The organism is Bacillus sp. FJAT-29814 (assembly GCF_001510715.1).
Classification (GTDB): Bacteria; Bacillota; Bacilli; order Bacillales; family Cytobacillaceae; genus Neobacillus.
On the sequence record NZ_LMTJ01000008.1, the window covers coordinates 115,077 to 198,385 of the forward strand.

Annotated in this window: 111 protein-coding genes; 83 read left to right on the top strand and 28 right to left on the bottom strand. The window is 41.2% G+C overall.

All coding sequences use genetic code 11. The annotated features are described in order from the left end of the window. Window positions 1-53: 53 nt before the first annotated feature. Window positions 54-245 carry a hypothetical protein gene (locus AR334_RS20655; RefSeq protein WP_066316791.1) on the top strand — a complete coding sequence of 64 codons (192 nt, stop codon included), beginning with the start codon at window positions 54-56 and terminating at the stop codon, window positions 243-245. Window positions 246-305: 60 nt separating this feature from the next. On the opposite strand, the gene AR334_RS20660 is transcribed toward AR334_RS20655, so the two are convergent. Together AR334_RS20660 and AR334_RS20665 are read right to left on the bottom strand one after the other, a co-directional pair. After that, window positions 306-833, bottom strand: coding sequence for a tryptophan transporter (locus AR334_RS20660; RefSeq protein ID WP_066316795.1), 528 nt, complete (start codon window positions 831-833; stop codon window positions 306-308). 141 nt (window positions 834-974) lie between these two features. Further along, the gene (locus AR334_RS20665; protein WP_066316798.1) at window positions 975-1,397 is read right to left on the bottom strand and encodes an HIT family protein; all 423 of its coding nucleotides are present in this window, start codon (window positions 1,395-1,397) and stop codon (window positions 975-977) included. Window positions 1,398-2,089: 692 nt separating this feature from the next. Between AR334_RS20665 and AR334_RS20670 the strand changes: the two genes are divergently transcribed. The 3 genes from AR334_RS20670 (at window position 2,090) to AR334_RS20680 (ending at window position 4,854) form a co-directional block, all read left to right on the top strand. Beyond that, complete coding sequence (locus AR334_RS20670; protein WP_066316801.1) at window positions 2,090-2,830, top strand: ABC transporter ATP-binding protein; 741 nt, start codon at window positions 2,090-2,092, stop codon at window positions 2,828-2,830. Beyond that, entirely contained in the window at window positions 2,823-4,034 is a 1,212-nt protein-coding gene (locus AR334_RS20675; protein ID WP_066316804.1) for an ABC transporter permease, read from the top strand. The genes AR334_RS20670 and AR334_RS20675 overlap by 8 nt, the downstream gene beginning before the upstream one ends. Window positions 4,035-4,131: 97 nt before the next feature. Then, a complete protein-coding gene (locus tag AR334_RS20680) occupies window positions 4,132-4,854 on the top strand; it encodes an EcsC family protein (protein ID WP_066316807.1) in 723 nt (240 codons plus the stop codon). Between the two features lie 20 nt (window positions 4,855-4,874). Here the strand turns inward: AR334_RS20680 and AR334_RS20685 are convergent, their stop codons facing one another. From AR334_RS20685 to AR334_RS20700, 5 genes are all read right to left on the bottom strand, one after another. Then, entirely contained in the window at window positions 4,875-6,041 is a 1,167-nt protein-coding gene (locus AR334_RS20685; RefSeq protein WP_066316811.1) for a M20 family metallopeptidase, read from the bottom strand. 115 nt (window positions 6,042-6,156) lie between these two features. Then, window positions 6,157-6,312, bottom strand: coding sequence for a hypothetical protein (locus AR334_RS29620; protein WP_156431350.1), 156 nt, complete (start codon window positions 6,310-6,312; stop codon window positions 6,157-6,159). Between the two features lie 4 nt (window positions 6,313-6,316). Then, the gene (locus AR334_RS20690) at window positions 6,317-7,741 is read right to left on the bottom strand and encodes a recombinase family protein (RefSeq protein ID WP_066316813.1); all 1,425 of its coding nucleotides are present in this window, start codon (window positions 7,739-7,741) and stop codon (window positions 6,317-6,319) included. Window positions 7,742-7,858: 117 nt separating this feature from the next. Further along, the gene (locus AR334_RS20695; protein ID WP_066316831.1) at window positions 7,859-8,077 is read right to left on the bottom strand and encodes a helix-turn-helix transcriptional regulator; all 219 of its coding nucleotides are present in this window, start codon (window positions 8,075-8,077) and stop codon (window positions 7,859-7,861) included. A gap of 14 nt (window positions 8,078-8,091) precedes the next feature. Beyond that, entirely contained in the window at window positions 8,092-8,793 is a 702-nt protein-coding gene (locus AR334_RS20700; protein WP_156431351.1) for a LexA family transcriptional regulator, read from the bottom strand. Window positions 8,794-8,956: 163 nt separating this feature from the next. Between AR334_RS20700 and AR334_RS20705 the strand changes: the two genes are divergently transcribed. From AR334_RS20705 to AR334_RS29635, 51 genes are all read left to right on the top strand, one after another. Next, a complete protein-coding gene (locus tag AR334_RS20705; RefSeq protein WP_066316836.1) occupies window positions 8,957-9,247 on the top strand; it encodes a helix-turn-helix transcriptional regulator in 291 nt (96 codons plus the stop codon). Then, complete coding sequence (locus tag AR334_RS29625) at window positions 9,244-9,417, top strand: hypothetical protein (RefSeq protein WP_156431352.1); 174 nt, start codon at window positions 9,244-9,246, stop codon at window positions 9,415-9,417. The genes AR334_RS20705 and AR334_RS29625 overlap by 4 nt, the downstream gene beginning before the upstream one ends. Before the next feature lie 95 nt (window positions 9,418-9,512). Further along, window positions 9,513-9,818 (top strand): hypothetical protein, encoded by a 306-nt coding sequence (locus AR334_RS20710; RefSeq protein ID WP_066316846.1) that lies wholly within the window; start codon window positions 9,513-9,515, stop codon window positions 9,816-9,818. A gap of 114 nt (window positions 9,819-9,932) precedes the next feature. Further along, a complete protein-coding gene (locus tag AR334_RS20715; protein WP_066316847.1) occupies window positions 9,933-10,439 on the top strand; it encodes a hypothetical protein in 507 nt (168 codons plus the stop codon). 73 nt (window positions 10,440-10,512) lie between these two features. Then, window positions 10,513-11,742 (top strand): DEAD/DEAH box helicase, encoded by a 1,230-nt coding sequence (locus tag AR334_RS20720; RefSeq protein ID WP_066318545.1) that lies wholly within the window; start codon window positions 10,513-10,515, stop codon window positions 11,740-11,742. Beyond that, complete coding sequence (locus AR334_RS20725) at window positions 11,739-12,146, top strand: YopX family protein (RefSeq protein ID WP_066316848.1); 408 nt, start codon at window positions 11,739-11,741, stop codon at window positions 12,144-12,146. The genes AR334_RS20720 and AR334_RS20725 overlap by 4 nt, the downstream gene beginning before the upstream one ends. Beyond that, window positions 12,147-12,428 carry a hypothetical protein gene (locus tag AR334_RS20730; protein WP_066316849.1) on the top strand — a complete coding sequence of 94 codons (282 nt, stop codon included), beginning with the start codon at window positions 12,147-12,149 and terminating at the stop codon, window positions 12,426-12,428. Beyond that, window positions 12,425-12,742 carry a hypothetical protein gene (locus tag AR334_RS20735; protein WP_066316852.1) on the top strand — a complete coding sequence of 106 codons (318 nt, stop codon included), beginning with the start codon at window positions 12,425-12,427 and terminating at the stop codon, window positions 12,740-12,742. The genes AR334_RS20730 and AR334_RS20735 overlap by 4 nt, the downstream gene beginning before the upstream one ends. A gap of 12 nt (window positions 12,743-12,754) precedes the next feature. Next, a complete protein-coding gene (locus tag AR334_RS20740) occupies window positions 12,755-12,994 on the top strand; it encodes an IDEAL domain-containing protein (RefSeq protein WP_066316859.1) in 240 nt (79 codons plus the stop codon). Continuing rightward, window positions 12,987-13,268, top strand: a complete 282-nt coding sequence (locus AR334_RS20745; protein ID WP_066316863.1) for a nuclease — start codon at window positions 12,987-12,989, stop codon at window positions 13,266-13,268. The genes AR334_RS20740 and AR334_RS20745 overlap by 8 nt, the downstream gene beginning before the upstream one ends. Beyond that, complete coding sequence (locus tag AR334_RS20750) at window positions 13,265-13,489, top strand: hypothetical protein (RefSeq protein WP_066316870.1); 225 nt, start codon at window positions 13,265-13,267, stop codon at window positions 13,487-13,489. Before AR334_RS20745 ends, AR334_RS20750 begins: the two co-directional genes overlap by 4 nt. A gap of 12 nt (window positions 13,490-13,501) precedes the next feature. Further along, window positions 13,502-15,379, top strand: a complete 1,878-nt coding sequence (locus tag AR334_RS20755; protein WP_066316872.1) for an AAA family ATPase — start codon at window positions 13,502-13,504, stop codon at window positions 15,377-15,379. Continuing rightward, window positions 15,379-15,522 carry a hypothetical protein gene (locus AR334_RS29630; protein ID WP_156431353.1) on the top strand — a complete coding sequence of 48 codons (144 nt, stop codon included), beginning with the start codon at window positions 15,379-15,381 and terminating at the stop codon, window positions 15,520-15,522. Before AR334_RS20755 ends, AR334_RS29630 begins: the two co-directional genes overlap by 1 nt. 12 nt (window positions 15,523-15,534) lie before the next feature. After that, window positions 15,535-15,846, top strand: coding sequence for an organic solvent tolerance protein OstA (locus tag AR334_RS20760; RefSeq protein ID WP_066316875.1), 312 nt, complete (start codon window positions 15,535-15,537; stop codon window positions 15,844-15,846). Next, the gene (locus AR334_RS20765; RefSeq protein ID WP_066316877.1) at window positions 15,846-16,334 is read left to right on the top strand and encodes a DUF669 domain-containing protein; all 489 of its coding nucleotides are present in this window, start codon (window positions 15,846-15,848) and stop codon (window positions 16,332-16,334) included. The genes AR334_RS20760 and AR334_RS20765 overlap by 1 nt, the downstream gene beginning before the upstream one ends. A gap of 53 nt (window positions 16,335-16,387) precedes the next feature. Next, window positions 16,388-16,909, top strand: a complete 522-nt coding sequence (locus AR334_RS20770) for a dUTP diphosphatase (protein ID WP_066316885.1) — start codon at window positions 16,388-16,390, stop codon at window positions 16,907-16,909. 11 nt (window positions 16,910-16,920) lie between these two features. Then, the gene (locus AR334_RS20775; RefSeq protein WP_066316887.1) at window positions 16,921-18,633 is read left to right on the top strand and encodes a DNA polymerase; all 1,713 of its coding nucleotides are present in this window, start codon (window positions 16,921-16,923) and stop codon (window positions 18,631-18,633) included. Between the two features lies 1 nt (window position 18,634). Continuing rightward, entirely contained in the window at window positions 18,635-20,029 is a 1,395-nt protein-coding gene (locus AR334_RS20780) for a DNA cytosine methyltransferase (protein ID WP_066316894.1), read from the top strand. 16 nt (window positions 20,030-20,045) lie between these two features. Beyond that, window positions 20,046-20,528, top strand: a complete 483-nt coding sequence (locus tag AR334_RS20785) for a hypothetical protein (protein ID WP_066316897.1) — start codon at window positions 20,046-20,048, stop codon at window positions 20,526-20,528. Continuing rightward, window positions 20,525-21,040 (top strand): DUF5651 domain-containing protein, encoded by a 516-nt coding sequence (locus tag AR334_RS20790; protein WP_066316900.1) that lies wholly within the window; start codon window positions 20,525-20,527, stop codon window positions 21,038-21,040. Before AR334_RS20785 ends, AR334_RS20790 begins: the two co-directional genes overlap by 4 nt. 29 nt (window positions 21,041-21,069) lie before the next feature. Then, on the top strand, window positions 21,070-21,294 hold the full coding sequence (locus AR334_RS20795) for a hypothetical protein (RefSeq protein ID WP_066316910.1): 225 nt from the start codon (window positions 21,070-21,072) through the stop codon (window positions 21,292-21,294). Window positions 21,295-21,310: 16 nt separating this feature from the next. After that, a complete protein-coding gene (locus tag AR334_RS20800) occupies window positions 21,311-21,514 on the top strand; it encodes a hypothetical protein (RefSeq protein ID WP_066316913.1) in 204 nt (67 codons plus the stop codon). A 135-nt stretch (window positions 21,515-21,649) separates the two neighbouring features. Further along, a complete protein-coding gene (locus AR334_RS20805; RefSeq protein ID WP_066318546.1) occupies window positions 21,650-23,515 on the top strand; it encodes a phage/plasmid primase, P4 family in 1,866 nt (621 codons plus the stop codon). A gap of 439 nt (window positions 23,516-23,954) precedes the next feature. Further along, window positions 23,955-24,353, top strand: a complete 399-nt coding sequence (locus AR334_RS20810; protein WP_066316916.1) for a hypothetical protein — start codon at window positions 23,955-23,957, stop codon at window positions 24,351-24,353. Between the two features lie 254 nt (window positions 24,354-24,607). Then, the gene (locus tag AR334_RS30035; protein WP_172799270.1) at window positions 24,608-24,766 is read left to right on the top strand and encodes a hypothetical protein; all 159 of its coding nucleotides are present in this window, start codon (window positions 24,608-24,610) and stop codon (window positions 24,764-24,766) included. Then, entirely contained in the window at window positions 24,763-25,131 is a 369-nt protein-coding gene (locus AR334_RS20815; protein ID WP_066316928.1) for a hypothetical protein, read from the top strand. Before AR334_RS30035 ends, AR334_RS20815 begins: the two co-directional genes overlap by 4 nt. A gap of 122 nt (window positions 25,132-25,253) precedes the next feature. Then, window positions 25,254-25,526, top strand: a complete 273-nt coding sequence (locus AR334_RS20820; protein WP_066316930.1) for a hypothetical protein — start codon at window positions 25,254-25,256, stop codon at window positions 25,524-25,526. Then, window positions 25,520-25,909, top strand: coding sequence for an HNH endonuclease (locus tag AR334_RS20825; RefSeq protein ID WP_066316934.1), 390 nt, complete (start codon window positions 25,520-25,522; stop codon window positions 25,907-25,909). The genes AR334_RS20820 and AR334_RS20825 overlap by 7 nt, the downstream gene beginning before the upstream one ends. A gap of 146 nt (window positions 25,910-26,055) precedes the next feature. After that, complete coding sequence (locus AR334_RS20830) at window positions 26,056-26,517, top strand: phage terminase small subunit P27 family (protein WP_066316941.1); 462 nt, start codon at window positions 26,056-26,058, stop codon at window positions 26,515-26,517. After that, complete coding sequence (locus AR334_RS20835; protein WP_066316948.1) at window positions 26,514-28,193, top strand: terminase large subunit; 1,680 nt, start codon at window positions 26,514-26,516, stop codon at window positions 28,191-28,193. Before AR334_RS20830 ends, AR334_RS20835 begins: the two co-directional genes overlap by 4 nt. A 14-nt stretch (window positions 28,194-28,207) precedes the next feature. After that, window positions 28,208-29,479 (top strand): phage portal protein, encoded by a 1,272-nt coding sequence (locus AR334_RS20840; protein ID WP_082693048.1) that lies wholly within the window; start codon window positions 28,208-28,210, stop codon window positions 29,477-29,479. Then, window positions 29,442-30,047, top strand: coding sequence for an HK97 family phage prohead protease (locus AR334_RS20845; RefSeq protein WP_066316951.1), 606 nt, complete (start codon window positions 29,442-29,444; stop codon window positions 30,045-30,047). Before AR334_RS20840 ends, AR334_RS20845 begins: the two co-directional genes overlap by 38 nt. A gap of 2 nt (window positions 30,048-30,049) precedes the next feature. Beyond that, window positions 30,050-31,225 (top strand): phage major capsid protein, encoded by a 1,176-nt coding sequence (locus AR334_RS20850; protein ID WP_066316954.1) that lies wholly within the window; start codon window positions 30,050-30,052, stop codon window positions 31,223-31,225. Window positions 31,226-31,269: 44 nt separating this feature from the next. Continuing rightward, window positions 31,270-31,428, top strand: coding sequence for a hypothetical protein (locus AR334_RS30040; protein WP_172799271.1), 159 nt, complete (start codon window positions 31,270-31,272; stop codon window positions 31,426-31,428). Beyond that, window positions 31,418-31,708: a head-tail connector protein gene (locus AR334_RS20855; protein WP_066316956.1), complete on the top strand. Its 291-nt coding sequence runs from the start codon at window positions 31,418-31,420 to the stop codon at window positions 31,706-31,708. Before AR334_RS30040 ends, AR334_RS20855 begins: the two co-directional genes overlap by 11 nt. Window positions 31,709-31,719: 11 nt before the next feature. Then, window positions 31,720-32,052: a phage head closure protein gene (locus AR334_RS20860; RefSeq protein WP_066316958.1), complete on the top strand. Its 333-nt coding sequence runs from the start codon at window positions 31,720-31,722 to the stop codon at window positions 32,050-32,052. After that, window positions 32,052-32,519: an HK97 gp10 family phage protein gene (locus AR334_RS20865; protein WP_082693050.1), complete on the top strand. Its 468-nt coding sequence runs from the start codon at window positions 32,052-32,054 to the stop codon at window positions 32,517-32,519. The genes AR334_RS20860 and AR334_RS20865 overlap by 1 nt, the downstream gene beginning before the upstream one ends. Before the next feature lie 10 nt (window positions 32,520-32,529). Next, window positions 32,530-32,910, top strand: coding sequence for a DUF3168 domain-containing protein (locus AR334_RS20870; RefSeq protein WP_066316960.1), 381 nt, complete (start codon window positions 32,530-32,532; stop codon window positions 32,908-32,910). A 26-nt stretch (window positions 32,911-32,936) separates the two neighbouring features. Beyond that, on the top strand, window positions 32,937-33,626 hold the full coding sequence (locus AR334_RS20875; RefSeq protein ID WP_253701341.1) for a phage tail tube protein: 690 nt from the start codon (window positions 32,937-32,939) through the stop codon (window positions 33,624-33,626). Between the two features lie 49 nt (window positions 33,627-33,675). Next, a complete protein-coding gene (locus AR334_RS20880; RefSeq protein WP_066316966.1) occupies window positions 33,676-33,873 on the top strand; it encodes a hypothetical protein in 198 nt (65 codons plus the stop codon). Then, the gene (locus AR334_RS20885) at window positions 33,874-34,200 is read left to right on the top strand and encodes a hypothetical protein (protein ID WP_066316969.1); all 327 of its coding nucleotides are present in this window, start codon (window positions 33,874-33,876) and stop codon (window positions 34,198-34,200) included. Between the two features lie 50 nt (window positions 34,201-34,250). Further along, complete coding sequence (locus AR334_RS20890; RefSeq protein WP_066316973.1) at window positions 34,251-34,532, top strand: hypothetical protein; 282 nt, start codon at window positions 34,251-34,253, stop codon at window positions 34,530-34,532. Further along, a complete protein-coding gene (locus tag AR334_RS20895) occupies window positions 34,533-36,779 on the top strand; it encodes a hypothetical protein (protein ID WP_066316976.1) in 2,247 nt (748 codons plus the stop codon). A 12-nt stretch (window positions 36,780-36,791) separates the two neighbouring features. Then, complete coding sequence (locus AR334_RS20900; RefSeq protein ID WP_066316979.1) at window positions 36,792-37,142, top strand: DUF6711 family protein; 351 nt, start codon at window positions 36,792-36,794, stop codon at window positions 37,140-37,142. A 9-nt stretch (window positions 37,143-37,151) separates the two neighbouring features. Further along, the gene (locus AR334_RS20905) at window positions 37,152-38,321 is read left to right on the top strand and encodes a hypothetical protein (protein ID WP_066316981.1); all 1,170 of its coding nucleotides are present in this window, start codon (window positions 37,152-37,154) and stop codon (window positions 38,319-38,321) included. After that, a complete protein-coding gene (locus AR334_RS20910) occupies window positions 38,321-38,965 on the top strand; it encodes a hypothetical protein (RefSeq protein WP_066316983.1) in 645 nt (214 codons plus the stop codon). Before AR334_RS20905 ends, AR334_RS20910 begins: the two co-directional genes overlap by 1 nt. An 11-nt stretch (window positions 38,966-38,976) precedes the next feature. Further along, on the top strand, window positions 38,977-39,243 hold the full coding sequence (locus tag AR334_RS20915) for a hypothetical protein (RefSeq protein ID WP_066316984.1): 267 nt from the start codon (window positions 38,977-38,979) through the stop codon (window positions 39,241-39,243). 18 nt (window positions 39,244-39,261) lie between these two features. Next, window positions 39,262-39,711, top strand: a complete 450-nt coding sequence (locus tag AR334_RS20920) for a hypothetical protein (RefSeq protein ID WP_066316994.1) — start codon at window positions 39,262-39,264, stop codon at window positions 39,709-39,711. Window positions 39,712-39,724: 13 nt separating this feature from the next. Beyond that, window positions 39,725-39,970 (top strand): hypothetical protein, encoded by a 246-nt coding sequence (locus tag AR334_RS20925; RefSeq protein ID WP_066316997.1) that lies wholly within the window; start codon window positions 39,725-39,727, stop codon window positions 39,968-39,970. Continuing rightward, on the top strand, window positions 39,970-40,878 hold the full coding sequence (locus AR334_RS20930; RefSeq protein ID WP_066317000.1) for a hypothetical protein: 909 nt from the start codon (window positions 39,970-39,972) through the stop codon (window positions 40,876-40,878). The genes AR334_RS20925 and AR334_RS20930 overlap by 1 nt, the downstream gene beginning before the upstream one ends. A gap of 139 nt (window positions 40,879-41,017) precedes the next feature. Then, window positions 41,018-41,185: a hypothetical protein gene (locus AR334_RS29635; protein WP_156431354.1), complete on the top strand. Its 168-nt coding sequence runs from the start codon at window positions 41,018-41,020 to the stop codon at window positions 41,183-41,185. 50 nt (window positions 41,186-41,235) lie between these two features. On the opposite strand, the gene AR334_RS20935 is transcribed toward AR334_RS29635, so the two are convergent. Continuing rightward, window positions 41,236-42,174, bottom strand: a complete 939-nt coding sequence (locus tag AR334_RS20935) for a helix-turn-helix domain-containing protein (RefSeq protein WP_066317009.1) — start codon at window positions 42,172-42,174, stop codon at window positions 41,236-41,238. 140 nt (window positions 42,175-42,314) lie between these two features. Between AR334_RS20935 and AR334_RS20940 the strand changes: the two genes are divergently transcribed. From AR334_RS20940 to AR334_RS20950, 3 genes are read left to right on the top strand one after another with little or no spacing between them, the layout of a single operon-like run. Further along, window positions 42,315-42,605 carry a hypothetical protein gene (locus tag AR334_RS20940; protein ID WP_066317011.1) on the top strand — a complete coding sequence of 97 codons (291 nt, stop codon included), beginning with the start codon at window positions 42,315-42,317 and terminating at the stop codon, window positions 42,603-42,605. Further along, window positions 42,602-42,784, top strand: coding sequence for a hypothetical protein (locus AR334_RS20945; protein ID WP_066317013.1), 183 nt, complete (start codon window positions 42,602-42,604; stop codon window positions 42,782-42,784). The genes AR334_RS20940 and AR334_RS20945 overlap by 4 nt, the downstream gene beginning before the upstream one ends. A gap of 3 nt (window positions 42,785-42,787) precedes the next feature. Next, on the top strand, window positions 42,788-43,828 hold the full coding sequence (locus AR334_RS20950) for an N-acetylmuramoyl-L-alanine amidase (RefSeq protein WP_066317023.1): 1,041 nt from the start codon (window positions 42,788-42,790) through the stop codon (window positions 43,826-43,828). Window positions 43,829-43,846: 18 nt separating this feature from the next. On the opposite strand, the gene AR334_RS20955 is transcribed toward AR334_RS20950, so the two are convergent. The 4 genes from AR334_RS20955 to AR334_RS20970 all read right to left on the bottom strand — a co-directional run bounded on the left by AR334_RS20955 (window position 43,847) and on the right by AR334_RS20970 (window position 45,104). After that, window positions 43,847-44,140 (bottom strand): hypothetical protein, encoded by a 294-nt coding sequence (locus AR334_RS20955; protein ID WP_066317025.1) that lies wholly within the window; start codon window positions 44,138-44,140, stop codon window positions 43,847-43,849. Between the two features lie 92 nt (window positions 44,141-44,232). Continuing rightward, on the bottom strand, window positions 44,233-44,451 hold the full coding sequence (locus tag AR334_RS20960; RefSeq protein WP_066317027.1) for a hypothetical protein: 219 nt from the start codon (window positions 44,449-44,451) through the stop codon (window positions 44,233-44,235). A 12-nt stretch (window positions 44,452-44,463) separates the two neighbouring features. Beyond that, complete coding sequence (locus tag AR334_RS20965; protein ID WP_066317038.1) at window positions 44,464-44,907, bottom strand: hypothetical protein; 444 nt, start codon at window positions 44,905-44,907, stop codon at window positions 44,464-44,466. Beyond that, a complete protein-coding gene (locus AR334_RS20970) occupies window positions 44,904-45,104 on the bottom strand; it encodes a helix-turn-helix domain-containing protein (protein WP_066317046.1) in 201 nt (66 codons plus the stop codon). Before AR334_RS20970 ends, AR334_RS20965 begins: the two co-directional genes overlap by 4 nt. Window positions 45,105-45,261: 157 nt before the next feature. On the opposite strand from AR334_RS20970, the gene AR334_RS20975 reads away from it, so the two are divergent. The 3 genes from AR334_RS20975 (at window position 45,262) to AR334_RS20985 (ending at window position 47,112) form a co-directional block, all read left to right on the top strand. Continuing rightward, window positions 45,262-45,444 (top strand): hypothetical protein, encoded by a 183-nt coding sequence (locus AR334_RS20975; RefSeq protein ID WP_066317047.1) that lies wholly within the window; start codon window positions 45,262-45,264, stop codon window positions 45,442-45,444. 197 nt (window positions 45,445-45,641) lie between these two features. After that, a complete protein-coding gene (locus AR334_RS20980) occupies window positions 45,642-46,526 on the top strand; it encodes an FtsK/SpoIIIE domain-containing protein (RefSeq protein ID WP_066317049.1) in 885 nt (294 codons plus the stop codon). Continuing rightward, window positions 46,486-47,112: a replication-relaxation family protein gene (locus tag AR334_RS20985; protein WP_066317052.1), complete on the top strand. Its 627-nt coding sequence runs from the start codon at window positions 46,486-46,488 to the stop codon at window positions 47,110-47,112. The genes AR334_RS20980 and AR334_RS20985 overlap by 41 nt, the downstream gene beginning before the upstream one ends. Window positions 47,113-47,114: 2 nt before the next feature. On the opposite strand, the gene AR334_RS20990 is transcribed toward AR334_RS20985, so the two are convergent. The 3 genes from AR334_RS20990 to AR334_RS21000 all read right to left on the bottom strand — a co-directional run bounded on the left by AR334_RS20990 (window position 47,115) and on the right by AR334_RS21000 (window position 49,293). Further along, entirely contained in the window at window positions 47,115-47,336 is a 222-nt protein-coding gene (locus AR334_RS20990) for a hypothetical protein (RefSeq protein ID WP_066317059.1), read from the bottom strand. A 1-nt stretch (window position 47,337) separates the two neighbouring features. After that, window positions 47,338-48,648, bottom strand: a complete 1,311-nt coding sequence (locus AR334_RS20995) for a hypothetical protein (RefSeq protein WP_066317066.1) — start codon at window positions 48,646-48,648, stop codon at window positions 47,338-47,340. A 150-nt stretch (window positions 48,649-48,798) separates the two neighbouring features. After that, window positions 48,799-49,293: an antibiotic biosynthesis monooxygenase gene (locus AR334_RS21000; RefSeq protein ID WP_066317073.1), complete on the bottom strand. Its 495-nt coding sequence runs from the start codon at window positions 49,291-49,293 to the stop codon at window positions 48,799-48,801. Window positions 49,294-49,522: 229 nt separating this feature from the next. Between AR334_RS21000 and hemE the strand changes: the two genes are divergently transcribed. From hemE to AR334_RS21035, 7 genes are all read left to right on the top strand, one after another. Further along, window positions 49,523-50,569, top strand: a complete 1,047-nt coding sequence (hemE, locus tag AR334_RS21005) for a uroporphyrinogen decarboxylase (protein ID WP_066317075.1) — start codon at window positions 49,523-49,525, stop codon at window positions 50,567-50,569. Between the two features lie 165 nt (window positions 50,570-50,734). After that, window positions 50,735-51,667, top strand: a complete 933-nt coding sequence (gene hemH / locus AR334_RS21010; protein WP_066317077.1) for a ferrochelatase — start codon at window positions 50,735-50,737, stop codon at window positions 51,665-51,667. 33 nt (window positions 51,668-51,700) lie between these two features. Then, window positions 51,701-53,119 carry a protoporphyrinogen oxidase gene (gene hemY, locus AR334_RS21015; protein WP_156431355.1) on the top strand — a complete coding sequence of 473 codons (1,419 nt, stop codon included), beginning with the start codon at window positions 51,701-51,703 and terminating at the stop codon, window positions 53,117-53,119. Between the two features lie 108 nt (window positions 53,120-53,227). Then, window positions 53,228-53,962 (top strand): MBL fold metallo-hydrolase, encoded by a 735-nt coding sequence (locus AR334_RS21020; protein WP_066317088.1) that lies wholly within the window; start codon window positions 53,228-53,230, stop codon window positions 53,960-53,962. Between the two features lie 18 nt (window positions 53,963-53,980). After that, the gene (locus AR334_RS21025) at window positions 53,981-54,970 is read left to right on the top strand and encodes a lipoate--protein ligase (RefSeq protein ID WP_066317090.1); all 990 of its coding nucleotides are present in this window, start codon (window positions 53,981-53,983) and stop codon (window positions 54,968-54,970) included. A 167-nt stretch (window positions 54,971-55,137) separates the two neighbouring features. Beyond that, on the top strand, window positions 55,138-56,700 hold the full coding sequence (locus tag AR334_RS21030; RefSeq protein WP_066317097.1) for a fatty acid--CoA ligase family protein: 1,563 nt from the start codon (window positions 55,138-55,140) through the stop codon (window positions 56,698-56,700). A 78-nt stretch (window positions 56,701-56,778) separates the two neighbouring features. Further along, window positions 56,779-57,555 carry an enoyl-CoA hydratase-related protein gene (locus tag AR334_RS21035; protein ID WP_066317100.1) on the top strand — a complete coding sequence of 259 codons (777 nt, stop codon included), beginning with the start codon at window positions 56,779-56,781 and terminating at the stop codon, window positions 57,553-57,555. Between the two features lie 55 nt (window positions 57,556-57,610). Here AR334_RS21035 and AR334_RS21040 read toward each other — a convergent pair whose 3' ends face one another. Further along, window positions 57,611-57,919 (bottom strand): AzlD domain-containing protein, encoded by a 309-nt coding sequence (locus AR334_RS21040; protein WP_066317103.1) that lies wholly within the window; start codon window positions 57,917-57,919, stop codon window positions 57,611-57,613. Further along, window positions 57,909-58,640: an AzlC family ABC transporter permease gene (locus tag AR334_RS21045; RefSeq protein ID WP_066317106.1), complete on the bottom strand. Its 732-nt coding sequence runs from the start codon at window positions 58,638-58,640 to the stop codon at window positions 57,909-57,911. The genes AR334_RS21040 and AR334_RS21045 overlap by 11 nt, the downstream gene beginning before the upstream one ends. Before the next feature lie 185 nt (window positions 58,641-58,825). Between AR334_RS21045 and AR334_RS21050 the strand changes: the two genes are divergently transcribed. Next, window positions 58,826-60,097: a M48 family metallopeptidase gene (locus AR334_RS21050; protein ID WP_066317113.1), complete on the top strand. Its 1,272-nt coding sequence runs from the start codon at window positions 58,826-58,828 to the stop codon at window positions 60,095-60,097. 105 nt (window positions 60,098-60,202) lie between these two features. Here the strand turns inward: AR334_RS21050 and AR334_RS21055 are convergent, their stop codons facing one another. After that, entirely contained in the window at window positions 60,203-60,439 is a 237-nt protein-coding gene (locus AR334_RS21055; RefSeq protein ID WP_066317117.1) for an IDEAL domain-containing protein, read from the bottom strand. 187 nt (window positions 60,440-60,626) lie between these two features. On the opposite strand from AR334_RS21055, the gene AR334_RS21060 reads away from it, so the two are divergent. Then, on the top strand, window positions 60,627-61,169 hold the full coding sequence (locus tag AR334_RS21060; RefSeq protein ID WP_253701333.1) for a competence protein ComK: 543 nt from the start codon (window positions 60,627-60,629) through the stop codon (window positions 61,167-61,169). Between the two features lie 25 nt (window positions 61,170-61,194). Here the strand turns inward: AR334_RS21060 and AR334_RS21065 are convergent, their stop codons facing one another. Further along, window positions 61,195-61,560, bottom strand: a complete 366-nt coding sequence (locus AR334_RS21065; protein WP_066317124.1) for a hypothetical protein — start codon at window positions 61,558-61,560, stop codon at window positions 61,195-61,197. A gap of 269 nt (window positions 61,561-61,829) precedes the next feature. Between AR334_RS21065 and AR334_RS21070 the strand changes: the two genes are divergently transcribed. From AR334_RS21070 to addA, 5 genes are all read left to right on the top strand, one after another. Further along, window positions 61,830-62,774: an LCP family protein gene (locus tag AR334_RS21070; RefSeq protein WP_082693051.1), complete on the top strand. Its 945-nt coding sequence runs from the start codon at window positions 61,830-61,832 to the stop codon at window positions 62,772-62,774. Window positions 62,775-62,827: 53 nt separating this feature from the next. Continuing rightward, window positions 62,828-63,493 carry a TVP38/TMEM64 family protein gene (locus tag AR334_RS21075; RefSeq protein ID WP_066317145.1) on the top strand — a complete coding sequence of 222 codons (666 nt, stop codon included), beginning with the start codon at window positions 62,828-62,830 and terminating at the stop codon, window positions 63,491-63,493. Then, window positions 63,483-64,037 (top strand): signal peptidase I, encoded by a 555-nt coding sequence (gene lepB, locus AR334_RS21080; RefSeq protein WP_066317148.1) that lies wholly within the window; start codon window positions 63,483-63,485, stop codon window positions 64,035-64,037. The genes AR334_RS21075 and lepB overlap by 11 nt, the downstream gene beginning before the upstream one ends. Before the next feature lie 234 nt (window positions 64,038-64,271). Further along, a complete protein-coding gene (gene addB, locus AR334_RS21085) occupies window positions 64,272-67,769 on the top strand; it encodes a helicase-exonuclease AddAB subunit AddB (protein ID WP_066317151.1) in 3,498 nt (1,165 codons plus the stop codon). Further along, on the top strand, window positions 67,762-71,535 hold the full coding sequence (gene addA / locus AR334_RS21090) for a helicase-exonuclease AddAB subunit AddA (RefSeq protein ID WP_066317154.1): 3,774 nt from the start codon (window positions 67,762-67,764) through the stop codon (window positions 71,533-71,535). The genes addB and addA overlap by 8 nt, the downstream gene beginning before the upstream one ends. A gap of 165 nt (window positions 71,536-71,700) precedes the next feature. Here the strand turns inward: addA and AR334_RS21095 are convergent, their stop codons facing one another. The 6 genes from AR334_RS21095 to AR334_RS21120 all read right to left on the bottom strand — a co-directional run bounded on the left by AR334_RS21095 (window position 71,701) and on the right by AR334_RS21120 (window position 73,735). Next, window positions 71,701-71,919: a spore germination protein gene (locus AR334_RS21095; protein WP_066317163.1), complete on the bottom strand. Its 219-nt coding sequence runs from the start codon at window positions 71,917-71,919 to the stop codon at window positions 71,701-71,703. Between the two features lie 42 nt (window positions 71,920-71,961). Beyond that, on the bottom strand, window positions 71,962-72,351 hold the full coding sequence (locus tag AR334_RS21100) for a spore germination protein GerPE (RefSeq protein ID WP_066317164.1): 390 nt from the start codon (window positions 72,349-72,351) through the stop codon (window positions 71,962-71,964). Further along, complete coding sequence (locus AR334_RS21105; protein ID WP_066317166.1) at window positions 72,332-72,538, bottom strand: spore gernimation protein GerPD; 207 nt, start codon at window positions 72,536-72,538, stop codon at window positions 72,332-72,334. The genes AR334_RS21100 and AR334_RS21105 overlap by 20 nt, the downstream gene beginning before the upstream one ends. Continuing rightward, complete coding sequence (gerPC, locus tag AR334_RS21110; protein WP_253701334.1) at window positions 72,535-73,158, bottom strand: spore germination protein GerPC; 624 nt, start codon at window positions 73,156-73,158, stop codon at window positions 72,535-72,537. Before gerPC ends, AR334_RS21105 begins: the two co-directional genes overlap by 4 nt. Before the next feature lie 101 nt (window positions 73,159-73,259). Then, window positions 73,260-73,499 carry a spore germination protein GerPB gene (locus tag AR334_RS21115; protein WP_066317168.1) on the bottom strand — a complete coding sequence of 80 codons (240 nt, stop codon included), beginning with the start codon at window positions 73,497-73,499 and terminating at the stop codon, window positions 73,260-73,262. A gap of 14 nt (window positions 73,500-73,513) precedes the next feature. Continuing rightward, window positions 73,514-73,735, bottom strand: coding sequence for a spore germination protein (locus AR334_RS21120; RefSeq protein WP_066317170.1), 222 nt, complete (start codon window positions 73,733-73,735; stop codon window positions 73,514-73,516). A gap of 197 nt (window positions 73,736-73,932) precedes the next feature. On the opposite strand from AR334_RS21120, the gene AR334_RS21125 reads away from it, so the two are divergent. The 3 genes from AR334_RS21125 to AR334_RS21135 all read left to right on the top strand — a co-directional run bounded on the left by AR334_RS21125 (window position 73,933) and on the right by AR334_RS21135 (window position 74,953). Next, window positions 73,933-74,292, top strand: coding sequence for a YisL family protein (locus AR334_RS21125; protein ID WP_066317173.1), 360 nt, complete (start codon window positions 73,933-73,935; stop codon window positions 74,290-74,292). Window positions 74,293-74,406: 114 nt separating this feature from the next. Then, window positions 74,407-74,679 (top strand): ubiquitin-like small modifier protein 1, encoded by a 273-nt coding sequence (locus AR334_RS21130; protein WP_066317175.1) that lies wholly within the window; start codon window positions 74,407-74,409, stop codon window positions 74,677-74,679. A 1-nt stretch (window position 74,680) separates the two neighbouring features. Beyond that, the gene (locus AR334_RS21135) at window positions 74,681-74,953 is read left to right on the top strand and encodes a hypothetical protein (protein ID WP_066317177.1); all 273 of its coding nucleotides are present in this window, start codon (window positions 74,681-74,683) and stop codon (window positions 74,951-74,953) included. Between the two features lie 41 nt (window positions 74,954-74,994). Here AR334_RS21135 and AR334_RS21140 read toward each other — a convergent pair whose 3' ends face one another. Further along, complete coding sequence (locus AR334_RS21140) at window positions 74,995-76,827, bottom strand: aldehyde ferredoxin oxidoreductase family protein (RefSeq protein ID WP_066317180.1); 1,833 nt, start codon at window positions 76,825-76,827, stop codon at window positions 74,995-74,997. A gap of 191 nt (window positions 76,828-77,018) precedes the next feature. On the opposite strand from AR334_RS21140, the gene AR334_RS21145 reads away from it, so the two are divergent. Beyond that, a complete protein-coding gene (locus AR334_RS21145; protein ID WP_066317183.1) occupies window positions 77,019-78,050 on the top strand; it encodes a ThiF family adenylyltransferase in 1,032 nt (343 codons plus the stop codon). A gap of 42 nt (window positions 78,051-78,092) precedes the next feature. On the opposite strand, the gene AR334_RS21150 is transcribed toward AR334_RS21145, so the two are convergent. Beyond that, window positions 78,093-78,656 carry a DUF2777 domain-containing protein gene (locus AR334_RS21150; protein WP_066317186.1) on the bottom strand — a complete coding sequence of 188 codons (564 nt, stop codon included), beginning with the start codon at window positions 78,654-78,656 and terminating at the stop codon, window positions 78,093-78,095. 339 nt (window positions 78,657-78,995) lie between these two features. Here AR334_RS21150 and AR334_RS21155 point away from each other — a divergent pair, with 339 nt between their 5' ends. Both AR334_RS21155 and AR334_RS21160 read left to right on the top strand, forming a co-directional pair. Continuing rightward, the gene (locus AR334_RS21155) at window positions 78,996-80,486 is read left to right on the top strand and encodes an alpha-amylase family glycosyl hydrolase (RefSeq protein ID WP_066317188.1); all 1,491 of its coding nucleotides are present in this window, start codon (window positions 78,996-78,998) and stop codon (window positions 80,484-80,486) included. 99 nt (window positions 80,487-80,585) lie between these two features. After that, window positions 80,586-81,458, top strand: a complete 873-nt coding sequence (locus AR334_RS21160) for an SDR family oxidoreductase (protein ID WP_066317193.1) — start codon at window positions 80,586-80,588, stop codon at window positions 81,456-81,458. A gap of 50 nt (window positions 81,459-81,508) precedes the next feature. On the opposite strand, the gene AR334_RS21165 is transcribed toward AR334_RS21160, so the two are convergent. Further along, complete coding sequence (locus tag AR334_RS21165; protein ID WP_066317196.1) at window positions 81,509-82,000, bottom strand: YajQ family cyclic di-GMP-binding protein; 492 nt, start codon at window positions 81,998-82,000, stop codon at window positions 81,509-81,511. Between the two features lie 140 nt (window positions 82,001-82,140). On the opposite strand from AR334_RS21165, the gene AR334_RS21170 reads away from it, so the two are divergent. Together AR334_RS21170 and AR334_RS29085 are read left to right on the top strand one after the other, a co-directional pair. Further along, the gene (locus AR334_RS21170) at window positions 82,141-83,004 is read left to right on the top strand and encodes a S1 RNA-binding domain-containing protein (protein WP_066317199.1); all 864 of its coding nucleotides are present in this window, start codon (window positions 82,141-82,143) and stop codon (window positions 83,002-83,004) included. Between the two features lie 72 nt (window positions 83,005-83,076). Beyond that, on the top strand, window positions 83,077-83,208 hold the full coding sequence (locus AR334_RS29085) for a DUF3941 domain-containing protein (RefSeq protein ID WP_081810752.1): 132 nt from the start codon (window positions 83,077-83,079) through the stop codon (window positions 83,206-83,208). Window positions 83,209-83,309 lie beyond the last annotated feature (101 nt).

The following is an 83,309-nucleotide window of genomic DNA, read 5'->3' on the forward strand; positions in this document are numbered from 1 at the left end:
TAATTAGTTACAACATCATTCAAAATATTGAATCCTATCAGGGGGACAACAAAATGAAGAGTGCTGCTGTGATCTTTTTTATTTTATGTGCCATTTCGTTTTTGGGTGCCGGTAAATATTTTATGGACTTGCAAAGACCTGGTGTTTATCCACCGAAGCAGATGTTAAAAAAACGGGCTGGAACTTTGGCTGCAGGTGGTGGGGTCTGTTTATTGATAGGGTTCCTTTTTTCTTTCTTTCAATAGAATAGTAAATTTAAGAAAAGAACCCGGATGGGTTCTTTTCTTTGTCTGATCATCCGGTCATTATTTTTGAATGACGGCATTTGATGACGATAAGTTTGTTCTTTTAAAAATGGATTGAGCAATTGGATACAAAATAACCATTACTACTGTATTGATGGCGGTAGCCGGTAAAACTGCAACTCCAAACAGAGCAGCAAACGGGCCAGGTAAGCCAACGATTAAGTAGGCAGAACCTAAAAACACCGTACCAGAAACGAGTGTGCCAATCGCAGTCAATACGCCAACACTCACAATGTTAGTTCGGTACTTTTTGAGTGCCAAAAACAAACCGAAAAAGACCAATGCAGTGATAGGCTTATCAATGATATTTGGAATTTGGCCGCCAGGGAACCCGGTGGTTAATGCAGTTAATACACCGGTAACAATCGATAGCAGGATGACACTTTTGATTTCAGGAATTAGAATAATTCCCAAAAACATCATCGCCAGCATCATATCTGGCTTGATCGGGAAAGCCGGCATTACCGCATGGAGGACTACTCCAATTCCCGCTAATAGTGCTAAGATAGTCAGTTTTTTCGTATTCATTTCTCATCTCTCCTCTGCTTTTCTAAGCTATTTATTCCTCCTGTAGTGCACTCGTTGCCTGCAGCGAAGAATTTACAAACATTATAACATAATAGTATCCTATAAATAAAGATATAATTTTCAGACAATTAGCACCTTATTTTATGAAAGGTGCTTGGAAATGGTGGAGGCAATATCCCGGAGCATTTCTGGCGTGTAGTCGCTTTGATTATTTTTCCAAACTGCCCCAAATCCGTCACCTGTTCCATAGCGCGGGATTAAATGGAGGTGGAAATGGAAAACTGATTGTCCGGCTTTTTCCCCATTATTATTAATCGTATTTAAACCTACTGGTTCAAATTCCGTTTTTAACGCATTTGCGATTGCCGGAACGACTTCATAAAGATTTCTTGCGATTTCAGGTGTCAATTCATAGATGTTTTCTTTATGTACTTTCGGGATCACCAGCGTATGTCCTTTGGTTACCTGACTAATGTCGAGAAATGCTAAAACATGTTCATTTTCAAATACCTTGGCTGATGGAATTTCGCCATTAACGATCTTACAAAAAATACAATTACTCATTTGCTCTTGCCACAACCTTTCTTCGTTTTGGCTAATCAGAATTTATATTCATAAATTCTGAACGCATAAATTCAACTAAGCCTCTGTCTTCGTCCTAACGGACTCGCCAGTCGGCGAGTTTTCATTTATTTGTATATTTTACCATACAAGGACAGAAAAAGAAAAAGGCAGGATTCGCATGGAATCCCGCCTTCTCGAAGGGGAAACTGCTTCAATTTTTACGTTCATCAGGAGTGTTCTTTGATAAACACCTCATTTGGCATTAGAGTGTTGTTATAAAGAATCATCTTTGTTCAAGCTGACCATCCCCTAAGTGTTTTTATTGGTTATCCTCACCTTTAAAAACGGACATAGTCTGCGATAAACACCTCATTTACAGTTTATTGTCCATAAACTATGGTGTTATTTGAACTCCAAATGGTTACTTTGCACATTGTACATTACAACCATCCCCTTATTTGAAACGATTTTTAGAAGCTCTCTGGTTTGAAACGGACATTGTCTTTTGTAGACACCTCATTTCAATTGTGTGATGAATCTCTTCATCAGGAGAACTCCCCTTCGAAAATTATGATGCCCACCCACATAGGTTATATACAAAAATAAACTCAAAAAATTGCTGTTAAAGTTTTTAGTAGCTCAGCCTATTTGATAAAATAGAGAAAATACCATGCTACGGAAGGGCGTTGTCAATGGCTTTATTAACAATCGATAACCTTGTCGGAGGTTATACGAGGAATCCTGTGTTAAAAGATATTTCCTTTGAAGTGAAGGAAAAAGAATTGGTTGGTTTAATCGGTTTGAATGGGGCGGGAAAAAGTACGTCCATCAAGCACATTATCGGATTGATGGAACCGCACCAGGGTGTGATAAAAATAAAAGGAAAAACATTCACTGAAAATAAAGAGGCCTATCGCCGCATGTTTAGCTTTGTTCCGGAAACGCCAATTTTATATGAGGAATTGACGCTTGAGGAGCATTTGCGTTTGGCTGCGATGGCCTATGGGTTAACCGAGACGGAGTATAAGCAGCGGGTGACTCCGCTGTTGTCAGAATTCAGAATGGAAAAACGCTTAAACTGGTTCCCGGCCCATTTTTCCAAAGGGATGAAACAAAAGGTGATGATTATGTGCGCGTTTTTGGTGCAGCCATCGCTTTATATTGTTGATGAGCCGTTTGTCGGCCTCGATCCGTTGGGGATACAGTCATTGCTTGATTTGATGAAAAAAATGAAGGATGCGGGAGCGGGGATTTTAATGTCGACCCATATTCTTGCCACCGCTGAAAAATATTGCGACCGGTTCGTGATTTTACATGAAGGCAAAATTCGGGCTCAGGGGACCTTAGAACAATTAAGGGAGCAATTTTCGATGCCGTCTGCATCCCTTGACGACATCTATATTCAATTAACAAAGGAAGAAAATTATGTTTGATGACAAGAAGTTATGGAGGGACCGTGCGAGCGCCCGGATGAAGGATTTGGGGCGATACCTACGCTACATATTCAACGGTCACCTTGTCATTGTGTTGTTATTTCTAATAGGTACTGGAGCTTTTTATTATCAACAATGGGTCCAAACTCTTCCTGCAGATTTCCCTGCGGAGCTTATTATTGCCGTTTTTGTTGGTTTATTCCTGACTTATAGTCCTGTATACAACTTTTTGTTTGAAGCGGACAAAGTGTTTATCATTCCGCTGGAGGACAGACTAAAAGGGTATTTTTGGCGGTCAGGAGTCGTAAGTTTTGTATTTCAAGGTTACATACTTTTAATGGTTTTGGCAGTCTTTATGCCAATGTATGCCAAAGTAAGCAATACAGGATTCAGCTTGTTTTTTCCGTTCTTATTAGTCCTGTTGGCAGTCAAATCATGGAATTTGGCGGCAAGCTGGCAGATGGATTATTATGTTCAGCCATCTGTTAGAAGATCGGACATGGCTGTCCGTTATTTTATGAATGTAACATTTGCCTATTTATTATTAGAACAAGCGAGCTGGCCAATTCTAATGGTAATTGGTTTCCTGATGGCCTTTTATTTTTGGTACTTTTACAGCCGGACCAGGAAAATGGGATTAAAATGGGACTTGTTAATTGACCAGGAAGAAAAACGGATGGCATCGTTTTATCGGCTTGCGAACTTGTTTACCGACGTGCCAAAACTAAAGGATTCTGTTAAGCGAAGAAAATGGCTGGATGTCTTTGTTAAAAGTATTCCATTCACGCAGGAAAAAACTTATTTGTATTTGTTTACACGTACTTTTTTAAGAGCGTCCGACTATCTCGGTTTGTTTATTCGATTGGCCGTGATTGGCGTATTGGGGATTTATTTTATTTCATTTGGATTGGGTCAAATTTTGCTAGGCGTTTTATTTCTATATTTAACAGGCTTTCAATTACTGCCGTTGTGGAAGCATCATCAAAACAAACTCTGGGTTGACCTGTATCCAGTTGCTGAAGCATCAAAACAAAAGGACTTTCGGTTTTTGTTAATGGTGATTATGTCAATTGAAACGATAATTTTTGCAACAGTTATTGGCATCAAAGGTGAAGTTGTCCTAGCGTTGTTTGAGCTGCTAGCTGGTCTATTGTTTAGCTATGTTTTCGTTTATTTTTACAGCAAGAAGCGTATAAAAGCTTAAACGAAGTGGAAGGGCCAGTTGTCCCTTCCGCTTTTTTGAAACTTTGTGAGCAATCCCTTCGTAAAAAAGAATACAATTGTTGTAAGGGGTGGGCAGTGTGAACGAATATGAGTTAAAAGTATACGATGAGGTTCAGGAATGGAAGCGGCGTATCACAAAAAGATCGGGAATGATGAATAGGCTATCTAAAAAAGCGCAGGCAAAGGTCAATGAAGTGATACCGGAAAAAGTCCACGAGATTATGACCGAAAGTATTAAATCCATGGTAAAAGCTACGTTATTTGGCTCGCAAATGACTACGAATAGAAATCAAGCAGAGGGTTTGACACTTGAGGAAAAAGACGAGCTAGTGCGAAAGAAAATCTCCACTTATCAGAAAACTGCAATGGTGGAAGGGGCGGGGACGGGGGCCGGTGGAATTTTGCTCGGACTTGCTGACTTTCCATTGCTTTTGACGATAAAAATGAAGTTTTTGTTTGATGCCGCGGCTATCTATGGCTTTGATACCAAACAATACGAGGAGCGTCTATTTATGCTGCATGTATTTCAGCTTGCTTTTTCCAGTGATGAGATCCGCCGGAACACATTGGTCGAAATTGAAAATTGGGAGAGCCGAAAGCAGGTTTTAGCAGAAATGGACTGGCGCAAATTTCAGCAGGAGTACCGAGATTATATTGATTTTGTTAAAATGCTACAGCTGGTGCCGGGTATTGGGGCATTTGTGGGTGCCTATGCCAATAACAATCTCCTGAAAAATTTGGGTGAGACGGCAATGAATGCATACCGGTTGCGCATACTGCAAAAAGCCCCTGAACTTTAAGTCAGGGGCACGTTTTTTAGCTAATGGACCTTGATTGCGGCTGTTCCAAGTGTTTTGGCCGCTATCAGCATTCCACGCTCATCAATATCAAATTTTGGATGGTGATGCGGGTAGCCTTCACTGTTTAGTGGTTTGGCGCCTGTAAAAAAGAAGGTTCCCGGTACCTTTTCCAAATAATAAGCGAAATCTTCCCCGCCCATTTGTGGCTCTGATTTTTCTATAATATTGACCTCCGGCACATCCTTCGCGCAGTAAATCAGGAATTCCGTTTCATTTGCATGGTTCACCACTGCCGGGTAGCCACGGTAATAGTTGTATTTGTATGTGCTGTCTGATAGATAGCAAGTTCCATGTGTGATCCGTTCCATTTCGTTCTCAATAAACGTCCTGATTTCTTCATTAAAAGTTCGAACAGTGCCAACAAGCTTTGCTTTGTCAGCAATGACATTGAAGGCATTTTCAGCTGTGAAGGAAGCAACGGTTACGACTGCTGATTCTACCGGGTTAACCTTGCGGCTGACGATTTGCTGAAGGTTTAGGACAAGCTGCGAAGCCGTGACAATCGCATCCTTGGTTTTATGAGGCTGAGCGCCATGTCCGCCCTTCCCCTGGATTTCGATTTCAAAGCGATCGGCCGCAGCCATGATTGGGCCATTTCGATACTGGATTTTCCCTGTTGGCTCTCCAGCCCATAAATGTGTGCCAAAAATGACGTCCACACCGTCCAAGCAGCCGGCTTCAATCATTGATTTGGCACCGCCCGGCGCATATTCCTCCGCGTGTTGGTGGATAAAGATATAGGTTCCCTTGAGTTCATCCTTTAGTTCATTTATGGCCTTGGCGAGGATTAAGAGGGTGGCCGTATGACCATCATGTCCGCAGGCGTGCATGACGCCAGGAACAGTGGATTTATAGGGGACGTCTTTTTCGTCCTGAATTGGGAGGGCATCGAAGTCCGCCCTTAGGGCAACTGTTTTTCCGGGCTTTTTCCCATGCACCCGTGCAACAACACCATTCCCGCCGACATTGCCTTTTACTTCAATATCAAGTTTTTCATAGAATGACTGAATGAATTTTGCCGTTTCTTTTTCCTGAAAAGAAAGCTCAGGATGCTGATGCAGGTAGCGGCGGATGGCGACCATTTCCTTATAATAGCCTTCCAATTTGGCAAACAGACGGTTTAGCATATGTAAAAGCCCCCTTTTGATTGTGGTTATTTTCAAACTATTTTAACATTTTTATAGTGAGTTGGGGAATAAAACAACACGAGGCTGAAAATTAGTTCAGCCCCGGTTCACATTTTTATATTAAAAACATCGCCACAATTGTCGTGACAACCAACCCGATGACAACCGGAACCAGATTTCTGCGTGCCAGCTCGAATGGGTCGACATTACAAATGGCGGCAGCCGGTATTAATGCCCATGGAATAAGGGTACCGCCGCCGATGAAAGACATGTTTTTATTTTACTGATACTATAACGATTTCTCTTGGTATCCCTGTGCCTCTTCTGTAACCCTCTTTTGTATCTATAACAATTTGAGAAAAAATTGTTGTAAGCATCTGTTTGCGCTCATAGTCATTTGCATTAATCCAAAGAGACTCAATATTTTCGCTTAAAAATTTTATGTCTTTATCATCCTGTTTATTGGTTTGTCTTATAGTTTTTAATTCACGAATAATCTCTTTTTCTCTCTCTCGAAGTTTTTCGGATTCTTCAATGAGTTCATCAATATCTATAATGTCATTTTCGTACATGGTTTTCTTTTTCTTTAAAAGTTTTTCAATTGATTTTAATTCATTTTCCATTTCCTTAATTTTATCATTTGAAACATCTGAAACATCTGTGGACCCAACAATATCGCCAACGAGCTCATCAAATATACTGAAAACCGTTTTTACTAAATTATCTTCAAGAATAATATGACTGGTACAATTTTTACCTGCTTTTTTCCCAGAGCATCTATAGGTTTTTTTTCCGGCACTTTTGTGACCAGACATTGAGTGTCCACATCGAGCACACTTTAAAATCGACGAAAAATAATAATTACTTGTTTCGCGCTTACCTCCAGTTCCTCTTCTTTTACCCAAAATATCCTGTAACTCCCAAAATTCTTCTCTGGGAATAATTCTTGGTTGGATTCCTTCGTATAGCTTTTGCTCACCAGGCGGTTTCTTAGAGTCTTTAGAATTTGTGTTATGAGTTAAATAACCAGCATAGACGGGATTATTTGCAATACCTCTAACTGTGTCCACATGCCATTCTCCGCCATTCGTGGTCTTATACCCTAATTCAGTAAGCTTTTTTGCTACCGTATAAAATCCCAATGTCCTTAGCATGATAAAAATCTTTTTTACAACAATGTCTTCGTCTGAATTAATCGCAAGCTCCTTATCTACGACCTTATAGCCATATGGAGCCATACCACCTGGCCATAGTCCCATTTTCACTTTCTTTTCCATGTTTACACTAACCCGTTCCGAAATTGTCTCTCGCTCCCACTGGGCGATGGCAGCGACCAGAGTGATTAGAAAACGACCAATGGCGGTTGTAGTATCAAATGGTTCTGTAACGGATCTTATTGCTATATTGTGTTTATCAAAAATCTTTAATAATGCATCTAAATCACTGACAGACCGTACTAACCGATCTAGTTTATAAAAAACGACAACATCAAATTTCTTCAGCTTAACATCTTCAATTAACTTTTGCATATTTGGTCGGTTAAGATTTTTTGCACTGTACCCATCATCTATATAACTATCTACATGATCCCACCCTTGAGATTTTATAAAATTTGTATTTTTTTCCTTTTGTGTAGGTATGCTATACCCCTCTTTTGCTTGTTCATCGGTAGAAACTCTCCCGTAGTCAACAGCTCTCAATTGTATCACCTCTATTTGTGTAATTTAATAAGTTATGGGAATTATGTATGAAGGGAGAACGTAGAATATTCAAAGGAGTAAAGTAAGTACTTGACTGTCGGTCCCAGTGAGATAAACTCACTGTTTTTCCGACCAAATGAAATCATATAAATCATCTATATGAATATTAAGTTGATGAGCGATATTCTTGGCAGTTTTTAATGACATTACAGTTTCATTAGTTGCATAAGCGTTAATTTGTTGCTTTTTCATACCCAGTTTTTCTGCTAATTCTACTTGTGTCATTTTTTTATTCCCTAAGATTTCATTCAGCCGGCATCTGCCGACGTCATACACTTTGTCACCGCCTATTATTGAATCATTGGACTCACACTATATAAAAATTTGCCTATAATTTTTATATCATCGCAGTTTTCGTTAGAATATTGTTGATCTGTATAACTGGTGTCATACGAGAAAGGTTCTAAAACAATTAGGTCTGTAAATCTATATACTTTTTTCAGTGTTGCATAATTCCCATTTACAATTACCGCAGCTATTTCTCCATTTTCAACTTCAGATTGCTTTCTCAATATCGCATAATTCCCGCTAGGAACTATCCTATTCATACTGTCGCCGTGAACAACTAGTCCAAATATCTCGTTTATATTTCCAACTTCATAAGGTGGAATAATCTCATCCACAATATCTTCAATTGCTTCTATCGGCTGTCCAGCTGCTATTTTTCCTATAACAGGAATTTTTTTATTTTGTGAAGATAAAAATTCGGCTACTAGCTCGGCCCCCTTTCTTTTGGTTACATATTCTAATTTTTCATTAATAATTTGAACAACTGTATCCTTGTAAGTAGTATCGATATCTGCTTTAGTCACGCCAAATACTATGGCCATTTTTTCGAGTACCCCTGGACTAGGCATAGCTCTATAATTCATGTAATCACTCATGGTACTCTTAGCAATTCCAATTCTGTTTGCTAGTTCGGATTGGGTCATATTGTTTTCTTCAAGAAGTTTTTTGATATTACTTGCGATGACATGCTTTTGTTTATCCATCACTATCACCACCTTAAAATTTTTGTGAAATTTTTATTACAAATAAACAATAACACATTACGAAAAATTCGTAAAGTGCTAAAATTGTATGAAAATATCGTATTTTAGTATTGAAATTACATAAAATTGGTACTATCATTGAAAACATAAGGAGGAGATAACATTGATAAATAAGCAGTGGACGATCAGTGAACTACGAGAACGTACTGGTTACAGTCAGGCACAATTTGCGAAAGAAATAATGCATGTATCACCCAAAACCCTCTGGTTATATGAACAGGACTCTAGCAATCTTCCAGATGATTTAATCAAAAAATACATGTACTTGTTCAATGTAACTTATGAGGAGATTTTTTTTGGTCCAAAGTACGAAAAAATCGTACTAGTACGAAAGGAGATTGAGAAGCGAATTGAGATGTTAAAAAATATCGAACTTGTAGAGCCGTCCACATGACTAACCAGCATATGCTTTATCAAGAGGTGATCAGCATGAGAATTGAGATGACCGAAGAAAAACTGCTTAAATTAAAACCAATTTTTGAAAGTATTTTGTCAAGAAAATACGGTAAACAAATTAAGTTCACATCATTAACGATGGGGAAAGTAACAATTTTTCAAAAATAGCCTGACCAGGCTTTCTCTTTTTAATTACTTTGCAAAATTTGGTGAACGATTTTAGGAATAAAAATTTAAATGATTCATAGAGGTGGACAATCAAAATGGAAAAGGTCATGTTGTCGAAAGAAGAAGCTCTCGCGTTGGAAAGTGCTTTGGAGGGTGTAAATGGAGATAAGGAAAGTGTAAGTCAATATCATGCTACTAGTGGATTGTGGGAAGGTAAATGTCAGGCGTTGAATGACCTTGGTTTAAAAGAAATTAATATCGCTTTGTATGTTGGCTATGAAATAGAGAAGGGTCCAGAGGAAATGGTTTACGATTACTATCTTAAAAACATTGAACGTGGTCCAGTAATTGAAAATGTCCTCAATCTTTTAAACATCCAAATTAAAGGAATCAATTGCTAATTATGATTATTTAAAGGAGGTGATACAAAATGCGGATTTCAAATAAGAAGTGGTTAGCCATGACGATTCAGCAAAAACTAATGGCGCTATATGCTGCAAGGAGGAAGTAAAAAAATGAAGCAGTTATATCACGTTTATGAATGCCAAGATTGCGTTCTTTCATTCGCGGTGGAGCAGGCATTTGAAGATCAGTCAGAAATATGTTGCCCAAATTGCGGCAATGAAGATATCCGTGATGTTGGTCCCGGAGAAATGACTATAATTCTGCCGGCCGGAAGAGTCCACACCTGGAAGATGACGGATGAACAGCGGTCAGACTATGTCAAAAAACATCCGATTGTTCCGACAGATAAGCCAAGTGGTACAAGCCTTGTTAATGTTTCTGAAATGCAATATTCAAAAGCGAAAGAAAACAGCTTAGAAACTAGGAGGAAACAAAGTAACAGAATCATAGACGGAGTGGACACAGATTACCTCCACAAATTGTTTCTAGCTGGTGAATCGTTAAGCTACATTGCAAAAGCTTTAAAAATCAATGAGTCTACACTGAATAACTACATCAAAGAACGTCGCCAGGTAGAACCGGAAAAGTGGCCGAGACGATCCATAAGAAAAAAATAAGACCCGTGCGCCAACACGGATCTAAAGCAAAACATATTTCACTCTCACTATAGCACGAAACGGGGTGAGAATCATTAAATTATTCCAACATCAGGAAATAGCACTAAATGAAACGTACGACAAAAATCGCGTTGCCTACTATTTGGACATGGGCCTCGGGAAGACTTTTGTTGGTAGCGAGAAATTGTGGGAGCTCAATGAACTTTATAACTTGGTAATCTGTCAAAAGTCAAAAATCGGTGATTGGAAAGAACACTTTGAACTATTCTATCCAGAGTACCAGGTCATCATATTTGACCAACAGCCAATTGAAAAAATACCACCTGAGTCTATTTTAATCATCAACTACGACAAGGTTTGGAGACGCCCTGAATTATTGAAATTAAAACACTTCACTCTCATGTTGGATGAATCATCCATGATTAAAAATGAATCGTCAAATCGTACTAAATTCATTATGAAATTGAGAGCAGATAACGTAATTCTGCTATCTGGGACACCAACAGGCGGGAAGTACGAGGAATTATGGTCCCAGCTGCATCTATTGGGCTGGAAGATAAGTAAACAACTTTTCTTAAAACAATTTGTTGTCCAGGAATGGGACGACCGGAATCAGCAATATAAAATCACTGGCTACAAAAACGTTGACAGGTTGAAAGCCAAATTAAAGCAGTATGGTGCGGTGTTTATGAAAACGGAAGAGGTTTTCAATTTACCGGCAGTCAATGATGTGACAGTTAAGATTCCGACTACCAAGCAGTACAAGGAATTTAAACAGCATAGCATTGTTGAGGTGAACGGCGAAGAGTTAATTGGCGATACGGCCACCAGTAAGAAACTGTACTTGCGTCAGCTGGCGGGGGTTTACAACGACAACAAGCTTCAGTATGTGAAGGATCTAATCGACAGCACCAATGACCGCATCATTATTTTCTACAACTTCAAAAAAGAGTATGCAGCATTGGTGGACATGATTGATAGACCCATATCGACAATTAACGGTGATTTGAAAGACCTAACGGCTTATGAGAAGCATGAAAACTCAGTCACGCTTATCCAGTACCAGGCCGGGGCAATGGGGCTGAATCTACAGAAATCCAATAAGATAGTGTATTTCACCCTGACCGATAAGAGTGAACTGTTCGAGCAATCTAAAAAGCGGACACACCGAATCGGCCAAGATAGACCATGCTTCTATTATTATCTGCTGACGGTTGGAACCATTGAATGGCGCATGCTAGAGGTCCTGAAAGAACGCAAAGATTACACCGATGCCTTATTTGAGAAGGAGGAGATAGAGTGAGCAGAGAGATTAAGTTTCGTGCTTGGGAAAAGAATCTAAAAGAAATGATTCCAGTACACGAAATTAATTTTGAAAACAGAATGATAAATATAAAATCTGCTTGGCGGCTTTTCGATGAAATTGAATTAATGCAATTCACAGGCTTAAAAGATAGTGCAGTTTGTGAAGAATTCCCGGAAGGAATCGAAATATTCGAGAGTGATATTTTGTATGACATTGTAAACAATGAATTTTACATTGTCGCTTGGGATGACAATTACGCAATGTTCTTTTTGAAAAATGTAAATGATGATCCAAAAAAAGATGATTATGATTTTGCAGAATTTGACACTGAAGTTTGTAATAACTTGTATGTTGTCGGCAACATTTATGAAAACCCTGAGTTATTGGCAGGTGACAACTAAATGGCATATTCCCGTGAAGAGCAAGAAACTTGTTTGGTTTTCGACACGGTTAATGGTACATGGAACGTTTACTCCAATGTTCCAAAACACATTCGAAAACTCTCTAAAATTACAGAATTAATCACCATAGAAGAGGAAGATGGTAAACCGATATGTGTCAAAGGTGTTCTCACCGAAAAACAGGTTGCTATGAGGGCTGAACGTATTATGTCTGATGAACAAAAACAAGCCGCAGCTGAGAGATTAGCTGAAGCAAGAGATAAAAAGGGGGATTCCAAATGAGTAATGAAGTGGTTCAGTTTGAAAATAAGTATTTAGCGGTAATGGCAGGTATTGCAGCGGCTGAAAAACAAATCAAGCAGCTTACCGAGCAACAAAAGAACTTGAAAGCTGAATTAGAATCGGCCATGGATCAGCACGAAATCAAATCCATTGATAACGAATTTTTGAAAATTACCCGGGTTGCGGCTAGTTCTTCAACATCAATTGACCTTAAAAAGCTACAAGAAAAAGAGCCGGCTTTATACGGTGAGCTACTGGAAGATTATCCGAAGGTAAGCAATAAAAAAGCCTATGTGATGTTCAAAGTGAAGTGAGGTGATATTAGGATGAATTCCGGCAAAAAGGATGATTTATTCGCGGCTTTACTGCATGCTGCCATGTTGGCATCTGCCCACTCAAAAGTTGAAAAGATACTCAAAGAATCAGATGAACGTCTTTCTGCTGAGGCTGACCAGGTGATGAAAGAAATTGAACATTTTAACCGCATGAATCTAATTAATAAAGCTCTCGATGCAGGTGACAAAGAATCGTTTATGAAGCTGACAGGTGAGTTAATACATGCGTGAATCAGCCTTTCAAAAAAAAGTCATGGATTTTCTTAAGCAACATGGTGTTTGGCACCTAAAGTATTGGGCCGGCAGTCAGTACACCAAGCAGGGCATACCGGACATACTGGCCTGCATCGATGGCACTTTTCATGGAATTGAATTAAAAACGGATGTTGGACAACCTACCAAGCTTCAACTACATAACATCCAGAAAATAAAGGATTCGGGCGGTGAGGCTTATATTTTAAGGCCAAAGGATTTTGAAGCCTGGAAAGAAAGGTGGTTTGAATGATTGATAAACGCAAAAATGCTTTCTATATCAATCAAGTAAATTATATCAGCAAAACAGGCGAGTATAAATCATTCGTAATCTATAGCCACCATGGGATTTCTTCCAAACGATTTGCAATATTTTTAGAGGAATATATCAAGAATCATATTAGAGATTTTGCTAATTTCCAGGAGGAATGGGGTTCTCAACAAACCATTAGTAATGAACAGTTTTGCTACTAGGAGGTGAAATCATTGACCCAGTACAGCTACAGCCGGGTGTCATTATTCAATGATTGCCCGTATCATTTCAAGCTGCGTTACATTGATCAGCTGACAGAATTACCTAAGTATGATGCCGACAATCCGTTAATTATTGGACATGCCCTTCATACAGGGATTGAGCATGATGTAGAAATAGCCTTGAATGAGTATTACAATTCCTTCCCGGTTTTAACGGATGCAATCATCCATGAAGCTATGAAGCTGGAAATCTTGATTCCGAAAGTTAAAGAATACTTGTTTAAGAATTTCGCTGATTTCGAGTTTATCCATGAGTACAAACTAGATTTTCCTAATTATCTTGGATTTGTCGATTTAATCCTGAAAGCTCCAGACGGGTCATGTATGGTGATGGATTTCAAGTATTCCAACAACGTTAAGAATTATTTAGAGTCCGGTCAGCTGCATATCTACAAAGATTATCTGGAGCAGGATGGATTTGAAGTAAAACGATTGGCTTACTTGTTTGTTCCAAAGACCTCTTTAAAGCAAGAGGACAACGAGGATCTATTCCATTACCGGAAACGCCTGGTCAAAGCAGTAACCGAGTCAGAGGTTAAATTAGTGCCTATCACATTCGATGAAATGGAAACAGTCTATTTCAAAAACGCCATTCGAAAGATTGAAGCGGCAAAGGATTTTCCTAAAAATACGAGTGGAAAATGTTTCAGCTGCAACCCACGCTTTGCACCTAATTATTTGGAAGCTATTTATAACGAAAAAGGAGAGATTTTAATGGCACTACCGAAAAATGAGCGCCGTGAGCGCAAGATTGACACTAAGCCGGACTTTTGGATTTACGCTGATTCATATGTAGGGAAATCAACGTTTGTTGACCAAATTCCCAATGTCCTATTCCTCAACACTGATGGTAATACCGATAATACCACAGCACCGGTAATATCGATTAAGGATATTGTCACAAAATCTGGCCGTGTCACAACTCGCAAATTAGCATGGGAAGTATTCCTTGAAACGATTTCTGATTTAGAAACCGAAGAAAATGATTTCGAAGCTGTTGCGCTCGATTTGGTCGAAGACATTTATGAACACTGCCGGGTTTACGTCTTTGACAAGAATGGATGGGAGCACGAGTCTGACGGATCTTATGGAAAAGGCTGGTCAAAGGTAACTACTGAGTTTAATAATGCCATGAAACGGCTAAAAGCACTAGGCTATCAAATTGGATATGTCAGCAAAGAAAAAGTTGAAGAAATCACTCTCAAAGGCGGTTCTAAGCGGACCACATTCAAGCCAAACATTAATGATAAGGTGGCGAATTTCCTTACCGGTACCGTGGATTTAACATTACGCGCTTTCGTAAATTCCGATGATGAAAGATTCCTGCAGCTGGCCAAGAAGCAAAACGTATTTGGTGGCGGTCGCTTTGATTTCCAAGTCGAAACTATTCCATTAGAAATGGACGCCTTTATCGAAGAGTTAAAAGCTGCCCAGGAAGGGAAAACCACCAAGAAAAAGGACAAGCGTACCGGAAGGGTTAAGGAGGACCAACCCAAATCTGTTCCAGATGGTGGAAGCACTGAGGAATCGGATTCCCCATCTAAACCTGAAAGATCCAGACGCCGCCGAGAAGATAATAAGGAATCTGAAGAAGTGGCTGATGAAAAACAGCCGGTAGAGGATGAAAAGCCAAAACGCGAGCGCAGATCACGGAAAACCGAAGAAGAAGCTCCAGCCGAAGAAGAAAAGCCGCGTGAGCGTAAACGCCGGGAGCGTAAAGCTGTAGAGGGCGATGACACGCCTCCAGGGGAAGATAAAGCGGAAGATAAAGCGGAAGATAAAGAGGAACAGCCGGCGCGTACCCGTAGAACTAGAAGGAGCCGGGATTAATGGATAGACTTGAGCAGTTATTAAATTATCTGAATCAACTGGATAACATTAGAAGACATGACTTGTCTTCTAAAATGGAAACAAAAATTGATGAAAAGATTCTTAAGGTATGTTGTGAAATCGAAGTTATTTTAAAAATATAGGAGATGAATGCAATGGCAGTTAAAGAACTCAATGTAAAAGAGCAGCATTATGCTGACACCCGTGAAGAAGCTGAATCAATCGTTGAAGAAGCGAAGGATGATGTCTACCTAACATCCTTTAAAATTAGTGAAAAGCACAATAAATTAGGCACATATTTCTTGGTTGACCTGGCATTCAGCTATGACACACCAAAAGAATTTATGGAATCTAAACCGGCTAAGAAACCTGCACCAGTTGAAGAACCACCTAAGGGGCAGCTCGAATACTCAGTTAACCAAGATGGTACCGTTTCTGTAAATCAAGATGAGGAGGATGAAGAATAATGGCAGAAAATAAGTTTGATTGGTCCAAGTTTGATAAGCAGGTAGATTTAGAGTCTCTTCAATCCGATGTTGAAGAAGTTGAAAAAAATGGTGGCGGTAATTTCGAGGAACTTCCCGATGGTTCATATGAAGTGGAAGTAGAAAAGATGGAATTGGGGCAATCGAAAAAAGGGGACCCAATGCTAAAAATTCAATTTAAAGTCGTGGCCGGCGAATATGAAAAGCAGCGTATTTTCTATAACGGTGTTATGCAGCCGCAAAATGATAGTGCTTTTGGATTCCAAGTACACCGCAATAATGAAATGCTTCGGGCCCTTTGGGATTGCAAGAAGGAAGATGTCAAATTTACCGGATTTAAAGATTATGCCGATCTAGTTCTCGACATCCACGAGGACATTGACGGGCAATTTGAGTACCTGATTGTAAAGGGCACTGATAAAAAGGGATACACCACGTTAGATATCGAGGAAGTTTTCGAAGTTGAATAATTGAATAAAGGGGAGGTTCCGACCTTCCCTTTTGTTTTAAGGAGGGATAATCAATGAATCTTACTAAATTATTTGAGACCCAAAAGGCACTAAGAAATCGCATTAAATATGATAAGCCTGACCGTTTTCATAAATCAATTTTAGGTCTACTTGTTGAACTCGGTGAATGTGCCAATGAACAACGGACTTGGAAATTTTGGAGCACGGATCAGCAGCCGCGAACCAGGAGGGCTAGGGCACCTTACATGGACCTTGACGATGCTGATTTTTACAATCCCTTGCTCGAGGAATATGCTGATAGTTTGCATATGCTACTCGATTTAGGATTGCAAAGAGGCTATGACCAAATTGAAGTAGTCATCCCTCGAAAAACAGATAACATAGTTAGGCAATTTATTTTGCTTTATGATGCCGTTTGCCAATTCTATTTTACACCTGGGATCAGATACTACGGCAGGATATTGGAGTTGTTCTTCGGTTTAGGGGAAATGCTTGAATTTACCTGGGAAGAAATTGAAGAGGCATATATTGCTAAGAACAAGATTAATCATCATCGCCAAAAAGTTGGATATTAAGGTGATTGAAAATGCTCTTCTATGACTTTGAGGTATTTGAATATGATTGGCTGGTTGTAATCACTGACACGGATACTAAGTCGGAGCAGGTCTTTGTAAACAATACCCAAGCATTAATCGATTTCTACAACCAACATAAGAAGGATATCTGGGTTGGGTATAATAGCCGACACTATGACCAGTACATTATGAAAGCTATCATTTGTGGGTTTACCCCACAAAAAATAAATCACTGGATCATCACTAAGCGTCAACCAGGTTGGAAGTTTTATAAGGATTTTTGGAAAATCCAGTTTTACAACTATGACGTAATGACTGATAAAAACAAATCCCTTAAGCAGCTGGAAGGTTTTCTTGGACATGATATCCGTGAGTCAACGGTAGATTTTACAATCGATCGTCCACTCACGGAGGCAGAAATTGAAGAAGTTATTAAGTATTGTCGCCACGATGTTCATGAAACCATGCACATTTTTATGGAGAAAATTGAAGAGTTTCAATCTCAAATGGAACTGCTGAAAATGTTTAACCTTCCACTAAAACACATCTCGAAAACAAAAGCTCAATTGGGTGCAGTTATCCTGGAAGCAAAACAACCACAGACGCCTAGAAATGACGAGTTTGATATTTCATTCCCGCCAACATTACGGGTCTATAAATACAACGAAGTACTTGAGTTTTATTGGGAGAATCGAGACTATAACAAGTTTTTAGAAATGAATATAGCCGGAGTCCCAACCGTCTTTGCCTGGGGCGGTTTACACGGTGCCAGACGAAATTATTACGACACCGGACATTTTATTAATATCGACGTGGCCAGCTATTATCCTGCCATGATGATTGAGTATGATTATTTATCTAGAAACGTTAAGAACCCTGAAAAATTTAGGCAGATTCGAGACACCCGATTAAAGTATAAGTCAGTAAAAGACAAGCGGGAAAAGCCACTGAAAATTGTTATTAATGGGGCATTCGGCGCTACGAAGGACAAGTTCAATGAACTCTATGATCCAAGACAATTTAACAATATCGTTATTGGCGGCATGACCTTGATGGTGGATTTAATAGAGATGCTTGAACCATACTGCCAGGTTATCCAGGCTAACACCGACGGTATATTAATTAAGCTCTATCGTGAGGAAGATTATGCGCTTATTGACGACATTTGTTATGAGTGGGAGCAACGGACACGAATGGAACTTGAATTTGAGTCCTTCCACAAAGTTATTCAAAAAGATGTGAATAATTACATCCTTGTTCCTTTCGGAGATTTATACGATGAAAAAGGAAAACCAAGATGGAAATCCAAAGGGGCTTACGTTAAAAAGCTGGACAACTTGGACTATGACTTGCCGATTGTTAATCAGGCGATTGTAGATTTTTTCCTCAAAGGCATTGACCCTGAGGAAACAATATTCGAATGCACGGAGTTAAGGAAGTTCCAAAAGATAGTGAAGGTTTCTGGTAAATATGACTATGCCAGGTATGGAACGAAGCGAATGAAGGAAAGAGTGTTCCGGGTTTTCGCATCAATTGATAAAAACGACAAAGAGTTAGTTAAAGTAAAGGACGGTAGCGCGAACAAAATATCATACACACCGGAACGCTGCTTTATTATCAACAACGATGTAACCGGGATGTCGATACCCGGGAAGCTAGATTACTGGTGGTATTTGGATTTGGCGAACGAACGGATAAATGCATTTTTAGGGAAAGGGGAATGAAATGCGGCAGCTTGATTTATTTCGAGAAATCATAGTGGACAATTTTGCGGGCGGGGGCGGCGCCTCCACAGGAATTGAAATGGCGACAGGTTTATCGGTGGATATCGCTATCAATCATGATCCGGCTGCAATAGCAATGCATCGGGCGAACCATCCGGATACGGAGCATTACTGCGAAAGCGTCTGGGACGTGGACCCGATAAAAGCAGTCAAAGGGCGCAAGGTAGGATTGGCATGGTTTTCTCCGGACTGCAAACATTTTTCAAAAGCAAAAGGCGGTAAACCAGTTGATAAAAACATAAGGGGACTGGCTTGGGTGGCGGTTCGGTGGGCTGCCAAGGTCCGTCCGCGGGTCATTATGTTGGAGAACGTGGAGGAGTTCCAAGACTGGGGGCCGGTCGGTAAAGACGGAAAGCCTATAGAGAGTAAAAAAGGAATCACGTTCAATAGATTTATAAAATCGTTTGAAAAGCTTGGCTATGTGGTTGACTGGCGAGAGCTTAAGGCATGCGACTACGGAGCACCAACCATTCGCAAGCGATTTTTCCTAATTGCAAGATGTGACGGCCGGCCGATAGCGTGGCCGGAACCTACTCACGGAGAACCGGAAAGCCTGCCAGTCAAAATGGGCAAGTTAAAGCCTTGGCGGATATCGGCTGAAATAATTGACTGGTCTTTACCTTGTCCTTCCATTTTCGAAAGGAAAAAGCCTCTTGTTGAGAAAACCATGAGACGGATTGCATTGGGCCTAAAAAAATTTGTTATCGATAATCCAAAACCGTTTATAGCACCTGTCGAATATTCCGGAAACGACAATAGCAAACTTGTATCTGCGTTTCTAACAAGCTACTACACTGAGACCAGCTCAAGGGAAGTAAGGGGATTGTCGTTAAACGAACCTCTTCACACAATCACTGCTGGTGGCAACAGATTTGGATTGGTAACAAGCCATTTAATTAAATTCAGAGGTAATAACATTGGCCACAGGATGGATGAACCTTTGCATACAATAACGGCCGGCGGAAATCATTTAGGAGAGGTTAGAGCATTCCTTATGGCTTACTACGGTTCTAGCATCGGCCAAGACTTAAAAGAACCACTCCATACAATCACAACAAGAGATCGGTTTGGGCTTGTTACTGTACATGGCCAGGAATATCAAATTACCGATATCGGCATGAGGATGTTAAAGCCGTGGGAGCTGTATCCGGGCCAAGGGTTTCCTGATAACTACATCATCGATAGGGATGACAAAGGCAATCCATATCCGGTCAAGGAACAAGTGGCTCGTTGCGGAAATTCTGTTTCTCCAATGCTACCGGATGCGCTTGTCCGGGCGAATTTGCCGGAATTTTGTTCAAATGAAAGCCGATATAAAAGGGCAGTTGCCAATTAATAAGGGGGTAATAGATTTGCAAAGACCTTTAACGAGTCAAATAGTTATAGATGAGTTTACCAAAATCATAGATTCACAGGATGAAAAAGGTTTTAAAAAGTACGGCACCACAATCGACCAGGCTAATAACAAGGATTATAACTGGGAGCTCATGGCCTTAGAAGAAACCGCCGATCTACAAAAGTATTTGATCCGTAGAATTCTACAGGTTTCCGGGGAACTTGTACGGGCAAAAGCGGAGAATAGAAAGTTGGAAAATGAACTAAATGGATACATCGATGATATTGAGCAGCTGGAAGGGATGCTCGCCCAGGCTAACAACCGAATTGAAGAATTGGAAAGTAAACAATCAACAATATTTGTGGATGAAGATCATCAACTCTTTAAGAAAAAACTAGCTGATTTTATGCAACAGATTAATCCCAAACCGACTATGGAGCAAATCGAACAATTAAAGCAGCAGTATTTTGAGAATAGAAAAAGGAAGGATGACGAATGAGAGACTATCTAAATTCCTTAGAGAAAAATCAGTTTTTGGTTATGAACTCGGTTTTGCAAATGGCGATTGGGATTCGAAATCAGGGTATGGACGGTCCGAAACTCCAGACAATGCGGGAAGAATGGACCAAACGGGACAACATGACCAAGGATGAACATAAGAGTTTGAAAATGGCAGAAACGTATTTAAGTAAATTTATTATGTCTGTCTATAACCGCCTCAGCAAGAAAGAGCAGGAACAGATCAACAAAAAACTGATGAAATATGATTTTAAATTGGTCGATGATTTCACTCTTCAAAAGGTGAACCGGGACATCAAAGACAAAATTCAGAATGCGGTTGTTCCACGGCAGCAGTTTTACGACTGGTGCTCGGAGATTATGGCCGTTAAATGTAACGGCTGCACAAAGGATTGGAACGAGTGTGAGCTGTACACGGTATTTGAAGATAATTTCGTGCCAGAGAGTGGCTTTGATTGTGCAACTTGTAGGTTTGCTTACAAGTTGGAGTAGACCAGAATCGGTAATAAGAAGGTGAAATAATGAAACTGTATGAAGCTACAAATGGATTCATAGGTTACAGCTATGTTCGTTGTAATGTGTGGGCAAATGACGAAAAGGAGGCATTAGAATTAGCTAAAAAAGCCTATAAAGAATCTGACGAAGCGAAAATACATGGAAATAGATACTGGGAAAACATTGAACTTGAATTAATTGTTGATTCAGAAAAGGACATTGAACCTTTTTATACTGAACCAACCGACTAAAAAAAGGTGTGATGAAATGGGGATTTTATATAACACAGTAGCAACCCTTCCAGAGCTAAAAAGAAATCACATCATTGAAAGATTACTAGAAAAAGGCATCACAGAAACGAAGGATGGAATCAGCATTTATGACCTGGACTATAGGGAATTAAAATTAGAACTGTCTAAAGCGGATTTTCGTGGAATTAATGCAGAATCTGATGCAAATAAATGGTTTTAACGACAGCAATCGGGAACGACGGCAATTGACGGCATTTTCAATCGACGGCATGTGAGTTTGACAGCAATCGACTATGACGGCAAACTACAAAATTTTTATGTAATAAATAGTCGATTTCGAAAGTAGGTGATTAACATTTATAAAGGTTATCTCAAAGGCAACGGGAAACATGCTGCCACTAAATTCAAAGACACTGGCAAACTATTATCCTATAATACCGTTCGAAAATACGATTCCTATGTTGGTATTTTGGAAGATGACTATATTATGGTGGATGTGGATGATATCGACGCAGCTGAAACGCTACTCGATATAGTAGAGGACAAAGACATCCAATGTTCAGTCCTGGAGACGACTAATGGATACCATTTTTATTTCAAAGGGTATGACATAACCGCCAATAAAATTAAGTGGTTTTCTAACATAGGAATCCCTTGTGATTACAAACTAGGGATAAAAAACACCGCGGATCCGTTAAAGATAGATGGGAATGTTCGCCGGTGGATAAGGAAAGCAACTGAGCATGAACCGTTACCCATTTGGCTTTACCCGTATCATAAGAAAAATCCTAACTTGACCAAGCTATCCGAGGGAGACGGCCGGAACGATAAACTGTTTACCTATATTTTAAAAATGCAGTCCCAGGGTATGGCCAAAAAGGATATTAAAGAAACAATCGCCATCATCAATAAATACATCCTGGAAGAACCGGTTGAGGATAAAGAACTAAATATTATCCTTCGTGATGATGCATTTATGAAAGAATCCTTTTTTATAAAGGGTTCTTTCCAGCATGAGAAATTCGGAGATTTTTTAATCAATGAGCATCATATATGTAAAATCGCAAACATTTTACATATTTATAAGGACGGTGTGTATTCGGATAAACAGGCTGACATCGAGGAGGCTATGATAAAACATATTCCTAATCTAAAGCGAATGCAGCGCCAAGAGACTCTCGCTTACCTGCAACTGAAAGCCAAAGACAAACACTTTTCTCCTACCAAATATGTACCGGTGAGGAATGGAGTTTTTAACTTGGAAAAATGGGAACTCGAGGATTTTAGCCCGGAAATTATCACTCGAAACAAGATTCCGGTGCCTTATATTCCTAAGGCATACTATGAAGTGACTGATAAAACCTTAAATAAAATCGCGGTTAACGACAAAAAAATCAGGGCCATTTTGGAAGAGATTTTAGGCTATATCTTATTTCGTCGTAACGAATTCGCGGCCACATTTATCCTCACTGGTGACGGATCCAACGGTAAATCATCCTATCTAAAGATAATCCGGAGGTTGGCCGGGACGGATAATTGTGCATCATTGGACTTGAAAGAACTTGATCAGCGATTCAAAACGGCAGAGTTGTTCGGTAAGCTCGTTAACATCGGTGACGATATTTCCAAAGGGTACATTAAGGAATCGTCTGTTTTTAAAAAGTTGTCTACCGGCGAAACCTTAAACGTCGAAAGAAAAGGAAAGGATCCTTTTGATTTTACGAACTATGCAAAAATGATTTTTTCCGCTAACGAAATGCCGAGAATTAATGATTACACGGACGGACTTGGGCGCCGGTTACAAATCGTTCCGTTTAGAGCAAAATTCAGTGTTGCCGATGAAGATTACGATCCATTTATTACTGATAAATTGCTGTCAGATGAATCAATGCAATATGTATTGAACTTGGCATTATCCGCACTCAAACGATTGCTTACTAATAAACAGTTTACAAAATCGAAAGCTGTCGAAGAAGAATTATCAAAATACCAGGAAGAAAATAATCCGGTTCTTAGTTTCGTCAATAATGAGGATGTGGAGCTGGAGCGTGGGGTGGTGGGTGATATCTACATGCAGTATAAAGTTTACTGTTCAGAAAATGGATACCAGCCAGTAAGCAATATTAGCTTTAGCAAACAGATAAAACAGTTTTTCGGATTCAATACAAAGGTTCAAAAAGTAGATGGAAAAAATAAAAGAATTTTTGTAAGTGAAGAGTAAATTTTTGCGCCTTTCCAAAGATGGTCAAAAGGTCGTGACCGATTTTTGGTCAAACCACTTTTAAAAAGTCAGTATTATCAATGGTTGAAAAAAAGCATTTGACCGTTTTTTGGTCACGAAAATGGCTAAAATAGTGACCGTTTTAATAAAAAATCATCAAAAAACAGGTCAAATGCGTTACCTGTTACCTAATCCGTTACCTCGAAAAAGTCAGTAATATCAATGGTTTTGGTGGTGTCGGTAACAGGTAACAGATAAAATCAACTTCTTAATAAAATATATAATAATAAATATAAAAATTTTAATTTTATATAAGAAAAATAGGGGGTAAATGCGTTACCAAAGGGGTCGAAACTTGTCGGAAAGTCAGTCGTATCAAGGCTTTGAGTCGGTAACAGATGGTAACGCATTTTGTCGAAATAAAGGCAGGTGAGCATGTTTGTATGAATGGCTGCGGGATTATCAACAATTAGAAGAAGAAGTTTCTTACGTAGAATTTGAACTTGAGCGTTACAAAAATGAATTAAAAAGATGGATGGGTGCCGGTGATTTATCCGGTATTCAATTACACCCAGATTCAAGAGCATCAAAGTTAGAAGATATCATTGCTGCTACAGAATATGAATTAGCACACAAAATGAATGATCTCTATAATGCTAAGAAATTGATTAGTAAATTCAAAGGCTTAGAGAATAAAATTTTATATATGAAGTATGTTGAAGGTAAAACATTAACAGAAACGGCTTACGAGTTAGGATACACGCCAGGACATATTTACAATAAGCATGCTCAAATTATTAAAATGATAAATTTCGCACATCATCTGAACTTAAGTTAAATTGTAGCGATAGAACCCATTGAAAATCTCCATTATGCTAATAACATAGAATTCTATCAAAAAGACATCATCTTATCGGATGGTGTCTTTTTATATGTACTCCATGCCTGGCTATGATTGACTGTGCGACGCAGCATGTCATAGTTTCGGTTACCTCTTCCAGCCGTGATGCCAGCGGTTAAGGTGTGGATCGGCACGGCTCGCCATCTGCCGAAGTAAAGATGGTTCTAATATTTATTAGCAGGTGATTGCTTATGAAAATTGCTGATCATTTATCAGATGAACAAATTAAGCAGCTGAAGAATATTAAGTCACCTAAGAAAAAGAAACAAGAGAGAGTAAATTGGCCCGAGATCATGGGAATGAACAGGGATATCTACACTAGGAAAAATGGGGCGGTGAGGCGGAAATGAAACATGAATTACAATTTGAATGTTTAGATGAATACTGCAAGACAATTGTCATAGGGCATGGTTATCGAATGGATGGCATTCGTTGTCCTAGATGTGATGGTCCTGTGGTTCCTAAACCATTTACAAAGGTGAAAAAGATTAGTGAAGATGCTTTGTATGTAAGAAATGAAATCATAAGGCGATGTAAGAAACATTGCTTCGATTTAACACCCGAACAAGTTGAAACTGTGCTGGAAATATATAAGAACAAAGAACCGATTGCTCCGATAAAGGAGAGTGAGGTTGTCATACCTTTAACCTTAGATGGTAAAGAGATTTCTAGAATAGTTACAGAATCATTAAAAAGGTTGAGACGAAATGATTAGAGTTATCTTGATCGCCTTATTACTGTGTACCGGTGCATCTGTTACACATGCTGTCCTTGAACCACCATTGAGGACTAAGGATTGTAGATTCATTATTTAATATAAAAAGGAGTTGTTGTGACATGGCTGAAAAGCGCGAGTCAAACAAAGAAAAGTATCCAGAGGCAGTTAAACCATTAAGTAACAGTCTTAAAGTAAAACTTGAATTGGATTGTACCGAAGCATTGAAGGGATTAAAGGCAGTAACCAGGGCGGCGAAGAAAGCAACGGCTGCATTGAAGGAATTAGAGGAGCAAATCAATAAGCAGTCTAATCATTCTGTTAATGTGAATCTTAATGGTCAAGAGATTGCGAAACGGATATCTAGTAAATGGGCGTCCGATAAGCAATGCTAAAGAGCTGCAAGTATTGTGGCGGTATTCATGATCGTTCCTATGTCTGTCCACGTAAACCTGTACGGACTAAACAACCTACTTACATTGACAAGTTCAGACGCACAAGAGCATGGACAAATAAGAGTAAACAAATAAGGGAACGTGACAAGCATCTATGCCAGGTCTGTATTCGTAAGCTGCATAACACGCAGCAACAATATAACTTTACTAACATAGAGGTCCATCATATTGTTCCTATCGTGGAGGATTGGAACAAGAGATTGGATGACGAGAACCTGATCAGCTTATGCAGCAATCATCACAAGATGGCGGACGCTGGGGAGATAGGCCGTGTCGAATTGTTGGAAATTACAAAAGCGCAAGAGTCGTTATTCGACAAATAAATTAAAAAGAAAATTGTTTGTCGATTAGAAACAATTCTGAATTGTACCCCCCACCTTGAATTTTCTGACAATTAAAACCAGTGAGACCACGACTCCACTTTCGCTCGAAAAAAATTCCCGAAATGAAAAGTTTAGGAGGTGAGGAAATGGCAAGGCCATCGAAAAGCGTAAAAACCATGAGCAAAAACTTAACAAAAGATGAAATTGCGGTTAGAACGCAAGTGGAGGAAAAGCTAAAAGGTGCTGCAGATAATATTTCCCCTCCTAAACATTTGAATGCTAGGCAGAAAAAGATCTTTAACTATGTTGTTGAGGAATTGCATGCCAGTGGGATTCTTGGGAATTTGGATGTTTATATTTTGGGAACCTTCGCAATTGCTATAGATCGCTTACAGAATATCGAAAAGCTGATTAATAAAGATATCGAAAAGCTTTTAGATAAAGATCTTATGCGAGCTAAAGAAAAATATACAAAAGACTTTTTCCGATGTTGTACTGAATTAAGCCTATCACCTCAAAGCCGGGCCAAACTGGGGAATATCAATTTTCAGGTGAAAGCCAAGGAAGATGATCCGCTGCTGAAAGTCCTGGCTGGTGGTAAAAAGTGATTTTTGAAAAAGCGGTTCGCTACGCTGAGAGGGTTGCAGCTGGCAAGGAAATAACGACTAAAGAAGTAATCATTCAGTGTAATTGGTTCCTGAGAGATCTGGAGAGGCAGCATGAGGATAAGTTCCCCTATTACTTTGATGAGACTGAAATTGAAACGGTAGAAGGAATCTTGTCTTTACTCAATTTCGCTACTGGATTAGGGGTAACGGGTAAAACTATTTTGGATGGCTTGGAAGGATTCCAGGCTTTTTTTCTTGTTAATATTTTTGGTTGGCGATTTAAAGAGGATCCTGATAAGTTTCGATACCGGGATGTCACTCTATTTATTCCGAGGAAAAATGCCAAAACCTTTATATGTGCCTTGATTTTTATCATTCTCATGCTTACTGAGGATGATTATTCAGAGTTTTATTCTATTTGTTTGGACCGGGAACTGGCCGGGGAAGTAAAAAAGGCCATGACTCAAATTCTAAAAGCGAGTCCCTATATTGGAAAATACTTTGTGGTTCCGAAAACACTTAGCGGCAAGATTATTTGCAAATTGACCAATAGCTTTTATCAAGCAAGAACTGGGGAAGCAAACAAAAATAACACTATTCGTCCGTCTGCCTTTATCGCAGATGAGGTTGGAGCATTTAAGGACTACGGCAATATAAACGCAATGAAATCTGGCCAGCTGAACGTTAAGAACCCACTACGATTTAAGCTGACCACGGCATATGCTGAGGATAAGTCAATCATGCTCGAGGAGCTGGCATATATCAAAAAGGTATTTGCCGGCATAATCGAGGATGACCGGATGTTTGCGCTACTTTATTATGCAGAACCGGAGCATCTTTGGGACGATACCGGATTATACCAGGCAAACCCTTTAAGGATTGAGGAAAACTACAATGAAATTCGGGATAGCCGACAGGCGGCCTTAGAAAAGCCAGCCGAACGTGAAGAATATCTCTGTAAACATATGAATCATTTTCTCCCTTCTAATAGTGGTGAGGCTTATGTAAACATTGATGATGTTCGAAAATGCAAGATTGATAGTTTTGATTGGACCGGCCGGCAGGTGTGGTTAGGGTTAGACTTGGCCATGACCAATGATAACTGCTCGTACTCTATGGTCACGGAAGAGGATTGGAAAATCTATGCTGAATCGTTTGCTTTTGTACCTACTGAACGGATTCCAGAAAAAAATCGGCTGGAAAAAATCAATTACTATGAATTTATTAAGCAGGGCGTTTGCTTTGCTTGCGGCGACATGACTGTGGATTACGGATTTATTGAAGAGATAATCTTGGCCATAGAGGAAAAGCATAAGGTAATTGTGGTTGGGATTGCCTATGACCGTTATAACTGTTTGTCCACGGCACAGCGGCTAGAAAGAGAAGGATATAAAACTGTGGAAGTAAAGCAGCATTCTAGCGTTCTCCATCCAGCGACTAAATTATTGAGAGAGAAAATTCTTAATAAAGAATTCCACTACATGAAAAATGGTCTGTTAGAGGAGAATTTTCAAAACGCCAAGGTTACCGAGGACACCAATAAAAACATTTACGTTAACAAGAAAAAGTCTACCGGCAAAGTGGATATGGTTGTTAGTTTAATCAACGCTATTTATCTCTTGCAGCAAGATGTAATTTTTAATCCGGATGCTAATTTTGGGGCCCAGGTTATTTAGGAGGAGGTGAGAATGTGGGTTTATGGCAAAGATGGCGGGAATTTAGGCAATACCAGAGGGAACAACGAGAAGGGATTTCACTTGAAGAGCTGCTTCTGAGCTCGGGGCTAATAACCGGCGATATTACCAAGGAGCAGGCTTTAAATATCCCGGCAGTAAGCGCATGTGTGGGAATTATCACCGATACAGTTGCTTCCCTGCCTATACAGTTGTATAAGGCCGATAACGGGAAAGTGACCGAAATCGAGGGTGATAACCGTCTTTCGCTTTTGAACGATGATACCAAGGACACCTTGGATGGTTTTCAATTTAAAAAAGCTCTTGTCGAGGACTATCTGCTAAATGGAGCTGGATATGCTTTTATAAATCGCGCCAGGAACGAATTGAAAAGTCTGCATTATGTGGACTATAGGAATGTCGCGATCAACATGAATGTGGATCCAATATTTAAAGACTACGATATTCTTGTCCACGGATCTATGTATCGTGATTTTGAGTTTTTAAAACTCACCCGAAAAACTAAAGATGGTGTTACCGGGAAGGGAATTATTCAGGAAAACAACAAAATGCTATCCGTTGCATACAATTCTTTAATTTTTGAGGAGATTCTAGTAAAAACGGGTGGTAATAAGAAGGGGTTTGTAAAAAGCCAAAATCGCTTAAGTCAGGATGCTATTGATGAATTAAAAGCGGCATGGAAAAAACTCTATGGCAATAATTCGGAGAACGTTGTTGTATTGAACAACGGTCTAGATTTTCAGGAAGCCTCAAACACATCCGTGGAAATGCAGCTTAACGAAAATAAGAGGACCAATTCTGCTGAAATCTCCAAGATATTTATTGTTCCCCAATCCATTTTGGATGGGACTGCTAGTGACGAAGTGTATAACAACTGGATAAAGGTTTGTATCTTGCCTATTTTGGTGGCCATGCAAACAGCTTTAAATAAGGACCTATTGCTTCCTAGTGAAAAAGGGTCTTTTTATTTTGTCTTTGACACGAAAGAGCTACTTAAAGGCGACATCGAAAAGCGGTTTAAAGCCTATGAAATCGCCTCTAAAAGCGGGATTATGCAGATTGATGAAATCCGGTATAGAGAAGATTTGGAACCATTAGGTCTAAACTTTATCAAACTTGGCTTGCAGGATGTTCTTTATAATCCGGTAACCAAAGAAATCTACACGCCGAATACCAATAAATCGGCCAACATGAATAACCCTGACAAGGGCTTGGGAGGAGGTGATGATAATGCGAATAGAAATCCGGGAGAACCAGGTGCTGCTTGATGGGTACGTGAATGCTGTTGACCGTGAAAGCAGGGTGCTGCCATCACCTCGTGGACGGTTTAAGGAAAAAATTAAGCCGAAAACCTTTGAAAAAGCACTTCGTAAGGCTGATGATGTAGAATTGCGGTTTAACCATGATTCAAACCGTAAATTAGGGTCCATCAAAGAAGGCAACCTGCAATTGTATGAGGACAATATTGGTTTACGGGCCATTGCTACGGTAACCGATGATGATGTTATCTCCAAGGCAAAAAACGGAGAATTACGGGGCTGGTCATTTGGGTTTATCGACAATAAACCATGCTGGGAAGATGGTTCTGACGGTATTCAGCGCCGAACATTAGAGGATATTGACCTCTTAGAAGTGTCTATTTTGGATAAAACGCCGGCTTACATCGCTACCTCCATCGAGGCTCGCGGTGAAGAAGAGGTTATCACTGAAAATCGCTCTGATGAATTTAAAGCAGAGATTGAGGACTTATCTTCCAAAAATGAAAAGCGAGAAAAAGTTGATCATTCTCTTTTTGAAAGAGAAATTGAATATCTTAAATTGAAAGGTGGACAATAAGCATGTCATTTTACAAAGTACTAGCTAAACCAGTAATTGAATACCGATCCATGCCTACTCTTTTGGAGCAACGTAACAATCTAATGGATGAAATGGACGGAATCCTCAAAAAAGCAAAAGAGGAAACTCGTGCTTTTTCAGATGATGAGACTAAACGTTTCGATGAAATCAAAGGTGAAATTGCAAAAATTGATAAAACCATTGCAGCAGAGGCAGAAGCTCGCGCTTTGGACAAAAAGAAGCCTGTTAAAAAGACTGAAGTTGAGGAACGCGCCGCTGCTGAAGAACGCGCTTTTGGCAATTATATTCGTGGAATAGTGGAAGAACGCGCTGACGTTAACCTGACTGTAGGTGATAATGGAGCCGTAATTCCGTCATCGATTGCCAATAAAATCATCAAAAAGGTTTATGATCTATCACCAATTTATCAACTGGCGACTCGTTACAATGTGGGTGGGAAACTTAGCATTCCTTACTATGATGAGTCAACTCAAAGCATTACAATGGCATATGCTACTGAATTTACAGAACTAGAGTCAACATCCGGAAAGTTTTTGAGCATTGAACTACAGGGATTCTTGGCCGGAGTATTATCAAAGGTATCTAAATCTTTGATCAATAACTCTCAATTTGATGTTGTCAGCTTTGTTATTACAGCTATGGCTGAATCCATCGCAAAATGGATTGAAAAAGAGTTGCTTAATGGTACTGCAGGGAAGGTAGCCGGTCTTTCAACAGTGACTCAAACCGTCACAGCAGCAAGCCAAACAGCAGTCACTGCTGATGAATTGATTGACGTACAGGAAACTGTTCCAGATGTGTTCCAAGGAAGCTCAATTTGGATCATGAACAAAGCAACTCGTGCTGCTATTCGCAAGCTTAAAGACGGCCAAGGCAATTACTTGTTGAACAAGGATGCTACTGCGCGTTGGGGATATACACTTTTAGGTAAGGATGTTTACACATCTATCAATGCACCGGCAATGGCAGCTGGTAAGACCGCTATTTTCTACGGTGATATGAGCGGCCTGGCAGTTAAATTGTCTGAGGATGTTTCCATCGAGGTCCTTCGCGAGAAATTCGCTACTCAGCACGCTGTGGGTGTTGTCGGCTGGATTGAAATCGATTCTAAGGTTGAAAATGCACAAAAAATCGCCAAATTAGTGATGAAAGCTTAAAGAGAGTGGGTTTATCTCACTCTCTTTTTTTAGGGGGTGACGTGATGAAAGTAAAGGCATTGGTTAGCTTTGCCGGAGTTGTCACCATGGGTGTTGGTGAAGTGAAGGAAATTAAAGATAAGGCCATTTGCGAGGATTTGCTCCAAGCAGGATATGTAGAGGAAGTACCTTCTAAGAAAAAGGTGAAAACCGATGAAAATTAGTGAGGTAACCAGGCAAGATTTAAAAGACTATGCCCGTGAATATAACGATGATCCTGAAACAAATAAGACATTTGACCTTATTCATACAGCCGGAAAGTCATACATCAAAAATTATACTGGACTATCCTATGACCAAATGGATACAAAAGAGGATTTAACAATTGTTCTTTTTGTTCTAGTAAATGAAATGTACGATAATCGTACTTTTTCCGTTGAAAATGACAAGGTAAATCCGGTCATAAAATCTATCCTAGACATGCACTCTATCAATTTGTTATAGGGGTGATTTTATTGACTAGATACAGGATAAATCCGGGAGAATTTCGACATGTCATTTCATTTCAAAAGAAGTCGGGCGTCCAAAACAGTTACGGTGAAAAATCTAATGATTGGGTGGATGTTATAAAATCACGTGCCGGCATTTATCCGGTTAGCGGAAAAGAATTTTTCGCGGCCGAAACGATAAATAGCGAGGTTACTCATAAGGTTAATTTGAGGTACCTTTCGGGGATTACACCCGATATGCGAATAAAGTTTGGAGAACGTTTTTTTAGCATTATTTCTGTAATTAACTTTCAGGAAAAAAACATTGAGCTCCAGCTGCTATGCAAGGAGTTGATATAATGGCCAGCGGATATCCCGAAATCGAAGGTTTTGCTGAGTTAATGAGACAGTTAGAAAGGGTCGAAAAGGTCCCTAAGAGCGTGGCGACAAAAGCAGCTCGTGAAGGTATCAAAGACCCTTTGAAAGACGCGAAAGCGAATGCTCCGGAATTATCAGGCACATTAAAAAACGGTATTATTAAGATTTTGGAAAAAGCACCACGAAAAAAATGTAAATCCGTTTATCGAATTGTCTTTGACAGGGCGCTTAATCCAGTATTCCAAAAACCAATTAAAAACCCTGGCATATACGGCGGAAAAAAACCTACCGGATACTATCCTGTTTCTCAGGAATATGGTTTCAATACCGCAAATGGATACGAACCCGGTCTTTACTTTGTACGTGACGCTCTGGCAGAAAATGAAGCTGAATCCACAAGAAAAATAGTTAAGCGATTAGGAAAAGAAATAGACAAGTTGTTAAAGTGAGGTGTTTTTGATGAACTTTGAGGAGGCTTTGAGGGCTGAATTCGAGACTATACCAGGTCTATCCAATAAAATATTCCCCTTGGCAGCTCCCGAAGGGGAAAAGGCACCTTTTTTGATATACGTGTCTAGTGATGGTATTCCTGACAAAAGTCTGCAGGGCTATCTGAGTACCAGAGAAGTAGTTTGCGAAATTTATATTTTGCATGATAGTTACGCTAGCATGAAAGCTTTAACAAAAGCGGTAGTGGCAAAAATCATATCTTTCCAAGGGCGAGTAATTGGCGAAAATGGTCCATTTATTCAAAACGCCACTTATGATGACCCTGTGAAACGTTATGAGAAGGAAATATCTCTTTATAGATCAGCATTTGATTTAAGAGTTAAATTTTAAGGAGTGATAATAATATGCCTCAAGCAATGGGTACAAAAATTCTGATCGGCGCGAACAGTGTCGCTGATTTAACCAGTATTGGCGGTTTAGAACCAAGTGCTGATACTATAGAAACTACCACACTTGATAGCGTAAATGGTTGGCGAACATTTGCGCAGGGTTTAAAAGATGGTGGGGAAGTTTCGCTTAGTGGTTTCTTAAACGCTGGTGACACAAACGGTCAAGTGGCCCTTTATAATGCGTTTAATGCAGGAACCTTAATGCCGTTCACCATTTTATTCCCTTTTGGTGCATCTTGGACCTTTAACGGCATCGTGACGGGCGTTAGCACCGGAGCAGAATTAGAGGACAATGTCAGCTTTGAATCAACGATTAAGGTATCTGGCCAACCGACTTTAGGATTAACGCCTTCTGGTGGCTTAACAGCTTTATCCTTAACCGGTACCGGCGGAGCGTTAACACCGGCGTTTAATGCTGGTAACAATCTATACGCATATAGCGGTGTTACTGCTGCATCCGTCACGCTTACGGCGACAGCTGCTAACCATACTATCAATCTATTCGTGGATGGGGTACTCACACAGACACTTAACAGTGGAGTTGCATCTGCAGCCATACCAATCACAGCAGTTGGATCTAAAAAACTTGTTCTCATGGCTCAAGAGCCGAACAAGGCGCCAAAACTTTATGAAGTAACACTCGTTAAGACTGCTTAAGACTAGGGATAATTCTCTAGTCTTTTTATTTGTATAGGAGGGGTAAACTTTGAAGGTTGATATCGATGTAATAGGGCCTAATCAGGCAAAGGTTAAGATCGATGACAAGGAAATAAGGGGATTAACTGCAGTTAAGTTTGAAGCGTCGGTGGATGATTTTCCCTCAGTAACTCTTTCATTTTATCCAACAGAGATAAATTGTACTGCAGATACACCATTGGCTTGGGTAAAAAAGGAGGAAAAATAAATGCCGGATAAAAACGACGTAGTCATTATTAATCTCGACCGTCCGCGAGAATTACGCTTTGGACATAAAGCACTGAAAAAATTAACAGCCATTACCGGCAAAAGCATCGATGATTTTGACATTGATAATTTTGACTTTGAAGATTTGGAAAAAGTCATCTGGTGCGGTCTTCTAACAGATGCGAGAGAAAACAATGAAACTCTAAAGCTCGAAGACATGGAAGATCTGCTAGATCAAGCGGAATCATACAATGAAATCTTAGAAAAAATGAATCAGGCTTTTAATGTTGCGTTCGGTGGCTCTGGTCAGGTTGATGAAAAAAACTAACCTCGGATAGCGGATCTACAGAGTATACTTCATGGAATTGGGAAGAATCTTTGAAATCTGCTATCCACATTGGACTTAGCCTTTCTGATTATAACGAAATGACCCCTTATGAACTTAATCTCAAAATTCTCGATTATAATGAAAAACGAAAGCGAGAAGACGAAGATAAATTAACTCTCGTGTGGTTAGGAGAGTATTGGCATCGTATTAAAAAGTTGCCTCCTCTAAAAGAGGTTTTGGGGCATAAAGGAAAACCGAAACAAATGACCAACGAGGAAATGCTTAATGAAGTGAAAAGATTAAACGCAGCTTTAGGCGGGGAGGTGAGATAAATGGCATTACGTAACCTATTAGTCCGTATAGGTGCAGACTTAAGCGGTCTACAGAAGGGGATGAAGCAAGCCCAGTCACAAATGAAAAGCTTTGCTGGAAGAATGGCAGGAATCTTAGCGGGTATTGGTACCGGGCTGACACTTAAAGAAGGAATCGAGGACGCAATTAAGTTTGAATCCCTGATGGGAACTGTTAGCGGTACGCTGGGTTCTAGTATGAGAGATTTTGTCAAATGGCAAAACACCGTTGGTGCAGCAATGGGGTTCAGTAAGCTAGAAACCGCAAAGATGGCAAACGAATTCTCTTTACGATTGAAAGCGACGGCTAAAGACTCTCAAGATTTATTGAACCAGACAACGAATCTAATGAAAGCAGCAGCAATAATCCGTTCTAGAACAGGGATGGAAATGACTGAGATTTCGGACCGTATGCGGTCTGCGATGAACCAAGAAGCTGACGGGGCAGATGAGCTCGGAATCGATGTCCGTGTAGCAGCTGTCACTATGTCAAAGGCTTACAGGGATATCGCAAAGAGTGCTCCCTGGGAAACGCTAAGCACCGAAATGAGAAAGGCTGTTCTTGCACAGTATATTGTGGAAAAGACTCAACAGAACTTTGGTTGGGAAATTGCCAACAATACAGCTTTATTGAAAGGTAATTTTATAGCTGCCCTAAGTGATACCAGGATGGCGCTTGGACAAGCGTTTCTACCAATCTTAAATATCGCATTGCCGGTATTAACAACCTTTATGAGGTACGTTGAAAAGGCATTTCAAACATTTGCAGGTTTTATGCGGGCGTTGTTTCCAAAGGCAAATATAAAAGCTGGGGAAGCACAAACGGCGGCAATTGCGAATCAAACAGGTGCTACAAATGATTTAGGCAATGCTATTGATAAAACTGCAAAGAAGAAAGCAAAAGCGGATAAGGCGGCATCCAGAGGTGTAGCAAGCTTTGATGAAGTAAACACTCTCAACGAACCATCTTCAGGTGGTGCCGGTGCAGGGACCGGTGACGCAGGAGCTGGTGCTAGCTTGGGAGGTGGATTTGATCCCGGTGAATCAGAGGATACGATTACTAAAATCTCTGAAAAGGTAAAGGAATTTGCCGAAAAGGTGAAAAAGTTCTTTGCCCCAGCGGTTGAAATGTTTAAAAAGGCGTGGGGGGCCGTGTCCGATTTCTTTATTGAAAAGGTAAAAGGAATGATTGCCTTTTGGAAAGAAAATGGCTCTATGATCATCCAGGCATTTAAGAACATCTGGAATTTTATAAAGCCGATAGTAATGTTTATTGTGGATTTTATTTGGGAATCAATCAAGGGTTTAATTGATGGAGTGATTAAAGTTTTCCAGGGATTATTGAAATTTATCGGTGGCGTTTTTACCGGGAATTGGTCTAAGGCTTGGGAAGGACTTAAGGATATGTTCTCCGGGGCCATTAAGGCAATTTGGAATTTTTGGAATCTCACATTTGTAGGTGGAATCAAAAAATCGCTTATTGAAATTGTGACAAACGGAGCCAAATTTTTCAAAAGTTTTGCGGATGATTTTGTAAAACTATTTTCTAAGGGTTTGGGTGATGTTGTTGCCGGGGTCACAAATTTTATTAAAAGTGTAAAACTCTTTTTCACAGATTTCGGAAGCTGGATGTGGACAACAGGCGTAAATATTGCCCATAAAGTCATTGCGGCTTTTGAATCAATCGGCAAGGTTGGCTCAACCATTTGGGGCGCCATAAAGAGTGCATTCAATGGAGCTGTCGAGTGGTTTGCGCGTACTATCATTACTCCGGTTGTCAATAGGTTCGAAGACATTAAAAATGCATTTTCGAAGGGAATAGGTAATGGCTTTAAAGAGATTGTGAATAGTGCGATTACTGGTTTTAATAAAATAATCAGAGCATTCAATGAGACGAAGAACGCCATTCCATTAGGCGGCAAGATTCCAAATATACCGGAAATCCCAAAACTAGCTAAGGGCGGTATTACCAACGGACCAACTCTCGCGCTCATCGGTGATAACCCGGGCGGTCAAGAAGTTGTATCTCCTTTGGATAAATTGCAAGATTTAATTGCGGGGGCAGTGGGCACTGCTGTTATGCAAGCAAATCAGTATAGCAGGTCATCGGGACCAGGTGGAGATATTATCTTAAATATCGATGGTCGGACCTTCGCAAGAATCATTAAGCCTTATGCAGATATAGAAAATAAACGTGTTGGCACCAACGTAAGGCTACAATCAATTTAGGGTGGTGGGCAAATGGCTCTAATCACAGTTGGTGGGGTGGCGTTGCCCACTCCTTCAGAGTATCAAGTCGATATTATGGATATTTCAAAAGCGGAACGGAATGCAGCTGGTACCATGATAATCGAGCGGATCGCAACGAAACGAAAAATTGAATTGGGTTGGGCTCTTCTAACAGGGGCCCAGTACAGTCAAATATTAAATGCTGTGGATCCAGTATTTTTTACAGTCGTGTATTTTGATCCTAAGGATAACTCCAATAAGACAGGTACGTTTTATTGCGGTGACCGTCCGGCTCCAATGATGCGGTTTGATAATGGTGTCCCCAGTTGGAAGGACGTTAAATTTAATTTGATAGAAAGGTAGTGAGCATAGATGTTAAATTCAACAACTGATTACCAAAAAAATATCTATGCTAACGGCCGGCAAATCAACGCGAGAATCACTTTTAACATAAATGGATCCACAAATGTTTATGATGATACGGTTATTACTCAATTGACCATCCTTGAAGAAATGAGTACTCTCAATGACTCGATTCCTTCTAATGAGTTACAGGTGACATTGGATAATACCAGTAGTAATTTCAATTTTTTAAATCTATCAAATATGCATCAGATTATTGCGCAGCGACCGAAAATCTTTATAGAACTAGGCTTGGTCTTGCCTAATGGAACTGTTGAATGGGAACCAATGGGGTCGTTTTATCTTGATGATTGGAAAAACGATGTGGGTGCTATGACGGTTACTCTAATTGCGTACGATAATTTTACGATGTTGGGCAACATTCCTTACGGTGGGCCCGGTGTTGGAGCTAACATGACTCTTTATGACATAGCAGTCGATATTTTTCGGGTTGCCGGTATTACCGATTACACCATTGATCAATCATTAAAAAATTATACGACCTCCACTGGATTTAAAGAGGCTGTCACTTGTCGGGTAGCTCTCCAACACATTGGCATTGCCGGTATGTGTGCAGTCTTTCAAGACAGAAATGGAATCGTGCAGATAAAACCCTTTGCAACTATTGACTCGGCTGGTAATTATATGACGTATGCAGGGGACGGTTTATATGCCGGATTTGACCCATTTGATACAACTGCTTATGCAAAAATGAACGACGGGAATGGGATGAAGCGGTTAGACCTTGAAAATATGTATACCGTTCCGGAAATCACCTTGGGAAAGTCAATTTATCAATTAATAATTAAGGTTTATGCCAGTGTTGATGAATCTACCGATTATAGCAAAGTAAACATAGCAATTGCAGGTAAAAACGGTGAATCATTTACAATTGACAATCCTTTAATAAATACAATTGAACGGGCTCAAATGATTGCTGATTGGTTTATCCTTGAAAGCAATTTTAACGTAGTTTATAAGGCGAATTGGCGAGGAAACCCTGTCCTTGAATGCGCAGACATCGTAATTATTTCAAATGGTATTGATACTGACTATGCGAAGCAAGGCCGGATTTATAAACAAGAGTATCAATATCAAGGCTATTTAACGTGCCAAACCGAAAGTCGAGGTGGATTATAATGCCTTATACGAAAACGAACTGGGTGGACCGTGTTGTACAATATCCGAATCGGTTTACGCGTACAGAAGCTGGCGGTTTTGACACCCTAATACCAGCTCCAGGAACCGTGACTCAAGCTGGGACTCCGATAAATGCAGCTGCATTAAATAATATTGAAAAACAGTATGATGCAGTAATGGCCGATCTCAATGCAGGAAAAGGATTGTTGTTTGGACAATGTGAGGGACTGAGTTTAAATAGTGATTTTATTGCGGGGATTCCATTGGTTGCCCATGTCTCAGAAATAAGTACTCACCTTTTCAGTATGAACAATTCTATAGACACTTCAAGGTTCAGTTTTTTGAAAGGTGGTATCTATCAAATTCATATCGAGATGGCTCGAACTGACTTATTATCTCGTCAGTCTTGGTACATTGGATATGCTTTGAATGATCTACAAAGTACAATCGCCAAGGCCGAGATAAAAGCAGGGGATTTTAACTGGAATTGGAGTTCCCCTCCGAACGCGTCAAAGGTTCCTCTCCAAATGACTCACATTAGACGGATTAGTGCCGGGGATTATTTACGGTTCTTGATGGGGTCTGACGATGGTCCGAGATCGTACATGGATATAAAATTTTACATTATGAGAGTTGGAGACTAGGAGGTATAAAGATGGATCCAATAGAAATTATTGTATCGGAGGTCAAAGAGGATGGTTCCGTTGTGATTCCTCTGGATCAATTTACGTTAACAGGGATTAAAGTAGGGGATAAGGTTCAGGTAATTTCAAACGGCGAATTAATAATGCTGCGATTAGCCGAGGCAAAATGTGATATTTGCGGTCAATATGGCCGATTCAAACTAGTTGCAAACAAAAAAATCTGCACATCTTGCGAACGGGAATTGGTTGCAGGATTGACAGGCCAGAAAGCATTTTAATTATGAGGAGGTTTTTATATGCCTTTAAATCAAAGTCAATACACTCATGCGATGGAGTTAGATACGGTCACGGATAAACCAATGCCCAAGGTCGCTGCGCAACTTATGGGCAGTAATGTTGCACAACCAACTGATATTCAGAGTCGGTATGCGCAGACGATTCAGACGCATAACGCGGTGAGTGTGGGGGCTAGTGGGACATCTGATAGTTCTTGGATTGACGCGGATGGTTTTTCAGAAATAGGTATTACTTTATTAAATAGCGGGGCTACTTCAAGTAAGGTTCACGTTCTTTGGTCTAGTGATGGTGTAACGTGGCAAGGTGCTGATTATGATGTAATCGCTACTGGCACACCTCAACAGCGAGCTGGAAATATTGTCGTGAAAGCGAGGTATTTTAAGATTCAATTATTTAATGGACATACAGCATCAGTTACGATGAGCGCGTGGGCGTACTTAAAAGCGTAAAGGAGGAATACACATGGCACGATTACAACCACCTCATATTAATGGAGTGATGGAACTGACAGAAGAAGAACAAGCGGAAATCAAAGCAAAATTAGTCGTTATACACGATGCGTTTGAAGAAACGGATGAACAGCCTGTTTGCGATACGTTTTATCTCACTTCCACCTATAACCGTGAAAACCCGGAATTTCCGATTAACGGTGATACGGTGGAATCTTTATTAGTGGAGGAATCGCCTGTCGAAGTAGGTGAGGAATAATGGTTCTCTCAAAAAGACCAACTAAACGTGTTTTACCTATAAAGCGAGCGAATCAGAAAGCCAAAATAGGGATTTTTTTTAATGGAGTCACGGATTATCTTCAACTACCTTCTATGACAATGGACGCGATTGAGATTGAGTGTTTGATTGATTCGAATCAAGATTTTGGTAGATGGAAATATATCGTTGATTGTAGAAATGGTTTAAATAACGCGTGGTATTATATCCCTACGTCGAATGGAGCAGCATTAACTGGTTCTGAACTTTCTGTTGAAAGTGGTGGTTTGACATACGGACAAAGAAGTAAAGTAAGACTTAAAGCTAAACAAGCTTTTACTGACGATGTCACTGTTTTCGCTAACTATAAAGGGTTAGAGGGTACAAAAGGCACACTCTACAAAGTCACATGCTACCTAAACGGTCAAATCGTCGCACAATACGACTTTGAAAACCCGAACAATATCGTGGGCGATAAAGTGTTGCTAAACGCAAAAAATTTGATTCCTTCCTTTGACGATCAGCGCTGGAACTTGCACAGTAACTTTAAGGTGCTTGGGTCGAACGTGGGGCGGTTGGATGCGAGTGGTACGTGGCAAAATTCAAGTATTCGATTGCCTGTAAAACGAAATTCTAACTATATTGCTCTAATGTCAAATGAAAGTTCGGATAATGGCATTATTGTGAAAGATTCAAGTGATTCTATTCAAATTAGAGCTATTAATAAATCTGCCTCGTTTAGCGTAGGGAATAACAATGAAGTGGTGTTTATTTTAAGTAACGCAATTACTAGAAGTCACGACTTTATTAAACCGCAACTGTACGAGTTAACTGGTAAAGAAGCCACTATTGTAGGCAAGCCGACCCAGCTACTTAAAGCTCCGAAACGGGTGTTGTATGCGAAACGGTAATCTCACTAACGGGTCTCGTTTGTTGCATAAGAAAGACTGGATTCAGGCCTATTTTTTATGGCTAAAATAAAGAATCCGCGACTATAATGAATATATGGTTACGGGATTATTATTTTAGCATTGAGGGGGTATTTCAATAATGTGGTATGTCTGCTATGACCTTTCTGGAAAAACTCACTTCAATGTGTTTAATACTGAAGAAGAAGCTAAGAAATGTTACGAAGAGGATAAAGAGTATTATTTACAGGAATGGGGAGAAGGAAATTTTAAAATCTCCATTGCCGAAGTGAAATGTGCCTTTGAATAAATTTAGAAAGACTCCTAGTTACTAATAACTTGGGAGTCTTTTTAGAAGTTTCATGGTATTGGCATGGATTGTACTTGGACAATGTTTTTATTATGGCTTATTACGAATAAAAACTCTCTAGGTTCCATCCTTGCTGTTATTAATTTTACGTAAATTAAATAAGGTATTTCTTCTTTGTAAAACCGAAATTGGGCATTACCTACTGCATATGATATTCCGTTCATTATGGGGACTGAAGCAGGTATTGCTATGTGTTTGTAGTACTTTTTTGCTTTAGTCCGAGTTTCGCCAATGGTTAATTCAGTTTGTCCATTTTCTATAAGCCCGCCAATGTTTGATGAACTAAGGTGGATATCAACAAAAAATTGCACTGTAGTGTATTCGGCTGGGACAACAGAGTGGTTTTGAAGCACAAAATTGAAATTCATTGGATTGGAAATATTTAAATTCTGTGGAAAAGTAAGCTGGTTTTCATCTAACGTAATCATAAATTCTAGATCAGGTGTTTGATTCCTGTTCCCAACATCTCTTACTTCATATTCTTCCATCGGAACTGATTTGAAGTTAAACCTCTTATAATACCTTTTGTCAGCTGCCATATGAGGAGCAAAATGACTTTGAGGAACGTCGATTACGTAAATTACATTTCCAGAAGGATTTGAGAGTTTTATTTGATTGATTCTTATTCCTGGGATTCTCCGTTGGATTCGAGAATCAATAACCTGTTCAATCCATTCTTTACTGATAACGTTTGGATCTACACCTTCATCTATGGAAGTTGGAACATGGCCATCTTCAATAACACCGTAGATTAATACACCACCAGCAGAGTTTGCGAAAGCAGAAACATCCTTGCTTAATTCATTCTTTTTACCGTCAGTATTAGCAAGAGAATCGATTTGCTTATAATCAAGATTTAAGCTTTCTGGGATTTCGTTTTTGATTAATTCTAAAACGTCTTCTTCTGTCCATTCCCAGGAGTTTTTCATAAGGTATACACCACCATTTTTTTATGGTGATAGAATTCAACAAGAACTGACAAAAATCCTCTTTAATAATTAAATTGTCAATATTATTTTTAGAGTCCTATTCGGGGCTCTTTTTATTTTCCAAGGAAGCAGGTGCATGGATGACAGTAGAGGTTGGGGTATTGATTTCCATTACATCCGTAATAATTGCAATCCTGGCATACTCGCTAAACAAATCAAAAGTGATTAAGTCTGACGGACGGGAAAGCGCAGAATTAAAGGCAGAATTGGGTTATATCAGGCGCGGGGTAGACGATATCAAGATTGACCTAAAAGCCAGCGAAAAACAGATGCAGCATTTGGGCGAGCGCGTAACGAGAGTAGAAGAATCCAACAAGTCTTTGCACAAAAGGGTAGATAAAATTGAGGAGAAAGTGGGGAATGGGGAATGAAAAAGAAACTTGGCTCACGGAAATTTCTCGTCACTGTTGCCGGTGTCATCACTGTCATTGCAAACGATTATTTTGACTTAGGACTAGACGGGGAAAGCGTACTTGCGTTAGTATCTGTGATTGCTGCCTATGTCTTGGGACAGGCTCATGTGGATGCAAAAACCAAAGGAGTGGAATAAGTAATGACTAAAATCTATTTAGACCCAGGACACGGCGGCACAGATCCGGGCGCTATTGGTAACGGATTGTTAGAAAAGGTCTTAACCAGGAAAATAGTAGATTATGCAAAATCGTATCTCTTAGCCAATTACGACGGGGTAGAAGTGCGGACTAGCCGAATTGAAGACGAGACAAAAACACTAAGTCAACGAACTGCTGATGCTAACGCTTGGGGCGCAGATCTGATTGTAAGTCCTCACATTAACAGCGCAGAGGCAAAAAGCGCAAATGGTTTTGAGTCGTTTGTTTACACTAACCCAAGTGCGGCTAGTATCTCCGCTCAGAATATTCTACATGCCGAAATTTTGGGGGTAATGAAAGCGTGGGGAATCTCCACGGACCGCGGCAAGAAACGCGCCAATTTCCACATGGTTCGTGAACCAAAAATACCTGCTGTATTGACCGAGAATCTGTTCATCTCAAATGCATTTGACGCAAACAGATTAAAAGACGAGGCATTTTTAAAAGCTGTTGGTGAGGCCCATGCTCGTGGGGCTGCTAAGTTTTTAGGGTTACCTGCAAAACAAGTATCGCAGCCAGTACCTACCCCACCTAAACAAGCGCCACATCGCATTGCCCAAGTCATTGTGCTGGTGGATAACTTAAACGTTCGGACAGGACCGGGAACAAATTTTCCATCGGTTCGCCAGGCTAATAAAGGTGAAATCTTTGACGTATTTGCGAACGTAAATGATTGGCACAATGTCGGTAATGATTATTGGGTGTTCGGCAATAATGGTCGATACTTATCATTGGATCTTAATGCTTTAAAACCTAGACTTGCTTATCCTGGTTATGTATTCGAGGTAAAAAAGCCGCTAATCAAAAACGAGTATGTCGGCAAGATACAAGAAAAAGTAAATCAATATTTTGGCAAACAGGTTGTGAAAGTGGACGATTATTATGGAGAAAAAACGGCAGCTTGGATAAAAGAGTACCAGAAAGCCCACGGCTTAAAAGCTGACGGCGAAGTCGGGCCTAAGACCTGGGTAGTCATGTTTTAAAAATTAAAAGCCCCTTGCTCATTGAGTAGGGGGCTTAATGCGTTTAAGAGTAAATTCTCCATGCTGATGGACTACTTCTTCAACTAATTCATCATTTTCCAGCATTTCTTCTCGCTCTAAAGCTTTCTTTAACTTAAATGCCGCCATTTCTTTCGCTTGCTCTGGGGTGCCGCCATAACAGTTATACACAGTAATTATTCCGTTTGATGCTGAAGCATTAAAAGTACTACCGAACTCTAAGACACGATATTTTATTTTTCCTCGACGGTAATACCAAAACCAATTCCAAGATTCATTAATCCACCACGGCAATATATTCGCCTCCTCTCACCATCAAATTTCTGCATTTTATAGGTTATACCTTTATCCATTTATGTACATTTTGTGCCAAAATAAAAAATCCCTCAATCAAGAGGGACTTCTAATATTTTCACCTGTTCAGTCCTATCTTCGCCATCAATAATAACCTTTTCTATTTCCCCGCCATACGGCATCCGATTTCTGATTTCTCTCCAAAACTCATAAGCGACTTGTTCAGGTTTCCTTCTTCGTAGAGGGAAACTGCCGCCTTGCATAATCTTTGTTTCAGCTGAAATGTAGTGGAGCTCGATGGTTACGTTCATTTTTGTCTCTTCCTATTTAAAATTTTTAAAGGTTTCGAGTAATTTGTCTTTGGCACTATGATCATTATAAACAACCATCATAAACTTACCATTAACAACAATTTCACCAGCTCCATCTAGTTGATTTGTCATTGTTTCTAGTTTAGAACTGGCGTCATCAGGTGAGCTAAATTCGTACATCTCGACTTTTTGGTCATTCAAGATAACGCCATCCCCATCTGTAGCCCCAATCATGGTGAAAAGCATTTTGTCCCTGGTACCTACTGTGAAACCGTTATTCGCGAGAAATTCGACTACTCCATCCAAGTTCTTTATTGTAATGACAGGTTCCTCTTTTTTAGCTTCAATCTGCTTTTCTTTCGGCTTTTCAACTTCCTGATTAACTGGTTTGCTTTCGTCCTTGGCACATCCGGATAGTAAGGATGCTGCCAATAACAAATAAATCATTTTTTTCATTCTTCCTTCTCCTTTTCGTACAGTTCATCTACTGTAACATTTAATATTTCGGCCAGTTTAAAGGCTTTTTCCATAGGCGGGTGAGACCTTCCTGCGATCCAGTTTGACAGCTGGGTAGGGGATATTTCTAGTAAATTTGCTATGTATTTCTTTTTAAATCCGGTTGCATCGATTAATTCGCCAATTCTGCTTTTCATATGTAATCCACCTCTATAATTATATTCTGTTTGTCCACTTGAATTCCTTTCAAAAATTAATTTTGATAAAAATTCATAATAATTTCGAAGGACAGGCAATATTTAGGCGAATGCCCAATACACTGTATTAGACACTGACGAATCGAGGTGAAAAAACGTGGGCCCGATTACATTCGGAATGGTTAGCATCGGTGCAGCTGGTGGATCGTTGATGATTGTAGCTTTATTAAAAAGGTACGGAATATCGATTAATGAGGAGGCAATAAAACTAGTTTTAGAGATTACTAAATATGGAGGGATACTTTATCTGTTGAACCATATCAGCAAACTATTTTTATAGTTTACGAGACATCCAGCCCGAACCGATGGATACGAAGTAGACAGCGGGGCGGGAAGATTGTGTAAGCAATCTTAGTTTCTCCGAGAATGACATTAAAAACGATCATAATATATTGATTAATCAAATAAGAGACATAGCCACTGACTAAGAGACAAAAAGACAAATCCACAGACTAATACACTGAAAGGGGCACTGACATGTTGGAATGGCTTATACCGCCTGTCCTTATCGGAGCGGCAGCGCTAGTCCCAAACAAGAAACTGGCCAACTGGGAGCTTAAGAAAAAGCACCTTTATCATCATTCCTGGCTGGTACCAATCGGGAAAAAGAATAAAGTAATGTATCACAATTTCGAGCATTATCCACACCTTCTTGTTGGCGGCACGACCCGTTTTGGTAAGACTGTGTTTTTAAAAAGTACATTTGCATCTTTATTGGTAAGCAATCCTGATCGAGTCCGGTTTATTATCCTCGACCTAAAAGGTGGCTTGGAGTTTTGGAAATACCGCAACCTTCCTCAAGTTCTCAAAGTTGCACCAGACTTAGTGGAAGCAGCCAAAGCGCTGGATCACGTTTATAAGATGATTAAGTTGGAAGAGGAGAGGTTCAGAAAAAACGGCTGGAACAACATAGCCGATACACCCATTAAGGAGCGGACCTTTATCATCGTGGATGAAGGAGCAGAGTTATCACCAAAATTAGTTGGCAAGGATGCTAAGAAGTTTGCAGAGCTCTGCATGATTTACCTTGGCGAAATTGCGCGGATCGGCGGAGGGTTAGGGTATCGATTGATTTATGCAACCCAGTATCCAACAGCCGAGGCGGTCCCCATGCAAGTCAAGATGAACATGGTTGCGAGGTTAGCTTTTCGAATTGCAGATAGCACTGGCAGCAAAGTTATTCTCGGAAGCAAAAGTACTGAAGAGGAAAAGGGAGCTGACAGGGTTGACCCAATACCAGGAAGGGCTCTTTATAAGCTTGCAGAAACACATGAAATCCAATGCCCGTTTATAAGTGATCATGCAATAGGAGGGTTTCTACATGAACTTGGAAAGAACGGAAATGATAATGTCGGTGATTGACCGGCTGGGCGTGGCAAGTGTTAAACAGCTACATGAGATATTAAAATTGGGAACGTACCGGCATACCTGCAGAGTAATTGGCAATCTGGAACCATATCTTCACGTATCTCGTTCTCGTGAAAAAATTGTTTATTTAAATAAGGAAGGCCGGCAACTAATTGGTAGTGAGAAAGAAGTGAAAAAATCTATTCTGTTTGATCATATGCTTTTGGCGAACCAGGCCTACGTTTATTATGACTGCCCGGCAGACTGGAAGCGCGAATACGCTATTGAAGTGAAGCAGGAACCGGATTTTGGCTTTGCAATTCAGGTTAAGGGGTTAACAGTAGCCACTAAGAAAACAATCATTCCAGACGCTGTATTTACCCGTGACGGATATGTGCATCTCGTTGAAATTGATAACACGAGGTCCATGCAAGACAATCGGCGAAAGATAAGCAATTATTTGGATGTGTGGCCAGAAATCAAAAAGAAATTTGGCGCGCAACCAAAACTTTGTATTTTCACCCTGAGTCAGAAAAGAAAAAAGGAGTTTGCCGTCCTATGCGAGAAACTCCCTTGTGAAATAAATATGTTAACTAAATAAAGTTACCCATAAAAATATTTATTCTGATAATCTTCAAGTACTTTGGTGATCGGTTTTAAATCCAATAATTTAAGATGACCGTGATTTTTGGATAAAGCAGAAACTATATTCGCGTAATTTACACAAACTTCTAAGTATTTTTCGTGTTCCGATTTTAAATCCTGACTTGTAATATAATTAAGCCTCTCTATAAAAGAATTCAAATAAATTTCCACTACATTCACCTTAATTCCCCCTTTTATTACGAGTGTCTTTCATAGGCGGAAGGGTACCACCGCCAACCCAGATTGCCGCGATTTGTCCAAGTGCTGTAAGAGTTGCTGCACCCTTCCCAATCGCGACTGCGAATAAAGCGGCTACCGACCCAGCTAGAGAAATCCCGGAAAAACCTGAACCGTCAAGTCCAGTAATGGCACCAACAACGGTCAAAGTAACCGCTCCAACTTCCTTACTAAGCGGAACAAGACTCGCAAGTCCCAGGCCTAAATCGTTGACGATTCCGTGCGACGCTTTCGGCAAAAATTCCCCGATTATTTTCATGAACCCAGCATCGCCTAGATAGAAAAATGCCGCGATTGGAATAACCGGCCCAAACACTTTAAATCCGAATTGAAAACCTTCTATTAAAAAACTTGTGGTTTTTTCAAGTCCTTTGTTTTTGAAACTTGTTAACGAAATGAGGACCAAGATTAAAATCGAGGTACCGCCAATAAGGGCGGTGGCGTCTCCGCCAGTTAGATCAAGGATTGACATGGCGGCAACATCAGCGCCAAATAAAACAGGAACCAGTAAAGCAAAGAAACGTTTTTGCGCTAGGCTTAACAGTTTAGGCTGCCCAGATTCCTCCGTGGCAGTACCCGGAACGATTTCTGAAGCCTCTATTTGCAAAACTCCGCGCTTCATGTCACGTCTTAAAAAGAAGTAAGCCGCTACAGTCGTCACTACCCCCATAACAATGACCAATGGGATACTGGCGTTAATGACATCTTGGATCGGTATCCCGGCGGCATCAGATGTAAGCTTCGGTGCAGCCTGAATGACGAAGTCACCAGAAAGGGCAATACCGTGGCCAAATAAGTTCATCGCCATGGCGACGCCCAGGGCAGGCAAACCGGCTCTTACCGCCACTGGAAGAAGTACGGCACCAAGCAAGGCGACTGCAGGTGAAGGCCAGAAAAACCACGAGATTACCATCATGAGAATACCGATTGTCCAGTAGGCCATGGCCGGGTTTCGAATCAACCTGCGGAATGGTGAAATCATAACATCATTTATTCCCGTCGTTGTTAACGTGTGACTCATTGCAACGATAATCGAGATCACAAGAATCGTAGATAACAATTCAGTAATGGCATAGCCAAAACTGTTAAAAATACTGCTGACCGCATGGCTCAAGCTGCCGGTGGCGGTGATGGCGATTAAGAAGATCCCAACGATACAAACAATCGTCGTATCTCGTTTCATGACCATAAATCCGATTATAAGAAAAATAAAGACAACATATATCCAATGAAGAGCCGTAAGCTCGACAAGCATAAAAATGACCTCCTCCTTTCATTTATCCAATGGGATTTTTTATGGGTATCAGCCCCAAATGGATGTAATACAGAATATGAAAGCGGTTTTATTGTGGTGAAAGGAGGGAATAGAAAAAAAAAGAAATGGAACAAGGTCCATTTCGAAAAACTATTCCGTTATTGTGTACCTACTAATATACGGTGCACTCTCAAAGATTTTCAGCCCCTTGCCATCAATAACCTTGTTCTGATGGGCCGTGCCAAACGAATCTGAGCTTTTCCACTTTTGATAAGAAATTTCATTTTTCCAAACCGTCATAATGACATAGGTGTTGGAAGATAAAGGCTGGAGAATGCGGAGTGCTTTAAATCCGGAGGCACTCTCCACATTGCCCAAGCGATTTTTAATTTGATGCTCGAACAAGGAACGGCCTTCATCCGTAACCGGGATATTGTTCATCACGACAAAGCCTTCTTTTTGAACATCTGCGACTGTCTCCAATGCCAGATAACGCCTTGGTTCCTTGAAGACGGTCGCCCCGGTGCTTTCATGATACGATAGTGCGCCGTTTTCATTGATCATCGTGATCAATTTTTCCTCTGGATGCTTGTGCTCCAATTTCTTCAAAAACTCAAACGTGCCTGTGGTTATAAAAATATTCATGTTCGGACCTCCTCAATTGTTATTGTTAACGAAATACCCCAGCCTATTATTTTTAAACAAATTATGAAAACTAAAAACGACTTTTTTTTGACAGTTATCAACGTTAGCTATACATAAATAGGAATAATCGGTATAGTGAATAGAGCCATGCATCAGGAAAGTTTTTAATTTTATATTAAATATATTAAAATGATAGGCAGACATGTCTTTGAAAGGTGGATATTAGTAAATGACAAGACCGATTAACGAAACATTTTTAAAAGCAGCCCGCGGTGAGAAAACAGACCATGTTCCTGTTTGGTATATGCGGCAGGCCGGGCGTTCTCAGCCTGAATACAGAGAAATAAAAGAGAAGTATTCTTTATTTGAAATCACGCATCAGCCGGAACTATGTGCTTATGTTACGAGACTGCCGGTTGAACAATATAATGTTGACGCTGCCATTTTATATAAGGATATCATGACTCCGCTCCCGGCAATGGGCATGAATGTTGAAATTAAGGGCGGTGTAGGACCGGTTATTGATAACCCAATCAAGTCAATGGCTGATGTCGAGCGTCTGAAAGAAATTCATCCGCAAGAAGATATCCCTTACGTTTTGGATACAATTAAATTGTTAGTTGAAGAACAATTGAACGTCCCATTAATCGGTTTTTCCGGTGCGCCATTTACACTGGCCAGCTATATGATTGAGGGCGGCCCATCGAAAAACTACAATAAAACAAAAGCGTTCATGTATGCCGAGCCAAAGGCATGGTTTGCGTTAATGGATAAGCTCGGGGATATGGTGATTACATACGTAAAGGCGCAGATTCAGGCGGGCGCCAGGGCGATTCAGATTTTCGATTCCTGGGTAGGAGCGTTAAATGTCGAGGACTACCGATACTTTATAAAACCGGTTATGGACCGCATCTTCACTTCTTTAAGAGAAGAAAATGTTCCACTTATTATGTTTGGTGTCGGTGCCAGCCACCTGGCATTGGAATGGAACGACCTGCCGCTTGATGTGGTTGGCTTGGATTGGCGTCTGCCAATAAGCCAGGCAAGAGCAATGGGCATCCATAAAACCGTACAAGGAAATCTTGATCCGGCCATCTTGTTAGCTCCATGGGAAGTGATCGAGGAAAAAGCAAAGGCTATTTTAGATCAAGGGATGGCCCAGGGCGGCTATATCTTTAATTTGGGCCACGGGGTATTCCCTTCCGTAAATCCAGAAACCCTAAAACGGTTAGCGTCGTTCATTCATGAATATTCGGCGTCAAAATTAAGCCGTTAATCGCCCAGATTCAAGCGTTTTAATTGGTAATAAGCTTAAATTTTTGGCACAATAAAATAGGCTGTTTTTAAAGGGTCATAGGGGAAGCAAGTTAGTTGCTGACGCCTTATGACCCTATCCCACATTAATTGGGGAAACAGGGAAACTTTCAAAGAGGTGCTAGACATGACAAAAAAGACAATGGGCCTGCTGGTAATGGCTTATGGTACCCCGTATACACTAGATGATTTAGAAAGATATTATACTCATATTCGGCACGGCAGAAAGCCGACCCCCGAAATGATTGACGAGCTTCGCAGTCGCTATGAAGCGATAGGCGGTATTTCCCCATTGGCCAGAATCACCCTTGAACAAGCGGAAAAGCTGGAAGCCTATTTAAATGACATCCAAGATGAAATACAATTTAAAATGTACCTAGGCTTAAAACATATTGAGCCGTTTATTGAAGATGCAGTTAAGAAAATGCATGAGGACGGCATTAAAGAGGCGGTTAGTATCGTCTTGGCGCCGCATTTCTCAACGTTCAGTGTAAAATCCTATAATGGCCGAGCAATAGAGGAAGCGGAAAAATTGGGCGGACCTCAAATTACGGCAATCGAAAGCTGGTACCAAGAGCCAAAGTTTATTACATATTGGGCCGATAAAGTGCAACAAATATTTTCAAGCCTGCCTGCAAATGAAACAGACAACGCTGTGCTGATTGTCTCTGCCCACAGCCTGCCTGAGAAGATTTTGCAATTTGGCGACCCGTATCCAAAACAGCTTCAGGAAACGGCCGATCTGATTGCGGAACAAGCCGGGGTGAAAAATTACGTCATTGGCTGGCAGAGCGCCGGAAATACACCGGAGCCTTGGCTCGGACCGGATGTGCAGGATTTAACCAGAGATTTATACAATAACCATCATTATCAGGCATTTGTATATGTGCCAGTCGGGTTTGTTTCGGAACACCTTGAGGTGCTGTACGATAACGATTATGAATGTAAGGCGGTTACAGAAGAACTTGGGACCAGTTATTACCGACCGGCAATGCCGAATTCACAGCCTGAATTTATTGATGCCTTATCAACGGTTGTTTTAAAGGCTGTAAACAAGTAAATTATCGGATTTTAAATGGAGCAGGTGACGTCAGTGGCGCAAGAAAAACAGAAAGTCATCATTATTGGGGGAGGGGCTGCCGGAATGACGGCTGCCTACTATCTCCAAAAAGAAATAAAAGAAAAACATCTCCCAATTGAGATAAAGCTCATTGAAGCATCGCACCGTCTCGGAGGTAAAATGCAAACAGTCGTCAAGGACGGTTTTACCATTGAAAGAGGGCCCGATTCATTTTTGGCAAGGAAGACAAGCATCATTAGGCTGGCAAAGGAAGTTGGGATGGATGACCAATTGGTCCCGAACTCAACGGGGAAATCTTATGTTCTGGTAAACGAAAAACTTTATCCAATGCCAGGGGGATCCATCATGGGAATCCCGACACAGGTAGGTCCCTTTATCACAACCGGCCTTTTCTCTATTCCCGGCAAGCTGAGGGCAGCGGCGGATTTCATCCTTCCTCGTTCGGAAAGCGGGAAAGATCAGTCTCTGGGGAAATTTTTTCGCAGAAGATTGGGCGATGAAGTGGTTGAAAATTTAATTGAACCATTGTTATCCGGCATTTACGCGGGCGATATTGACCAAATGAGTTTAATGGCAACATTTCCGCAATTTTATGAAGTAGAGCAGAAACACAGAAGCTTGATACTGGGAATGAAGAAAGCCACCCCTTCTCAGCCAAAGCAGCCTGCTGTCAAGGAGAAATCAAATAAAGGTGCGTTTCTGACTTTTAAAACCGGGCTTCAGTCATTTGCCGAAGCCATTGAGGCAAAACTGGATTCTCAGTCCATTTTAAAAGGACACCGGGTTGAGAATATTACCAAAATGAATGGTAAGTATGAAGTTTATCTGAATAATGGAGAAATACTGGAGGCGGATGGCATTATTGCTGCCACACCGCACCAGATTACCCAGTCGATGTTTTCCAAATATGGCTTTTTTGAGCCGTTAAAATCAGTTCCATCGACATCAGTGGCAACGGTAGCATTAGCCTTTCCAAAAGAGGCGATCAAACAAGATATTGACGGGACTGGCTTTGTTGTTTCACGAAACAGTGACTATTCGATTACCGCCTGTACATGGACCCACAAGAAATGGGAACATTCCACGCCAGAGGGGAAAGCGTTGCTCCGCTGTTATGTAGGCCGGGCTGGAGACGAAACGATTGTTGACCTGTCAGATGACCAAATTATTAAAATTGTCTTGGATGATTTAAATAAGACGATGGATATCACCATGAATCCCGAATTTGCCATTGTATCGCGGTGGAAAAACGCGATGCCGCAGTATACGGTAGGACACAAGCAGCGCATGGCGGAAATCCTTGAAGCAATGAACCGGGAACTGCCTGGTGTATTTCTGGCCGGTGCCTCATATGGAGGAGTAGGGGTACCCGACTGCATTGACCAAGGGGAAGCTGCAGTTAAGGCTGTCTTGGATTATTTAAAACTTTAAGAGGAAGCCAATTTTTATAAAACCGGCCGTTTTTTCAACAGCGGCTGGTTTTTTGTTATTGCCGGATTTGGAGTATATTAAAGGGAGAGACTCTTGGAGGTGCAGGAAATGAAGTTAACAATTATTGGTTTATGGGGCGGCTACCCGAAAAAGAATGGTGCAAGCTCCGGTTACTTGTTGGAGCACGATGGATTCAAGCTGTTAATCGATTGCGGAAGCGGTGTGATGTCCAAGATGCAAGAAGCAGTACAACCAGAGGAGCTCGATGCTGTCATTATCTCGCACTATCACCCAGACCATATTGCCGATATTGGCGTCTTGCAGCATGCGAGATTAATTCAGGGGTTTCTGGGAAAGCAATGCCCTAATTTGCCAATATACGGTCATATCTTCGATGACTATGAATTTGGCAAATTGACGTATAAACAGATTACCAAAGGGATTGGCTATGATCCGAATCAAGTTCTCGAATTGGGACCATTTAAGGTGTCATTTATTAAAACAGACCATCCAGTTCCATGCTATGCGATGCGATTTGAGGCAGACGGCAAAGTGCTGGTTTATACAGGCGACAGTTCCTTTAAAGACGAGTTTATAGATTTTGGCAAAGGCGCTGATGTCCTGTTATGCGAATGCAATTTTTACGGAAATCAAAATGGCAAATCAGCAGGGCATATGAACAGTTTCGATGCAGGACGATTTGCAAAAAATGCTGCTGTCAACCAACTAATCCTGACTCATTTGCCGCATTACGGTAATTTGTCCGACCTTGTTAGTGAAGCATCTCAAGAATTTACTGGTATAATAAAGCTTGCAGAGGAATTTCAAACCATATCGATTTAAGGGAGGCCCCAGGATTTTATGTTATTTATCGACAATAAAGGAATAACCGACCCAAGGATTAACCTGGCAATTGAAGAATACGCATTGAAGAATCTTGATATCAATGAGACGTATTTATTATTTTACATAAACGAGCCATCGATTATTATTGGCAAGAATCAGAATACGATTGAGGAAATCAATACCGAATATGTCGAGAACAACGGGATTAAAGTGGTTCGCCGTTTATCAGGAGGCGGAGCCGTTTACCATGATCTTGGCAATTTGAATTTTAGCTTTATCACAAAGGATGATGGGGAGAGCTTTCATAATTTCCGTAAATTTACCGAGCCGGTTATTGAGGCACTTAGAAAATTGGGGGTAAATGCGGAGCTTAGCGGCCGCAATGACATCGAAGTGGAGGGACGGAAAATCTCCGGGAACGCGCAGTTTTCCACCAAGGGCAGAATGTTCAGCCATGGAACGCTGCTGTTAAATTCTGAAATGGAAAATGTCGCATCAGCTTTAAAGGTGAAAAAGGACAAGATCGAATCAAAGGGAATCAAATCGGTTCGCAGCCGAGTAGCCAATATTTCTGAGTTTTTAACGGAAAATATCAGCATCGAAGAATTTCGTTCCTTGCTGCTAAAATTTATTTTTGACGGGATGGAGGAAGTTCCTGAATATGTCCTGACCGAGGAAGACTGGGAAAGGATTCACCAGCTGTCAAAAGAAAGATACCAGAATTGGGAGTGGAATTACGGAAGGTCACCGAAATTTAACCTGCAGCATTCTCACCGGTTTCCGGTTGGTTCCATTGATGTCCGGCTTGAGGTCAATAAAGGAATCATTGAAAATTGCAAGATCTACGGCGACTTTTTTGGCGTAGGTGATGTTAGTGACATTGAAGCCAAGTTAACGGGAACTCGCTATGAAAAAGCCGAAATTGAAGCAGCTCTGGAAGAAATTGATCCAACCTATTATTTTGGGAATGTTTCAAAGGAAGACTTTATTAACTTAATATACTAATGTCTTTCAAGGGGGAAGTGTCCAATTCGACACCTTCCTTTTTTGTTTTTTTCAGAAATTTTTAAGTATTATACTTGTATAGGTAATTTTCTTCCAATATAATATATTTAGAAAATTGTTACAAGTTTGTGAATGAGTATTCATTCATCTAAGGGGGAGAAGAGAATATGAATCTATCATCACAGCTTCACGAAACAGCCAAGGCATCTGCCGGGAAGATTGCCTATTACTTTATGGGCAAGTCGAGTACATATGCCGAATTGGATGCGGCGATTACTAAATTCGCATCTGGCCTTGAAAAACTAGGGGTAAAACAAGGGGACCATGTTGGGCTGCTATTGGGGAATTCCCCGCATTTTGTGATTAGCCTATACGGGGCATTGCGGTTGGGCGCAACAGTAATACCGGTTAACCCCATTTATACCGCAGATGAAATTGGGTACATCCTAAAAAATGGGGATGTAAAGGTTGTCGTAGGACTGGATTTAATGATACCGCTGGCGGACAAAGTACATATGATGCTGCCAAAAGTCGAGCATTATGTCATCTGTGAAACTGAACAGAATGGCTTGGCACAGCCAGGTGTCGAGTCCCTTACTGTGTACGCTAAAATGAAATCGTTTACAGACGTGGTCGCTTCAGGGGATATCAGTTTTCAAGGGCCTAAGCTAAATGATGACGACACAGCCATCATTCTTTACACCTCAGGGACAACCGGCAAGCCGAAGGGTGCAATGCTGACCCACAAGAATTTATATAGCAACGCCAGTGATGTCGGCGCGTATTTAAAAATAAACGGGAATGATCGGGTCATCACGACTCTGCCAATGTTTCATGTCTTTTGTTTAACGGTTGCCCTGAATGCGCCGCTTATAAACGGGGCCACACTGTTAATCGCACCAAAATTTAGCCCCAAAGATATTTTCCAGCTTGCTAAAGACTATCAAGCTACTGTTTTTGCTGGTGTGCCAACGATGTACAATTTCTTGTATCAATATCCGGAGGGGAATCCTGAAGATTTAAAAACATTGCGTCTGTGCGTTTCTGGCGGAGCTTCAATGCCGGTTGCGTTACTAAAGAATTTTGAAGAGAAGTTTAATGTTCTGATTTCGGAGGGTTACGGCTTATCAGAGGCATCTCCTGTTACGTGTTTTAATCCGCTCGACCGCCCACGTAAGGCTGGGTCAATTGGACCTTCGATTGTTAACGTGGAAAATAAGGTAGTCGATGAGCTTGGGGAAGAGGTGCCTGTAGGTCAGGTTGGTGAATTGATTGTCCGCGGACCAAACGTAATGAAGGGCTATTATAAAATGCCGGAGGAAACAGCAGCAACCATTAAGAATGGCTGGCTGCATACTGGCGATATGGCGCGCATGGATGAGGAAGGCTATTTTTATATTGTTGACCGCAAAAAGGATTTAATCATTGTTGGTGGATATAACGTGTATCCACGTGAGGTTGAAGAAGTCATCTATGGCCATCCCGATGTGGTAGAAGTCGCTGTTCTTGGCGTTCCTGACCCGAATCAGGGTGAGGCGGTTCATGCCTATGTCGTCAGCAAACGGGCCGACTTAACGGAGGCAGACTTGGTTAACTACTGTAAAGAACATCTAGCTAAATATAAAGTGCCTTCTGCGATTGTTTTCTTGGATGAATTGCCAAAGAATACGACTGGTAAAATTCTGAGACGGGCCCTAAGGCAACAAGTGACGCAAACAGTGGGCAACTAATTTTATCGGATTTTTTGCGTAAAAAGGCAGGCTTTTCGCTTGCCTTTTTCGAATTTATAGATGAAAGGGGTGGAACAAATGGAGTCAATTTTACTCGAAATTAATAATCATATTGCGATTGTGACCATCAATCGAGCAGAGGCCTTGAATGCCTTTAATTATGAAACGTTGCAGGCACTGCAGGATAAGGTGGAGCAAATTCGGGTGAACCCGGAAATTCGCACTGTCATATTTACTGGTGCAGGAGAGAAGGCTTTTAGTGTCGGGGCGGACCTGAAGGAACGGAAAAATTTAACCAATGAACAAGTAAAGCGCAATCTTTTTAAAATTAATGAGGTGTTCAACGCAATCGATCAGCTGCCGCAGCCCACGCTTGCTGCCATCAATGGTTTTGCCTTTGGCGGCGGGATGGAACTGGCGTTGGCTTGTGACTTTCGGATTGCCGCATCCGGGGCATTAATGGGATTGACCGAAACAAGTCTTGCGATCATTCCTGGCGCAGGAGGGACCCAGCGGCTGCCGCGGTTAATTGGGCAGGCGAAGGCATTAGAGCTAATTTTGACAGCACGCCGGCTAAAGGCGGAAGAAGCGTTTGGCTATGGCATTTTAACAAGGGTAGTGGAGGGAAGCGAGCTTTTGAATGAAAGCATCGCCTTTTGTTCGGTGCTGCTTACCAATGGGCCAGTGGCGCTGCAGCAGGCTAAGTTTGCTGTTAAGCAGGGGATGAATGTCGATTTGGCCACGGGATTGCAAATCGAACGAAAAGCTTATGAAGTCACACTGCCGACAGAGGACCGTGTAGAGGCACTTACTGCATTTGCTGAAAAAAGAAAGCCGGTATTTAAGGGGAAATAGTCATTTGTGGTCACGTCAGAAATCCTGGCGTGACCACAAATCCCCACAGACTGACTCACATCAAATAAGAATATAAGGTTAAAACAGCAATTGACCCAAGCACAACGACAATCACGTTTGCCCCCAAAAATGCCGCAATAAAAGCGACAGCAGCCCCTAAAACACCATATAATAAATCATCTTTTTGGATGAAAATAATTGCTGGAAAAATTAATGCGCCAAGTGTCGCGTAAGGTACATTTTTCAACACACCTTGAATAAATGGCGGCAGTTCCTTCCCTTTAAACAAAACAAATGGAAGCATTCGGGGGATATAGGTAACCAAGCCCATGCCGATAATCATCCACACAATCTCACTCTTCATCACTTACACCCCGATGTCTGTTTTTCAATACTTCTACTGCCTCGACTAAGATCGCTGATAGTAGAGTTGCTGTTACGATTGACCACCCTTGTGCCATAAGCTCTCCCATCGTAAAAATGGTATTAAACACAGCACCAAGTGCCGCCAAAAAAACGATCTTCATACTTCTTTTCATTGAAGGCACCAATAGCCCGACGAACATCGCATACAGTGCCACTCCCATACTTTCCTGCAAAGTCTGCGGCAGGCTCGCGCCAATCAAGTGACCTACCCCTGAAAAAACAACCCAGCTTGAGTAGGCAACCAAATTTAAACCGAACAAAAAGCCTGTGCTAATTTTGCCTTCCTGAGTGGCCGCCACCGAAAACGTCTCATCGGTAATCATGAAAGAATAAGCCAACTTGTTCGGAAGCCGATCTTCCTCTGCCTTCTCGTTCAAGGTCGCACTCATTAAAAAATGTCTGATATTCACAATGAAAGTAGTCAGGATAATTTCAATAATTCCCGTTCCGTAAGCAATAAGGCTTAATGATATGTATTGGGATGCCCCGGCAAACACAATCATGCTCATTAACACCGTTTCATAGATTGTTAATCCTGTAGTTTTGGCAAGAAGACCAAATGTGAGAGCTATCGGAAAATATCCGATCCCGATACTGATTCCCGCTTGGACGCCTTTCCTGAACGGCGAAGATTCCTTTCCCAATGCAAAATCCGCCAACTCAATCCCCCCAGTTGCGATGCTTCATATAAAATTAAATTTTAGCAAATTTTCAGACAAAAGGGAATGAAAAAACTCTGCCATTATGGGAAGTGCCCTCTAAAAATGAGTTAGCAGTTCTATTTCCCGTGTTTTAAACTAAACTAGGTATAGAGAGGTTGTACGAAAAGGAGGACAAACAAAACATGGTGAGAAAAATGGGGGTCTATGCGGTATTGGCCTATTGTTTATATGGCTTGTTTTTCTATTGGTATTTATTCCATTTCGCCGACCCGAAGCTGCCATTTGAGTACGAGGGTACGAAGGCCGATCCGTCTACTTTTTTAAATGGACGAGAATTGATGCTTAGTCAAGAATATTCGAAAATTAGAAACCTGCTTTTTTTCCTGTCAACACCGTTCGAATGGTTGTTGTATTTTCTTGTTTTATTAACCGGTCTTTCCAAGGCATTTAAGAATTGGGCTGAACAATCAGCCAAATATAAAGCGCTGATCACCCCTATTTATCTATTCTGGTTATCGCTGTGTGCCTATATTGTCACATTTCCGCTGAGTTATATCAGTTATAAGCTATCAAAAACGTATCATATCTCGATTCAAACATTTCCATCCTGGATGAAGGATGAGTTAATCGATTTTTGGGTCAATTATGGAACGTGGTTAATCATCGTTCCTGTTTTATACTTGTTGATGAGGAAAAGTCCAAAGCGCTGGTGGTTGTATGGCTGGCTGCTGTCGGTGCCGTTTACGTTGTTTATGATGTTCCTCCAGCCTGTTATCATCGACCCACTATATAATGATTTTTATCCATTGAAAAATAAGGAACTGGAAACAAAAATTTTGGCTCTTGCCGATAAGGCGAACATTCCTGCAGAACATGTTTTTGAAGTAAACATGGCGGAAGAGACGAATGCGATGAATGCCTATGTAACCGGAATTGGCTCTAACGCCCGGATTGTTCTGTGGGATACTACCTTGAACAAGCTGACGGATGACCAGATTTTATTTATCATGGCACACGAAATGGCGCACTATGTAGAAAAGCATATATATTGGGGAATTGCTGGTTATTTGGCACTGTCATTGCTTGGCTTATATCTAACCTACAGGCTGATGAACTGGGCTGTCGTCCGTTGGGGAAATGAAATGAAAATTACTGACGTTAGGGACGTCAAGTCTCTTCCGCTATTTTTTATGATTATTTCCATGCTGTTATTTGCCTCTAGTCCATTTTCAAATCTTGTTTCGCGGTATCAGGAAACGCGGGCGGACACATATGCGATTGAAATGACCAATAATCCCGATGCCGCCATCGGCTCCTTCCAGGAGTTAGCCCGGTCAGGGTTGAGCCAGGTAAACCCGCCGCTTTTCGTCAAAATTTTCCGCTATACCCATCCGTCGATGCTGGACCGAATCTCTAGACTTGAAGAATTTCAAATAAAGCAAAGGACAGACTAGAGTGGAGCTGGAGGTGTTATTGCCTTCAGCTTTTTGTTGCCATGCTTTGTTGTTCATGGATTTTTCAAAAAAAATAAACCGCCATAGACGGTTCGATTAACGTGTTCATGTTCCAAACTTTTTATTGATTTCTTTGAGCTTGCTTGATAAATGGAGAAATGACTTTTTATCACGGCGATCAATGGCCAGGTCGATTTTACGCATCAGTTTTTCCTTTTCAACTGTTAACTGGATTTCTGACAAGAGCATGTCGATATAGAGGTCCTGGACGAAGTTTTCTTTCATGCGGTTGCGTTTCATGGCAGCAATTTTCATTAATTCCGTGTAGGATTTTTCTTTCAAGAAAATCACCTCGACGCTTTTTTCTATTATATGGGGATTTTTCGATAATATCAATCAATTTATAATTTTCCAAAAGATTTTTTATTTATATTTGTGAATAAATTAGCAATAATTCAGAAAAGTAGAGGAAATTCATGATAAACATGATAAGATAGGTTGGATATTATCTTAGATTGGAGTGATTTGGTTGAAGCTACAAATCGAAGAATATGAGGTTAACTCATGCACCATGTTTTTGGAACCTGTGAATTATGGCAGCAAAATATATTCACAGATTTTCGAACTCGAAGATGAATATATATCCCCATTTACGCCTTTGGAGCTTATCAAGAAAAGCTGCAATTATTTTGGCGTTGATTATGAGAGCCGAAAAAAAGGAACCCGTCAATTAATTGGCTACAATCGAAAAATCCCGATTGCGATTGAGCCGGCAAACCGCATTTACTTTTTTCCCACGTCATCACCGACCCGCCCTGAATGCATTTGGATTGCACATGAACATGTTGAAAATTACCGCCGCATAGGACCAAATCAAACGCTTGTCATTTTCCGTAATAAACAATCTCGAATCTTTCAGGTTCCATTCAGTACAATCGAGGGTCAAATGCTTCGCACCGCATTATTAAAAACAAAGCTTATGCAAAGAATTGAAGGCAATAAAAAATTGATTTACCCCATTCAAGATCGAAAGCCGGTAACGGCCTCGGAAAGTCCCCATGGATATGAATAAACTAGCTGAGATTTAGGTTTAACGGTTAACGGGATAGGTGTTTTTTTAATAAATAGGTCTCCATTATTTCTTGGACCTTATTACGAATCCTTGGATTAAAGTAATTATGATGTTCTTCATACCCTTTATAAATAAACATGTACATGGTAAAGGCATCGTCCCGTTTTGTTTCCAAAACCTGAAGCTTGTTCTTTTTCATATATTGTTTTACCTGTGACAATTCCGCTTGGATTTCCTTCAACGTCTCCTCAATTAATTCCAAGTAAGGCTTTTTTAATTTAAAAGGGCTTTTTTCCACTACGGCCAAATCACGATTTAAAACGGTCACGACCATTGGCAGATAAATAGCTTTCTCCATAATGTCACGATCGTTTTCCGGAATTCTCGTCATAGTCCTCTAACACCTCCTAATCGAACTTGTGTTCTTATTTTATTCTACAAAAAATAATTTTAAAAGGCAATACCACATCAATTTTGAATCGTTCTTCAAAGTTCGCATGATGCGAGCTTTTTTATTTGCCATAATTTATGTGTTCGTGAGAAAGTTTTATTTATAGAAGGATATCCGATAGGAGAAAATGAAATAAAGAAGAAACATAAAAGCTTCTTATTCAGTCAATTAAAGAGGGGATAAAAAATACAGACTAAAAGGTGATAAAAATGAGATCTGATCGACATCTTCGGAAGAAGAGGAGAAAATGGCCCACGGTTTTGCTCGTATTGTTATTGTTAATCGGGGCAGGAGTAGCATACTCATATTTTCAATATCAAAAAGGGGTAAACCAATCATTAGAGAAATTAAATGGCGAGCAGAAGCAAGCAGACGTTGTTTATAAGTTTGAGGGGCAAAAGGATCAATACGGGGACACGAATATTTTGCTGCTGGGCAGCGATGCACGGGAGAATGAAAAGTCATCCAGGGCCGACACCATCTTAATTGCCCATTATAACGAGGATAAAGGGACATTTAAGTTGACCTCGATTATGAGGGACAGTTATGTGCCGATTCCAGGGCACGGCAAGCACAAAATCAATTCAGCATTTGCCCGCGGCGGTCCCGAATTGATGAGACAAACGATAAAACAGAATTTTGATATTGACCTGCAATACTATGCGATCGTTGATTTTCAGGGGTTTGTACAATTAATTGATGAGGCTTTTCCAAATGGCGTTGAAATCAATGTCGAAAAAAAGATGGAAGAATATGTTGATGTGCCGCTCCAGCCTGGGCTGCAAAGGCTAAATGGTGAGCAAATGCTGAGCTATGTCCGGTTCCGTCACGATAGGGTAGGGGATTTTGGCCGGGTGGAACGGCAACAAAAAGCCGTCAAGGCTATTGGTGATCAATTAGCCAGTTTCACAACGATAACGAAAATACCAAAATTAATTGGGGTTGTGACTCCATTTATCAATACGAATATGGATAAGTCTGATATGTTATTTATGGCTAAGGATTTTCTTTCTGACAAAAGAGGAAATGTAGATACATTAAGAATTCCGGTGGAAGGTGCCTTTAAAGAAACGAAAGTAAAAGGTGAAGGGGATATCCTGGATCTTAATATTGAAAAAAATAAACAGGCTCTTCACCAATTTATTACAAAATAATTGCTTGCTTCCAGATAAAATAAAGTTTAAAGCACTAATTAAGGAGAAAACGGATGGATTTTGAATCGATTAGAGCATGGTTTACGCTCGAAAACATAATGGAACTTGTTCAAGAATATCGAGCCCTGGGTCCTTTGCCAGGAATCCTGTTAACAGTACTCGAAGCATTTTTGCCGTTTCTCCCGTTATTTGTTTTTGTTATGGCTAATGCAAATGCCTTCGGATTATGGCTGGGATTTTTATACTCATGGGTTGGTGCGTGTATTGGAGCACTACTCGTTTTTTCGCTCGTCAGGAGATACGGGCAAAAGCGAGTGTTGGCTTTTTTGCCGAGGCATCGCCAGGTTCGGAGATTAATGGACTGGGTTGAGCGCCATGGCTTTGGACCGCTGTTTGTATTACTTTGCTTCCCGTTTACTCCCTCGGCAGTCGTAAATATTGTGGCCGGCTTATCAAAATTAAGCAGGGCTCAATATATGCTGGCAGTGGGAATCGGAAAAATGGTGATGATTTTTACAATGAGCTTTATTGGTTACGATATTGGGTCACTGATTACTCAGCCATATCGGACAATCATTGTTGCAATCATTATCTTTGTCCTTTGGTTTGTTGGAAAAAGAATCGAAGCAAGATTGAATAAGAGGGATGCAAGTGACTATAATGGAGAAATAGAAAAAAGTCATGTGTACGAAAAACGGAGGGGATTTGGTGAAAAGTGAGTGGAGAAAAGAAGGGCTGGAATGGATTAAGGCCTTTGTAATTGGAGTCATTATTTTCGCTTTTATTCGGACGTTTTTCTTTTCCAATTACGTTGTGGAAGGCGAATCCATGATGCCGACACTGCAGGATGGGAATAAACTGGTGGTCAATAAGCTAGGTTACCATGTCGGTGAATTGAACCGATTTGATGTCATTGTCTTCCATGCCAATGAAAAAGAAGACTTTGTTAAGCGTATTATTGGCTTGCCGGGGGACAAGATTGAATACCGCAACGATCAGCTTTTTGTGAATGGACATAAATATCAAGAAGGCTTTTTAAAAGTTTATAAAGAAAAGGCTCTCGGTGTCAAACTGACTGGAGATTTCAGTTTAAAAGAGCTAACTGGGGAAGAAACCGTCCCTGAGGGGAAATTATTCGTCCTTGGCGATAACCGGCTGGGGAGCTGGGACAGCCGCCATTTTGGGTTTATTTCCGTCGATCAGGTTGTCGGCAAGGTTGATCTTCGATACTGGCCATTAGATGAAATGGATATTCATTTTTAAATCAAACATGACTTGCAAAAGTCGTGTTTTTTTGTTGGCTAAGCTTCGCACGCATAAATTCAACTACGCCTCTGTCTTCGTCCTAACGGACTCGCCAATCGGCGAGTTTTCATTTAAGAAAGTCAGCTTAGATTTACCATTTATGGCTGTAACCTTTGCGGCACTATCCAAACGTTTGTGCCTGTAATATGTTAAAATGATTGATACAGACTTCGAGGAAAGTGAGGGTCCTATATGTCATTAAGGATGGTAACCGGGCGTTCGGGGGGCGGCAAAACAGAATTATTTTTTAAAGAAATTGAGGACATGCTTATTGAAAACCCGGAGGGGACACCGATTATTTATATCGTTCCAGAGCAGATGACCTTCATGTCAGAATACCGCTTGGCAGCGAATTCTAACCTAAACGGGATGATTCGTGCCCAGGTGTACAGTTTTTCCCGGTTGGCATGGCGAATCCTGCAAGAGACAGGCGGTATTAGCCGTTCGCACTTAAGCAGTGTCGGTATGAGCATGTTAATTCGCAAAATTATTGACGAAAAGAAGGAGCAGCTAAAGCTTTTCAACCGGGCTTCCGATAAGACGGGCTTTGTTGCACAGCTAGAGCAAATGATTACGGAGTTCAAGCGATATTGCTTAAGACCAGAGGATTTAGCAGCGGGGTCGCTGCAAATGGCATCCGATCACTCGACGGCGGCTATCGCCTTACGTGATAAATTAGCCGACCTGGAAGTCATTTATCAAAAGTTTGAAGAGGAAATCTTCGGCAAGTACATCGATTCGGAAGATTATTTTCGACTGCTTGCTGAAAAAATAGCAAGTTCTGCTTATTTGCGTGATGCTGAGATCTATATTGATGGCTTTTATAGCTTTTCACCTCAAGAATACCAAATTATCTTGGAATTGATGAAGCAATGCCGCAGGGTCTCAATTGCGATGACAACCGATCATGTTCATTTTGATGCTCAGCCGGACGAGCTGGATTTGTTTCGTGCTTCTAAAGAGGCGATTATTTCTATTCATGAAATAGCCAAAACAGAAGGCATTGAAATTGAACAACCGGTAATAATGACCAAGCCAAACAGATGGAACAGCTCATCACTAAAACATTTGGAAGAAAAATTTGATGCCAGGCCTGCAATCCCGTTTGCCGGAGAAACAGCCATCCATCTTTGCCAGGCCGGGAATCGCCGGGCCGAGGTGGAAGGAATTGCCCGTGAAATTCGTGAGCTTGCCCGATCGAAAGGGTACCGCTATCGGGATATGGCGTTATTAATCCGAAACGGCGGGGAATATCATGAAATTGTTGAACCCGTCTTCACCGATTATGGGCTGCCGTATTTTATTGACCAAAAACGGACGATGCTCAATCATCCGCTGGTTGAATTGATCCGTTCAACCCTTGAAGTTATCAACTCCTTTTGGCGCTATGAGCCGGTATTTCGGGCGATTAAAACCGATTTGATGTACCCGATGCAGGAAAATCCCGTAAAAATGCGGGAAAAGATGGATCGACTTGAAAACTACGTGCTGGCCTATGGGATAAATGGGAGCAAATGGACGAAAAAGGATCGCTGGATTTATCGGCGCTTCCGGGGCCTTGAGTCTGACATAAATGGGCAGACAGATGCTGAAAAGGTGCTGGAGCAGGAATTAAATGAGTTAAAGTTGATGATTTCCGCTCCTATTCTACGTCTTTCACGCCGGCTGAAAAAAGCGGACACAGGCCGGAAGCTTTGCGAGGCAGTTTACTTATTCCTTGAGGAATTGGATGTACCCGCGAAGCTGGAAAACTGGAAGTTCGTTGCTGAAGAGACGGGCAATCTGATAAAGGCTCGAGAGCATGAGCAGGTATGGAATGCCGTCATTGATTTGTTGGATCAGTTTGTTGAGATTTTAGGTGATGAACCTGTTGATATAAAATCTTTTGCAACGATATTAGAGGCTGGCTTTGAATCGCTGCATTTTTCATTAATTCCGCCGGCACTTGACCAGGTGTTAATTGGCGATTTGGAGAAATCGCGGTTAAATGGCATGAAGGTGGTGTTCGTGCTCGGTGTAAATGAAGGGGTATTGCCTGCAAAAATCTCTGTTGAAGGCATTCTCCAGGATGAGGACAGAGAACTACTGCTTGCCTCTGGTATAAAGGTGGCGCCAAGCAGCCGGACACGCTTGCTTGATGAGAATTTTTTGGCCTATAAAGCATTTACGGCACCATCAGACTTGCTTTATGTCAGTTATCCGCTAGCCAATGAGGAAGGAAAAGCGTTAATTCCCTCTTCCTATATTAAGAGATTGAAAGATATGTTTCCGGAAATGAGTCAGCTTGAGTATCATACCGACCCAGGCCAGGCAACGGATTCGGAGCAGCTTGGCTTCGTGGCCAATATCACGACGACCTTGGCCTATCTGAATGCCCAGCTGCAGCTAAAGAAACGGAATTATCCTATTTCTGGATTGTGGTGGGATGTATATAACTTTTACATGAACAGTACGCACAAGAAGCAGGCACAGAAGGTATTCTCCAGTCTGTTTTACAGTAATGGAACCGTAAGACTTACTGAAGACACTGCGGCTGAATTGTACGGGGATTCGATTCAGGCCAGCGTATCGCGAATGGAGCTGTATAATTCCTGTGCTTTTTCTCATTTTGCCCAGCATGGGCTTAAGCTTCGCGAACGCCAAGTCTTTCGTCTGGAGGCCCCTGATATCGGAGAACTGTTCCATGCGGCGTTGAAACAAATTGCCGACATGATTAACGAACAGAAACTATCTTGGGCCGCACTCTCGAGACAACAATGCGAACAGCTGTCGAAGGAAGCTGTGAAAATGTTAGCCCCGAAACTGCAAAATGAGATTCTACTAAGCTCGGAGCGGCACCATTATATTAAACGAAAGCTGGAGCAAATCATCACTAGAGCCTCTTTGGTTCTAAGTGATCATGCCAAGGTGAGTGGCTTTTCGCCCATTGGCCTGGAGCTTGGTTTTGGTCCAAACGGCGCGCTGCCGCCATTAACATTTTCATTAAAAAATGGCAAACGGATGGAACTGGCCGGCAGGATTGACAGAGTTGACCAGGCAAAAGCCGATGACAATCATGTGTTTTTGCGGGTCATTGATTATAAATCGAGTGAAAAGGATGTTAATTTAACCGAGGTTTATTACGGCCTTGCTCTACAAATGCTTACGTATCTTGATATTGTAATGACCCATTCAAAGGAATTGGTCGAGATGAAAGCAAGTCCGGCTGGGGTTCTTTATTTTCATGTTCATAATCCATTTGTCAATACCACGAAAATGCTAACATTGGATGAAATTGAAAAAGAAATCATGAAAAAATTCAAAATGAACGGATTAATGCTAAGTGACCAGAACGTCATTCGCTTAATGGACCAATCGCTTGAATCCGGCGATTCACAAATAATTGCCGCAGGAATCAAGAAGGATGGCCAGTTATCGAAAAAATCAAAGGTTGCCAGTATTGAAGAGTTTGAGAATCTTAAAAGTTATGTCCGAAAAATTTACCAAAATACCGGAAATGCAATTGTCGAGGGGAAGCTTGATATTGCCCCCTTTAAGTTAAAAGATAAAATACCTTGCACATTTTGTTCCTTTAAATCGGTTTGTCAATTTGATGAATCCATTGAACAAAATCGTTACCGAATTCTCACACCGCATTCAAAGGAAACCGTTTTGGAGTTAATCGGAAAGGAGCTGAGAGAGGATGAGTAATTTGGTTATTCCGCCAAAACCGGAGGATGTAACCTGGACTGAGGATCAATGGAAAGCCATTATGGCCCGTGATAAGGACATTCTTGTCGCAGCTGCGGCAGGGTCGGGAAAAACAGCTGTCCTCGTCGAGAGGATGATCAGAAAAATTCTTTCCGAACAAGACCCTATCAATGTGGATGAATTATTAGTGGTTACCTTTACCAACGCATCAGCGGCAGAAATGCGGCATCGAATTGGCGAGGCATTGGAAAAAGCCATTGATGATCATCCGGGCTCTCGCCATTTAAGAAAACAGCTTAGTTTGTTAAACAAGGCCTCGATTTCAACGCTTCACTCCTTTTGTATGGAGGTGATTCGGAAATACTATTACTTAATCGATGTCGACCCGGGTTTTAGAATTGCCGATGCTACAGAAGCCCAATTAATAAGAGATGAAGTTTTGGATGAGCTATTTGAAGAGGAATATGGAAAACCGGATAATGAACAATTTTTCAGATTGGTAGATTCGTTTACCAGTGATCGAAGTGATGCAGCGCTGATGGAAATTGTTCAATCAATCTATGATTTTGCCCGATCAAATCCGTTGCCGGAGCACTATTTGCAATCCATTGTTTCCATGTATGATGTTGCAGGAATTGATCATCTTGAACAGCTGCCATTTATTCGGGCGCTCCTATTTGATATACAGTTACAGCTTGAAGGTGCAAAGGAACTAATCAAACAGGGAATGGAGCTCACGAAACTTCCTGGGGGACCGGCGCCAAGGGCGGAGAACTTTTTGGATGATCTTTTGGTCATTGATACGCTAATCCAAGCTAACCAAGACTCATGGCAAACGCTGCATCAGGCAATGCAATCCTGGTCATTCTCCAGGGCCAAACAGGTAAAAGGCGACCAGTATGATAAAGAACTGACAGAAAAAGCCCAAAAGCTTCGCGATAAGGCCAAGAAAAAAATCCAGGACTTAAAAGACGAGCTTTTTTCTCGCAAGCCGGAAAGTTTTTTACGTGACATGGGCGAGATGCAGCCATTGATTGAGACACTGATTTATTTGGTAAAACAATTTTCTGTCATGTTTGAAAAAGCAAAACGGGAGAAAGGTCTAGTTGATTACGCTGACCTAGAACATTATTGCCTTGACATTCTGACTGAATCGAAATCGGAGGAATTTCAGCCATCAGAGGCGGCCCTCGCTTACCGACGCCACTTTAAAGAGGTGTATGTTGATGAATATCAGGATACGAACATGGTTCAGGAAACCATTTTAAAATTGGTAGCAATGGAAGATGAGACAAATGGCAATATGTTTATGGTTGGCGATGTTAAACAATCGATTTATCGGTTTCGGTTAGCGGAGCCCAATTTATTTTTATCCAAATATAATCGGTTTACTTTGGATGGTGGGACTGGCGGACTAAGAATTGACTTGGCAAGGAATTTCCGGAGCCGAAAGGAAGTTCTGAATGCGACAAACTATTTGTTTAAACAAATTATGGGGGTTAGTGTCGGCGAAATTGAATATGATGAAGCAGCCGAGTTGAGAACCGGTGCTCCATATCCGGAAGATAAGCCATTTCCGGCTGAGTTGATCCTAATCGATCAAAACAGAGAAACGGTGGAGGCACCAGTTGAATCGGAAGTTGACACGGAGGAACCATCATCCTTATTAGATGCGGTAGATCTTGAAAGCTCTCAACTTGAGGCGAGGGTCATTGCTGCAAAAATAAAGGAACTAATCGAAAAAGGCACCCCTGTCTATAATGCCAAAACAAAATCAACCCGTTCACTCATGTACAGGGATATCGTGATATTATTGCGATCAATGACTTGGGCACCGCAAATTATGGAGGAATTTAAGCAGCAAGGAATCCCCATCTATGCGAACTTGTCGACGGGTTATTTTGAGGCAACAGAAGTGGCGATTATGGTGTCGCTGCTCCGGGTTATCGATAATCCGTACCAGGACATCCCACTGGCTGCTGTGCTTCGCTCCCCCATTGTCGGGTTAAATGAAGAGGAGTTGGCAAAAATCCGTGTGCATTACAAACGTGGTTCTTTCTGGGAGGCGGTTTCCGCTTTTTGTCGCCATAAAGAGGCGGAAATAACGGAGGCATTTTACGATAAGGTTCGCCAGTTTTATAACAGTGTGACAGAATGGCGTTCATTAGCAAGAAACGGGGCGCTTTCTGAATTAATTTGGCAGCTGTACCGCGATACCCATTTTTACGATTTCGTCGGCGGTTTGCCGGGCGGAAAGCAACGTCAGGCAAACTTAAAAGCGCTGTACGATCGGGCACGGACCTACGAACAGACCTCTTTCCGCGGGTTGTTCCGGTTCTTGCGTTTTATTGAGCGAATGATCGATCGAGGAGACGACCTTGGAGCGGCAAGGGCACTTGGTGAGCAGGAGGATGTCGTTCGAATCATGACGATCCATAGCAGTAAGGGACTTGAATTTCCGATTGTCTTCATGGCCGGGATGGCGCGAAATTTCAATTTGACAGACCTAAGGAAGCCGTTTATGCTCGATAAGGAATTCGGGTTCGCCGCTAAATATGTGAATGCCGAGAAGCGGATATCGTATCCTTCACTGCCGCAGCTTGCGTTTAAACGGAAGAAAAAGATGGAAATGCTTGCAGAAGAAATGCGGGTTTTGTATGTGGCAATGACGCGGGCAAAGGAAAAGCTGTATTTAACAGCCACCCTAAAAGATGCAACGAAAAAATTCGATCAATGGTTGGATGTTTCCAACCATAAGGATTGGCTGCTCAAGGATTACCTGCGGGCATCGGCAACAGGCTATATTGACTGGATTGGTCCAGCGCTGGTTCGCCATCAGGATGGGCGCGTATTAAGAGGAGGAGCGGAGACAAACGCTCTAGTGAATGAGGAAATCACGGCCCATCCTGCTACTTGGAAAATTTATGTCATCAGCGCCGATGAGGTAAAAAGCCAAACCCACGACCTAGAAATGGAAACGGACCACTGGATCGAGATGGTTGAAAAAGGACAAACTGTTCCGACAGCTTCGGATTTTGCGGATGAAGTATCAGCACGACTTTCTTGGACATATGCCCATCAAAGTGCGGCAAGTCATCGTTCGAAACAATCGGTTTCGGAAATCAAACGTCAGCGTGAAATCGCTGATGAACAAAGCGGTACAGAATTGATCCATCGATTTAAAAAGTCGATTGTAAAGCGGCCAAAGTTTATGCAGGAAAAGTCGTTAACCTCAGCTGAACGGGGGACAGCAATGCATATGGTGATGCAGCACGTGGATTTGTCAAAGCCCGTTAGTGAGATGGTAATTGCTCAACAAGTTGATACGATGGTTATGAACGAGCTTTTAACGGCAGAGCAAGCCGAAGTGATTGATGCCAAGCTTATTTCGCAGTTTTTTGAAACGACGTTGGGTTCACGTTATTTTCAAGCAAAAAAGGTCCATCGCGAGGTACCGTTTACGCTATCTTTGCCAGCTCAAGACATTTATCCTGATTGGAAAGAAGAGGAGGAATTTGTATTCGTCCAAGGGATTATAGATTGTATCCTCGAGGATGAGACTGGCCTCACCTTAATTGATTATAAATCTGATGGGATTACCGATCGATTTAAAGGTGGATTCGCGCAGGCACAACCTATTCTTGAAAGTCGCTATAAGTTGCAAATCAATTTATATACAAGAGCGATTGAACAAATTTGGAAACGCAAAGTCCATGAACGATATCTATTCTTCTTTGATGGCGCTCACATATTAAAACTTGAATAACATCAAAATGACATACCCATAAATGGAGTATGTCATTTTTGTCCAGCTCCAGCGCCTAGCCCCTCGAGGTCATAAGCCAATCCGTCATGAAGGTTAAAAAGCAACCTTCCTGCCGGCTCGTCTTATGCTGGTCGGGGCTGACCAAGGCGCTTCCGCTTTTCTACTTTAGTTATTACCGACAATCGGCTGGTCTATCAGTTTCGTATCGAGCACATTTGTACCGCTCAGCCCATTGTAGGTTAACACTATTCCGCCAGTATTAAAACCGCCTGAGCCTCCTGCGGTTTTGGAACCGGTCTTCGGCGAGATATACAGTGTATCACCAAAATGAACAATTCCTCCGGTGACGTTGACAATTTGTACGGGACCGATTATAGCTGGCATCGAAAACATCCTTTACAGTAAGCTAATAAGCAACATATGTCGTCAACGCATATCTTGTTCGTGCCCATAAGGCAAAAGCTGTCGGATATGCTTTACCCTGGCTTCCATTGAAACCTTCTTTGTATTGCCAACATGCAGGATGGAAGCATTTGAAAACCCAATTACTTCTAAGTTATGAACCTTAATAACAGGATTGCTATTATAAACTCGGTAGGAAAGGGCTTCTGTTATCGGCAGAAACGGAATCGGCTTTGTCGTCACAGGAAATGACGGAGGGTTCCCTTCATTGCCATAAAATATTTCAGCTTCCCGCTGGACAGCAATTGCCCTTGAAAAACTATCAACGATACAAGAATCGCCCAGCTGAAGAATGGAAGAAAATGAAGCAACCATTACTTCAATACGGTCTACATTAGATAGTCTCTCCAGCATATCCAGGTGTCACATCCGGTGCTAACGGCACAAACGGTCCGATGATTAATGATTCAGGAGGAGTGTCAAAAGCAGAGGCTAATTGTATGGCTTCGGTATCGCCAATCATGACCATCGAGGAGCTTGCTACACCGGTAATTTTGATGTTGTTTACACAGAGATTTCGGTTGTAAACTTCAAATATCATTCTTTTTTCATTCCCTTCACTTGATCAGGTAAATGACTTAAAAATATCGAAACTCCATTTCGTATTTCCTGTTTAATTAATTCGATGATCTGCTTATCAACTGAATTGGGATCGAGTGAGTGATTTTGCTGCTGAAACGATTTTAAATGAAAATCAATCCGGTTAGGAAGTTGTTTGATAATGTCGTCTTTTATAAAGGATAAGTAGGATTCATTAGTAGGAATGGCTAATCTGGCCTGCGTTTCCTCGAGAATTTGCGGCAGCTCCGTTTCTAAATATTGATAAATTGCTTCCTCGATTTTTATCGTTCTTTTCATTTGGGCATTCGGAGATAAAGGAGTTTTTAATGTTTGATTTTGGACGGCAAAATCCTCGATTCCTGCCATGTCATTCGGATTTAAGCCAATGGTCAATGTTCCCTCTAAAGTTTCCACTTTCAATTGGTCAAATTTATATTCAATTCGGTCCACATGAATGGCTTGTTTTTCACGTAACTGTTTCAATTCATTTCTCATGCTTCCAACCATTTTTTCTAGTGATGCAATTCTCTGTTCCTGTGATTGGATATAGCTTTGCAGCCACTGAAGGTATTGGTAAAAATCCTGGTACAAAACAATCACCTCACCAGTGAATCTCCTAAATTAGATACTTTCCTAAATATATGCATGTTTCCAGCTAAATATTTTGCAAGATGGCAAGTTTATAGTGAACATTCATTTGCTTACTGGACCGGTGCTTGCAGCGGGACAGCAGGAGCAAGTATCTGTGATGAAGGAAGCTCGGGTGCCAATTCACCCGGTTTGATTGCGGCAGGCGCGGGTTGTGTAAAGCCGCCTGTATTTGATAAATAGGCAACCGGTTTAATGATTCCAGCACTGCCAATCTGCAAGACAGAGGAGTTGGTAATACCCCCGATTTTGATAAAATTTATTTGAATATTCTGTTGAATATAGAAATTCATGGAACCACCATTCCTTACATATTAAAGGAATTTGCTTGATCAATCATGTCTGGATCATAGGTATTTGTGTTACTTAAACTGTTGTGGACATCAAGCCGCTCGCCCGTATTAAAGGAGCCCGCACCAGAGAATGTTTTAGCGGCGGCAAATGGCATAATTTTATAAACATCTCCAATGTGAAACACAGAGCTGTTTCCCAAGGTTATTACCTGAGCAACTCCAACAATTGCCGGCATCAACATCACCCTTTATAATTAGATTCCTAATATCTTATGACTGGGCGAGTATAATGTGATACATTCGCCCAAAGAAAGTAAGGGACAGCCAAGAAAGTAAAGGTAAAATGTTTGTTACGATTTTGATTCACTTTTCTTCGTGTTTTTTAACGCCTATGGTATGATAGTTTCGAATATTATTCATAGGAGGCAAATAAATGATTCATGGTCATGTTACAGCCTGGATTTTGGCACTTATTTTATTTTTCGTTGCCATCGCTTTACAATCCGGCGGAAAAGAAAAGGGCGCAAAAATTGTAAAGATGATTCTAAGGGTTTTATATTTATTAATTATTGCGACTGGTATCGGTTTGTTATTCTCACTTACAAAAATCAGTGTTCTATACATACTAAAAGCTGTGGTGGGACTATGGATTATCGGTCTTTTTGAAATGATACTTGGCCGTGTTGCTAACAAACGAAAAACATCGGTATTTTGGATTCAGTTTGTCATTGCCTGGGTGTTGGTTTTATATTTAGGCTTTATCAAATTGCCTTTGTCAATTATGAATCCCTAAGATTTAACTTAAGCTGTCGGGGTGTGCACCTGGCGGCTTTTTTTGAAAAAATAATTAGCTGACAATTTCGACTTTTGATTTTATGATTAAGATTATTGAGAGGAGTGGGGATGGATGATTGTTAAGGTGTTTGCGAATCTTAGAGAAATATGCGGCGGGGTTACCGTCGAGGTTCATCCTGATGGCGACAGGGTCATTGATGTTTTAGATAAAATGGTTAAAATGTTTCCTGCTTTAAAGGATGAACTATTTACAGCGGATAAAAAATTGCTTCCTTTTGTTCATGTGTATGTAAATGGCAAGAATATCATTCATCTTGACGATTTGCACACGCAGATAGCCGATTCAGACCAATTTGCTCTGTTCCCGCCCGTTGCCGGTGGATAATATGGTTCATAAAGATTTAGAGTTTCGGGGCATTAGGCTTGAACATCTTGGCATGTATTTTGAGGAACTGGGTGCTAAACAGATAACGGAATCGTTTCCCTATGTTTTTGAAGCGGAAGGATGGAAAGGGGAAATCCTCGAAGAAAAAGAGATTGCCTTTACCCAAAGCTTTAAGGTAAATGCAATAAAGATTCGGTTTTATGCCAGTAGTGAAAAGCTTCTCAATGAAACAATCAAACATTATCGTTATAAAACTACCAGAATAGGCGGATAAATAAGGCTCCCGCGGAAATCCCGCAGGAGCCTTAATAAATACTAAACGGTTTGGGTAACTTCAGGGTCTATAATTCCTAATTCCCGAAGCTTAGATTCTGGCACAAGCCCGTCTTCCCAGCCGCGGACTTGATAATATTCTTCCAGCATAATATCCATGCGGCTGACATATCCGGCACTGTTCCCGGAGGCTGGCTCCTCAGTAAAGCGCTTCGGAAGGAAATCATCCTCGCGCTTGTTAAAGCCGGCAAGGTTATTGTAATAGCGTTCAAGATTGTAAATTCTTTCCCCGGCCTTCATCACGTCTTCGGCTGTCATTGGGATGCCCGTCATGGCACTATATTGCTCGGCATAATGCTCAGCGTTCTCGGAGAAGGAAGAGAATTTGCAAATATTCATAGAATCTGAGAATGCAAGCATATCTTGGAATACTTTTAATAATTCACCTTTTCCTTCTGGCTTCAAGCGGTCTGTCGGTTCAGGGATGCCGGCAATTTCGCTTGCCACAGTATAGCCGCGAAGGTGGCAGGCACCTCGGTTACTAGTCGCGTAGCCAAGTCCAATCCCTTGGATACCGCGTGGGTCGTAAGCAGGAATCGATTGACCTTTAACAGACATGGACAATTCGGGAACACCCCAAGAAGCTGTTGCCCGTGCAGGACCCTCGGCAAGGACGCCGCCAAAGCCTTCACGATAGGCAATTTTTCTAGTCAATTCAATCATCGAATCCGCATCGCCCCAGATTACCTCTTCAGAAATAATCCCTTTTTCAAACGCTTCCATTGCTACTGAGAAAGCATGCCCAAGCTCGATTGTATCAATGCCATACTCGTTACAGCGGTCAATCAGGTAGGAAATTGCTTCGGCATCACTTAGTAAACAGTTTGAGCCAAGTGACCATGCCGATTCAAACTCAATACTTTCCACTCGAGTTTTGTATTTTCCATCTTTCACTTCTACCTCGATCTTACAGCCAACCGGACAGGCATGGCAGGTGTTATTAGCTACACGCAAGTGTGTATTTACATATTCGCCACTGTGCTTTTCGGCATGCTCCCAATGAGTAAGCTGGGAGTTCTTGGTTGGGAGGGCACCTACTTCATTGATTAAGTTTGTTAATACGTTGGTTCCATAAACGGAAAGACCGCCTTTATTAGGCGCTGTTAATCCGCCGTCAAGAATGGCCTTGACTGCCTTTTTGTTGGCCTCTTTATATTCGTTTTCAAGTTTTGCCACCGGCATATTGCCTTTTTGGGCTGCCTTGATAACAATTGCTTTTAATTTTTTGTAACCGGCAACCGCACCAGTGCCACCACGTCCTGCCGCACGGTCGTGCTCGTTGATGAAGGAGGCGAAGCGAACAGTGTTTTCACCGGCTTGGCCAATCGTCATAACACTTAAATCCTGCTCTCCATGTTCATCCTTCATCGCCTTGATAAATGCTCTTGTGCTAGTGCCCCAAAGGTTTGAAGCATCACGGAGCTCGGCTTTGCCATTTTCAATGTACAAGTAAACAGGCTTATCGCTTTTTCCTTTTACTAGGATATTATCAATCCCTGCCCACTTAAGACGGGCCGCAGTCCATCCGCCCATATGTGAATCTGAAACCGTTCCGGTCAGTGGTGATTTTGTAACTACACAAAGTCGTCCGCTCATGGATGAACGTGAACCAGTCACTGGGCCAGTCATAATGCATAATAGATTTTCAGGCGAAAACGGTTCCACTTCAGGGCCGTTATCCAATACATACTTAACCCCAAGACCACGGCCGCCGATGTACTTTTTTGCATCCTCTTCATTGATTGACCTGTAATCGATTGTTCCCGACGTTAAATCAACTACTACTTCTTTGTTTTTAAAGCCGCCAAGATTCAAAGCATTTCCCCTCTTTCTTTTTTAAACTAATCTCCTAAACATTTAATTTTATAAGTTAAGAGATTTGACATAAAATTACTGTAAACCCAATTTTAATTATACCATTTTTATAATTTTTTTAAAATTAAAACTTTCATCATTTAAATTTGGTAAAATGTAAATAAAAGAGACAGCTGGAAAAGAGGTATTGTATGAGTGGCTTAGAGCGGTATTCAAGGCAAATTTTATTTGCTAAAATTGGCGAAAACGGCCAACGAAGGCTACTTCAGAGCCGTGTGGCCATTGTTGGTGCCGGGGCGCTTGGCACCGTTATTGCCAATCATCTTGTCAGGTCCGGTGTAGGCTATATCCGGTTAATTGACCGGGACTTGGTCGAATTATCTAACTTGCAGCGACAGACTCTGTTTGATGAAGACGATGCCCGCCTGAATCTTCCGAAGGCAGTTGCTGCAAGATACCGCTTAAATAAAATTAATTCCGAAGTTGAAGTGGATGCCGTCATCGCTGATTTAAATCTGGAAAATGCCGAAGATTTGTTAAAAGGTTTTAATGTGATTGTCGATGGTACCGATAATTTTATGACCCGGTTCTTAATAAATGATGTCGCTGTTAAACATGGGATCCCGTGGGTTCACGGGGCCGCCGTAAGCTCTAGGGGAATGTTTGCCGTATTTAAGCCGGGAAACACGCCATGTTATCGCTGCTTGTTTCCGCATGTCCCTGCAGGTACCGGCGAAACCTGCGATACTGTCGGTGTTTTATCCCCACTAACGGATATAATCGGATCCTTTCAGGCGATGGAAACAATTAAGCTATTGGTGGGCACAGGGGAATCAACACCAAACCTGGAACAAATCGATATTTGGGATGGCACATCGATGCAGATGGATATCTCACAAGGAAGAAATCCGCAATGTCCGGCATGTGTTAACGGCCAATTCGATTTTCTTGACCGATCCTCGGAACGGCAGGTTGCTTATACCACTTTGTGTGGCCGGGATACTGTTCAAATTAATCCTAAGAGTACGCAGGAGCTTGATTTATTTAAACTTGCGGAAGCTTTGGGAAAAAGCGGGAGAGTAGCGGTGAATGAATATTTGCTCCGCTTTTCACCTGTAGAGGCGATATCCATGACGGTGTTCAAGGACGCGAGGGTTTTAATTCACGGAACAAATGATATCGTTGCGGCAAAAGCGCTGCATGCCAAATATATAGGGACCTGAGGGAAATAGCAAAGGCTCGGGGAGGTTCCCGAGCCTTTTACACTAGCTAATCATTTTTTCTATAATCAGACGTTTGCCGGTATTTAAGGTAAATTCAAAGCGGTCGCTGATTTTTTCAAAGTAGCAGAAGTGATGTTGAACGCTGCAAATCTGTTCTTGATTGTCAAACACCATAAAGTTTACACCATCTTTCCGGTTCTCATCGGAAAGGAATGATAAATGGTTATAGCAGTAGATACAATCATAGATTGAAAAATTTAATGAATTTAACGTTGTGACAAACTGAATAAAGGCATCATCATTAATTCCATCAAGGAGTCTCTCGAGCGAATAGATCAAATGCTTTCTGATTCTCACGAGGTCCTGATCCTTGAGCATCGTAACTTCATTGCCGACGCGGATTTTCCCTGGCTCCTGTAAAACTCCTTTTTTCCAGCGGTTCATCCGAAAGATCTCGATCTCCTGATGTAGGTATTCTTCCAGCATCGAAGCCTCTTCCGTTTCCTCATCAAAAAATATCCATTGATCGTTTATATTTTCTACAGAACCTTCTGTATAAGCTCTTTTTTGAATATCGTATAGGTGGATTCGTTGCTGTCGATTCATCGTTAACCTCCGTGGCAGATGCTTTCATTTTTCTTTTTAGACATCTTCATAGATTTTTATAACTCAATTATTTTAAAAAACTATGTATTGCAATGCAGGTCTTACGGCCATAAACATCCCCAGTGTGGAAAAAACATAATATTCCCCTTACTAAAAGGATATTCCGTTTCCTGCCGTTTGACACAAAAGTTCCGTTATCCGCCTATAAAGAATGGGCAATTGTGCAGATAATACTTTAGGCGGAAAATATTGATTAAAGTTGGAATAATAGACAAGGTTGGATTAAAATGAGTGTAGGCGAGGAAGTCCACCTCGCTTTTTTTGTGAGGAGGCATTTCTATGAGGAAAATAAATCTAATATTGATAGCAGTGTTTTTATGTTTGTCCACTCCTGTCGACGCGGCGGAAAAAAAGGACCGAAACTGGCAGGATGAAACGATATATTCGATGGTAGTTGACCGATTTAATAACGGGGATAGCAGCAATGATGTTGATGTCAATGCCAATGACCCTTTAGCCTATAACGGCGGGGACTTCCAGGGCATCATTGACAAACTGGACTACATACATGATATGGGCTTCACAGCCATTCGTTTGACGCCAGTGTTTGATAATGCGCCAAAGGGCTATCACGGCTATTGGGTAGAGGATTTTTACAAAGTCGATGAGCATTTTGGCACAATGAAGAAATTTCAGCAGCTTGTAAAAGAAGCCCACAAGCGAGACATGAAGGTATTGATTGATTTTGTCGCAAACAATGTTGCAGAAAGCCATGAGTGGGTGAAGGATCCCAGCAAGCAGGATTGGTTTCATAAAAAGAGTCAACAGGAGTTAGAAAATGCGTGGGTTGATGGGCTGCCAGATCTTAATCAGGACAACCCAGAGGTGCGGGAATATTTAATTGATGCCGCAAAATGGTGGATCAATAAAACAGATATCGACGGCTACAGTCTTCCGCAAGTTAATTATGTTCCAGTCAGCTTTTGGCAAGAGTTTTCGGCATTGGTCAAAAAAGAGAAGGCCGACTTTTTCCTTGTTGGGGTGCCTGCTGAAAATCAGGCAATAGAGGCAGAACAATTCAAGTCCGCAGGGATTGACAGTTTATTTGATTATGCTCACAATGAAAATCTTAGGAAGGCTTTTGCCAATACGAGCCGCTCATTCGAATCTCTTAAAACAAATCAGGAAAATGGACAGTCAACTACTACTTTTTTCGATAATGAATTCACTTCAAGATTCACGAAGGATATTGTGGATGAACGCCAGTTTCCTGGTTCGCGCTGGAAGACAGCGTTAACCTATCTTTACACCACACCGGGTGTTCCAGTTGTTTATTACGGAACGGAAATTGCGTTAAATGGCGGGGAAACCCCTGATAACCGTAGCTTGATGAGTTTCCGGGCTGAAAAAGAGCTGATGGACTTTATTACGAAGCTTGGGGAATTAAGGAATAAATTACCTTCTTTAACCAGAGGAACAATGGAAATGCTCTACGACAAAGAGGGGATCGCTGTTTATAAGCGTATTTATCAGGGGGAAACCTCGATTATTGCTATTAATAATACCCGGGAATCACAAAAGGCTACTCTAACTAGCGAACAGCTCGAGGACGGGAAAGAGCTGCGCGGCTTACTGGCCGGAGACGTGGTCCGTCCTTATAAAGACCAATACAATATCATCATTGACCGTGATAATTCGGAAATCTATGTCCTCGCTGAAAAAACAGGGCTAAACCTGCCGTTAATTTCAGCAGTAGGTGTATCTGTTTTATTGATTTTGGTGTTTTTGATTTTAATCATTAAGCGAAGTAAAAGGAATATTGTAGAATAAACAGTAAAGCATCGGGATCGGGCCCGGTGCTTTTTTCATTATATTTTGACTCATTTTTCTAACACTAATAAATGATCTTATCAATGGAGGTATAGAAGAATGAGCAGTTCCCAAACCCAGCAAAAGCAAACATTCCCGCCGCAACACCAAAATCATCAACCGGGAATAGAGAGTGAAATGAACCCACGGCCAAATTCAGTCGCCCCGAACTATAGGGCAGCAGGAAAATTAGCCGGAAAATCAGCCATTATAACAGGCGGAGACAGCGGAATTGGCAAGGCTGTTGCGGTTTATTTTGCCAAAGAAGGGGCAGATTTGGCCATTGCATACCTTGATGAACATGGGGATGCAGAGGAAACAAAGAACTTGATTGAAGCGGAAGGCCGTAGATGTCTTCTATTTTCGGGCGATGTGGGGGAGGAGGAATTTTGCAAAGAAGTAGTTGTGAATACAATGAACCAATTCGGCAGGCTTGATATTTTGGTAAACAATGCTGCCGAACAGCACCCACAGCCCAGCATCTTGAATATTACATCGGCCCAACTGGAAAGAACATTCCGGACCAATATTTTCTCTTTTTTTTATATGACAAAAATGGCGTTGCCCTTCTTAAAGAAAGGAGCATCGATTATTAATACGGCTTCCATCACCGCCTACAAAGGAAATGAACAATTAGTGGATTATTCCGCAACAAAGGGAGCGATTGTCACTTTTACCCGGTCATTGGCTCTCTCTCTGGCACCGAAAGGCATCCGTGTAAACGGTGTCGCTCCCGGGCCGATCTGGACTCCGCTTATTCCGTCGACCTTCCCGGCAGACCAAGTCGCAACGTTTGGGTCAAATACGGAAATGGGGCGGGCAGGCCAGCCTAGTGAGCTGGCACCAAGTTATGTATTCCTGGCCTCTGAGGATTCCTCCTACATGAGCGGCCAAATGATTCATGTCAATGGCGGAACCGTAGTTAATGGGTAACACTAACAAACATTAAAAAGGCGGAAAGGATCATCCTTTCCGCCAAATCATTATCTATAGTTGATAAACTGCACATCCACAGTAAGGTCGGCTTCACGTACCAAAGAGATGATTTTCTGCAGGTCATCGCGGCTTTTGCCGGTAACACGGATTTGGTCATCCTGGACCTGGCTCTTTACCTTTACGCCGCTGTTTTTAATAATGGTATTAATTTTTTTTGCATTTTCCTTATCGATGCCTTGAACAAGCTTTGCCCGCTGGCGGACAGTACCGCCTGAGGCTTTCTCGATTTTACTGTAATCAAGATTTCGCACTGGCACGCCGCGCTTAATCAGCTTGCTTAGCAGAACGTCTTTTAACTGATCCATCTTGTACTCGTCATCAGATACTAAAACAAGTTCTTCCTTTTCCAGCGTGACCTCACTTTTGCTGCCTTTAAAGTCGTAGCGGGTGCCAATTTCCTTCATTGTTTGCGTTACGGCATTCGATACTTCAGAAAAGTCAACTTTGGACACAATATCAAATGAACTATCCTTTGACATAATTTACCCTCCATTTTTAAAAAATAATATGTACACGTGTTTGCTAGGATTTCCATTCATGCCTCCATTATAGTAAAATATAGCAGTTCATTACAACTTCGAAAATAACAGCTCCGAAGTGCAAAAAAGGAGAGAATAAAATGGCTATAAAAGAATTTATTGGTCAAAGTACAATTTTAACGGTTGCCCGCCAGGCTCCGTTCGGCTATTTTTTAACAGACGGCAATGAAGATGTTTTATTACATAAAAATGAGGCAAATCGGGAGCTTGAAGACAACGAGCAGGTAGAGGTGTTTATCTTTGTCGATTCAGAAGGGCGCCCGGCCGCTTCTATGGTCATCCCGGAAGTGTCTGTTGACCGCTATGCATGGGTCAAGGTAACGGATGTAAAACCGGAGATCGGCGTCTTTTTAAATATTGGCCTGACGAAGGATATTTTGCTCGGCGCAGACGACCTGCCAGCACATCGGTCCGTTTGGCCAAAACCTGACGACTTGCTTTATATCACTTTAAGGGTTAACCGCAGCAATCTGCTGTATGCAAAACTTGCAACAGATCCGGTCATCCAGTCAATTTCGGCTAAAGCAACCCGAAAGGAATTCAACAAAAACGTCCAGGGACATATTTACCGCACAGCCAAGGTTGGCAGTTGGATTTATACCATTGAAGGATTTAAAGGGTTTATCCATGAATCCCAGCGCAACCAAGAGCCGCGTCTTGGGGAGAAGGTGGAAGGGCGGATTATCGATGTTAAGGAAGATGGGACCATCAACGTATCCTTGCTTGGCAGAAAGCAGGAGGCACAGGATGTTGACGCTGAAAGGATTTATGACTATCTTCTTAGCCGGAACGGGGCGATGCCTTACAGCGATAAAAGCATGCCTGAGGACATTCAGGAACGATTTGGTTTAAGTAAGGCAGCCTTTAAACGCGCTCTTGGAAAGTTGATGAAAGACGGCAAGGTGTATCAGGAAGATTTGTGGACATATGTAAAGAAAGATTGATAACACGGTTACATAGTCTTTTTCAAATTGACAGAAACTAGAGTGAAAGCAATTGGAAAGGAGTATGAAATAATGCCGCACACTTCTGATAATGATAAAAAAGCGCAAGACAATAACGCCTTACGTCATGAAAAAAACATGATGCGGGAAAAAAACCGCCAGGCCGGCAAAAACCAATATTCAAAAAAAACGGACCATAAATAAAAACTCGCCGGCTGGCGAGTTTCAGACTGTCGACAAATCCGAAGGATTTCGGGTTTTAATCGACAGTCTTTTTTGTTTGGATACATTAACCTTGTCTGTTG

What these genes read in the sequence shown, in the direction of transcription:
- AR334_RS20670 (WP_066316801.1), top strand. Translation starts at nt 2,090, where the DNA reads ATGGCTTTATTAACAATCGATAACCTTGTCGGAGGTTATACGAGGAAT.
- addB (WP_066317151.1), top strand. Translation starts at nt 64,272, where the DNA reads ATGTCATTAAGGATGGTAACCGGGCGTTCGGGGGGCGGCAAAACAGAA.
- AR334_RS20765 (WP_066316877.1), top strand. Translation starts at nt 15,846, where the DNA reads ATGGCAGAAAATAAGTTTGATTGGTCCAAGTTTGATAAGCAGGTAGAT.
- AR334_RS29620 (WP_156431350.1), bottom strand. Translation starts at nt 6,312, where the DNA reads ATGTCTTTCATCGGCGGCGGTACCCTTATTCCATGGGCATTAATACCG.
- AR334_RS21030 (WP_066317097.1), top strand. Translation starts at nt 55,138, where the DNA reads ATGAATCTATCATCACAGCTTCACGAAACAGCCAAGGCATCTGCCGGG.
- AR334_RS21095 (WP_066317163.1), bottom strand. Translation starts at nt 71,919, where the DNA reads ATGCCAGCTATAATCGGTCCCGTACAAATTGTCAACGTCACCGGAGGA.
- AR334_RS29630 (WP_156431353.1), top strand. Translation starts at nt 15,379, where the DNA reads ATGGATAGACTTGAGCAGTTATTAAATTATCTGAATCAACTGGATAAC.
- AR334_RS20700 (WP_156431351.1), bottom strand. Translation starts at nt 8,793, where the DNA reads ATGGATAAACAAAAGCATGTCATCGCAAGTAATATCAAAAAACTTCTT.
- AR334_RS21000 (WP_066317073.1), bottom strand. Translation starts at nt 49,293, where the DNA reads ATGAATATTTTTATAACCACAGGCACGTTTGAGTTTTTGAAGAAATTG.
- AR334_RS20980 (WP_066317049.1), top strand. Translation starts at nt 45,642, where the DNA reads ATGTTGGAATGGCTTATACCGCCTGTCCTTATCGGAGCGGCAGCGCTA.
- AR334_RS20730 (WP_066316849.1), top strand. Translation starts at nt 12,147, where the DNA reads ATGGCATATTCCCGTGAAGAGCAAGAAACTTGTTTGGTTTTCGACACG.
- AR334_RS30035 (WP_172799270.1), top strand. Translation starts at nt 24,608, where the DNA reads ATGAAAATTGCTGATCATTTATCAGATGAACAAATTAAGCAGCTGAAG.
- AR334_RS29085 (WP_081810752.1), top strand. Translation starts at nt 83,077, where the DNA reads ATGCCGCACACTTCTGATAATGATAAAAAAGCGCAAGACAATAACGCC.
- AR334_RS20815 (WP_066316928.1), top strand. Translation starts at nt 24,763, where the DNA reads ATGAAACATGAATTACAATTTGAATGTTTAGATGAATACTGCAAGACA.
- AR334_RS20710 (WP_066316846.1), top strand. Translation starts at nt 9,513, where the DNA reads ATGGAAAAGGTCATGTTGTCGAAAGAAGAAGCTCTCGCGTTGGAAAGT.
- AR334_RS20800 (WP_066316913.1), top strand. Translation starts at nt 21,311, where the DNA reads ATGGGGATTTTATATAACACAGTAGCAACCCTTCCAGAGCTAAAAAGA.
- AR334_RS20970 (WP_066317046.1), bottom strand. Translation starts at nt 45,104, where the DNA reads ATGAAAAGCAGAATTGGCGAATTAATCGATGCAACCGGATTTAAAAAG.
- AR334_RS21130 (WP_066317175.1), top strand. Translation starts at nt 74,407, where the DNA reads ATGATTGTTAAGGTGTTTGCGAATCTTAGAGAAATATGCGGCGGGGTT.
- AR334_RS20960 (WP_066317027.1), bottom strand. Translation starts at nt 44,451, where the DNA reads ATGAACGTAACCATCGAGCTCCACTACATTTCAGCTGAAACAAAGATT.
- AR334_RS20925 (WP_066316997.1), top strand. Translation starts at nt 39,725, where the DNA reads ATGGCACGATTACAACCACCTCATATTAATGGAGTGATGGAACTGACA.
- AR334_RS21170 (WP_066317199.1), top strand. Translation starts at nt 82,141, where the DNA reads ATGGCTATAAAAGAATTTATTGGTCAAAGTACAATTTTAACGGTTGCC.
- hemE (WP_066317075.1), top strand. Translation starts at nt 49,523, where the DNA reads ATGACAAGACCGATTAACGAAACATTTTTAAAAGCAGCCCGCGGTGAG.
- AR334_RS20950 (WP_066317023.1), top strand. Translation starts at nt 42,788, where the DNA reads ATGACTAAAATCTATTTAGACCCAGGACACGGCGGCACAGATCCGGGC.
- AR334_RS20685 (WP_066316811.1), bottom strand. Translation starts at nt 6,041, where the DNA reads ATGCTAAACCGTCTGTTTGCCAAATTGGAAGGCTATTATAAGGAAATG.
- AR334_RS21135 (WP_066317177.1), top strand. Translation starts at nt 74,681, where the DNA reads ATGGTTCATAAAGATTTAGAGTTTCGGGGCATTAGGCTTGAACATCTT.
- AR334_RS20940 (WP_066317011.1), top strand. Translation starts at nt 42,315, where the DNA reads ATGACAGTAGAGGTTGGGGTATTGATTTCCATTACATCCGTAATAATT.
- AR334_RS20985 (WP_066317052.1), top strand. Translation starts at nt 46,486, where the DNA reads ATGAACTTGGAAAGAACGGAAATGATAATGTCGGTGATTGACCGGCTG.
- AR334_RS20935 (WP_066317009.1), bottom strand. Translation starts at nt 42,174, where the DNA reads ATGAAAAACTCCTGGGAATGGACAGAAGAAGACGTTTTAGAATTAATC.
- AR334_RS20920 (WP_066316994.1), top strand. Translation starts at nt 39,262, where the DNA reads ATGCCTTTAAATCAAAGTCAATACACTCATGCGATGGAGTTAGATACG.
- AR334_RS21100 (WP_066317164.1), bottom strand. Translation starts at nt 72,351, where the DNA reads ATGCTGGAGAGACTATCTAATGTAGACCGTATTGAAGTAATGGTTGCT.
- AR334_RS20850 (WP_066316954.1), top strand. Translation starts at nt 30,050, where the DNA reads ATGTCATTTTACAAAGTACTAGCTAAACCAGTAATTGAATACCGATCC.
- AR334_RS20655 (WP_066316791.1), top strand. Translation starts at nt 54, where the DNA reads ATGAAGAGTGCTGCTGTGATCTTTTTTATTTTATGTGCCATTTCGTTT.
- AR334_RS20825 (WP_066316934.1), top strand. Translation starts at nt 25,520, where the DNA reads ATGCTAAAGAGCTGCAAGTATTGTGGCGGTATTCATGATCGTTCCTAT.
- AR334_RS20905 (WP_066316981.1), top strand. Translation starts at nt 37,152, where the DNA reads ATGTTAAATTCAACAACTGATTACCAAAAAAATATCTATGCTAACGGC.
- AR334_RS30040 (WP_172799271.1), top strand. Translation starts at nt 31,270, where the DNA reads ATGAAAGTAAAGGCATTGGTTAGCTTTGCCGGAGTTGTCACCATGGGT.
- AR334_RS21105 (WP_066317166.1), bottom strand. Translation starts at nt 72,538, where the DNA reads ATGATATTTGAAGTTTACAACCGAAATCTCTGTGTAAACAACATCAAA.
- AR334_RS20715 (WP_066316847.1), top strand. Translation starts at nt 9,933, where the DNA reads ATGAAGCAGTTATATCACGTTTATGAATGCCAAGATTGCGTTCTTTCA.
- AR334_RS20875 (WP_253701341.1), top strand. Translation starts at nt 32,937, where the DNA reads ATGGGTACAAAAATTCTGATCGGCGCGAACAGTGTCGCTGATTTAACC.
- AR334_RS20775 (WP_066316887.1), top strand. Translation starts at nt 16,921, where the DNA reads ATGCTCTTCTATGACTTTGAGGTATTTGAATATGATTGGCTGGTTGTA.
- AR334_RS20675 (WP_066316804.1), top strand. Translation starts at nt 2,823, where the DNA reads ATGTTTGATGACAAGAAGTTATGGAGGGACCGTGCGAGCGCCCGGATG.
- AR334_RS20665 (WP_066316798.1), bottom strand. Translation starts at nt 1,397, where the DNA reads ATGAGTAATTGTATTTTTTGTAAGATCGTTAATGGCGAAATTCCATCA.
- AR334_RS20740 (WP_066316859.1), top strand. Translation starts at nt 12,755, where the DNA reads ATGAATTCCGGCAAAAAGGATGATTTATTCGCGGCTTTACTGCATGCT.
- AR334_RS20900 (WP_066316979.1), top strand. Translation starts at nt 36,792, where the DNA reads ATGGCTCTAATCACAGTTGGTGGGGTGGCGTTGCCCACTCCTTCAGAG.
- AR334_RS20750 (WP_066316870.1), top strand. Translation starts at nt 13,265, where the DNA reads ATGATTGATAAACGCAAAAATGCTTTCTATATCAATCAAGTAAATTAT.
- AR334_RS20895 (WP_066316976.1), top strand. Translation starts at nt 34,533, where the DNA reads ATGGCATTACGTAACCTATTAGTCCGTATAGGTGCAGACTTAAGCGGT.
- AR334_RS21035 (WP_066317100.1), top strand. Translation starts at nt 56,779, where the DNA reads ATGGAGTCAATTTTACTCGAAATTAATAATCATATTGCGATTGTGACC.
- AR334_RS20865 (WP_082693050.1), top strand. Translation starts at nt 32,052, where the DNA reads ATGGCCAGCGGATATCCCGAAATCGAAGGTTTTGCTGAGTTAATGAGA.
- AR334_RS21165 (WP_066317196.1), bottom strand. Translation starts at nt 82,000, where the DNA reads ATGTCAAAGGATAGTTCATTTGATATTGTGTCCAAAGTTGACTTTTCT.
- AR334_RS20795 (WP_066316910.1), top strand. Translation starts at nt 21,070, where the DNA reads ATGAAACTGTATGAAGCTACAAATGGATTCATAGGTTACAGCTATGTT.
- AR334_RS20930 (WP_066317000.1), top strand. Translation starts at nt 39,970, where the DNA reads ATGGTTCTCTCAAAAAGACCAACTAAACGTGTTTTACCTATAAAGCGA.
- AR334_RS20945 (WP_066317013.1), top strand. Translation starts at nt 42,602, where the DNA reads ATGAAAAAGAAACTTGGCTCACGGAAATTTCTCGTCACTGTTGCCGGT.
- AR334_RS20830 (WP_066316941.1), top strand. Translation starts at nt 26,056, where the DNA reads ATGGCAAGGCCATCGAAAAGCGTAAAAACCATGAGCAAAAACTTAACA.
- hemH (WP_066317077.1), top strand. Translation starts at nt 50,735, where the DNA reads ATGACAAAAAAGACAATGGGCCTGCTGGTAATGGCTTATGGTACCCCG.
- AR334_RS29625 (WP_156431352.1), top strand. Translation starts at nt 9,244, where the DNA reads ATGACTAACCAGCATATGCTTTATCAAGAGGTGATCAGCATGAGAATT.
- AR334_RS21120 (WP_066317170.1), bottom strand. Translation starts at nt 73,735, where the DNA reads ATGCCGGCAATTGTTGGAGTTGCTCAGGTAATAACCTTGGGAAACAGC.
- AR334_RS21020 (WP_066317088.1), top strand. Translation starts at nt 53,228, where the DNA reads ATGAAGTTAACAATTATTGGTTTATGGGGCGGCTACCCGAAAAAGAAT.
- AR334_RS21070 (WP_082693051.1), top strand. Translation starts at nt 61,830, where the DNA reads ATGAGATCTGATCGACATCTTCGGAAGAAGAGGAGAAAATGGCCCACG.
- AR334_RS21075 (WP_066317145.1), top strand. Translation starts at nt 62,828, where the DNA reads ATGGATTTTGAATCGATTAGAGCATGGTTTACGCTCGAAAACATAATG.
- AR334_RS20995 (WP_066317066.1), bottom strand. Translation starts at nt 48,648, where the DNA reads ATGCTTGTCGAGCTTACGGCTCTTCATTGGATATATGTTGTCTTTATT.
- AR334_RS20870 (WP_066316960.1), top strand. Translation starts at nt 32,530, where the DNA reads ATGAACTTTGAGGAGGCTTTGAGGGCTGAATTCGAGACTATACCAGGT.
- AR334_RS21025 (WP_066317090.1), top strand. Translation starts at nt 53,981, where the DNA reads ATGTTATTTATCGACAATAAAGGAATAACCGACCCAAGGATTAACCTG.
- AR334_RS21065 (WP_066317124.1), bottom strand. Translation starts at nt 61,560, where the DNA reads ATGACGAGAATTCCGGAAAACGATCGTGACATTATGGAGAAAGCTATT.
- AR334_RS20770 (WP_066316885.1), top strand. Translation starts at nt 16,388, where the DNA reads ATGAATCTTACTAAATTATTTGAGACCCAAAAGGCACTAAGAAATCGC.
- AR334_RS20915 (WP_066316984.1), top strand. Translation starts at nt 38,977, where the DNA reads ATGGATCCAATAGAAATTATTGTATCGGAGGTCAAAGAGGATGGTTCC.
- AR334_RS21050 (WP_066317113.1), top strand. Translation starts at nt 58,826, where the DNA reads ATGGTGAGAAAAATGGGGGTCTATGCGGTATTGGCCTATTGTTTATAT.
- AR334_RS20910 (WP_066316983.1), top strand. Translation starts at nt 38,321, where the DNA reads ATGCCTTATACGAAAACGAACTGGGTGGACCGTGTTGTACAATATCCG.
- AR334_RS21150 (WP_066317186.1), bottom strand. Translation starts at nt 78,656, where the DNA reads ATGAATCGACAGCAACGAATCCACCTATACGATATTCAAAAAAGAGCT.
- AR334_RS29635 (WP_156431354.1), top strand. Translation starts at nt 41,018, where the DNA reads ATGTGGTATGTCTGCTATGACCTTTCTGGAAAAACTCACTTCAATGTG.
- AR334_RS20820 (WP_066316930.1), top strand. Translation starts at nt 25,254, where the DNA reads ATGGCTGAAAAGCGCGAGTCAAACAAAGAAAAGTATCCAGAGGCAGTT.
- AR334_RS20780 (WP_066316894.1), top strand. Translation starts at nt 18,635, where the DNA reads ATGCGGCAGCTTGATTTATTTCGAGAAATCATAGTGGACAATTTTGCG.
- AR334_RS20760 (WP_066316875.1), top strand. Translation starts at nt 15,535, where the DNA reads ATGGCAGTTAAAGAACTCAATGTAAAAGAGCAGCATTATGCTGACACC.
- AR334_RS20885 (WP_066316969.1), top strand. Translation starts at nt 33,874, where the DNA reads ATGCCGGATAAAAACGACGTAGTCATTATTAATCTCGACCGTCCGCGA.
- AR334_RS21040 (WP_066317103.1), bottom strand. Translation starts at nt 57,919, where the DNA reads ATGAAGAGTGAGATTGTGTGGATGATTATCGGCATGGGCTTGGTTACC.
- AR334_RS20855 (WP_066316956.1), top strand. Translation starts at nt 31,418, where the DNA reads ATGAAAATTAGTGAGGTAACCAGGCAAGATTTAAAAGACTATGCCCGT.
- AR334_RS20845 (WP_066316951.1), top strand. Translation starts at nt 29,442, where the DNA reads ATGCGAATAGAAATCCGGGAGAACCAGGTGCTGCTTGATGGGTACGTG.
- addA (WP_066317154.1), top strand. Translation starts at nt 67,762, where the DNA reads ATGAGTAATTTGGTTATTCCGCCAAAACCGGAGGATGTAACCTGGACT.
- AR334_RS21145 (WP_066317183.1), top strand. Translation starts at nt 77,019, where the DNA reads ATGAGTGGCTTAGAGCGGTATTCAAGGCAAATTTTATTTGCTAAAATT.
- AR334_RS21115 (WP_066317168.1), bottom strand. Translation starts at nt 73,499, where the DNA reads ATGAATTTCTATATTCAACAGAATATTCAAATAAATTTTATCAAAATC.
- AR334_RS20965 (WP_066317038.1), bottom strand. Translation starts at nt 44,907, where the DNA reads ATGAAAAAAATGATTTATTTGTTATTGGCAGCATCCTTACTATCCGGA.
- AR334_RS21155 (WP_066317188.1), top strand. Translation starts at nt 78,996, where the DNA reads ATGAGGAAAATAAATCTAATATTGATAGCAGTGTTTTTATGTTTGTCC.
- AR334_RS21125 (WP_066317173.1), top strand. Translation starts at nt 73,933, where the DNA reads ATGATTCATGGTCATGTTACAGCCTGGATTTTGGCACTTATTTTATTT.
- AR334_RS20745 (WP_066316863.1), top strand. Translation starts at nt 12,987, where the DNA reads ATGCGTGAATCAGCCTTTCAAAAAAAAGTCATGGATTTTCTTAAGCAA.
- AR334_RS21160 (WP_066317193.1), top strand. Translation starts at nt 80,586, where the DNA reads ATGAGCAGTTCCCAAACCCAGCAAAAGCAAACATTCCCGCCGCAACAC.
- AR334_RS20735 (WP_066316852.1), top strand. Translation starts at nt 12,425, where the DNA reads ATGAGTAATGAAGTGGTTCAGTTTGAAAATAAGTATTTAGCGGTAATG.
- AR334_RS20660 (WP_066316795.1), bottom strand. Translation starts at nt 833, where the DNA reads ATGAATACGAAAAAACTGACTATCTTAGCACTATTAGCGGGAATTGGA.
- AR334_RS20790 (WP_066316900.1), top strand. Translation starts at nt 20,525, where the DNA reads ATGAGAGACTATCTAAATTCCTTAGAGAAAAATCAGTTTTTGGTTATG.